At 44.0% G+C, this 115,343-nt stretch carries 99 protein-coding genes and 1 tRNA gene (2 of these 100 only partly in view); 71 read left to right on the top strand and 29 right to left on the bottom strand.

What is annotated here, in order from left to right:
- The 14 genes from B9T10_RS04800 to scpC all read left to right on the top strand — a co-directional run.
- Positions 1 to 16 carry the 3' portion of a phosphoglycolate phosphatase gene (locus B9T10_RS04800; protein ID WP_094493944.1) on the top strand. 659 nt of this gene lie to the left of the window's left edge, so 16 of the gene's 675 nt are visible here — the last part of the coding sequence; its start codon lies off the left edge, out of view; it ends in the stop codon at positions 14 to 16.
- Positions 16 to 906, top strand: a complete 891-nt coding sequence (locus B9T10_RS04795; protein WP_008316472.1) for a recombination-associated protein RdgC — start codon at positions 16 to 18, stop codon at positions 904 to 906. Before B9T10_RS04800 ends, B9T10_RS04795 begins: the two co-directional genes overlap by 1 nt.
- Before the next feature lie 49 nt (positions 907 to 955).
- The gene (gene parE, locus B9T10_RS04790; protein WP_094537982.1) at positions 956 to 2,854 is read left to right on the top strand and encodes a DNA topoisomerase IV subunit B; all 1,899 of its coding nucleotides are present in this window, start codon (positions 956 to 958) and stop codon (positions 2,852 to 2,854) included.
- 81 nt (positions 2,855 to 2,935) lie between these two features.
- The gene (gene pilM / locus B9T10_RS04785) at positions 2,936 to 3,973 is read left to right on the top strand and encodes a type IV pilus assembly protein PilM (protein WP_008316475.1); all 1,038 of its coding nucleotides are present in this window, start codon (positions 2,936 to 2,938) and stop codon (positions 3,971 to 3,973) included.
- A gap of 1 nt (position 3,974) precedes the next feature.
- Entirely contained in the window at positions 3,975 to 4,538 is a 564-nt protein-coding gene (locus B9T10_RS04780; RefSeq protein WP_008316477.1) for a PilN domain-containing protein, read from the top strand.
- Positions 4,535 to 5,203, top strand: a complete 669-nt coding sequence (locus tag B9T10_RS04775) for a type IV pilus inner membrane component PilO (protein WP_018121715.1) — start codon at positions 4,535 to 4,537, stop codon at positions 5,201 to 5,203. The genes B9T10_RS04780 and B9T10_RS04775 overlap by 4 nt, the downstream gene beginning before the upstream one ends.
- 7 nt (positions 5,204 to 5,210) lie before the next feature.
- On the top strand, positions 5,211 to 5,807 hold the full coding sequence (locus B9T10_RS04770; RefSeq protein WP_246534876.1) for a pilus assembly protein PilP: 597 nt from the start codon (positions 5,211 to 5,213) through the stop codon (positions 5,805 to 5,807).
- Between the two features lie 13 nt (positions 5,808 to 5,820).
- Entirely contained in the window at positions 5,821 to 7,872 is a 2,052-nt protein-coding gene (locus tag B9T10_RS04765; RefSeq protein ID WP_094537981.1) for a type IV pilus secretin PilQ, read from the top strand.
- Positions 7,873 to 7,917: 45 nt separating this feature from the next.
- Positions 7,918 to 8,478, top strand: coding sequence for a shikimate kinase (locus B9T10_RS04760; protein ID WP_246781871.1), 561 nt, complete (start codon positions 7,918 to 7,920; stop codon positions 8,476 to 8,478).
- Between the two features lie 3 nt (positions 8,479 to 8,481).
- Complete coding sequence (gene aroB, locus B9T10_RS04755) at positions 8,482 to 9,567, top strand: 3-dehydroquinate synthase (RefSeq protein ID WP_018121718.1); 1,086 nt, start codon at positions 8,482 to 8,484, stop codon at positions 9,565 to 9,567.
- Positions 9,568 to 9,601: 34 nt separating this feature from the next.
- The gene (locus B9T10_RS04750) at positions 9,602 to 10,852 is read left to right on the top strand and encodes an SPOR domain-containing protein (protein WP_246782149.1); all 1,251 of its coding nucleotides are present in this window, start codon (positions 9,602 to 9,604) and stop codon (positions 10,850 to 10,852) included.
- Position 10,853: 1 nt separating this feature from the next.
- Entirely contained in the window at positions 10,854 to 11,468 is a 615-nt protein-coding gene (locus B9T10_RS04745) for a TetR/AcrR family transcriptional regulator (RefSeq protein ID WP_008316484.1), read from the top strand.
- Between the two features lie 2 nt (positions 11,469 to 11,470).
- A complete protein-coding gene (locus B9T10_RS04740) occupies positions 11,471 to 13,396 on the top strand; it encodes an ATP-binding cassette domain-containing protein (RefSeq protein WP_094537979.1) in 1,926 nt (641 codons plus the stop codon).
- A gap of 83 nt (positions 13,397 to 13,479) precedes the next feature.
- On the top strand, positions 13,480 to 15,009 hold the full coding sequence (gene scpC / locus B9T10_RS04735; RefSeq protein ID WP_008316486.1) for a succinyl-CoA:acetate CoA-transferase ScpC: 1,530 nt from the start codon (positions 13,480 to 13,482) through the stop codon (positions 15,007 to 15,009).
- A 66-nt stretch (positions 15,010 to 15,075) separates the two neighbouring features.
- Here scpC and B9T10_RS04730 read toward each other — a convergent pair whose 3' ends face one another.
- The gene (locus B9T10_RS04730; protein ID WP_081600432.1) at positions 15,076 to 15,525 is read right to left on the bottom strand and encodes a PAS domain-containing protein; all 450 of its coding nucleotides are present in this window, start codon (positions 15,523 to 15,525) and stop codon (positions 15,076 to 15,078) included.
- 164 nt (positions 15,526 to 15,689) lie between these two features.
- Here B9T10_RS04730 and B9T10_RS04725 point away from each other — a divergent pair, with 164 nt between their 5' ends.
- Entirely contained in the window at positions 15,690 to 16,664 is a 975-nt protein-coding gene (locus B9T10_RS04725; RefSeq protein ID WP_094537978.1) for a KpsF/GutQ family sugar-phosphate isomerase, read from the top strand.
- A gap of 3 nt (positions 16,665 to 16,667) precedes the next feature.
- Positions 16,668 to 18,638: an ATP-dependent helicase gene (locus B9T10_RS04720; RefSeq protein ID WP_018121724.1), complete on the top strand. Its 1,971-nt coding sequence runs from the start codon at positions 16,668 to 16,670 to the stop codon at positions 18,636 to 18,638.
- Here B9T10_RS04720 and dnaA read toward each other — a convergent pair whose 3' ends face one another.
- From dnaA to B9T10_RS04705, 3 genes are all read right to left on the bottom strand, one after another.
- Positions 18,639 to 20,003 carry a chromosomal replication initiator protein DnaA gene (dnaA, locus tag B9T10_RS04715; RefSeq protein ID WP_039950071.1) on the bottom strand — a complete coding sequence of 455 codons (1,365 nt, stop codon included), beginning with the start codon at positions 20,001 to 20,003 and terminating at the stop codon, positions 18,639 to 18,641.
- A gap of 82 nt (positions 20,004 to 20,085) precedes the next feature.
- Positions 20,086 to 20,484 carry a type IV pilin protein gene (locus B9T10_RS04710; RefSeq protein WP_063455184.1) on the bottom strand — a complete coding sequence of 133 codons (399 nt, stop codon included), beginning with the start codon at positions 20,482 to 20,484 and terminating at the stop codon, positions 20,086 to 20,088.
- 42 nt (positions 20,485 to 20,526) lie between these two features.
- Positions 20,527 to 21,306 (bottom strand): ABC transporter ATP-binding protein, encoded by a 780-nt coding sequence (locus B9T10_RS04705; RefSeq protein WP_008316495.1) that lies wholly within the window; start codon positions 21,304 to 21,306, stop codon positions 20,527 to 20,529.
- Positions 21,307 to 21,405: 99 nt separating this feature from the next.
- Here B9T10_RS04705 and B9T10_RS04700 point away from each other — a divergent pair, with 99 nt between their 5' ends.
- The 13 genes from B9T10_RS04700 to mnmE all read left to right on the top strand — a co-directional run bounded on the left by B9T10_RS04700 (position 21,406) and on the right by mnmE (position 35,317).
- Complete coding sequence (locus tag B9T10_RS04700) at positions 21,406 to 23,154, top strand: autotransporter assembly complex protein TamA (RefSeq protein ID WP_063455183.1); 1,749 nt, start codon at positions 21,406 to 21,408, stop codon at positions 23,152 to 23,154.
- The gene (gene tilS, locus B9T10_RS04695) at positions 23,151 to 24,443 is read left to right on the top strand and encodes a tRNA lysidine(34) synthetase TilS (RefSeq protein ID WP_094491411.1); all 1,293 of its coding nucleotides are present in this window, start codon (positions 23,151 to 23,153) and stop codon (positions 24,441 to 24,443) included. Before B9T10_RS04700 ends, tilS begins: the two co-directional genes overlap by 4 nt.
- Positions 24,444 to 24,537: 94 nt before the next feature.
- Complete coding sequence (gene rapZ, locus B9T10_RS04690) at positions 24,538 to 25,425, top strand: RNase adapter RapZ (protein WP_094537977.1); 888 nt, start codon at positions 24,538 to 24,540, stop codon at positions 25,423 to 25,425.
- Complete coding sequence (gene folD / locus B9T10_RS04685) at positions 25,422 to 26,303, top strand: bifunctional methylenetetrahydrofolate dehydrogenase/methenyltetrahydrofolate cyclohydrolase FolD (protein ID WP_094537976.1); 882 nt, start codon at positions 25,422 to 25,424, stop codon at positions 26,301 to 26,303. The genes rapZ and folD overlap by 4 nt, the downstream gene beginning before the upstream one ends.
- Positions 26,304 to 26,383: 80 nt before the next feature.
- Positions 26,384 to 26,466 (top strand) — tRNA-Leu (locus tag B9T10_RS04680).
- Positions 26,467 to 26,530: 64 nt separating this feature from the next.
- Positions 26,531 to 27,832: a trigger factor gene (gene tig / locus B9T10_RS04675; protein ID WP_094537975.1), complete on the top strand. Its 1,302-nt coding sequence runs from the start codon at positions 26,531 to 26,533 to the stop codon at positions 27,830 to 27,832.
- Between the two features lie 461 nt (positions 27,833 to 28,293).
- Positions 28,294 to 29,976, top strand: a complete 1,683-nt coding sequence (gene leuA / locus B9T10_RS04665) for a 2-isopropylmalate synthase (protein WP_094537974.1) — start codon at positions 28,294 to 28,296, stop codon at positions 29,974 to 29,976.
- 172 nt (positions 29,977 to 30,148) lie between these two features.
- On the top strand, positions 30,149 to 31,351 hold the full coding sequence (gene metK / locus B9T10_RS04660) for a methionine adenosyltransferase (protein WP_008316506.1): 1,203 nt from the start codon (positions 30,149 to 30,151) through the stop codon (positions 31,349 to 31,351).
- Positions 31,352 to 31,421: 70 nt separating this feature from the next.
- Positions 31,422 to 31,556 (top strand): 50S ribosomal protein L34, encoded by a 135-nt coding sequence (gene rpmH, locus B9T10_RS04655; RefSeq protein WP_081600433.1) that lies wholly within the window; start codon positions 31,422 to 31,424, stop codon positions 31,554 to 31,556.
- A gap of 62 nt (positions 31,557 to 31,618) precedes the next feature.
- Positions 31,619 to 31,966, top strand: a complete 348-nt coding sequence (gene rnpA / locus B9T10_RS04650; RefSeq protein ID WP_094537973.1) for a ribonuclease P protein component — start codon at positions 31,619 to 31,621, stop codon at positions 31,964 to 31,966.
- On the top strand, positions 31,963 to 32,172 hold the full coding sequence (gene yidD, locus B9T10_RS04645) for a membrane protein insertion efficiency factor YidD (protein ID WP_008316510.1): 210 nt from the start codon (positions 31,963 to 31,965) through the stop codon (positions 32,170 to 32,172). Before rnpA ends, yidD begins: the two co-directional genes overlap by 4 nt.
- Positions 32,173 to 32,209: 37 nt before the next feature.
- The gene (gene yidC / locus B9T10_RS04640; RefSeq protein ID WP_094537972.1) at positions 32,210 to 33,904 is read left to right on the top strand and encodes a membrane protein insertase YidC; all 1,695 of its coding nucleotides are present in this window, start codon (positions 32,210 to 32,212) and stop codon (positions 33,902 to 33,904) included.
- An 87-nt stretch (positions 33,905 to 33,991) separates the two neighbouring features.
- Positions 33,992 to 35,317 (top strand): tRNA uridine-5-carboxymethylaminomethyl(34) synthesis GTPase MnmE, encoded by a 1,326-nt coding sequence (mnmE, locus tag B9T10_RS04635; protein WP_094537971.1) that lies wholly within the window; start codon positions 33,992 to 33,994, stop codon positions 35,315 to 35,317.
- 27 nt (positions 35,318 to 35,344) lie between these two features.
- Here the strand turns inward: mnmE and radA are convergent, their stop codons facing one another.
- Complete coding sequence (gene radA, locus B9T10_RS04630; protein ID WP_018121735.1) at positions 35,345 to 36,724, bottom strand: DNA repair protein RadA; 1,380 nt, start codon at positions 36,722 to 36,724, stop codon at positions 35,345 to 35,347.
- A gap of 579 nt (positions 36,725 to 37,303) precedes the next feature.
- Here radA and hfq point away from each other — a divergent pair.
- The 6 genes from hfq (at position 37,304) to B9T10_RS04600 (ending at position 43,262) form a co-directional block, all read left to right on the top strand.
- Positions 37,304 to 37,570 (top strand): RNA chaperone Hfq, encoded by a 267-nt coding sequence (gene hfq, locus B9T10_RS04625; RefSeq protein ID WP_008316518.1) that lies wholly within the window; start codon positions 37,304 to 37,306, stop codon positions 37,568 to 37,570.
- Between the two features lie 55 nt (positions 37,571 to 37,625).
- Positions 37,626 to 38,915, top strand: a complete 1,290-nt coding sequence (gene hflX / locus B9T10_RS04620; RefSeq protein WP_094537970.1) for a ribosome rescue GTPase HflX — start codon at positions 37,626 to 37,628, stop codon at positions 38,913 to 38,915.
- A 79-nt stretch (positions 38,916 to 38,994) separates the two neighbouring features.
- Positions 38,995 to 40,272: an FtsH protease activity modulator HflK gene (hflK, locus tag B9T10_RS04615; RefSeq protein WP_063455175.1), complete on the top strand. Its 1,278-nt coding sequence runs from the start codon at positions 38,995 to 38,997 to the stop codon at positions 40,270 to 40,272.
- Between the two features lie 18 nt (positions 40,273 to 40,290).
- Positions 40,291 to 41,175 (top strand): protease modulator HflC, encoded by an 885-nt coding sequence (gene hflC / locus B9T10_RS04610; protein WP_008316523.1) that lies wholly within the window; start codon positions 40,291 to 40,293, stop codon positions 41,173 to 41,175.
- A 70-nt stretch (positions 41,176 to 41,245) separates the two neighbouring features.
- Complete coding sequence (locus B9T10_RS04605) at positions 41,246 to 42,544, top strand: adenylosuccinate synthase (RefSeq protein WP_008316525.1); 1,299 nt, start codon at positions 41,246 to 41,248, stop codon at positions 42,542 to 42,544.
- Positions 42,545 to 42,662: 118 nt separating this feature from the next.
- Positions 42,663 to 43,262 (top strand): Smr/MutS family protein, encoded by a 600-nt coding sequence (locus B9T10_RS04600; RefSeq protein WP_094537969.1) that lies wholly within the window; start codon positions 42,663 to 42,665, stop codon positions 43,260 to 43,262.
- A 44-nt stretch (positions 43,263 to 43,306) separates the two neighbouring features.
- Here B9T10_RS04600 and gltS read toward each other — a convergent pair whose 3' ends face one another.
- The 11 genes from gltS to accD all read right to left on the bottom strand — a co-directional run bounded on the left by gltS (position 43,307) and on the right by accD (position 54,032).
- Positions 43,307 to 44,515 (bottom strand): sodium/glutamate symporter, encoded by a 1,209-nt coding sequence (gltS, locus tag B9T10_RS04595; protein WP_094537968.1) that lies wholly within the window; start codon positions 44,513 to 44,515, stop codon positions 43,307 to 43,309.
- Positions 44,512 to 45,447, bottom strand: coding sequence for a formimidoylglutamase (hutG, locus tag B9T10_RS04590; protein ID WP_063455172.1), 936 nt, complete (start codon positions 45,445 to 45,447; stop codon positions 44,512 to 44,514). Before hutG ends, gltS begins: the two co-directional genes overlap by 4 nt.
- Positions 45,448 to 45,469: 22 nt before the next feature.
- Positions 45,470 to 46,198 (bottom strand): IclR family transcriptional regulator, encoded by a 729-nt coding sequence (locus B9T10_RS04585; RefSeq protein WP_094488240.1) that lies wholly within the window; start codon positions 46,196 to 46,198, stop codon positions 45,470 to 45,472.
- Positions 46,199 to 46,330: 132 nt separating this feature from the next.
- The gene (locus tag B9T10_RS04580; RefSeq protein WP_094537967.1) at positions 46,331 to 47,647 is read right to left on the bottom strand and encodes a M16 family metallopeptidase; all 1,317 of its coding nucleotides are present in this window, start codon (positions 47,645 to 47,647) and stop codon (positions 46,331 to 46,333) included.
- A gap of 2 nt (positions 47,648 to 47,649) precedes the next feature.
- On the bottom strand, positions 47,650 to 49,005 hold the full coding sequence (locus B9T10_RS04575) for a M16 family metallopeptidase (protein WP_094491402.1): 1,356 nt from the start codon (positions 49,003 to 49,005) through the stop codon (positions 47,650 to 47,652).
- A gap of 27 nt (positions 49,006 to 49,032) precedes the next feature.
- The gene (locus B9T10_RS04570; protein ID WP_094491401.1) at positions 49,033 to 49,755 is read right to left on the bottom strand and encodes an SDR family NAD(P)-dependent oxidoreductase; all 723 of its coding nucleotides are present in this window, start codon (positions 49,753 to 49,755) and stop codon (positions 49,033 to 49,035) included.
- The gene (gene ubiG / locus B9T10_RS04565; RefSeq protein ID WP_008316538.1) at positions 49,752 to 50,468 is read right to left on the bottom strand and encodes a bifunctional 2-polyprenyl-6-hydroxyphenol methylase/3-demethylubiquinol 3-O-methyltransferase UbiG; all 717 of its coding nucleotides are present in this window, start codon (positions 50,466 to 50,468) and stop codon (positions 49,752 to 49,754) included. The genes B9T10_RS04570 and ubiG overlap by 4 nt, the downstream gene beginning before the upstream one ends.
- 14 nt (positions 50,469 to 50,482) lie before the next feature.
- Positions 50,483 to 51,094 carry a CvpA family protein gene (locus B9T10_RS04560; protein ID WP_008316540.1) on the bottom strand — a complete coding sequence of 204 codons (612 nt, stop codon included), beginning with the start codon at positions 51,092 to 51,094 and terminating at the stop codon, positions 50,483 to 50,485.
- A gap of 19 nt (positions 51,095 to 51,113) precedes the next feature.
- Complete coding sequence (locus tag B9T10_RS04555; RefSeq protein ID WP_008316541.1) at positions 51,114 to 51,848, bottom strand: SPOR domain-containing protein; 735 nt, start codon at positions 51,846 to 51,848, stop codon at positions 51,114 to 51,116.
- Between the two features lie 5 nt (positions 51,849 to 51,853).
- Positions 51,854 to 53,131 carry a bifunctional tetrahydrofolate synthase/dihydrofolate synthase gene (gene folC, locus B9T10_RS04550; RefSeq protein ID WP_094537966.1) on the bottom strand — a complete coding sequence of 426 codons (1,278 nt, stop codon included), beginning with the start codon at positions 53,129 to 53,131 and terminating at the stop codon, positions 51,854 to 51,856.
- Positions 53,121 to 54,032, bottom strand: coding sequence for an acetyl-CoA carboxylase, carboxyltransferase subunit beta (gene accD, locus B9T10_RS04545; protein ID WP_008316543.1), 912 nt, complete (start codon positions 54,030 to 54,032; stop codon positions 53,121 to 53,123). The genes folC and accD overlap by 11 nt, the downstream gene beginning before the upstream one ends.
- A gap of 162 nt (positions 54,033 to 54,194) precedes the next feature.
- Between accD and sufU the strand changes: the two genes are divergently transcribed.
- The 3 genes from sufU (at position 54,195) to B9T10_RS04530 (ending at position 57,500) form a co-directional block, all read left to right on the top strand.
- A complete protein-coding gene (sufU, locus tag B9T10_RS04540; RefSeq protein WP_026165645.1) occupies positions 54,195 to 54,647 on the top strand; it encodes a Fe-S cluster assembly sulfur transfer protein SufU in 453 nt (150 codons plus the stop codon).
- Positions 54,648 to 54,659: 12 nt separating this feature from the next.
- Positions 54,660 to 55,046 carry a DUF59 domain-containing protein gene (locus B9T10_RS04535; protein WP_008316548.1) on the top strand — a complete coding sequence of 129 codons (387 nt, stop codon included), beginning with the start codon at positions 54,660 to 54,662 and terminating at the stop codon, positions 55,044 to 55,046.
- Between the two features lie 156 nt (positions 55,047 to 55,202).
- A complete protein-coding gene (locus B9T10_RS04530; RefSeq protein ID WP_094537965.1) occupies positions 55,203 to 57,500 on the top strand; it encodes a TonB-dependent hemoglobin/transferrin/lactoferrin family receptor in 2,298 nt (765 codons plus the stop codon).
- 55 nt (positions 57,501 to 57,555) lie between these two features.
- On the opposite strand, the gene accC is transcribed toward B9T10_RS04530, so the two are convergent.
- From accC to aroQ, 3 genes are read right to left on the bottom strand one after another with little or no spacing between them, the layout of a single operon-like run.
- Complete coding sequence (gene accC, locus B9T10_RS04525; RefSeq protein WP_008316552.1) at positions 57,556 to 58,902, bottom strand: acetyl-CoA carboxylase biotin carboxylase subunit; 1,347 nt, start codon at positions 58,900 to 58,902, stop codon at positions 57,556 to 57,558.
- A 15-nt stretch (positions 58,903 to 58,917) separates the two neighbouring features.
- Positions 58,918 to 59,385: an acetyl-CoA carboxylase biotin carboxyl carrier protein gene (gene accB, locus B9T10_RS04520; RefSeq protein ID WP_094537964.1), complete on the bottom strand. Its 468-nt coding sequence runs from the start codon at positions 59,383 to 59,385 to the stop codon at positions 58,918 to 58,920.
- A gap of 17 nt (positions 59,386 to 59,402) precedes the next feature.
- Positions 59,403 to 59,873 carry a type II 3-dehydroquinate dehydratase gene (gene aroQ / locus B9T10_RS04515; protein ID WP_008316554.1) on the bottom strand — a complete coding sequence of 157 codons (471 nt, stop codon included), beginning with the start codon at positions 59,871 to 59,873 and terminating at the stop codon, positions 59,403 to 59,405.
- Positions 59,874 to 60,146: 273 nt separating this feature from the next.
- Here aroQ and B9T10_RS04510 point away from each other — a divergent pair, with 273 nt between their 5' ends.
- The 7 genes from B9T10_RS04510 to rluA all read left to right on the top strand — a co-directional run bounded on the left by B9T10_RS04510 (position 60,147) and on the right by rluA (position 67,381).
- Complete coding sequence (locus B9T10_RS04510) at positions 60,147 to 60,566, top strand: hypothetical protein (protein WP_246782148.1); 420 nt, start codon at positions 60,147 to 60,149, stop codon at positions 60,564 to 60,566.
- Between the two features lie 186 nt (positions 60,567 to 60,752).
- Positions 60,753 to 61,634, top strand: coding sequence for a transglycosylase SLT domain-containing protein (locus B9T10_RS04505; protein WP_246782147.1), 882 nt, complete (start codon positions 60,753 to 60,755; stop codon positions 61,632 to 61,634).
- Between the two features lie 88 nt (positions 61,635 to 61,722).
- Positions 61,723 to 62,964 (top strand): aromatic amino acid transport family protein, encoded by a 1,242-nt coding sequence (locus B9T10_RS04500; protein WP_094537962.1) that lies wholly within the window; start codon positions 61,723 to 61,725, stop codon positions 62,962 to 62,964.
- Positions 62,965 to 63,009: 45 nt separating this feature from the next.
- Positions 63,010 to 63,900 (top strand): hypothetical protein, encoded by an 891-nt coding sequence (locus tag B9T10_RS04495; RefSeq protein ID WP_094537961.1) that lies wholly within the window; start codon positions 63,010 to 63,012, stop codon positions 63,898 to 63,900.
- Positions 63,901 to 64,106: 206 nt separating this feature from the next.
- On the top strand, positions 64,107 to 65,777 hold the full coding sequence (locus B9T10_RS04490) for a Na+/H+ antiporter (RefSeq protein ID WP_026165647.1): 1,671 nt from the start codon (positions 64,107 to 64,109) through the stop codon (positions 65,775 to 65,777).
- A 30-nt stretch (positions 65,778 to 65,807) separates the two neighbouring features.
- Positions 65,808 to 66,713, top strand: coding sequence for an EamA family transporter RarD (gene rarD / locus B9T10_RS04485; protein ID WP_246782146.1), 906 nt, complete (start codon positions 65,808 to 65,810; stop codon positions 66,711 to 66,713).
- Positions 66,714 to 66,721: 8 nt separating this feature from the next.
- A complete protein-coding gene (gene rluA, locus B9T10_RS04480; RefSeq protein ID WP_094537960.1) occupies positions 66,722 to 67,381 on the top strand; it encodes a bifunctional tRNA pseudouridine(32) synthase/23S rRNA pseudouridine(746) synthase RluA in 660 nt (219 codons plus the stop codon).
- Positions 67,382 to 67,399: 18 nt separating this feature from the next.
- Here the strand turns inward: rluA and B9T10_RS04475 are convergent, their stop codons facing one another.
- Positions 67,400 to 68,719, bottom strand: a complete 1,320-nt coding sequence (locus B9T10_RS04475) for a toxin-antitoxin system YwqK family antitoxin (protein WP_094537959.1) — start codon at positions 68,717 to 68,719, stop codon at positions 67,400 to 67,402.
- 248 nt (positions 68,720 to 68,967) lie between these two features.
- On the opposite strand from B9T10_RS04475, the gene fabG reads away from it, so the two are divergent.
- The 4 genes from fabG (at position 68,968) to carB (ending at position 75,157) form a co-directional block, all read left to right on the top strand.
- Positions 68,968 to 69,723 (top strand): 3-oxoacyl-ACP reductase FabG, encoded by a 756-nt coding sequence (gene fabG, locus B9T10_RS04470; RefSeq protein WP_094537958.1) that lies wholly within the window; start codon positions 68,968 to 68,970, stop codon positions 69,721 to 69,723.
- An 83-nt stretch (positions 69,724 to 69,806) separates the two neighbouring features.
- A complete protein-coding gene (gene ygiD / locus B9T10_RS04465; RefSeq protein ID WP_094537957.1) occupies positions 69,807 to 70,577 on the top strand; it encodes a 4,5-DOPA-extradiol-dioxygenase in 771 nt (256 codons plus the stop codon).
- 221 nt (positions 70,578 to 70,798) lie between these two features.
- Positions 70,799 to 71,923, top strand: coding sequence for a glutamine-hydrolyzing carbamoyl-phosphate synthase small subunit (gene carA, locus B9T10_RS04460; protein WP_008316571.1), 1,125 nt, complete (start codon positions 70,799 to 70,801; stop codon positions 71,921 to 71,923).
- Positions 71,924 to 71,938: 15 nt separating this feature from the next.
- Entirely contained in the window at positions 71,939 to 75,157 is a 3,219-nt protein-coding gene (gene carB / locus B9T10_RS04455; RefSeq protein WP_008316572.1) for a carbamoyl-phosphate synthase large subunit, read from the top strand.
- A gap of 46 nt (positions 75,158 to 75,203) precedes the next feature.
- On the opposite strand, the gene B9T10_RS04450 is transcribed toward carB, so the two are convergent.
- Entirely contained in the window at positions 75,204 to 76,151 is a 948-nt protein-coding gene (locus tag B9T10_RS04450; protein ID WP_008316573.1) for an AEC family transporter, read from the bottom strand.
- 172 nt (positions 76,152 to 76,323) lie between these two features.
- Here B9T10_RS04450 and B9T10_RS04445 point away from each other — a divergent pair, with 172 nt between their 5' ends.
- The gene (locus B9T10_RS04445; RefSeq protein WP_094492313.1) at positions 76,324 to 76,608 is read left to right on the top strand and encodes a DUF2798 domain-containing protein; all 285 of its coding nucleotides are present in this window, start codon (positions 76,324 to 76,326) and stop codon (positions 76,606 to 76,608) included.
- A gap of 62 nt (positions 76,609 to 76,670) precedes the next feature.
- Here B9T10_RS04445 and glyA read toward each other — a convergent pair whose 3' ends face one another.
- Positions 76,671 to 77,921, bottom strand: a complete 1,251-nt coding sequence (gene glyA, locus B9T10_RS04440; RefSeq protein ID WP_008316575.1) for a serine hydroxymethyltransferase — start codon at positions 77,919 to 77,921, stop codon at positions 76,671 to 76,673.
- A 154-nt stretch (positions 77,922 to 78,075) separates the two neighbouring features.
- Here glyA and B9T10_RS04435 point away from each other — a divergent pair, with 154 nt between their 5' ends.
- The 6 genes from B9T10_RS04435 (at position 78,076) to B9T10_RS04410 (ending at position 88,884) form a co-directional block, all read left to right on the top strand.
- Positions 78,076 to 78,717, top strand: a complete 642-nt coding sequence (locus B9T10_RS04435) for a protein-L-isoaspartate O-methyltransferase family protein (protein ID WP_094537956.1) — start codon at positions 78,076 to 78,078, stop codon at positions 78,715 to 78,717.
- 63 nt (positions 78,718 to 78,780) lie between these two features.
- Complete coding sequence (parC, locus tag B9T10_RS04430) at positions 78,781 to 81,024, top strand: DNA topoisomerase IV subunit A (RefSeq protein WP_094537955.1); 2,244 nt, start codon at positions 78,781 to 78,783, stop codon at positions 81,022 to 81,024.
- 79 nt (positions 81,025 to 81,103) lie between these two features.
- Entirely contained in the window at positions 81,104 to 81,718 is a 615-nt protein-coding gene (locus B9T10_RS04425) for a 50S ribosomal protein L25/general stress protein Ctc (RefSeq protein WP_008316579.1), read from the top strand.
- A 6-nt stretch (positions 81,719 to 81,724) separates the two neighbouring features.
- The gene (gene pth / locus B9T10_RS04420) at positions 81,725 to 82,291 is read left to right on the top strand and encodes an aminoacyl-tRNA hydrolase (RefSeq protein WP_094488257.1); all 567 of its coding nucleotides are present in this window, start codon (positions 81,725 to 81,727) and stop codon (positions 82,289 to 82,291) included.
- A 17-nt stretch (positions 82,292 to 82,308) separates the two neighbouring features.
- Complete coding sequence (ychF, locus tag B9T10_RS04415) at positions 82,309 to 83,400, top strand: redox-regulated ATPase YchF (RefSeq protein WP_018121766.1); 1,092 nt, start codon at positions 82,309 to 82,311, stop codon at positions 83,398 to 83,400.
- A 327-nt stretch (positions 83,401 to 83,727) separates the two neighbouring features.
- On the top strand, positions 83,728 to 88,884 hold the full coding sequence (locus tag B9T10_RS04410) for an autotransporter outer membrane beta-barrel domain-containing protein (RefSeq protein ID WP_094537954.1): 5,157 nt from the start codon (positions 83,728 to 83,730) through the stop codon (positions 88,882 to 88,884).
- 47 nt (positions 88,885 to 88,931) lie between these two features.
- Here B9T10_RS04410 and B9T10_RS04405 read toward each other — a convergent pair whose 3' ends face one another.
- Positions 88,932 to 89,273: a RidA family protein gene (locus B9T10_RS04405; protein WP_094537953.1), complete on the bottom strand. Its 342-nt coding sequence runs from the start codon at positions 89,271 to 89,273 to the stop codon at positions 88,932 to 88,934.
- Between the two features lie 323 nt (positions 89,274 to 89,596).
- Here B9T10_RS04405 and B9T10_RS04400 point away from each other — a divergent pair, with 323 nt between their 5' ends.
- Both B9T10_RS04400 and B9T10_RS04395 read left to right on the top strand, forming a co-directional pair.
- Complete coding sequence (locus B9T10_RS04400; RefSeq protein WP_246534867.1) at positions 89,597 to 89,962, top strand: hypothetical protein; 366 nt, start codon at positions 89,597 to 89,599, stop codon at positions 89,960 to 89,962.
- 115 nt (positions 89,963 to 90,077) lie between these two features.
- Positions 90,078 to 96,341, top strand: coding sequence for a tandem-95 repeat protein (locus tag B9T10_RS04395; protein ID WP_094537952.1), 6,264 nt, complete (start codon positions 90,078 to 90,080; stop codon positions 96,339 to 96,341).
- Positions 96,342 to 96,396: 55 nt separating this feature from the next.
- Here the strand turns inward: B9T10_RS04395 and B9T10_RS04390 are convergent, their stop codons facing one another.
- From B9T10_RS04390 to guaD, 3 genes are all read right to left on the bottom strand, one after another.
- Positions 96,397 to 97,836: an amino acid permease gene (locus B9T10_RS04390; protein WP_094537951.1), complete on the bottom strand. Its 1,440-nt coding sequence runs from the start codon at positions 97,834 to 97,836 to the stop codon at positions 96,397 to 96,399.
- An 82-nt stretch (positions 97,837 to 97,918) separates the two neighbouring features.
- Positions 97,919 to 99,295 carry a glutamate decarboxylase gene (gene gad / locus B9T10_RS04385; protein WP_063503760.1) on the bottom strand — a complete coding sequence of 459 codons (1,377 nt, stop codon included), beginning with the start codon at positions 99,293 to 99,295 and terminating at the stop codon, positions 97,919 to 97,921.
- A 176-nt stretch (positions 99,296 to 99,471) separates the two neighbouring features.
- Positions 99,472 to 100,770 carry a guanine deaminase gene (gene guaD / locus B9T10_RS04380; protein WP_094537950.1) on the bottom strand — a complete coding sequence of 433 codons (1,299 nt, stop codon included), beginning with the start codon at positions 100,768 to 100,770 and terminating at the stop codon, positions 99,472 to 99,474.
- Positions 100,771 to 100,874: 104 nt separating this feature from the next.
- Here guaD and B9T10_RS04375 point away from each other — a divergent pair, with 104 nt between their 5' ends.
- Positions 100,875 to 101,369, top strand: a complete 495-nt coding sequence (locus B9T10_RS04375; protein ID WP_094537949.1) for a MarR family winged helix-turn-helix transcriptional regulator — start codon at positions 100,875 to 100,877, stop codon at positions 101,367 to 101,369.
- On the opposite strand, the gene B9T10_RS04370 is transcribed toward B9T10_RS04375, so the two are convergent.
- The 3 genes from B9T10_RS04370 to greB form a co-directional block, all read right to left on the bottom strand.
- Positions 101,358 to 102,596 carry a D-amino acid dehydrogenase gene (locus tag B9T10_RS04370; RefSeq protein ID WP_094537948.1) on the bottom strand — a complete coding sequence of 413 codons (1,239 nt, stop codon included), beginning with the start codon at positions 102,594 to 102,596 and terminating at the stop codon, positions 101,358 to 101,360. The genes B9T10_RS04375 and B9T10_RS04370 overlap by 12 nt on opposite strands.
- Positions 102,597 to 102,667: 71 nt before the next feature.
- Positions 102,668 to 103,558: a LysR family transcriptional regulator gene (locus tag B9T10_RS04365; protein ID WP_094491381.1), complete on the bottom strand. Its 891-nt coding sequence runs from the start codon at positions 103,556 to 103,558 to the stop codon at positions 102,668 to 102,670.
- A complete protein-coding gene (gene greB / locus B9T10_RS04360) occupies positions 103,555 to 104,040 on the bottom strand; it encodes a transcription elongation factor GreB (protein WP_094537947.1) in 486 nt (161 codons plus the stop codon). Before greB ends, B9T10_RS04365 begins: the two co-directional genes overlap by 4 nt.
- A gap of 190 nt (positions 104,041 to 104,230) precedes the next feature.
- On the opposite strand from greB, the gene B9T10_RS04355 reads away from it, so the two are divergent.
- The 12 genes from B9T10_RS04355 to pykF form a co-directional block, all read left to right on the top strand.
- A complete protein-coding gene (locus tag B9T10_RS04355; RefSeq protein ID WP_008315270.1) occupies positions 104,231 to 104,641 on the top strand; it encodes a Late embryogenesis abundant protein 1 in 411 nt (136 codons plus the stop codon).
- A 60-nt stretch (positions 104,642 to 104,701) separates the two neighbouring features.
- Complete coding sequence (locus B9T10_RS04350) at positions 104,702 to 105,097, top strand: hypothetical protein (protein WP_094537946.1); 396 nt, start codon at positions 104,702 to 104,704, stop codon at positions 105,095 to 105,097.
- Positions 105,098 to 105,156: 59 nt separating this feature from the next.
- Positions 105,157 to 106,428: a glutamate-5-semialdehyde dehydrogenase gene (locus tag B9T10_RS04345; RefSeq protein ID WP_094537945.1), complete on the top strand. Its 1,272-nt coding sequence runs from the start codon at positions 105,157 to 105,159 to the stop codon at positions 106,426 to 106,428.
- Positions 106,429 to 106,507: 79 nt separating this feature from the next.
- Positions 106,508 to 106,840, top strand: coding sequence for a Grx4 family monothiol glutaredoxin (grxD, locus tag B9T10_RS04340; protein ID WP_018121782.1), 333 nt, complete (start codon positions 106,508 to 106,510; stop codon positions 106,838 to 106,840).
- Positions 106,841 to 106,906: 66 nt separating this feature from the next.
- Positions 106,907 to 107,542, top strand: a complete 636-nt coding sequence (gene upp / locus B9T10_RS04335) for a uracil phosphoribosyltransferase (RefSeq protein ID WP_008315263.1) — start codon at positions 106,907 to 106,909, stop codon at positions 107,540 to 107,542.
- Between the two features lie 22 nt (positions 107,543 to 107,564).
- The gene (locus B9T10_RS04330) at positions 107,565 to 109,460 is read left to right on the top strand and encodes a lytic transglycosylase domain-containing protein (RefSeq protein WP_094537944.1); all 1,896 of its coding nucleotides are present in this window, start codon (positions 107,565 to 107,567) and stop codon (positions 109,458 to 109,460) included.
- Positions 109,461 to 109,471: 11 nt separating this feature from the next.
- Complete coding sequence (locus B9T10_RS04325; RefSeq protein WP_018121784.1) at positions 109,472 to 109,954, top strand: DUF2726 domain-containing protein; 483 nt, start codon at positions 109,472 to 109,474, stop codon at positions 109,952 to 109,954.
- Positions 109,955 to 109,956: 2 nt separating this feature from the next.
- Entirely contained in the window at positions 109,957 to 111,555 is a 1,599-nt protein-coding gene (locus tag B9T10_RS04320) for a sensor histidine kinase (protein WP_008315260.1), read from the top strand.
- A 36-nt stretch (positions 111,556 to 111,591) separates the two neighbouring features.
- A complete protein-coding gene (locus B9T10_RS04315) occupies positions 111,592 to 112,983 on the top strand; it encodes a sigma-54-dependent transcriptional regulator (protein WP_094537943.1) in 1,392 nt (463 codons plus the stop codon).
- The gene (locus B9T10_RS04310; protein ID WP_094537942.1) at positions 112,983 to 114,161 is read left to right on the top strand and encodes a CinA family nicotinamide mononucleotide deamidase-related protein; all 1,179 of its coding nucleotides are present in this window, start codon (positions 112,983 to 112,985) and stop codon (positions 114,159 to 114,161) included. The genes B9T10_RS04315 and B9T10_RS04310 overlap by 1 nt, the downstream gene beginning before the upstream one ends.
- The gene (gene mutT / locus B9T10_RS04305; protein ID WP_272732272.1) at positions 114,158 to 114,574 is read left to right on the top strand and encodes an 8-oxo-dGTP diphosphatase MutT; all 417 of its coding nucleotides are present in this window, start codon (positions 114,158 to 114,160) and stop codon (positions 114,572 to 114,574) included. The genes B9T10_RS04310 and mutT overlap by 4 nt, the downstream gene beginning before the upstream one ends.
- A gap of 30 nt (positions 114,575 to 114,604) precedes the next feature.
- Positions 114,605 to 115,343: the 5' portion of a pyruvate kinase PykF gene (gene pykF / locus B9T10_RS04300; RefSeq protein WP_039949942.1), read on the top strand. 668 nt of this gene lie beyond the right edge of the window; 739 of the gene's 1,407 nt are visible here — the first part of the coding sequence; its start codon is at positions 114,605 to 114,607; its stop codon lies off the right edge, out of view.

Raw genomic sequence — 115,343 nt, 5'->3', positions numbered from 1 at the left:
ATGGAAGAATGACTGATGAGCTTTAAAAATTTATTGATTTACCGCTTTGAGGAGCCGTTTAATGGCTCTTTAGAAGAGATGGAAGCGAAGCTTTCTGCAAAACCCTTAACCAATTGTTTAACAGAAGAGTTGGAAAGTTTAGGTTGGTTGCCGATTTATAAAGATGGGCAGCAGTATGTGGAAAAAGTCAATCAAGCGCTGTTTGTGCGTTTGGGGATTGAGCATAAGATTTTGCCAAACTCTGCGGTGAAAACAGCCGTTGAGAAAAAAATTGAAGAGAAAAAATTAAAAAATGTCAGTCGTTCTGAGCTTAAAGAACTGACAGAAATGGTGACCAATGAATTGTTGCCCAATGCGTTGGTCAATCGCTCTTCTATGCTTGCGTACATTGACCTTGAGAAAAATTGGTTGGTGGTGGATGCAAGCTCTGCTAAAAAAGCTTCTCTGTTGACGAGCCATTTGCGTAAAACATTGGGGAGCTTGCCCATCATTCCTTTAGTGCCAGATCACTCAGTCACCGCTGCGATGACCCATTGGGTACAATATGGCGTTGAGTCTGACGCGCTTGATCTTTTGTACGATGTTGAGCTCAAAGAGATGAAAGACGAAGGCGGCAACGCGAAGTTTAAAGGCGTGCCCCTTGACGCAAAAGAGATTCAAGAGCCATTGAAAGAGGGTTGGCAAGTGACCAAACTCTCTTTAGGGTTTGATGAGCAAGTGACGTTTTCAATGGCGGGCGATTTTGTGTTTAAACGCCTGAAGTTTTTAGAACGTTTCCAAGAGAATTTAGATCATGACGATGATCCTGCGGCTGCAATGCAAGCTGAATGGTATTTGGCAGTGGATGTATACCGTAAGCTCATCGATCATGTGTATGCATTAAGCAATCACGCATCAAATGCATAATTGATGCCCGTTTCATTTGTTTTTAGATTAAAGAATTTATAGGTTGACCATGGCTGAAAAGAAATATACCGCAAGCTCGATTGAAGTATTAACGGGGCTTGATCCTGTCAAAAAACGCCCAGGCATGTACACCGACACCACGCGTCCGAATCACTTATTGCAAGAGGTGATTGATAACTCAGTGGATGAGGCGCTCGCGGGGTTTGCGGATCATGTCACCATCACGCTGTATAAAGATGGCTCATATGGGGTCAAAGACAATGGACGCGGCATGCCAGTGGACATCCATCCTGAGCATGGCGTCAGCGGTGTTGAGCTGATTTTAACTAAGTTGCACGCCGGCGGTAAATTTAATCAAGATGTGTATCACTATTCCGGTGGTTTGCATGGTGTTGGGGTTTCTGTGGTCAATGCCTTGTCTGAGCGTTTAGAAGTCACCGTTTGGCAAGCAGGCGTTGAGTATAAGATCGCTTTTGCCAATGGCGAGTGTGTGGAATCACTGACACAAGCACCGTTTGCCAATAAAAAATTGAGTGGGACAGAAGTGCGCTTTTGGCCGAATGGCAGCTACTTTGATTATGACAAAGTCGCTAAAGCTCGCTTGATTCCATTGTTAAAAGCCAAAGCATTGTTGGCTGCGGGTTTAAAAATCACCTTGATTGATGAAACTGTGGCAGAAGATACTGAAGGTGCGCGCCTAGAATGGTTCTTTGAAGGCGGCATTACTGAATACATTGAAGATCAATTAAGCGGTGAAGAGATTGTGCCGGTTGCGCCCATCATTGGTGAATTTACCGGTGAAACGGAAGAGTTCACTTGGGGGATTGCATGGATGAAAGAGGGCACGCCATTGATGATGGAAAGTTATGCGAACTTAATTCCCACCATTGCTGGCGGTACACATGTCAATGGTTTGAAAAATGGTTTAACCGATGCGATCCGTGAATTTTGTGAGCAGCGCAATCTATTGCCGCGCAATCTAAAAATTGCCCCAGAAGATGTGATGCACAATCTCAATTTCTTATTATCACTCAAAATGGTGGAGCCACAATTTGCGAGCCAAACCAAAGAGCGTTTGAGTTCTCGCCACATCGCCAACATTGTGTCAGCCGCTGTGAAAGATTTCTTCACCCTTTGGCTCAATAAACATGTCGAAGAGGGCTTAGAGATTGTCACCCTCATCATTGAAAATGCTCATGCGCGCATTAAATCCTCAAAAGCTGTGGTGCGTAAAAAAATCTCCCAAGGCCCTAAATTGCCGGGTAAATTGGCCGATTGCATCAGCAATGATGTGGCGCTGACGGAGCTCTTTTTAGTGGAAGGGGATTCAGCAGGCGGCTCGGCAAAGCAAGCGCGTGATAAAGAGGTGCAAGCGATCATGGCGCTGCGCGGTAAGATTCTCAACACTTGGGAAGTGGATTCAAGTCAAATCTTATCCTCACAAGAGATTCATGACATCTCTGTGGCAATGGGGATTGATCCTGAATGTGAAACCCTCGAAGGCTTGCGTTATGGCAAAATTTGTATTCTTGCGGATGCGGATTCCGATGGTTTACACATTGCAACCTTATTGTGTGCATTATTCTTGCGCCACTTTAGAAAATTGGTGGAAGAGGGGCATGTTTTTGTGGCAGTGCCACCGTTGTATCGCATCGACATTGGCAAGGAAGTGCATTACGCATTAGATGAGTATGAAAAAAGCGAGATCATAAAAAAATACAATAAAAGCCGTAAACAAATCTCTGTGACACGCTTTAAAGGGCTTGGTGAAATGAACCCGATTCAGCTCAGAGAGACCACAATGGCTCAGGATACACGCCGCTTAGTACAATTAACGATGGATGACACTGATATAAATCAAGTATTTGATCGTTTGTTGAATAAAAAATTGAGCGCTAAGCGTAAAGAATGGATTGAAAATCAGGAATTTAGCAAGGTTGAGGCATAATTAAAAAAATTGATTTTACATAATGCTACTAGTAGAATCAGGCAGCTAATTTTAAATAAGAATGAATCGAGGATAATAAGTATGGCTAAAAAGCCGAGTGTGTGTATCGGAATAGACATAGGATCATATTCAATCAAGATCGCAGAAGTGCAACGAAAAGGCAAAGATTTTCGTTTAACCCGCGCCCTTGTGTTTAACTGCGAAGGCGACTGGAAAGATGGCATGCCCGTTGAAATTGATGTGGCCGGCATCAGCTTAAATAAAGCGATGTCAGCGTTTGGTAGCTGTAAAGAGGCAACATTGGCGATCCCGACATCGGTGGCGATGGTGCGTTCTGTGCCGATGGAAACAAAGTTAAAAACCGATGAATTGTGGAAAACCATTGAGGCAAACGTGTCGCAATATTTCCCATTCTCTTCTGAAGAAGTGTTCATTGACTTTGTACCGATTAAACCCTCTTTAAGTGCAGAAGGGCACACAGATGTGTTGATCGTTGCGGCGCAAAAAGAGTTTGTCAATCAGCGCGAAATCTGTGCGGACATCGCAGGGCTTAAAGTCAATGCCATCGACATCAATATTTATGGCTTATTAGATCTATTGCACTTAAAAGGTGACATTGACAATATGTCTGATTATGATGCTGTGATGATTTTTGACATCGGTTTGATGCATTCAAGTTTAAATGTGGTCACCGGTGATCAATCTGTTTATGTGCGCGATGTACCCATTGGCGGCGAGCGCTTAACACAGTTGATCACAGAACAAAAATCCCTCTCTTTGCAAGACGCGGAAAAATATAAATTAAGTGGCGCTGCAGACATTCAAGAGAGCATTCAGCAATTCATCTCTGAAATGATGGTGCAATTACAATCATCGATTGACGTCTATGTGGCCAATAACCCACAAGTGACGTGTCATCGTTTATACATCTCAGGGGCAACCGCTTGTTATCCACAAATCCTCGATGCGTTGAGCACACAATTGACGAATGTTGAGGTGGAAGTGTTGTCACCCGACATGATTTTTGATGTGGATGACAAAGTCTATACTAAATTAAACGGCTCAAGCATTGAAGCACTTTCAACCGCAGCCGGCTTAGCAACGCGAGGATTACTCTAATATGATCGTTAAAATCAATCTATTACCGTGGCGCGAAGAGCTTAAGCTTCAGCGTGAGAAAAAAGTTAAAAGCTGGTTGGTGACAAGCTGTTTCATTGGGGCGATTTTAGCTGCCGCGGTGATCTTTTTTGTCAATGAAGAGCTTGAGTCGCGTGAAGTGCGCACCAGCATCATTGATATGGAACTTGCTAAACTCAGCCAAGTTGAAAAGCAGATGAATGAGCGTAAAGCCCAAACAGAAGCGTTAAAACAACAGCTCAATGTATTGCGTGAATTGGCCGCCCAACGCTCTGAAGTGGTGGGCATGATGGAGCAATTCTCTTCTGTAATGCCAGAGGATGCCTTCTTGATCTCATTGGCCTTTACATTGAATCAATTGAGCTTTAATGCCTTGGCAAAAGATCGTGATGTTTTAGCCGGTCACTTAGATCAACTCGATAAAAACATTGGCCCTGCGCCGATTCCACCGCATCGTGAAGTGGTGATTGATGGCAATAACGTGGTCTCTTACAGCGTGGTTGTGGACCCTGAAAAAAAATCGGCGATTGAAGAGGATGCAAAATGAATTTAAACAGCATTGATTTTAATGAACTCTTTTCCATTGAGAATTTAGCAAAGCAACCTAAATGGACGCGTGCCTTAGTGTGTGTGGGCAGTGCCATTTTAACATTTGCAGTGGTGACCTTTGGCGCCTTTAAATATTTTGAATTTGTGGATCAATTCCAAGCACAAAAAGATCGTGAAAACCAAAAGTTGGGTGAGTTGGCAAAAAAACTTGAGTTTAAAGCCTTAGCCGATCTCTATTTGGCTGAAATTGAGCAAGTGAATCAACTCTTATTAGAAGTGCGTAAGAAATTACCGCGTGAATTGAATGCGGCAAACTTTATCGAACAGCTCAATATGAACGCGATGCGCGCAGGGATTGATGTGAGACAATCGATGCCATTAGCAGAGCAATCGGCAGGCTTTTACACCAAGATTCCTGTGAGAATTGAAGGGTGTGCAACGTATGATCAGATTGGTCAATTTGTGGCAAACTTATCAGAAATTGAACGCATCATTACGCTTGATAACTTTGGTATCAATAGCTTTGTGCCAACTGCTCAATTGCCACAAGGCATTGAGATGTTAAAAAACGTGCCAAACGTTGTGGTGCCTAACTTTGACTGTGGTGTGTCCGGTCGTCAGGCGTTTTCAGCATTGATTGCAACCTATCGATATAACTCATAAGGAAAGAATGATGAATCCAAAAATTATGACAGTATTGGTATCGGCGTTCATTTTACAAGGTTGCTTTGAGCAATTTGAGCGTGGGGAACCGGTAGAAGAGCGCATCATGGATACAAAGCAATCTGTGGCACTCAAAGTAAAATCTCGTAAATTTGACAGCATCGCCAATAGCTTAGACATGGGCGATACCACCTTATTTTATATTGCCCAAGGCCGCGATCCATTTGTGGCGTCAGGCTCATTTAAAGGGGTGTTTGATTATGGTGACTTTGATGTCGCTGTACAGAGTAAAGTGCGTTTAAAACACGATCCTGAAAGACCTGAAGGTTATAAACCTGGCCCACTTGAAAAGTATGAGTTAGACAACCTAAAAATGATTGGTGTGATGTCATTGCAAAATGGCGAAACGGCTGCGTTGATCGATGATGGCAAAGGCAAAATCATCATGGCACGCGTCGGTGATTACATTGGCCGCGATTTTGGACGCATTAACAAAATCACAGAGCGCGACATTTTCATTGATGAAAAATTCGCCCCCGGCAATAAAGAAGATCCGAATGCATGGGTCTCTGCACCAAATAAAATATCGTTAAAAATAAAATAATTGGAGAGTATTTATGAGATTAACTCAGCCCGTTAATGGCTATCACTTAGGCGCAGTTTCTGTTGCATTGTCTGCTTTATTGTTCTCCACGGCCAGTGCGCAGCGCTTGACGGCCGTTGAATCTGTGGCGTTAGCCAATGGCAATGTTGAATTGCGTTATCACTTTGATCGTGATGTACAAGCCCCAAAAACCTTTTATTTAGACAATAAAAATTTATTGGTGCTCGATTTTGCATCCACAGGCGTCAATCAAGTGTTGAAAAATCGCACGATTAATAACAACATTGTGTCTGATGTACAAAACATGTACGCGAACAATAAAGTGCGCTCTACGGTTAAATTAAAAGACAACAGCACTTACTCGGTCAATAGCCGTGGTAATGAAGTGGTGGTGACGTTAGCGCCTAAAAATTTATATGAAACCACTCAAGCCGGTTGGCAAAATTCTGTGCAGTCAAATGTGCCCAGTCAGGATTTGATGGTCAATCAACCTGTTGCAAAAGATGTGGGCTTTTTCCGTAACTCACAAGGCGCGGGTGTAATCGAAGTCTTTTTACCCAATGCCCAAACACAAGTGCAATTGGTGGATGAACAAACCCGTGGTTTAACGGTTTCTGTGCCCGGTGTTGCGTGGAATCCTGCGCAAGTGCGCCGCATTGAAGTGACGGACTTTGCAACGCCTGTGTCTGCTTTAGAAGTGGTCAATAATAACGGAACGGCTGCGGTGCGCATTCGCACACAATCTAATTATGAATACAGCACCCAACAAATTGGCTCTAAGTTTCAGTTGATTGTGAAGCCAAAGCGCCAAATGGTTGAGCAAAAGAAAAGTGCTTTAGGTGAAAAAGATGTGTTCACCGGTGATTTAATCAGCATCAACTTCCAAGATATTGATGTGCGTGCCATTTTACAGATCATTGCGGACTTTACGGGCTTAAACATTGTCGTGAGTGACAGCGTCAATAGCCGCATCACCATCCGTTTACAAAATGTGCCATGGGATCAAGCCTTAGATGTGGTTTTACGCTCAAAAGGTTTAGTGAAACAACAAAGCGGTAATGTTGTGTACATCATGCCTGCAAATGAAGCGCGTACATTAGCCCCTGATTTGATCACAGAGATCATCCAAATCAATAACGCAAAAGCGGCAGAGTTGGCACAAGTATTATCCTCTCAACAAGGCACCAATGCAGATGGTACACGCGTGCAATCCACCGGTATTTCTGAACACGGTTCCTTAACGGTGGATCCGAACCAAAACTTATTGATTGTGCGTGATACACCTGAGCAAATGCGCATTGTGCGTGAGCTCATCAATCGTTTAGATCGTCCATTAAGACAAGTGGTCATTAAAGCTGAAATTGTGGTGACCACAGATTCAGTGACCCGTGACCTTGGCGTTAAATGGGGCGCGAATCAAGCGCATCATGGCGGTTGGGGTGAAGTGGGTGCAATAGGTGCACCATCAGGTAAAGGTCAGGCGCCTGCTTCAAGTATTTCTAACGTTTGGGGTGGTGGTACGTTCTCAGGCGGCATGGGGGTGTTTGGTTTATCCATTTTGCGTAAGCACTTTAATGCAAGCTTAGAACTTCAAGCCATGCAAATTGATGGTAAAGCTGAGCGCTTAGCAAGTCCAACGTTGATGACAACGGATCGTCAAGAAGCATACATTAACGAAGGTACGCAAATTGCCTATACAACCACAACCACAGATGGTGGCACCAACACTGAGTTTAAAGATGTGGTGATGGAACTTAAAGTAACACCAAGCATTACGCCAGATGACAACATCATCATGGACATTCAGATTAAGAAAGATAACCCAGGTGGCGTCATCAATGATCAGGTGGCGATTGAAAAGCGTGAAATTAAAACGCAAGCCATTGTTCGTGATGGTGAAACCGTCATGCTTGGAGGGATTTATACGGTAGATTCAAGTGATGACATCTCTAAAGTCCCATTTTTAGGTGATTTACCATTTGTGGGTAACTTATTTAAAAATAAAAGCACGAAGAATAGTAAAGCAGAAATGGTCATCTTTTTGACGCCGAATATTGTGAAATAACTATTGATTCTTGCAGTAAAACGATAGAAACTATTGGTCATGAAAATGATCAATAGTTTTTTTTTAGTGGGCCCGATGGGTGTGGGTAAAACCACAGTGGGTCAAGCCTTAGCCGAACAACTCGGCTTTTCCTTTATTGACAGCGATGCCTATATTGAAAATCAGGCAGGGCAATCGATTGCAGACCTCTTTGCAACGCAAGGTGAAGTGGCCTTTCGTGACTTAGAGACCAAAGCCATCGATGCATTGTCTTTATTGCCAAACATTGTGCTCTCCACCGGTGGCGGCGCCATTTTACGGGATGTGAATCGTGATTATTTAAAATCCCGTGGTACCGTGATCTTTCTAGATTTGGCACCTAGCGCCATTTTTGAGCGCATCAAAGGCGATCAAACGCGTCCGCTGTTAAAAACCACATCTCCCCTTGGCACCCTACAAAATATTTATGATGAACGTCATCCGATTTATTTAGATGCTGCCCATTATCGCATCTTAGTGGAAGGTCGATCCCCGCAAGAGATTTCTGATCTTCTGTTTTCTTTGTATAATGACCCTATGAATGTTTCAGCCGATTGGTGTATTCCGTTAAAGGATTTAAAGAATTAAGTTATGAAAATTATAGATATCGAACTTGGTGACCGTTCTTATCCCATTTGTATCGCCTCTACAAATATGTTCACTGACCGCTTAGAAGAAAAAGTTCGTGGTGAAACAGTCTTGGTGGTTTCAAACACCACCATTGCGCCGTTGTATATGGATTATGTGGTGGGATTATTGCCCAATAAACGTGTTGAAACATTGGTGCTCGAAGATGGTGAAATCTTTAAAAACAATGAATCCTTACAAAAAATCATCACCAAATTATTGACTTTAAAATATAACCGCTCAGCCACATTGATTGCATTAGGTGGCGGCGTGATTGGCGATTTGGTGGGCTTTGCGGCGAGCATTTATCAGCGCGGCATTGATTTTATTCAATTTCCCACAAGTTTATTGGCACAAGTGGACAGCTCTGTGGGCGGTAAAACGGCCATCAATCATCCCCTTGGTAAAAACATGGTGGGCACGTTTTATCAGCCAAAAGCCGTGTTCATCAATGTGGATGTGTTAGACACATTGCCGCGCCGTGAATTCATCAGTGGTTTATCTGAAGTGATTAAATATGGTTTGATTCGTGATCGTGACTTTTTCTATTGGTTGCGTGACCATAAAGATGCCATTTTGATGCGCGATAAAACGGCGATTAAAGAGTTGGTGGCGCGCTCTTGTCAGAATAAAAAAGAGATCGTGATGGAAGATGAGTTTGAGCAAGGCAGCCGCGCTTTATTAAACTTAGGGCACACGTTTGGCCATGCGATTGAAAAAAATATGGGTTATAAAGGCATTTTGCATGGTGAAGCCGTGGCGGTTGGCATGCGCATGGCGGCGATTGTTTCTGAGAAAATGGGCTTAATGAGCCCAGAGAAAGTGGCAGAAATTGAAGAGACCTTGACATCATTCTTATTGCCAACGTCTATGAAAGAGCAATTTTCATTTGATGCCATGTGGGAAGTGATGTTGCTTGATAAGAAAAACACGGCAACAGACATCCGTTACATTCTTTTATCTGACATTGGTGAAGGGGTTGTGATGGGCAATGTACCGAAAGCGTACATTGAAGAAGCTTTCCATATGACCATGACAAAGGACGCGTAAGACATTGAGGTTAGATCGACTCCCCTGGATCAAGGTGCCACCTTATGATCAAATTTTGACGCACTTAATCGATGTTTGTCAGGCGCGTCAAACCCATTTACTGTGCATACAAGGGCCGAATGGTTCAGGTAAGAGTCGATTGTTGTCTGAATTGTTTCGGGCATTGTCTGAAGATCCATCGCACGCGGTGGCCAGCTTAAATGGGCGTGATCACAGCGTTGTCCCAAGCACTGTCTGTACGTGGCCGAAATTTGATGCCCCTGATTTTGAAGCCGCTTTAGAAGCGTGGCTCACACAATTATTGCAACACAAAACGCATGCTTATCTCTTGATTGATGATGTCGAAGCGCTGCCATATGCAGAAATGCGTGCAGTGATGACGCTGTTTAGTCATCATCCTGAGCTTTTTTCAAAAGTGACGTTGGTCGCTTTCATGGGCATTGCGCCCGCGCACATCGAGATGCGTGAGTTGTTAAAAGGCGCTGAAGTCATCACACTCACTTCCATGAACATGATGGAATCTAAGCAGTTTGTGGACAGCGTGTTTGAGCATCTGAATCAAAATAAAGAGATCTCCATTGCAGAGATCAATCAGCTGCATAATCTTTCGTATGGTTACATTGGTAGATTGTTAAAGTTATTGGAAGAAGAGCGCCCAACACCCATGAAAAGCGTACAGCGCTCTTTTCAATGGTTATGGTGGTTATTGATTCCAATCATTGGGGTTGCAGGATTTGTGGCTTGGCAATGGTGGCAAAAAGCGCCAACAGAGCCTGCGGTCACAGATGCCCCCGATTTAACGATTGTGGTGGATGAAGTGATGCCGCCTGTCAAAGTGGTGGAGCCGGTGCCAAAAGTGATCACCGTGACACCAGAGCCCACAGCACCTGTGAAAGTGGTTAAACCCATTGAAATGGTGGCGGTGGCCCCAGCCTTGATGGTCAAGGGCGAACCGATTGTTGAGGCAGCGCATTCACCTGAAGCAATTTCGAAAGCCAAAGTCCCGCCGCCACAGAAAGAAAAAGCATCCACGAAAAACAAAAAAGTAGCCGTGCCTTACATTATTGAGCTTAGTCGTGACACAGAACGCGCGGCACTTGAAAAGCAGTTAAAAGGACGATCGATCCCCGGGCAAGTACAATATGCTAAAATCCATGAGCGGGGTAAAACCGTATGGATTGCCTTCATTGGGCCGTATGACACAGAGTCACAGGCCATTGAGGGCAAAAAGAAGCTGCCAGCGAGTGTGCAGCGCTTACCATTGAAAGTTAGAAAGGAATCCTAAAGTGGGTAGACGTAATGATCATTCGCGCGACGAATTAAAAGAAATGGTGATTTTGGCTGCCGAAAAAATTTTAGTCGATGAGGGTTACAATAAACTCACGACGCGCCGCATTGCCAAAGAGATTGGTTATACGGTGGGCTCTTTGTACATGGTGATCAAAAATGTAGATGATTTGATGCTCCTACTCAATGCCCGTACTTTACAACATTTATTAGAAAAAATTGAACTCGATTTAGCTAAGGGCTCAAAAGATCCGGAAGCTGCTTTGATGCAAATTGCCATCAGTTATGTGGACTTTGCCTTTGAGCATAAAGAGAAGTGGCAGGCGATCTTCATGCACCGTGTGACCGATGAAGCCTTGCTGACAGAAGATTACTTTGTGCACATTAAAAACCTCTTTTATGTGATCGGTCAGCAGTTGTCACAATTGGCACCGCATCTTTCTGAAGATGAATTGGGCTTATTGACGCGCGGTTTATGGGGCGCGGTGCATGGCGTGACCATGTTGAGCCTTGATCACAAATTTAGCATTGGTGCGCCTGTTGAATATGACACGCAGCGCGTGGTGAAAAGCGTGGTGGGCAGCGCATTATACGGCATTCAAAATAGAGCTTAATTATGGCAATTTTAACATTACACAATATTTCATTGGCTTATGGGGATCGTCCTTTATTGCAAAATTTAGATTTTACGTTAGAAAAGGGCGACCGCGTGGCTTTAATTGGCCGCAATGGCGAGGGCAAAAGCTCTTTATTAAAAGTGATCACAGGCGATGCTGTGCCAGATGATGGCGAAGTGATCATTGATCGTGGCTATCGCATTGCAGCACTTTCTCAAGAGATTCCACGTGATTTAACACAAACAGTTTATGATGTGGTGGCCGAAGGCATCCCTGAGGTTGGGCAAAAGTTGGTGGCGTATCATCAAATTTTATTGCAGCCAGAAGATCAGATGGATTTGGCAGAACTCAGCCGTTTACAGCATGAGATTGAAGCCCTTGATGGTTGGTCGCTTGATCAAAAAGTGATGACCATCATTTCGCAATTGTCTTTGCCAAAGGATGAGATCATCGCCAATTTATCGGGCGGTTGGATTCGCCGTGTGCTCCTTGGTAAAGCGTTAGTCTCTGAGCCTGATTTATTATTGCTCGATGAGCCGACGAACCATTTAGACATTGATGCCATTTTGTGGCTCGAAGAGATGCTGCTTAAGAATTATCATGGTGCGCTGTTGTTCATCACCCATGATCGTCAATTCTTGGGCAAGATCGCCAATAAGATCATTGAGCTTGATCGCGGCATTCTCTCAGAATTTCCGGGCAGTTATGACAATTATCAGCGCCGTAAAGCGGAGATGCTCCATGCAGAGAATCAAGAGCGTGCGCTGTTTGATAAGCGTTTGGCTGAAGAAGAAGTGTGGATTCGTAAAGGCATCGAAGCACGCAGAACCCGTAATGAAGGGCGTGTGCGTGCTTTAAAAGCGATGCGTGAGCAATTTAAAGAGCGCATTTCGCGTCAAGGGATTGCCAAACTCAATTTTGAGGAAGGTTCAACGTCTGGTAAGCGCGTCATCAGTGCGGAAAACATCTCATATTCCATTGATGGTAAATCCATTATTAAAGATTTCAGCATGACGCTGATGCGCGGCGATCGTGTGGGTTTAATTGGCGCGAATGGCGCGGGTAAATCCACATTGTTAAAGTTGCTCTTTGAACAATTAACGCCAGAGAGCGGCAAAGTGGAAGTGGGCACGAAGCTTGAGATTGCCTATTTTGATCAATTGCGTTCTGCGCTAGATTTAGAAAAAAGCGTGATGGACAATGTGGCAGAAGGCAGCGACTTCATTGAGATCAACGGTAAAAAACAACATTTGATCGGCTGGCTTCAGGACTTTATGTTCACGCCAGAAAAAGCGAGAAGCCCTGTGAAAGCATTGTCAGGCGGTGAGCGCAATCGCTTATTGCTCGCTAAACTCTTTGCAAAGCCAGCAAATGTCATCGTGCTTGATGAACCGACGAATGATTTAGACATCGAAACGCTAGAGGTGCTCGAAGAGTTATTGCTGAAATTTGAAGGCACGCTTTTGATCGTTTCCCATGACCGTGCATTCATTGATAAAACGGTCACTTCAACCTTGGTGTTTGAGGGTAATGGCTCGGTGAGTCAATATGTGGGCGGTTACAGCGATTGGCTGGAGAGTGTGGAGAGTCAAAAGTACTTTAACCACACCGCAGCACAGGCAGAGAATCACAAGTCTGAAAAGAAAAATGTTGTGGAAAAGAAGCCTGAAACAGAAGCACCTAAACCACAAAAGGTGAAGTTATCATATAAAGAGACGCGTGAATTAGAGACATTGCCCGCATTGCTCGAGCAATTAGATCAAGACATTCAGGCGCTCTCTGAACAAACGCAACACAGTGATTTTTATCAACAAGATCATGTGAAGCAGGCGGCAGTTTTAGATGCTTTAGCACGTAAGAATGAAGAACTTGACGAAGCCTTCATGCGTTGGGAGCTATTGGAACAGAAGCGTTCGCAGATGTGACATATTGCTTTTCGACAAATTACTGTATAGTATCTTGAGCTACAAATAAGTTACAACTAGAAAGATTAATTAGGAGGATGTTTATGGAACAGTTAAAAGCGCAAGCGGCCGGTAAAATTCGTAATCCAAATTTTGAAAATAAAATTGTCTCGGCAGAAGAAGCCGCATCATGGATGGAAGATGGCATGACCATCGGCATGAGTGGCTTTACTTTGTTTGGCGAACCTAAAGTGTTCCCGGGTGCATTAGCGGCTCGCGCACATAAAGATGGCATTAAAGTGAACATCTTTACCGGTGCGTCAATGGGACCGGATGCCGATGGCGTATTGGCTGAAAACAAAGCGATCAATTTGCGCTTACCTTACCAAGGCAATCCCATTTTACGTAAAGAGATTAATGGCGGTGAAGTAAAATACATCGACCAACATTTATCACACACCGCAGAACAATTGCGCCAAGGCGTGTTAGGTGAGATTGATTATGCTGTGATTGAAGCGGCAGCCATCACAGAAGATGGTCAAATCATTCCAACAGGTTCTGTGGGTAACTCACCGATTTTTGTGGACAAAGCCAAACACGTGATCATTGAATTGAACGTCTCTGCACCCGCAGCTTACGAAGGCATTCATGACGTGTATGTGCCAAAAGATCAAGGCGAAAATAGCCGTGAAGCGATTCCTGTGTATGATGTGAGTAAACGCATCGGCAGCGTTGGCATCAAAGTTGATCCTGCAAAAGTGCGCGGCATTGTATTATCAGATCGCCCAGACATTCCATCACCTTTATTTGAACCAAATGAAGAGACGCAAAAAATTGCGGACAATTTATTAGAGTTCTTAGAAAAAGAAGTGGAAGAAGGTCGTTTGACAGAAAGTTTAGCGCCGTTACAATCAGGCGTGGGTTCTGTGGCAAATGCTGTATTGAGCGGCATGAAGCACTCTAAGTTTAAAGACATCACCGTGGCATCAGAAGTGTTGCAAGATGGCATCTTTGACTTGATCGATGCGGGCGTTGTGAAATTTGCAGCTGCGACGGCATTCTCTTTATCCGCTAAACGCGTGGCAACCCTTGCGGAAGATTTAGAGCGTTATAAAGGCAAAGTGATTTTCCGCCCACAAGAGATCACCAACCATCCTGAAGTGATTCGTCGTTTAGGCGTGATTTCTTTTAACACAGCGTTAGAAGCGGATATTTACGGCAACATCAACTCAACCCATGTCAATGGCACGCACATGATGAACGGTATTGGCGGCTCAGGTGACTTTGCGCGCAATGCGCGCATCACGATCTTTGTGACACAATCGACCGCGAAAAATGGTGACATCTCTGCCATCGTACCATTTGTGACACACGTGGATCACGCAAACCATGATGTGGACGTGATTGTGACAGAACAAGGCTATGCGGATCTTCGTGGTAAATCACCTAAAGAGATTGCAGCCTTGGTGATTGAAAACTGTATGCATCCTAAATTTAAAGCCCAAGCACGTGATTACTTTGATCGCGCTTGTGCAAAAGGTGGTCAAACACCACACATCTTGTCTGAAGCATTCTCATGGCATGATCATTATGCGAAACATGGCACCATGGTTTTAGGCGAAAGCAAAAAATAAATTGGGTCATTAAAAAAATCCCTGATGACGATCAGGGATTTTTTTTGTCTCAATGTTTAGTGCCGATTAATCGAGTGTGGCATAAAGCGCGATGGCATCTTTTAATTTCTCTTCACTTGGCATTCTGCGAATGGATGTGAATGCAGTGATGTTGCCATCTTTATCAAATGAAGGCACAACGGTGGCGTACACCCAATAATATTCGCCATCTTTACAAAGATTTTTCACATAACCATTCCAACTTTTGCCGGATTGAATGGTGCTCCACATGTCCTTAAATGCCGCCTTTGGCATGTCAGGGTGGCGCAAAATGTTTTGAGGCTGACCGATCAATTCATCTCTTGTATAGCCGGAGATGTCAATAAAAGCTTGATTCGCTTGCATGATTATTCCGTTCGTATCCGTATATGAAACAATGAGTCGGCCAATCGGGTAAGGGATGCGTGTATCATTGACTGAGACTGTACGAGTTGAACCATCATAATAATGTAATTCTACTTCGCGAGAATTCGACATTTCCTTCTCTCCTAAGCTTGTGTAGAAATTTAAAATAGGCAATTTTCATTGTGTTATATTGCCGCGACAATTGACCATTATACGATAAAGCGGCCAAAGATAAACTGAGAATCAGGAAAATATTCGCTATAATTACGGCTCTATTCATGGTTGGAAGAGATTGAATGAACCCACAAGATCGCGCAATTGCTCATGCAAAACGAGTGTTGGAGATTGAAGCTAAAGCCGTGAGTGCTTTGCAATCAATCATTGATGAAAATTTTTATGCCATTTGCCAAGTCCTCAAAGCGTGCACAGGGCGCGTTGTGGTGACCGGCATGGGCAAGTCTGGACACATTGGCCATAAGATTGCCGCAACTTTTGCAAGCACCGGCACCCCTGCATTTTTTATGCATCCGGCAGAGGCAAGCCACGGTGATTTAGGCATGATCACGGCATCTGATGTGGTGATTGCTTTATCAAACTCAGGGGAATCCGATGAGATTGTTGCCATCATGCCCATCATGATTCGCCAAGGTACACAAGTGATCGCCATTACAGGCAATGATCAATCCACATTGGCAAAAAATGCGCAGTATCATCTGTTAGCAAAAGTGACAGAAGAGGCCTGCCCATTGAATTTAGCACCCACTTCATCGACAACAGCAGTGCTTGCCTTAGGCGATGCCATTGCAGTGACGTTGATGGAAATGCGTGGCTTTACGGCAGATGATTTTGCGCGCTCTCATCCGGGGGGTAAATTAGGCCGCCGTTTATTGCTGCGTGTCTCAGATGTGATGGCACCATTTGATGAGCTCGCGAATGTCTCTGAAGATCAGCATTTAACCGATGGTTTGCTTGAAATGACTAAATATCCCCTTGGCATCATCGTGGTGACGGATGAATCTGCCCATTTAAAAGGTGTGTTCAGTGAAGGGGATTTGCGCCGCACGTGGACAAAGCATGCAGACATTCGCGAATTGACCATGAAAGCCTGCATGACAGAAACACCCATCAGCATTGGACCTGACGCTTTAGCGGTGGATGCTGCAAATTTAATGGAAGCAAAACGCATCAGCGCGTTGCCTGTGTTAGATGATGCGGGTCATGTGGTGGGCGTTGTGACGATGCACCATTTATTAAAAGCGAGAGTCATGTAAGTCATGCAGTTGAATCAACAGCAGTTAGAAGCGGTCCATTCCATTGATCGACCGCTTTTGGTGTTAGCAGGTGCAGGCTCTGGTAAAACGCGCGTCATCACCGAAAAGATCAAATATTTGGTGCGCGAGTGTCATTATCCTGCCCGCAGCATTTATGCCGTCACGTTTACCAATAAAGCGGCCAAAGAGATGGCAGAGCGCATTAAAGGCACGCTCAAGCGTGAGGAGTCAAAAGGGCTTCGCGTCACGACCTTTCATCGCTTGGGTTTGCAGATTTTAAAAAAACATGGGCATTTATGTGGTTTAAAAGCAGGTTTTTCCATTTATGATCAGCGCGACAGTTTAGGATTATTGACTGATTACCTCAACGACAGCGATGAGGCGAAAATGATGCAAATGCAGATTTCTAACTGGAAAAATGACCATCAATCGGTGGAATCTGTGCAATCGCAGGTGGATGATGAGGCCATGGTACATGCGGTGGATGTGTATCGTGAGTACCGTGATCAGCTCACCACTTATAATGCGGTGGATTTTGATGATTTGATTTTCCTGCCGCTCAATCTTTTGCAAACCCATGAAGAGGTGCGCCGCTATTGGCAGCGGGAGATTCGTTATTTGTTGGTGGATGAATATCAAGACACGAACTTATGCCAGTATGAATTGGTGAAGCTGTTGGTGGGCAGTAAAAGTGGTTTGACGGTGGTGGGGGATGATGATCAATCCATTTATGCTTGGCGGGGCGCACGACCTGAAAATCTCAATCAGCTGCACCATGATTTCCCAAATCTCAAGATGATTAAGCTTGAGCAAAATTACCGCTCAACGGGGCACATTCTCAATGCGGCGAACCATGTGATCCGTTTTAATCCCCATTTATATGAAAAGTCCTTATGGTCAAGTTTAGGGATGGGCGATGAGATCACCATTGATGAGTTTAAGAGCGCCCAAGATGAGATTGATTATGTGGTGCTCTCCATTGAAGAACAAGCGGCGCTGACGGGCAATGATTACAGTCAGTTTGCCATTTTATATCGCGGCAATCATCAGGCAAAAGCATATGAAATGGCGCTCAATATGCGCAATATTCCGGTGCGCGTTGTGGGTGGTACGAGCTTTTTTCAGCAGCCAGAAATTAAGGATTTGATTTCATACTTAAAAGTGATGGTCAATCCAAATGATACGGCATCTTTGGTGCGCATTTTAAACATTCCTAAGCGTGAAATTGGTGCGGTCTCTTTGAAAAAGCTTTTGGAATTTTCTAAAGTCAATCAATTGTCGCTCTATGAAGTGCTCAACCACTCACAGCTTGGCAAAGTGATGGGCAAGGGCTTAGGCTTGCGCTGCGGTGATTTTTATCAAGTTTTAGAGCGCACCAAGAAAATGCTTGATCAAGGGCAAACGCGTGAAGCACTTGAACGCATGCTCGATGCCATTGAATATGATGATTATCTTCGGGATCAATCCACGTCGCCTAAATCTTTTGAGCGCAAACAGAGCAACATTCAGTATTTAATCAATTGGCTCGATCAATATGACATGCCCTTTGAGGAGATTTTATCGCACCTGACATTGGTCTCCATTTTAGACAATGACAGCGAACAAAAAGAACACAATGCAGTGACGCTCATGACGCTTCACAGTGCTAAAGGGCTTGAATTTCCTTATGTGTATCTTGTGAGCATGGAAGAGGACATCTTACCCCATAAAAATAGCATCGATAATGATACGGTGGAAGAAGAGCGGCGATTATTTTATGTGGGCATTACGCGGGCGCGTCAGCGTTTATCTTTGACGTATTGCCGTCAGCGTAAGCGTTATGGTGAATGGGAGCCGTGCACCCCAAGCCGATTTTTAGACGAATTGCCAGAGAAAAACATCATTTGGCGTCGCCCGGGTGATGAGTCACTTCAGGTGAAAAAGGAGCAATTGTCGGCGGTATTGGGGGATTTACAAGCGTTACTGCGAGGATGATTAATGTGTCAATGTGGCTCTGATGGTTTCAAAGTCACGTTGCAATGCATAATCTTTTTTGAGTTCTGTTTCGACCTTACGGCAAGCATGCATGACCGTGGAATGGTCGCGTTCAAAGGCGCGGCCAATTTCAGGCAAGCTGTGTTGCGTCAATAAGCGCGCCACATACATGGCCAATTGCCTTGGTTTGGCGATGTTTGCCGCTCTAGATTTACCCATTAAATCCGCTGTTTTTAAGCCATAATAAGTGGTGACCACTTTTTGGATGTTCGTTAAAGTGATTTGGCGGCTTTGAATTTCCATCAGGCTGCCTAAAGCATCCTGGGCAATGCTGACGGAGAGCGGTGAGCCTTTAAAGTTTGCCAGAGCATTGACTTGTTTTAATGCGCCTTCTAATTCTCGCACGCTGGCTTTGACGGTTTGCGCAATAAAAAATGCCGTCTCTTGCGGCAAATTGAGCCCCCAGTTTTCTGCTTTTTGCAGTAAGATTGCAATCCGATGCTCTAATTCAGGTGGCTCAATGTTCACAATGAGCCCGGATGCAAAGCGCGACTTTAAACGATCTTCCATCATCTCAAGCTCTTTAGGGTAACGGTCACAGGTTAATATCACCTGATGACCACCATCAAGGAGCGTATTGAAGGTGTGGAAAAAAACCTCTTGAGATGTGTCTTTGCCCGCTAAAAGTTGAATGTCATCGATCAATAGCGCATCTAAGGTTTTATAAAAGTGGCGTAAGTCAGAATGGGTATTGTTGCGAAAGCTGCGCACAATGTCTTCAATGAAGCTGTCGCAGTGCTGATAAATTAAGCGGGCATCGGGATATTTTTCACGGATGGAGTTACCCACTGCATGCATTAAATGCGTTTTACCAAGCCCCGTACTGCCGTAGATGAACAATGGATTGTGGGATGTGCCTGGATGCTGCGCCACTTGGGCACAAGCAGCTAAGGCAAATTGGTTGGATTTACCCTCAACGAAATTATTGAAGGTAAAGTCATGGTTGAGATTGCTTGTTTCAATGGCCGATTCTTTGATGAAATCTTTGATCACATCGCGTGAACGCCCGCCGCGTCCACCGCTTTTACGGCTTTTCTTTTCCACAACGGCAGGCGCTGAATATTCATCTTCAGTGCCCACACCATATTGAATCGTGATGTCACGGTCTAATTTGCCCGCAAAGATCTTAGTGATGATCTCTTCATAATTTTTTTTCACCCAACGAATGATCATGTCAGATGCTGCCAAAATAATGACCTTATCTTCTTTAATCAGAAATTTGAGCGGGGCAACCCACATAGCAAAGTCGTCTTCAGGGATATTGCCAGACAATTCCGAGAGACATTCTTCAATTATTACATCCATTTTAATTTTCTAGACCAATGACGGGGCGATATTGTAGCAAATAAATCCATTTTCAGAAAATGGGGAGAGGTAAATTATGCGATTATTTTTGGCACTCTGAGGGCGTAATTTCACCACTACTTTTAAGTGTAATCATTTTGCATGGATCCGTCGCTTTTAACCAATCGCCTTGCGCCGTTGCTGTTAAGGTGTATTGTTTGCCGGCATCATGCTTGTAGGCAAGTTGATAGATGGTTGTGCTGCCATGCTTGACTGTATTGGCAATATTCGCTTCAGCTAAGGTGATCTCATTATAAGTTTTGCGTTTTTCAAGACGCGTTTTTTCAATCTGGGATTGCGCGGCTGTCAATGCTGCAATGCCTTCGGCAATTTTTGTTTTGCGTTGGGCATTTTGATAACTTGGCACAGCAAACATGGCAATGATGCCAATGATGGCCACAACAATCATCAGTTCAATCAGGGTAAAACCTTTCTTATGCATTTGATCACCTTTTAATTATGAGTGTTGAGTGAGGAGACTCAGCTATTTTACATGATTAATGAATTGCTTAAAGCGTTCGGAGGTGGGATTGGTGAACATAACTTCAGGCTCGCCACTCTCTTCGATGATGCCTTGATGGAAAAAGAGGATTTGATCTGATACATTGCGTGCAAAGTCCATTTCATGCGTCACAATGATCATGGTCATGCCATCGGCTGCGAGCTCTTGAATCACTTTTAAGACTTCTTGCACCAATTCAGGGTCAAGGGCAGAGGTCGGCTCATCAAATAAGATCACTTCAGGATTCATGGCAAGGGTGCGTGCAATGGCAACGCGCTGCTGCTGACCGCCTGATAAACTGCTTGGGTAGACATCTTTTTTATCTAATAAGCCCACTTTGTCTAAGAGTTTTTCTGCGGTGGCAATGGCCTCTTTTTTCGGGATGCCAAGGACATGGACGGGCGCTTCAATTACATTTTCAAGCACCGTCATGTGCGCCCATAAGTTAAAGCTTTGGAACACCATGCCCACTTTGCTGCGATATTTTTGGAGTTGTTTTTGGTTTTTCGCCACCAATCCTTTTGGGCTTGCTTTTAATTCAAGCACTTCTTGATTGAGGGCAATGGTGCCGGCATTCGGGTTTTCTAATAAGTTCAAACAGCGCAAAAAAGTACTTTTGCCAGAGCCCGAAGAACCTAAAAGAGAGATCACTTCTCCCTTATACAAGGATAGAGAGATGCCCTTGAGAATTTCAAGTTCACCAAAGGACTTATGTAAGTTCTGTACCTCGAGCACGGGCGCAATGTTCTGTTGACTCATCATACCTAAAATCTGTAAATTAAAATAATGGGTGATTATAACAAATAAAATCTGTGACTTTGTTATAATTACCGCTCTTAATCATACAATGAACGAATTAGGATGAGAGTATACTTCCCGTGCATCGCCATTTTGTTGACGTTAGGTTTAGCGCATGCGGACAAATTGACTGTTCGCATCGAAGGCTTAGACGGGCACAAAACCGCCTTAACAAACGTGCAAAATGCTCTGAGCATTTATGAATATCAGAACCGAGAAGCGCCGCCTGCTTTACGCGTCGAGTGGCTGAACGAGCAAGCCCCCGCGGAGATTCAACAGGCTCTTGAACCTTATGGTTTTTATCGCCCAAAGATTAAAACAAACCTCACTAAAGAGGGCGATACATGGGTTGCAACTTATCAAATTAACCCTGAAGATCCCATTAAGATTAATGATCTGATCTTTGAGCTTGAAGGTGAAGGGCGCCGCAAAAAAATCTTTAAAACCATCATTCAAGAGAGCGACTTGCGTTTAGGCGCACCTTTAAATCAGGTGAGCTACGAGAAGATGAAAAACACCCTTTATAACCGCGCGTTGTCGATGGGTTATTTTGAGGTGGATTTTCCGGTGCATCAAATCATTGTCAATTTAGACACTTATAAAAGTCTGGTGCATTTAGCGATGGATACAGGGCGCCGTTATCACTTTGGGGAAGTGACGTTTCAGAGCGATTATTTCTCTGAAGACCTCTTGCGCCGTTATGTGATGATGAATGAAGAGACAGAATTTTCTGACACGCGCACTTTAGAGTTACAACAAGATTTAGATGCCTCTGACTATTTTGAAGAGGTGGTGATCACCCCAACGATTGACCATGCCAACCGCAGTGTGCCGCTAGACATTAAAGTGACACCGAAAAAGCGTCGCGTATTCAGCGTGGGTTTAGGTTACAGCACGGACATTGGTGCGAGAATTTCAGGGCTGGGCACTTGGCGTTATTTAAATCCGATGGGTCATAAAATGACAGTGGATTTACTCTTAGCCCAAAAGCAACGCCGCGCTGTCTGGGTGTATACCGTACCGGGTAAACGACCGGCCACCAGCTTTTATGATTTTTATGTGCGTTATGATTATGAAGACACCAAATACCGTGATTATACCGCTTTTGTCATTGGCGCATCGAGCACACACCAAAAAGATAATTTAAAACAAGTCTATGCATTAGATTACCGCAATGACCGCTTTAGAACGCCCGATGGTGTGCGTCGCCATACTAAAATGATCGTACCAAGCGCCACCTTTACATGGCAAAACATTGAAAACCCTTGGTTCACTGCATGGGTTTTAAAAGGCTCTGTGATGGTGCGTGGGGCCGCAAAACAGATCGCGTCTGATGTGAACTTTATTCAAGTGAAAGCCGAAGGCACGGCGGTGATCCCAATTCCAGGCTTCCAGAATGATCGCATCATTTTACGTGGACAAATCGGGCATACCTTTGTGCCCAGTGAAGACTTATACAACATGCCGCCAGCGCTACTGTTCCAAACCGGTGGTGATAACTCCGTGCGCGGTTATCGTTACAATGGAATCGGTGAAAAGGGTTACCGCAACAATGAGATTTATGGCGGTAAAAAATTGGTGGTTGCAAGCTTTGAATACGAACATCGCTTCACGAAAGAGTGGGCAGGCGTCACTTTTGTGGATGCAGGGGATGCATTTAACGGCCCTAAACCGAATTGGAAAGTAGGCGCAGGTGTGGGTGCCCGTTGGTATTCACAAATTGGCGTGGTGAAGTTTGACATTGCCCACGGCTTTAACCGTGAATTTGGCGATACTGTGCGTTTTCACTTAAACATTGGGGCTGAGTTATGATCCCTGATTGGTACGAGGAAATTTTTCAAAAATATCATGCCATTTTAAATGAGTATGATCATCTCTACATCGGTTTAAGTGCGGGGATTGATTCAAACATGCTGCTCCATTGGCTCCACACTTACCGTGCGAAATTGCCACCGGTGACGGCGATTCATGTCAATCATCAATGGCATGGGGAAGACTCCATTATTTGGGCGAATTTTGCCCGAGATAAAGCTAAGCATTATGGCATAGATTTCATCAATTATGATGTGGTGATCGACATTGATCAAAAGGGTGCAGAAGCCTGCGGACGTGAAGCCCGTTACATCCAATTTGCCAAAACCATGGCAGAGATGGGCGGCAAAGGTTTATTGTTGGTGGCGCATCATCGCTCAGATCAAGCCGAAACGGTGATGTATCGCTTGCTTCGGGGCTCAGGCACTTTAGGCCTAGGTGGCATGCGTGCGATGACCACTTTGCACTTTGGTGATCATGCCTTAGAAGTGTTGCGCCCTTTGTTAAGCATTTCAAAGTCTACGCTTTATCAAACCGGTAAACGCCTTGGCATCGCATGGATGGAAGATTACACCAATCATGGTGTGGAAGAGGCGCGCAACCAAATCCGTAATGGTATTTTTCCAAAAGTGGCGGAGTTTTTCCCCCATTATGAACAGACCTTTGCAAGAAGTGCTGAGCTCATTCAAGAGAGCGACGCATTATTGTTAGAAATTGCCGAGATGGATGGTAAGCGTGCCATTGCCAATGGGCAATTAGACTTAACAGAAATGCGAACATTGTCGCGGCTGCGTCAAAAGAATTTGCTGCGCCATTGGCTCAATTTGCACCATGTGATTTTAGAAAAGCGTCAATTTGATGAGTGTTTTGCCATGTTTGTGGCGAAAAAGCCCACCTCTGAAAGCTGCTTTGCCATGCATGATTGGTGCATCCGTGCTTTTGAGCACACGTTATACTTTTTAAAACCTAAACCTGTGGTGAACCATCGCGTGGCATGGGTGAAAAGTGATCATGCGCCCCCATTATCTTTTTGGCGTGGGCTTGATTTAATGCTCGTAAACCGCGAAAATGGCGGTTCATTTCATCCTATGTGGCGAGATCGATCCCAAACTGTGAAAAAACTTCTGCAAGAAATCGCGTTAGAGCCATGGCTGCGCCATGACATACAGCTTCTAAAAGACCGCGCAACTGGCGAGGTGATTTGGATCGAGCATTTAGGGCTAAGTCAGCGTTATCAAGCGCTGTGCGAGCCCTCAGGCATATTGCCAACCATCATCCGAGAGCACTGATATCCATGATCATTCAAATGAGCAAACAGTGTGGGAAATTCGGAGTTCAATGCGCGCGTCGCAAAATTCATTGTTCATTTTTGAGTGAGGCTATATGCAAATCGTAATCATCAGTGGTTTGTCGGGCGCAGGAAAATCCATCGCCCTTGAAACGTTTGAGGATGAAGGCTTTTTCTGTGTGGATAATTTACCGCTGAGTTTTGTACTCTCTTTTGTGGAAAAATTTGCCGAAGAGGATGATCAGAGAAACTTAGCCATTGTGGTCGATGCCCGTGGATTTCCGGCAGATTTAGAGCGCACCGATGAGGTTTTTCGTGCGCTGCGCCATTTGCCACAAAAGACAGACTTTGTCTTTTTAGATGCCACCAATGAGGCGATTTTACAGCGTTATCGTGACACGCGCCGCCGCCATCCCTTTTATAAAACCCATCGTTCATTGTTAGATACTATTGAATATGAGCGCTCCCTCCTTCAGCCGTTGTTAGAATACACCGATTTACACATCGACACATCAAGCCTGAGTGTGCATGATCTGCGTGCAGTGTTGAAAAAACATCTGTTAGCTGAACATGAGCGCCGTCAACTCTTCATACAAATCGAGTCTTTTGGCTTTAAAAATGGCGTACCACTTAATTCTGATTTTGTGTTTGATGCCAGATGCTTAACGAATCCTCATTGGGAGCCTTCGCTTCGCCCACAAACCGGGCGCGATCGAGCGGTGATTGATTATCTCAATGATCGGGATGATGTGCAGGCCTATTTAAAAGATCTCGAGCAATTTTTTGATGCATGGCTGCCAAAATTTGAGCAGGGCACGCGTGCTTATTTAACAATCGCCATTGGTTGCACCGGTGGTCAGCATCGATCTGTTTACTTGGTGGAGCAATTGGCACGTAATGTGGCCAAGCGCTATCCGTTAATCGTGAAACACCGCGAATTACACATTACACATTCTTGTCAGACACAGTTGGAGGAACAATGATTATTGATGGTAAATTATTTGCTCAAGGCTTACGTGCAAAATTGACTGAGCAAATTGCAGCGCTCAAAGCAACGCATGGCTTAGTCCCAGGATTAACGGTGATCTTAGTGGGTGAAGATCCTGCAAGCCAAGTGTATGTGCGCAATAAACAGAAATTTGCCGAAGAGTGCGGCATGAACTCTGTGACGTTGAAAAAAGATGCGAGCACAACGCAAGCAGAATTATTGGATTTGATCGCAGCGCTCAATGCGGATCCTGCTGTGCATGGTATTTTGGTGCAATTGCCCTTGCCAAAACACATTCATGAACAAACAGTGTTACAAGCGATTTTACCCGCAAAAGATGTCGATGGCTTCCATCCTGTCAATGTGGGGCGTTTATCGATTGGCGAGCCTTCTTTGGTGCCATGCACGCCATTAGGATCATTATTATTGCTGAAAGATAAATTGGGTGATTTAACCGGTAAAAAAGCGGTGATTGTTGGGCGCTCAAACATTGTGGGTAAACCGATGTTTCAGTTGTTACTCAGAGAAAACTGTACCGTTACGGTGGCGCACTCTAGAACGAAAAATTTACCAGAAGTGTGCAAAGAGGCAGACATCATTGTTGCGGCGGTCGGCCAGCCTTTATTGATCAAAGGTGAATGGGTTAAAGAGGGCGCAACCATCATTGATGTGGGCATCAACCGTATTGAAGTGGATGGCAAAAACAAATTGGTGGGCGATGTGGATTTTGATTCCGCTGCACCAAAAGCTGAATTCATCACACCCGTGCCAGGTGGTGTCGGTCCAATGACGATTGCCTGTTTGCTTCGCAATACATTGTCTGCAGCTTGCATGCAAAATGAGATCGAAGATCCGAACCGTTTGATGAAATGATCAAATATTGACCAATTTTTGATCACGTAAACGGCGTGTATTGACAAGAAATGAGAAGCGCGTATAATTCTCTTCTCATTGCGAGAGTGGCGAAATTGGTAGACGCACTGGATTTAGGTTCCAGCGGGCAACCGTGAGAGTTCGAGTCTCTCCTCTCGCACCAGGTGACAAAGGTGCGTATATACGCACCTTTTTTTATTTCTACATTAAAATTAGGTGCTTAAATTATGTCAGCAGTTGAAGTATTAGAAGGTTTAAAACGTCGCGTACAAATCGCATTAGATGCAGCTGAAGTTTCCTTAGAAAAAGATAAGCGTTTAAAAGCATTGTCTAAGCGCATCCGCTTAGATGGTTTCCGTCCTGGTAAAGTGCCAGTTAAAGTTGTCGATAATATGCACGGCGCTGAAATTGAAAATGAAATCATCAACGAAAAAATCAACGAAACATTCAGAGATGCCATCAAAGATGCAGAATTTAAGCCTGCAGGTTACCCTGTGATTGTCCCTTCTGAAGTTGAAGGTGAATTGAAATTTGCAGTTGAATTTGAAGTGATGCCAGAAATCACATTGAACGATTTAGCACAATTAGAAATCGCTAAGCCAACTGCTGAAGTGACAGACGCTGATTTAGAAGAAATGATCACAACATTGCGTAAGCAACAAGCGACTTGGAATGATGAAGATCGCGCAGCTGCCAATGGCGATAAAATCATGATCGACTTCGTTGGCCGTGCAAATGGCGTAGAATTTGAAGGCGGTAAAGGCACAGATGTACCTTTAGTGTTGGGTTCAAACTCTATGATCCCTGGCTTTGAAGATGAATTGATGGGCGTAAAAGCGGGCGAAACTCGCACAATCAACGTAACATTCCCAGAAAACTATCCTGCTGAAAACTTAAAAGGTCAAGCGGCTGAATTTGACGTGACTGTACACAAAGTACAATCCCCACAATTGCCTGAATTGAACGATGAGTTTGCAAAAACTTTCGGCATCGAAGAAGGCGGCATCGCTAAATTGCGTGAAGAGTTGTCTAAAAACATGGTGCGTGAACTCAACAACGTACTTCACAATCAATTGAAAACAAACGTGATGACTGCATTGTCTGAAGCGAATCCTTTTGACATCCCTGAAGCATTGGTAGTGGCTGAGATTCAAGCGATGGCAAAACAATCTAATTTCCCAGAGCCAAAAGATCAAGAACAAGCTGAACAGTTCATGAAAATTGCACAACAAGCATTTGGCACAGAAGCTGAAAAACGTGCACGTTTAGGCTTGATCTTAGCTGAATTAGTGAAAGCGCAAGATTTGAAATTAGATGAAAAATATGTTGAAGCTCGTTTAGACAACTTAGCGGCAACTTATGAAGATCCTGAAGAAGTGAAAGCGCACTTCAAGAAAGATGACAAAACCATGCAACAAGTGCGTAACATCGCATTAGAAGATCAAGTAATCGAAACTGTATTGGCAAAAGCAAAAGTGGTTGAAACTGCCACAACTTTCCAAGAAGTGATGAATCCTAAGAAAGCATAATGCTTAATTAGCTGGAAAAAGCCTGACATTGTCAGGCTTTTTTATTGCCTGATGATGGGTAAGGGCGCTAAATGGGAGAATGAGTCTAGCTTATCTCATTGAAATATATATATTTTATATAAAGATTGGCAGAAAAATGGATGAATTGCTTGACGAATGGCTCAAATCCTTTTATGTTAATTTCTATGAAAACGAATCCTGTGAATTTATCTCTCCTACGACTTATTCTGCTGTAATCGCAACGATTGCAGCCTTTGACGTTGGCCACGTATATGGCCAGAGTTTGAATCAGTAACGAGAAGAGATGATTGATGTTCATAGCGAGTTTTAAAATCCAAAATGACAGTACCCATGCGAAAAACCACCGTTGGTTTGCGTGGCGTTATGCTGTGCGACTTAGAAAAAACATAACAATTCAAAACCATTCATTCATCATTACACCGTAGGAAAAAGGATACATTATGATTGCGCAACCTTCTGCTAAATACCCCGCTTTTGCCCCCATTCGTTTGAAAGATCGCACCTGGCCTGACAAAGTGATCGACAAAGCCCCCCGCTGGTTATCATCGGATTTACGCGATGGCAACCAAGCTTTGATTGAGCCAATGAACATCGAGCAAAAGTTACGCATGTTTGATTTGTTGATCGAATGCGGCTTTAAAGAGATTGAAGTGGCGTTTCCATCGGCATCTGACACGGAATTCACCTTTGTGCGCCGTTTGATTGAAGAAAATCGCATCCCTGAAGATGTCACCATTCAAGTATTGACGCAATCGCGTGAGGATTTGATTGTGCGCACATTTGAGGCATTAAAGGGCTGTAAGCAAGCGATTGTGCATGTTTATAATGCCACATCCCCAACGTTTCGCCGCGTTGTTTTTAATAAAACGAAAGAAGAGGTCATTGCGTTAGCGGAATATGGCGTCTCGTTATTGGTCAAAGAGGCGGCAAAATACCCGGAAACTGATTGGACATTTGAATATTCTCCAGAAATTTTCTCAGACACAGAAGTGGATTTTGCGGTAGAAGTGTGTGAAGCCGTGATGAAAATTGCCAATCCAACGCCTGAAAAACCCATCATTTTTAACTTGCCTGCGACGGTAGAAGTGGCAACACCGAATGTGTACGCCGATCAAATCGAGTATTTTTGCCGCAACATCAGCCGCCGTGACAGCGTGATTGTGAGCATTCATACGCACAATGATAGAGGTTGCGCCGTTGCTGCCACTGAATTGGCATTGATGGCGGGCGGCGATCGAGTGGAAGGCTGTTTATTTGGCCATGGTGAGCGCACAGGGAATGTGGACATCATCACCGTTGCCTTGAACATGTATACGCAAGGCGTGGATCCTGAATTGAATTTCTCGCAAATCAATAAAGTGGTGCGTGAGGTTGAGCATTGTACGGCAATTAAAGTGCATCCGCGTCATCCGTATGCGGGCGAATTGGTGTTTACGGCGTTTTCAGGCTCGCACCAAGATGCGATTCGTAAGGGTTTATCAGACATGAAAAATCAGCCAGATCAAATGTGGAAAATTCCTTATTTGCCGGTTGATCCCCATGATTTAGGTCGTTCCTATGAAGCGGTGATCCGTGTGAACAGTCAGTCAGGCAAGGGCGGTATTGCGTACTTATTGGAAGAAGATCATGGCATTAATATGCCGCGCCGTTTACAAATTGAGTTCAGTCGAACCGTGCAGGCGGAAGCGGATGCGAAAGGCATTGAGGTCACTTCACCGATGATCTTTGATTTATTTAACCGTGAATATTTAACCAAAGGCAATGTCGTGATTGGTCAGCCGATTAGCATTGTGGAAGATGAAAATGGTAATACGGAGATCAGTGCTGTGATCACAACTGCCACGCAGCAATATCATGCCAAAGGTCATGGCAATGGCCCGATTGCAGCTTTAGTCAATGCATTAAATGAAACCCTTAACATTGATGTGGATGTGGTGAGTTATCATGAACATGCCCGCAGCCAAGGTTCAAAAGCAGAGGCGGTGGCATTTGTGGAAATGCAGGTGGAATCACGCACCTTATTTGGGGTGGCGATTCATGCAAATACTGCGCGTGCATCCATTGATGCGGTGATCTCTGCATTGAACCGCGCCATTGCAAAAGGCTGGGTTGAAGTAAAATAATCCTAGATTCTTATTCGATAGCTGATAAAATAGCGAAGTCCACCATGCGGGTGGGCTTTGTTATATGGGTTGTATCCGGTGGTTAACACGTTTCGGATACAAGAGTACAATAGATGTATTGTCTTAGGTTGTTTCATCCTCGGACGCACCATTTACTTTGAGAGAATTCAATATGAGCTATTTATTTACGTCAGAATCTGTGTCTGAAGGACATCCAGATAAAATTGCCGACCAAATTTCCGATGCCGTATTAGACGCCATCATTCAAAAAGATCCTCATGCACGTGTGGCATGCGAAACCTTAGTGAAAACTGGGGCAGCGATCATCGCAGGTGAGATCTCCACAAGCGCGTGGGTGGACTTAGAAGATTTAGTGCGCAATGTCATCAATGACATTGGTTATAACTCTTCAAGCGTGGGTTTTGATGGTTCAACGTGCGCAATTTTAAACATCATTGGTAAGCAAAGCGTAGACATTGCTCAAGGTGTTGACCGCGTGAAACCTGAAGATCAAGGTGCGGGCGACCAAGGCTTGATGTTTGGTTATGCATCAAATGAAACCGATGTATTGATGCCTGCGCCCATCACGTATGCACACCGTTTAGTGCAACGCCAATCAGAAGTGCGCAAATCTGGCCTATTGCCATGGCTTCGCCCGGATGCTAAAAGCCAAATCACATTTGAATATGATGATGAAGGCAACATCAAAGGCATTGATGCGATTGTATTATCGACACAACACAATCCTGATGTCAGCTTAAAAGATTTAAAAGAAGCGGTGATGGAACTCATCATCAAGCAAGTGATTCCGAATGAATGGATCACAGACAAAACCAAATTCCACATCAATCCTACAGGCATTTTCGTCATTGGCGGACCTGTGGGCGACTGCGGTTTAACTGGCCGTAAGATCATTGTGGATACCTATGGTGGTATGGCACGCCATGGCGGGGGCGCTTTCTCAGGAAAAGACCCTTCCAAAGTTGACCGTTCAGCAGCATATGCAGGACGTTATGTTGCTAAGAACATCGTGGCAGCAGGCCTTGCAGATAAGTGCGAAATTCAAGTGTCTTACGCAATTGGTGTGGCTGAGCCAACATCAATCTCCATCACAACTTTTGGAACCAATAAAATTCCTGAAGCTGAGATTGAGCGTTTAGTGCGCACACATTTTGATCTTCGTCCTTATGCGATCACAAAGATGCTCGATTTATTGCATCCGATCTATCAACCAACCGCTGCTTATGGCCATTTTGGCCGTGATCCGTATGAAATCACATATCAAAATGCTGATAATATCGAGACTAAAGCTACGGCATTTAGTTGGGAAAAAACGGATAAAGCAGAGCTTTTACGAAGCGAAGCTAAACTATAACTTGACTTTTTGGTATAAAAAGCTAAAATTTTTGTTTATTTTTGCGTTACAAAACATTTAAGGGTTCAATATGAAACGTACATTTCAACCAAGCGTAATTAAGAGAAAACGTGACCACGGTTTTCGTGCACGTATGGCAACTAAAAACGGTCGTAAAGTTTTAAACCGTCGTCGTGCTCGCGGTCGTGCAAGTTTATCTGCATAATCACTGATTATTGCTAAAAAGGCGCTGTTAAAAGCGCCTTTTTACATTCTAGCGGGAAATTCATGAATTATCGTTTTACCAGAGCGCAGCGTTTATTGACGCCAGCGGATTACAGTCGCACATTTGATCATCCATTTCGATCCTCTGATCGCTACTTTACTGTGCTCGCAAAGGTACAGGCCGAAAAAGGGCAAGGGCGATTAGGGCTTGCGATTGCAAAAAAGCAGCTTAAAAAGGCGCATGACCGAAATCTTGTAAAACGCATTGTGCGTGAGTCTTTTCGCTTGCAGCAAGAAAAATTGACGGGGTTTGATATTGTTGTGCTTGTCAAAGGGAACGTTTCCTTAGATAATCGACAACTATTGCATCAATCTTTGAAACAGCATTGGGAGCGGATAGAAAAGTTGTGAAGACGATTTTAATTGGTTTAATTAAGTTGTATCAACTGATTTTGAGTCCATGGGTGGGGCAGCAATGCCGATTCACACCGTCGTGTTCAAATTATTCCATTGAAGCCATTCAAAAATATGGTGCAATCAAAGGCTGTTGGCTAACATTCAAGCGATTGATCCGTTGTCATCCGTTTTGTGATGGCGGTAAAGATCCTGTTCCGTAGCATCTTCTTTGTTAAATTTTGAGTTAAAGATATTACTATGCAAAATAATCGATTAATCCTCTGGGGCATTTTTGGTCTGTTGGCCTTTATGCTCTTCAGTAAGTGGCAATTTGCCAATGCACCGAAGCCGCCTGAGGCTCAAAGTGCACAAGTCGTGACACAAATGCTCGATGGCCAAGCCACCGATGGCTCTGTGCCACAATTGAATTCAGCAAATGTGCCAGATGGCATGATGACGAATTCTAAGAAAATTTCTGTCACCACAGACGTTTTTTCCATTAATATCGCTTTAACCGGTGCAGACATCGAAGATGTTAAGTTATTAAAATACTCTGAAAGCTTAGAGCAAAAAAATGTCCCATTTGCTTTGTTGTCATCAGATCCTAAACGTCGCTTTGTGAGTCAAACAGGTTTAATCAGTACATCGGGTCAAGCTTCTTTTCCACACAGCACAGAATTTAGCGCACAAGCGGACAGCTATACATTAGAAGAAGGTCAAGACACTTTAATCGTACCGTTAACGTACACAGATGCCAACGGCATCGTAGTGACAAAAACTTACGAATTCAAACGTGGTAGCTATGACATCGGCTTTACCCAAAAAATTGACAACAATACAGACAATGCATGGCAAGGCATCAACTACATGCAGTTGTTACAAAAAGATCCGAAAGCCAGTGGCCATTTAATGGGTGCATCAAGCTATACAGGTCCTGTGTTCTCGATGGGTGAAGAGAGCTATAAAAAAGTTCCGTTTGATAAATTGATTGAAAAAGCACCTGCCATTAAGCAAGAAGGTACAGCCGGTTGGGGTGCGATGATTCAACAATACTTCACCTCTGCATGGCTTGCATTAAACACCCATGCACATGTGGTGGAAGTGGCAAAATTACCAGGCGACATGGCGATGATCCGCTTAATGTCTAAAGATCCTATTGTGGTGCCTGCACATGCATCTTATGAGTTTAAAAACAGCTTATACTCAGGCCCTAAAATCAAAAAGAATTTAGTGGATGCCGGTGAATACACTTATGTGAATGACAAAGGTCAAGAAGAGAAAGCGAATGCTAAATTAGAATTGACCCTTGACTATGGTTGGTTCAGCCCGATTTCTGCATTGATGCTTTGGGTGCTTGAATTTTTCCACGGCATTGTGGGCAACTGGGGTTGGGCAATTGTTTTATTAACCTTAACTGCAAAATTGATCTTGTATCCATTGTCTGAAAAAGGTTACCGCTCGATGGCAAAAATGCGTCATTTAGCGCCTGAGATGCAGCGCATCAAAGAGCTTTATGGCTCAGATAAACAAAAGATTGGCCAAGAAACCATTGCCCTTTATCGTAAAGAGAAAGTAAACCCAATGGGTGGCTGCTGGCCGATGCTCATTCAGATTCCAATTTTCATCTCATTGTTCTGGATGTTGCAAGAGAGTGTTCAGCTTCGCCAAGCGCCATGGATCTTATGGATTCATGACTTAGCGATCATGGACCCATACTTCATTTTACCGATCATCATGTGTGCGACGATGTTTGTTCAACAAATGTTTAACCCACCGCCACCAGACCCAATGCAAGCTAAAATCATGAAATTCATGCCATTGGTCTTTGGTTTCATGTTCATGTGGTTTGCCGCAGGGATCGTTTTATACTGGATCGTGAACAACTTATTGACCATCTTGCAACAGTGGCTCATCAATCGTCGCATTGAAGCTGCTCAAAAGAAAATGTCATAATTTTTCAATGCATTGAATGATCATCTCCTATAATGGCGACATTGTAGGAGATTTTTTATTTCGCGAGATTAAATTTAAGAGGAAATCATGAAAGAGACAACCATTGCAGCGATTGCATCTGGCACCTCGATTGGTGGTGTGGGCATTGTGCGCATTTCAGGGCCAGAGAGTCATGCCATTGGTGCACGCATTGCCAAAAAAGAGGCATTGGTGCCGCGTCATGCCACATTTACACAATTTTATGATGACAATGATGAAGTGATGGATGAAGGCTTGGTCATCTACTTTAAAGGGCCGAATTCCTTTACAGGTGAAGAGTGTGTGGAGCTTCAAGGTCATGGCGGCTTAGTGGTGCTCAATCGTCTATTAAAGCGTGTGTATGCCCTTGGGGCAGAGCCTGCGAAAGCCGGTGAATTCACAGAGCGCGCCTTTTTAAATGGTAAATTGGATTTGGTGCAAGCCGAAGCAATCCACGATTTAATCATGAGCCAAAGTGAAGCACAGGCAAAAGCGGCGATGAATTCGCTCTCTGGGCAATTTTCTGCCAAAACGAGCACCATCAATGATGCATTGATTCACCTTCGTGTTTATGTAGAAGCCACGATTGATTTCAGTGAAGAGGACATTGATTTTATCACCGATGGCAATGTGTTAAAACGTCTTGATGCTGTGGAAGGTGACATTCAAGCGTTATTGGCGAGCGCCAATCAAGGTAAGTTGCTCACCGATGGCGTGACGGTTGTGTTAGCCGGTAAGCCCAATGCCGGTAAATCAAGCATTCTCAATGCATTGTCGGGTGAAGAGAGTGCGATTGTGACGGACATTGCCGGCACAACGCGTGACACATTAAAAGAGCATGTGGTGATTCATGGTTTGCCGCTTCACATCATTGATACAGCGGGGCTTCGTGAAACCACAGATGTGATCGAGCAAGAGGGCATTCGCCGCACGCGTGAAGCCATGAAGAAAGCCGATTTGATTTTATGGATTCATGATGACCGTGATCAAACCATTGAAGAAGATCCTTTATTGTCTTCATTGAATGTGCCCATTTTACATGTGCGCAATAAAGTGGATTTAACGGGCAAAGTCACCGGACAAACAGGCAATGTGATTGCGCTCTCTGCTAAAGAGAATCAAGGCGTTGATCTGTTAAGAGATGCGATTGTCAATATCGTGCAGTTTCAGCCCACACAAGGCTTATTCAGTGCTCGTGAGCGTCATTTGATTGCGTTAAAAGAGAGTTTGGCGCATTTAGCCGTGGCAAAAAGTTTATTGACGGCAGGTCACAGCATTGATTTGGTGGCTGAAGAGATTCGCCTTGCCCAAGATGACATTGGGCTCATCACAGGGCGTTTCAGTACAGATGAGTTGCTTGGGGAGATTTTCTCAAGTTTCTGTATCGGTAAATAAAGCATCCCCGCTGAGGCGGGGATTTTTTTATTCGCTAAAATCATTGAGTGCATCAATCACTTCAGATAATTTTGTCACAGAGACCACTTTTAAGCCTTCCGGAATTTTCCTTGGGGCATTGCCTTTTGGTAAAATGGCTTTGGTGAATCCATGTTTAAAGGCTTCTTTTAAGCGCTCTTCACCATGCGGAATCGGGCGAATTTCACCGGATAAACCCACTTCACCAAAGATCACTAAATCCGCCGGAATCACTTTATTGCGAAAACTTGAATAAGTTGCAGCAATGACGGCTAAATCTGAAGCGGTTTCTGTCACTTTGACGCCGCCCACAGCATTGACGTACACATCTTGATCATTCATGGCGATGCCTGCATGGCGGTGCAATACCGCAAGCAGCATGGTTAAGCGGGCTTGTTCGATGCCTAAAGTCACGCGGCGCGGATAGTTGCCAAAAGATTGATCCACTAAAGCTTGAATCTCAACCAAAAGCGGGCGCGTGCCTTCTTTAGTCACCATGATGACACTGCCGGCACTCGGTTCATCATGGCGCGATAAAAAGATGGCAGAAGGATTACTCACTTCACGTAAGCCCTTATCCGTCATGGCGAAGATGCCAAGCTCATTGACAGGACCAAAGCGGTTTTTATAGGCACGCATGACGCGAAAACGCGAGCCGACTTCACCTTCAAAGTATAAAACCGAGTCCACCATGTGTTCTAAGACGCGCGGCCCTGCGATTGCGCCTTCTTTGGTGACATGACCCACTAAGAAGATGGCAGTGTTGGTGCGTTTGGCATATCGAGTGAGTAGGGCAGCACTCTCTCTGACTTGTGCCACATTGCCGGGCGCAGAGGTTAAGAACTCTGTAAAAATGGTTTGAATGGAGTCAATGACCATGATTTTTGGCTTGAGGGCTTCTGCCGTTGCGATGATCTTTTCTACGGACGTTTCAGAAAGAATCTTAAGCTCACTTTGCGCCAAGGATAAACGCTCTGCCCGCAAGGCAATTTGGCTTGGGGACTCTTCACCCGTCACATAGAGCACATCATAATGCTGGCTGAAATGCACCATTGTTTGCAATAAAATGGTGGATTTACCAATGCCAGGATCACCACCAATGAGCACGACAGAGCCTGTGACCAAACCACCGCCAAGGACTCGATTTAGCTCGGTTAATCCTGTATCATAGCGCTGATGCTCCTCTTTTTGAATATTGTTGAGGGTTTGAATCGCAGCACTGCCTGCGGTGCCCGCATAACCTGATAAACGCGCGGAAGTGGGCGGTGATTTTTCCACAATCGCCTCTTCAATGGTGTTCCATTCTAGGCACTCAAGACACTGACCGGCCCATTTTTGGGTGACGTTGCCACAAGCATGACAAACGTACTGTTTTTTCGTTTTGCTCATAAATATCGCACTTATTCCTTAGTCTGTTCCTTTTTTAGAACGTAGCGTTTCATATATATATACGAATGTGTACAAAAAAAGGTCTATATCCTGCTCGTAAAAGGATATAATACAGACTGATTCCAATATATTCATCTAAAAATACAATACAGCTTGACGAAAAAGGAGAGCTGTTGAAAAAGTCGCTTTTTCAATGTGTGCAGGCCCAATGATCGATAAACGAACTGTTTATGGATCTATCTGTGTTCTATTTCATTGTAAAAGTAGATAACATTGTGTTTTATGACAATGAAAGGCTGTTGACAAAGTTGTATGATTGAGAGTGTAGCGTCTGACACCATCGGGTGAAGAGATTCTATGCTTTTAGTTGTTTTGATGTAAATTAAAAAGCACATCACTTGGTCAACATCTTTCTAGGTTCAGCAGTATTTGGTGACTTTATGATTGACATTTATAGTTTCTATTACGCAAGGGAAATATTTATGTATATAATGTTCACTAGGTGGAGATAGTCGAATCAGTACAATAAAGATGTAACAAATTTCTCAAAATTAATTAATATTAGTGAAGGATATAACAATGGCAAAATCTCAATCTCTCCAGGATCCATTTTTAAATGTGCTCCGTAAGGAAAAAATCCCAGTCTCTATTTATTTGATCAACGGTATTAAACTCCAAGGTCAAGTAGAATCTTTTGACCAATTCGTGGTGTTATTGCGCTCGAACGTTAGCCAAATGATCTACAAGCATGCGATTTCTACAATCGTACCTGCACGTAGCATTCGTGTGAGCTTCGATGGTGATGAAGCCGTTTCTGAAGAAGTTGAAACAGAAATCACAATTTAATCGCCAAAGCGAATTTCGTGTTAGAATTGACTTTTTAGCCGGCATACAGACATAAATGTTCGAAAACGAAAGTCAGACACGAAGTGGAGATCAAGCCGTTCTTGTGAGTCTACAGACACAAGATGCTCATGCAGAAGAAATTGTAGAATTCCAAGAGCTGGTCAAAGCTGCGGACGTGAGCGAGCTTACCTTGATTAAAGGCAAGCTCGCAACGCCGAATCAAAAATACTTCTTAGGTTTAGGGAAGGTTGAAGAGGTTTTAGAAGCCGTCAATGCGCTAGAAGCGAACGTTGTCATCGTTAATCATGAACTCTCTCCCTCACAAAATCGTAACCTAGAACGTTTCTTAAAAGTCCGTGTGGTCGATCGTACCGCGCTCATCCTTGACATCTTTGCACAGCGTGCAGAAAGCTTTGAAGGTAAGCTTCAGGTGGAGCTTGCGCAATTGACGCACATTTCCTCGCGTTTGGTGCGCATGTGGACGCATTTAGACAGTTTGCGTGGCGGTAGCGTGGGTCTGCGTGGTCCCGGTGAATCTCAGCTTGAGATGGATAAACGCATGATTGGGCTACGCATTAAGCAGCTCAAAAGAAAATTAGAAAAAGTCCAACAAACCCGTGCGCAAGGACAAGCACTGCGCAATCGTTTAGGCGTGCCTGTTGTGGCGCTTGTCGGTTATACGAATGCCGGTAAATCGAGTTTATTTAACCGTTTAACAGATGCGGGTACTTATGTGGAAGATAAGCTCTTTGCCACGCTTGATCCTAAGCATCGCACACTCTTTTTAGAAAACATTGGCGATGTGGTGTTGATCGATACCGTGGGCTTTATCTCTAAATTGCCCCATGAGCTTGTCACCGCATTCCATTCTACTTTACAAAGTGCAGCCGATGCTGATCTCTTATTAGAAGTGATCGATGCTGGTGATCCTGAGCGCGAATTTAAAAGCGAGCAGGTGGCGAATGTCTTGGTGGACATTGGTGCAGAAGCTGTGCCGCGCATTCAAGTGAACAATAAAATTGATTTATTAGAAAATGTTGAGCCGCACGTCATTTATAATGATGAACAGCAGCCGTCTGCTGTGTGGATTTCGGCAGAAAAAGATTTAGGGATTCAATCCCTTAAAGACGCCATTGGTGATTATTTTAAAGATCAACATGTGACGAAAAATGTTGTTCTCCCGCCATCACAAGGGCGATTACGTGCTAAGCTATTTGCATTAAATGCCGTTAAAAATGAGTCTGTGAATGAACAAGGTGAATTTGTCATGGCATTATTGATGCATAAAGCTGAGTGGGACCGCTTGTTAAAGCATGATGTTGATGCCCAAAAATACCTCAACTAGAGATTTTAGGTGCAATTTATGGCAAAAATTGGTAGCGTATGGCAAGTTTTGTCTAAAAATTCTTTAATTTAAGGGAAAGATGAAAGAGAGTACTGTAGAAATGGCTTGGAATGAGCCTAAAAATGGTCAAAATTCGGGGGGTTCTAACGAGCCGCCACGTGGTCAAGATCAAAAACCAAAGCAAGAGGATATGCCAGATTTAGACGTTTTATTGAAAGATTTAAAAAATAAAATGTTTGGTAAATCTTCAAACAATGGTGGCAATGGCAATCAGCCAAATCAAGCACCTCGATCACCTAGCAAAATGCCCAATAATTTAAGCGGCAAAGTGATGGGCTTTGGTGCGCTTGTGGTGTTCATTTTATGGATGCTCACGGGCATTTATATCGTGGATACGGGTAACAATGCCGTGGTGCTCTTTTTAGGTAAAGAGCAATCGGTCACAGGTCCTGGTATGCATTGGCGCTTCCCATCCCCAATTGGTGAGCACCGCATCATCAACGTTGAGAACCGTTTCTCCGCCACAATTGGCACAAATAAAGAGACCATGATGCTCACAAAAGATGAAGCAATCGTGGATGTGCGCGTTGAAGTGCAATATGAAATTGATCGTCAAGATCCTGCGGCGTATTGGTTTGCCTCTAGCAATCCTGATGGCACGCTTCGCGATGTTGTGGAAAGTGCTTTACGTGAACGCGTGGGTCAAACCAGTTTAGATGCCATTTTAACGTCAGGGCGCGCGCAATTGGTGGCAGAGGTTAAATCCTTAGCGCAACAAGTGCTCGATTCTTATGGCGTGGGCTTAAAAATCACCAATGTGAACTTAGTGGATGCACAAGCACCCAAATCTGTGCAAGCCGCCTTTACAGATGCCATCAAAGCACGTGAAGATGAACAGCGCATGATCAACCAAGCGAATACTTATGTCACAGATGTGTTAGCACGCATCAATGGTGAAGTTGAACGTGAATTGGCTCAAGCGGAAGGTTATAAACAAAGTGTTGTGGCTAAAGCAGAAGGTGAGGCGGCACGCTTTACGTTATTAAATACTGCGTATGCTAAATCCCCTGTGATCATGCGTCAGCGCTTGTATTTAGATGCGATGGAAAACATTTTCCAAACCACCAATAAAGTGTTGATGAATACACAAAGCAATAATTTGATGGTGTTGCCATTAGATCAGTTGTTAAGCAATGGTCAGCAACAAACCATTAAATTAGACATTGATTCCACAACGATTCGCGAATCTCAAAACAAAACTGCACCGCAAGCCATGTTGCCAAAACAGTCGGCAACGAGCGTGAATACCACCCCAGAGCGTGCTGTGAACATTCGCAGTCGCCAAGATGGTCGTTAATTTAGAGTAGGGCAAGACATGAATCAGAGAATTACACAAATCGTGATTGGCGCTGTTATTGCAGTGTTCTTATTAGCGAACTCCATTTACATTGTCAAACAGTGGGAAACGGCCATTCGCTTACAGTTTGGTGTTGTGCAACAAAACAACATCGGGCCAGGTTTGCATTTTAAAGTGCCATTCATCAATACCATCAAAAAATTTGATCGTCGTTTACAAACCTTAGACACCGATCCTGAACCCTTTTTAACCCTTGAGAAGAAAAATCTCATCGTCGATACGTTTGTGCAATGGCGCGTTGAAGACCCAAAAGTTTTCTATGAGCGTGTACAAGGCAATCCTGCGCGTTTGAATAATTTATTGCGCCCTGTGGTGCAAGACAATTATCGTGCGGAATTTGCCAATCGTAATTTACAAGATGTGGTGGCGGGGATTGATGAAGTCAGCGGGAATACAACGCGTTCGATCATTCAAAATGACATCTTAAAAAATGTGCGTTTAACCGGTGAGCAATACGGAATTGCGATTGTTGACATGCGCATTAAAGGCGTTGAGTTGCCTGAAGATGTGAAACAAAGCGTTTATGATCGTATGAACAGTGAACGCGAACGTGCGGCAAAAGAGTTCCGTGCCCGCGGTGAAGCAACATATGTTGAAAAGGTTGCCAAAGCCGATAAAGAGCGCGAAATTCGTTTAGCTGATGCGTATAAGAAAGCGGAAATTTTACGCGGTGAAGGCGATGCCATTGCCGCAGAAGTCTATGCAAAATCGTTCTCGGCCAATCCTGAGTTTTACGAATTTAATCGTAGTTTAGAAGTGTACCAGAAGAGTATTAAGCGAGATGGCGACATCTTAATTCTCGATACGGATTCTGAATTCTTTAAATATTTTCAGCCTAAATAGCGTGCGAAAACATCATTGAATTGCATTTCTTTTTTTTTTATTCAAAATTTGAAATCGGGGAATAAAACAAATGGGTAAGAATGTCATTGTCGTTGGCACTCAATGGGGTGATGAAGGTAAAGGTAAGATTGTTGATCTTCTCACGGAAAAAGCAACGGCAGTTGCGCGTTTCCAAGGCGGTCACAATGCCGGTCATACATTGGTGATCAATGGTGAAAAAACAGTCTTACGCTTGATTCCATCTGGTATTTTACGTCCACACATCACATGTTACATCGGTAACGGTGTTGTGTTGTCGCCAGTTGCTTTATTAAGCGAAATGGATGAATTATTGTCTAAAGGTGTGGATGTTGATAAGCGTTTGAAAATCTCAGAAGCTTGTCCTTTAGTGATGCCTTATCACATTGCCATTGACCTTGCGCGCGAAGAAAAATTGGGCGTGAACAAAATTGGTACCACAGGTCGCGGCATTGGTCCGACGTATGAAGATAAAGTGGCACGTCGCGCAATTCGTGTGGCGGATCTTTTCTATCCTGAACGCTTTAAAGAAAAATTGGTTCAAGTGATGGAGTTCCACAACTTTGTATTGCAAAACTACTTTGGCAAAGAACCATTGAGTGTGGATGCTGTATACAATGAAATCATGGCATTGGCACCACGCATTTTACCAATGGTGACGGATGTTTCTGAAGAGTTGAATGATTTACGCAAAGAAGGTAAGAGCGTGATGTATGAAGGTGCTCAAGGCACATTCTTAGACATCGATCACGGGACTTATCCATTTGTGACATCAAGCAACACATCAGCCGGTGGTGCGGCTGTGGGTACAGGCGTCGGTCCTTTATACTTTGATTACGTGATGGGCATTGTGAAAGCTTACACTACACGCGTGGGTTCAGGTCCATTCCCAACAGAATTGCATGATGATGTGGGTTATGGCTTGGCAGAACGTGGTCATGAATTTGGTTCAGTGACGGGCCGTGCGCGTCGTTGTGGTTGGTTTGATGCACCTGTATTGCGCCGCTCTGTAGAAGTGAACAGTATTTCTGGTTTATGCTTAACGAAATTAGACGTACTCGATGGTATGGAAGAAGTGAAAATCTGTACAGGTTACCATTTAGATGGTGAAACCTTAGATTATCCTCCATACGGTGCCGATCGCTTTGCACGTTGTGAGCCGATCTATGAATCTCATCCGGGTTGGTCTGAAAGCACAGTGGGCGTGAAAACGTTTGAAGAGTTGCCAATCAACGCGCAAAACTATATCAAACGCATTGAGCAATTGATTGATGCGCCAGTGGATGTGATTTCTACAGGTCCAGATCGTTCTGAAACCATCGTGTTGAACGACCCATTTGCTGAATTGTAAGATTCGTTGCATCAAAGATTAAATGAAAAGGGCCAAGGGCCCTTTTTTTATGTCAGGCGTTGAAACGCAGCGGTGTCAATGATAGGGTAAAACCTTCCATTCATTCAAAAGAGTCACCATGGCAAAGGATTATCAAAAACAATTAAAGCAGATGAAAGCCGTCATTCGTCGCGATGAATTGAAGGCAAAGATGGCTGCGGCGCAAAAGCCCATGGCACCTGAGCCAGAGTTTGCAAGCGTGATGAAAGACGTGAAGCGCATTTACAGTGATCGTGTTGATCCATTGACTTTGCGGCCAAAGCGCAAAGTGCATGTGCGTCCTCATTATGAAGAGATCGAATATGATTATTTCTATATTGGTGAAACCTATGAGGCCGCGCCCATTCAGCACTCAAAAAATGGGCAGGGCAACCGTGATGTGCAAAAGCTTCAGCAGCGCACCTATCGCATTGTAGAGAGCTTAGATCTGCATGGTCATAAAATGGATGGGTTAGATGAGCTATTGACAGAATTTTGCCATTATGTGCAGTCTAAGGGCGTGTGTGGGCGCATCATCCATGGCAGCGGTTTAGGGTCTAAAAATTTTACGCCGATTTTAAAAAATCATGTGCGCCGCTGGCTGTATGAATATCCTGAAGTGCTCGCTTATACAGAAGAGCGCAATAATGATGGCGCGGTTATTTTTTTATTAAAGCGTAAAGCTTGGGTGAAAGAATAAAAAAACCGCCCGAAGGCGGTTGATCTATTGGTTACTTCACACATTTATGAGAAATAGTTGATGAGATAGGTGTGATAAGGGATCGACACAATGTCAATCAACACCGCGCCACTTAAGGGCACAATCATCAATGCGCGAGTGGAGATCACTTTGTAATGGTCACACACGCTCGTCATGTTTGCCATAGCATTTGGCGTTGCGCCTAAACCATGACCCATTAAACCTGCGCACATGACGGCAGCATCATAGTTTTTGCCAAGCACTCGGAAAACAAAGAAGACGGCAAAGAGCACAATGAAGATCACTTGTAGCAATAAAATGATGAGTAACGGTAACGCAATGTCGCTCAATTCCCAGATTTTCAGAGACATCATCGCCATTGTTAAGAATAAACCGAGCGATACGCCTGAGATTAAATCAATGGATTTTTGATGTAAATTCACCACACCCGCCGCATCATTAACGTTACGGACAATGATGGCGATGATCATCGCACCCACATAACTTGGCAGAGAAAAACCTGTCCAAGCTGTGAATTGTTCAGAGGCAATGCGCCCAACCACCATAATGCCAAGGATGATGGCGAGTACCTTCAAAAAGGCAGTCACATCAATTTCTTTAATGGCATTTGCTAAAGTTTTCGGCTCATTCGGGAGGTTTTGCGCATCATCAATGGCTTCGATTTTGACGTTGTGACGTTTGATTAAAAAGCGTGCCACAGGTCCACCTAAAATGCTGCCGGCAATCAAACCAAAAGTTGCCGCGGCAATGGCAGCAACAGCCGCCGATGAGTGTCCTAAACCTTCTGCCATGCCACCAAAGGCCGCTGCGCCACCATGGCCACCGGTTAAGGAGACTGCGCCAGCCATCACACCTAAAATCGGATCTGCACCCAATGACAGGGCAATGCCAACGCCAAAGGTGTTTTGAAAGAGCGCCAAAAACCAACAGATGCATAAGTAAATGAGGAGCAATTTGCCGCCGCTTTTGAGGATGCGAAAGCTACCATCAATCCCAACAGTCGTGAAAAATGCCACCATCAAAAAGCTTTGGATGCTGGTGTCAAAGGAGAACGTTGCGAGCTCAAAACTTCTGAGTATCCAGATCACGATGCTGACGATGAAGCCACCAATCACGGGCGCTGGAATACAAAATTTTTGGAGCCATGAGAGGCGATTTTTTAAAAATAAACCCAATAGCAGGCATAAAACCGTTAAAAAGAGCGTGCTGAGTGAGTCAAGGTGCAGGTTCATGAAGGCTCCTTCTGAATGTGGTATTGAATGAATTGGTAAGCGATGAAAGCGGCCAATTTAGTGGTGCGCTGATCAATGTCAAAGTTAGGATTGCACTCTACAATGTCTAATAGACGCACTTTGCCGCTGTCAATGAGGTGAATGAATAAGGCTTCAAATGTGGCAACGCTGATGCCGCGCACCGCAGGCGCACTGACGCCAGGGGCAATGAAGTTTGAAAACACATCTAAATCAATGGTGATGTAAATGTGATCCACAGTATTCACAAATGTGGTGAGGATCTTGAGGGTGTGATTAAGGTCTGCGAGCGCTGTATCCATCACATATGTGGCATTGAGCTGATCGGCCTTATCAAACAATGCGCGTGTATTGGCGTGAGCTGCGATGCCAATCACAAGATAATGAAAGGGTTGATCATGCGCTTGGCATAGGTGAGCGGCATTTAAAAATGGCGTGCCAGAGGTGTTTTCATCGGCGGCTCTTAAATCAAAGTGCGCATCAAAATTAATGATGCCAATAGACTCATTCGGATGCTGCTGTGCCACATGGTGAAAAATGCCTTGAAAGCTGCCATATGCTGTTTCATGACCACCGCCTAACACAATGGGCGTGATGCCTTGATTCATCAACATCGTCACTTTTTCCCCAAGTTGAGCTTGGGCAGCTTCTAAATCTTGATGCTCAACGCTGACATTGCCAAAATCCGTGAGGCTAAATGATTGATGCACGGGGAAGCTTGCCATTTGCTTTCGGATCAAATCAGGGGCGGCAGCTGCACCTAAGCGCCCTTGATTGCGGCGCACGCCCTCATCACTTTCAAAGCCGAGTAGGCCAAATTGTGGGGCAGTGGATTGATTGATCACTTGAAATAGGCGGCGATGGCAAACATCATCGCCATCAAAGCGTCCGGACCAGACAAATGGATCAGACATGAAAACTCCTTTGGTTAAATTTTTATTGATCGTGGCCAATTAAGGCGGTAATGGCGGCGCTCGCTTCTAAAATGGCTTCAATCCACTGTGTTTCATGGGCACTGCCACGGAAATAGGGGGCCATCAATGTCACCACTGCAATGGCGGACTGATGACGGAAAATGGGGGCAGAGATGCCAAGTACGCCGGGATCAATTTCGCCCATTGTGCGGCCATAACCTTGGGCGCGGATGCGTGCTAAATCCGTGATGAGGGTCTCTTTCTCTATGCAATCTTTCGGGTAGGCATGTTCAATGATGGCATTGCCAATGGCTGCTTCTTTAAAGGCAAGTAAGGTTTTGCCGCTTGCCCCTAATGTTAATTGATTGACGCGACCAGGTAAAAATGAGCAGCGCAGCGCTTGTTCACTCTCCACCATTTTAATGCAGATGGTTTCTGTGTAATCTGCCACCACAATGCCCGCAGATTCCCCTGTTACATCGCAGAGGTTTTGCAACACCGCATCAACATCATCATTAAAGATGGAATAGGTTTGATGCAAATGTTGTCCCTTTAAGCTTTGTGCACCTAAAGTATAGGCCCCATATTTTCGGGATGGTGTGACAAATTCCCATTCTATGAGAATATTTAAAATCCTATAAACCGAGGATAACGGGATGTTTAATGCCTGTGATATGTGCTTTGGGAAGACGGGCTTACCGCAAGAGGCAATATAAGACAGGATGTTCAGTAATCTATCAGTGCTTTTCATAATCTCACTCCTAGGATTACAATAGCAATGATCTTTTTTGAAAACAAAAAACTTTCTTATTTTATGAGAATATTTATTTTAGGCATAAAAAATCCCGCAGGGTGCGGGATTGTGTGAACAGCTCAGTTTTGCTTACTCAGCAGCACCGCCAACAATCACAATGGTGAAGTCATCGGGGTGAATGTGTTTCTCAAATGCTTTTTGAATCTCTTCTTTCGTGATGGCACGGATGCGATCAGGATAAGTGTCATAATAATCTAGTGGTAGATCATATTGGGCAATGGTGAGTAATGCTGATGCTAACCCACGGTTACTGCTTAATGCCAAAATGCTGCTGCCAATTAAATTATTTTTCGCACGTTCTAAATCTGCATCCATTGGGCCATTGGCGATGAATGCCTTGGTCTCTTTGAGGGTGGCTTCAATGGCATGTTCAACACTCTCGTTTTTAGTGGCCAGACCAATGGTGAAAGGACCATGAAGCAAGGTTGGGCTAAAATAGCTGTAAATGCCGTAGGTTAAGCCTTGCTTTTCACGGATGTCCATCATCAAAAGGGAAGTCAATCCGCTGCCACCTAACACATGATTACCGAGCGTTAAGGGTAAAAAGTCAGGATTGAAGCGATCAATGCTCACTTGACCCATCATGATTTGGCTTTGTGGACCATTGAAAGGTTGACGCACCGTTTGTGCTTTAACGGCTTTGGCATCATTGCGAATGGGGCTTAATGTTTTGTCAGTTTTGCCAAGTTGTGCGCTCAATGCTGTACTGATGGTTTTAGCCTCTTGTTCAGACAAGGCACCGACGATCACGATATTGGCATTTGTGGCATGGTAATAAGCCTCGCGGAAGGCTTTCACATCGTCAATCTTCATCGCCTTTAAAGAGGCTTCAAGCATTTCGCTTGTGACGCCTTGCAACTGATCTGGAAAGAGCAGGGATTGATACAGCTCGCCTGCAATCGCGCTTGGATTGTCTAAACGTGCTTTTTGTGCATCGATGGCTTGGGCGCGTTCACGATCAAAGATCGCGCCATCCATGCGAGGTGATGCCATCATCTCTGACCATAATTCAAGGGTGCGATTGAGCACAGCTTCATCTGTCAATGAGCGAATATTGATGGTGGTGGTTGCAATGCTAGAACCCGCAGAAATGCTGCTGCCGATATTTTCTAACGCTTCAGAGAATGCATTTTCATCCATCTCTTTGGTGCCAAGAGTCATCATTGTGGCGGTCATTGCGGCTAAGCCATGTTGATCACCTTCACGAAAACTGCCAGCATCCATCGAGACGACGATGTCCACCATGGGGATTTCCGGTGCATTGATGAAGAGTACGCGGGCACCTTCATCAGTGTGCCACTCTTTAATTTTTGATTTCATGTCCGATGCCATTGCTGTGGTACTGATCGCGAGGCAGGTGAGTGTCATGATAATGCGTTTAAACATGGTTATTCCTCCTGACTGTCGGGTGCATGTGCACGCAAACGACCAATGGTTAAGTTGCTGTCATTGAGATATTTTTGTGCCACTTGCTGAATTTGCTCAGGGGTCACTTTTTCTAAATAGCTCACCAAATTGTCACGGTTTTGCCAGCCTTCACCGGTGGTTTCAGCTGCGCCAATGGCCATCGCTTGCGAATAGATGGAGTCTTTGGCATAAATCTGCTCTGTGCGATAGGCAGTGAGGATTTTTTTGAGCTCTTCTTGACTGACCAATGTGGTTTGCAGTTCATTGATGGCGGCTTTGAGCTCTGTTTCCAATGTTTCTAACGCCACGCCTTCGGCCGGCACCGCACTTAAAAAGAAAGTGGTGTCATAACGCGCGCCTTCATTATAGTAGCTTGAAGCATCGAGGGATTGCTGCGTCTCTTTGACCAGTTTTTTCGGTAAACGAGCGGTTGTACTGCCACTTAAAATCTCTGAGGCAAGCAATAGGGCATACGCTTCTTCTTTATGCTCAGTGCTGTTGATGCTTGGGACTTTGTACGCCATAAAAAGCACCGGTAGATTTGCAGGCGCTGCCATGTCAATGTATTTTGTGGCGTTTTGTGGCACTTCAAAGTTATTTTCTCGAACGATTTTAGCGCCGCGTGGAATCTCCCCAAAGTATTGCTGAACCATTTGATGGGTTTTTTCAGGATCCACATCCCCGACAATCACGAGGGTTGCATTGTTTGGGCGATAAAATTCGTTGTACCAGCTTTGTAAATCTGACAACGTCCAGCTTTCAATCTCTGGCATCCAACCAATGATGGGATTGCGATAAGCATTTGTTGTCCAAACAGTGGCATTAAACGCTTCATAAAAGAGGGCTTGCGGATTGCTGTCTGTGCGCATGCGACGCTCTTCTGCCACCACTTGACGCTCTGGTGCAAAGTCTGCTTCTTTGAGCACAAGATTGTGCATGCGATCAGATTCTAAGCGTAAACTGGTCTCTAATTCCCAGCTGGGTAAAATCTCAAAATAAGCCGTGTAATCGTAAGAGGTAAAGGCGTTGTCTTTCCCACCTAAGTTCGCCACGATGGTGGAGTGTTCATTTGGGCCAAGGGTTGGCGTGCCTTTGAACATCATGTGTTCAAGCATGTGTGAGATGCCACCTTTGCCGCGAGGCTCATCAACTGAGCCGACTTTATACCACACCATAGTGATGGCAACGGGGGCTCTGTGATCTTCGCGCACAATGAGTTTTAAGCCATTGTCTAGGGTGTATTCATGGGTCGGTTGTGTTGTAATGTCGTTATTTCCGTAGCTGATGGCCATCACAGATAATGTGGTGATGGCAGCCAATTTTTTAAAAAATGCCATGTCACGCTCCTTATTCAGTCAGGTGAATTATAGGGTGAAGGTTTGTCCTGTGGTGAACGGGCGGGCATCATCATTTAAATCAATGATGTGTGTGATGACATCTGCCACTTTTTTTGCATCACGGTTGCCAGAAGGTGAGACGCTGTAACGCATTGCTGAGTTTAAGCACACAGGATCGATGCTGTTGAATTGAATTTTTTCTTGGGATTCAAACTCGCCGGCAAAGAGTTTCATTAACGTATTTAAGCCAGCTTTTGCGACGGCATAACTGCCCCAGTAAGCTTGTGAGCCATCGGCCACTTCGGCGTGGTCAAAAAAGATCACCGAACCACGTTCAGCTTTGTTTAACAACGGTAACATGGCTTGCGTTAAATAGAAAGGCGTATTTAATGTGGTGTTGATGCTTAATAACCATTTTTCAGGATTGGTGTGGGCAAGGGGCGTTAAGTTACCAAGATTGGCCGCAGTGTGCACGATGCCATCGAGTTTCCCAAATTCTGCTGCCAATGTTTCATAGAGCGCATAGTAATCATTATTGCTGCATTTAGCAAAATCCATGTACAAAATGGCAGGTTCTGGGCAACCGGCAGCCACGATTTGATCATACAAATCTTCCACAATCTTTTGCTTTTTCTCGCGGGCAAGCAGAACAACGGTGGCGCCTTCTTTTGCTAAGGCCAATGCGCTGTTGCGGCCCACCATGCCTGTAGAACCGGTGATTAAAATGACTTTATTGGCTAAACGACTCATTTCTCTTCCTCTTTTGCAGCGAGTGTGGGCTTTTGTGCATATAACAGATAGTTCATGGACAAATCTTTTGTTAAATAAGCCACACGATTGAAGGGGTTAAAGCTCATGCCGCGGCTGTCTTTGACGGCTAAACCAGCATTTTCACAATAGGTGTACAACTCAAATGGCGTGATGAATTTATCAAATTCATGGGTGCCTTTCGGTACGATTTTTAGCACCGTTTCCGCTGCAAAAATCACCAATTGCTTGGCTTTAAATGTGCGGTTGATGGTGGATAAAAAGAGCTTGCCACCGGGTTTTAAGAGTTTGCTGCATGCATCTAAAATCGATTGTGGATCGGGGACGTGCTCAAGCATCTCAAGGCATGTCACCACATCATAAGTGTTTGGTTGTAAATCGGCCAATGCCTCAACGGTGGAGAGCTGATAGTCAATGTCAAGGCCGGAGATTTTTGCATGTTCGCGCGCCACTTCTAATGCGCCGATGGCTAAATCAACGGCTGTGGTGGTTGCGCCGCGCTTTGCTAAACCTTCGGCGATGATGCCGCCACCGCAGCCGACATCTAGGGCTTTGATGCCATGTAAATTGGCATGCTCGGTAATGAATTCAAAACGCGTGGGATTAATGTCATGGAGCGTTTGAAAGCTGCCATTGGGCGTCCACCAATCGTGTTGGTTGAATTTGCTGATCTCATCTTGAGAGACATTGTCCATATCGATTCTCCTAACTATGATTGATTGTGCTGTTGCGCAGGGGTGGATTTAGGGCTTTGTAAATCTGATTGCAACAGTTTAGAGAGTTCACTGATGTTGATCTGTTGTAAGAATTTTTGTGGGAGGAATTTAGCAATGAAGTTTGCGCTTGATTCCACAAATGGCGTCAATTGTGATTTTTGCCACATCGGAATGCTGTTTAAGCCCACATTCATGGCAAATAAGCCTAAAAATGCCACGATCAACCAACCACGCAATACGCCAAAGCCCATGCCTAAGATGCGATCAATGAAGGAGATTTTCAAAAAGCGAATGAGCAGAGAAATCCCTAAATTCACAAGACCGGCTAAAAATAGGATACCTAAAAAGGTGATGGCGTAACTTAAAATAGAGACGAGTAACTCTTCTGTCGAGCCTTCTGTGGGATTTAAGTCAATTTTGCCTTTTGTGATGGAATGCAATTGATCCGGCAGCATCGCCGCCACATCTTGAGAGAAGTAGGCAGCGCCCCAAAAGGCCACGATCCATACAAGCAAAGAGAGGGCTTCGGTGATGAGCCCTCTGAAAAATGCAATGACGGTCGATAATCCAATGATGCCAATGATGGCGATGTCGATGTAGTTCATAAGGTCCTAATTTACTCGATTATTGAATTTGAATGATGTAGCTGTTCACGCCTTGGCGTTTTAATTCCGCTTGTACATTTTTGGCATTGTCTTGGGTTTTAAGGGGCCCAATGCGCACTTTGTATTGCTTAGAGATCAACGCCACTTCAGAGGCATAACCGCGGCGCTTGTATTCATTCATCACACGTGTGGCATTTTCGCGGCTGCTGTATGAACCGACTTGCACATACCATGTGAATTTAGGCTGAGCAGCGTTTGCACTTTGGGTGTTTTGGCTTTGGGCAGAGCCGATGAGCTCAATTTTAGGCAAGGGCGCAGGCTTAGTGTTGGCAGGTTTCGCTGCGGTATTGTTGGGCTTAGACTGATTTTGCGTCGGCTGTTTATTCGGTTTATTTTGCAATTGTGCTTGTGGGGCTTGCACGGCTTTGCCCTGTTGATTGGCTTGTGCTAACAATTGCTCTGCAATGGACACATTGTTGTCAATCGGCAGTGAGGGCTGATTGTCCGTCACCGCTTCCCACATATTTTCTGTGATGGGTTCATGGACAGAGGGCGGCACAGGGCGCGCATCGACAGGTGGTGTGATGGTTGCAGGTTCATCATATGTACTTGCATAGAAGTCATCTTCTTGTTCGACGGCGGTATTTTCCGGCACATGATAATCATCGGATGATAATAAATTTGGAATGATCCAAAGAGCTAAAGCGATGAGTGCGATGCAGCCGACAATGCGTTGTTGAAGTTTTTTATTCATGGTTTTTATCTCGGGTTAATCCAATTCAATCCTTCGCTGACTGTGTGGAATGATCCAAACACCAAAATTATAGCATCATTTTGCTGAATTTCTGTCGCCATTTGACAAGCATCTGCCACAGAATGGGCAGTATATATGTTTGTCGTCTCTGACAAAATGGGGGCGATTCTTGCTTTTAATGCCTCTGAACTTTGTCCGCGATCACCCTCTAAACCTGCCAGCACCCATGTGTCAATGTCATCTTTAAGAGCGTTGGCAAGGTTTGCGGCATCCTTATCTTTGAGCATGCCAAGGACAGCAATCACAGGGCGATTGTGGGCTTTAAAGGGTGCAAGCAATGCATGTAAAATAGCAGCGCCTTGCGGATTGTGCGTCACATCAAAATAAAACTCACGATCTTGATGCATCACTTTTTGAAAGCGGCCTTGTAAACGCGTGTTTTGTAAGCCTTTGGCAATCACAGATTCTGTCAATTGATCAGCGATTGGGCTATTGAGCAGTGCGCTGATGGCAGCGGCGGCATTTTGCAATTGATGCATGCCTTGTAGGCGTGGCATTGGCAAGGTGAATGTATGCATTTTAAAGCGATATTGCCATGTGTGGTCATGGATCGCAGCATAATGAAAATCGCGGCCGGCTTCAATCAAAGTGGCATGCTGTTTGGCAGCTTGATTTAAAATCGAGACATTCGGTGCGGATTCAGCAGTGATCACAATGCTGTGATCCTTAATGATGCCCGCTTTTTCATGGGCGATCTCTGTGATGGTGTTGCCAAGGAGATTGGTGTGATCTAAATCAATGGGTGTGATGACTGCAACATCCGCATCCACGATGTTTGTGGCATCAAGACGCCCTCCTAAACCCACCTCTAAAATGGCAATCGCCACATGGTGCTTTTTAAAGAGATAAAAAGCCGCTAGGGTGGCAAATTCAAAGTAGGTGAGGGTGATGTCACCGCGCGCTGTTTGAATGGCTTCAAACGCTTCAATGATCTCATCATCTGTGGCTTCATGCCCATTGATGACAATGCGTTCATTAAAGCGATGCATGTGTGGGGATGTATACAAGCCATAGCTTGTGCCCGCAGCTTCACAAATGGCAGCAATGGTATTGGTGGTCGAACCTTTACCATTCGTGCCTGCAACCGTGATGATGAAGGGCGCAATGGGCGTCACATTGAGGGTTTGATAAACTTTTTTGATGCGTTCTAATTTAAAATCCATCGCTAATGGATGGATTTTTTCAAGTTCAATTAACCACTCATTTAGAGTTTTATTTTGCATTCGCGTCTTTTTCGTCCACTTTTTCAAAAGAGGTTTCGGTAAATGGCTCAGGTAAATTCCCCATTTTTGACAATAAAGAGGCGATTTGATTGCGCATTTCACGGCGGTCAATGATCATGTCGATCGCGCCTTTCTCCAATAAGAATTCACTTTGCTGGAAGCCTTCAGGTAATTTCTCACGCACAGTTTGTTCGATGACGCGTGGACCTGCAAAACCAATGTAGGCTTTAGGTTCAGCGATGATCACATCACCAAGCATGGCAAAGCTTGCAGATACGCCGCCATAGGTTGGGTGCGTTAATACGGAGATGAATGGAATGTGTTCATCATTCATTTTACCGATGATGGCAGAGGTTTTGGCCATTTGCATCAAAGAGGTTAAACCTTCTTGCATACGTGCGCCGCCACTGGCTGCAAAAACGATTAAAGGTCTGCGCTCTGCAAAAGCTAAATCAGCTGCGCGCTTAAAGCGTTCGCCCACCACAGAACCCATGGATGCACCCATGAAGTCAAATTCAAAAGCACATGCCACAACGGGGATGTTTTTCAATGTACCGCCCATTGCGATCATTGCATCTCTTTCGCCGGTTGTTTTTTGAGCATCGTTGATGCGCACTTTATAAGATTTCACATCTTTAAAGCCTAAGAAATCGATGGGCTCTAACTCTGCGCCAATTTCGTGGGTAGAATCAGTGTCTAAGAAGTTGATGAGACGACTTCTTGCCGAGATTTTCATGTGATGATTACATTTCGGACAAACGTTTAAGTTTTGTTCTAGCTCTTGTTGATAGAGAATCGAATCACAACTTTTACAGTTTTTCCAGATGCCCTCAGGTACCTTCTTGTTAGAATGGGTACTCTTGATGCGCATTGGATTAAGACGTTCGAACCATGAACTCATTGGATACACCTTTAATAAGTTTGAAAGTGGATTGGCAATGATAAATTATTCTCGTTAAATACTCAATAGAACACAATTTAATGGCATTTTAATGCGAGCGAATGAAAAAGGGCGTATAATTGTGAACTCTTTTAGTCCTATATGGTGAGCGAGACGACAATGATGGATTCAGATTTGCAGGCATTGTATCAAGAAGTGATTCTTGATCATAACAAAAAACCTCGTAACTTTCGCGTGATTGATCCGGCTACACATGCAGCGCGTGGTCACAATCCATTGTGCGGGGATCAAATCAAAGTATTTTTAACCGTTGATGACAATGGCGTGATTCAGGATGTCTCTTTTAAAGGGGAAGGTTGCGCGATTTCTACGGCATCAAGCTCATTGATGACCGAAGCGGTGAAAGGCAAAACGATCGAAGAAGCGGAAAAGTTATACAACGTTTTCCATGATGCGGTCACGACAGATGAAGACGTAGATACGAGTGAGCTTGGACGTTTAGCAATTTTGACAGGTGTGAAAAAATATCCTGCCCGCGTTAAATGTGCCACATTGGCTTGGCATGCCTTGCATGCAGCCCTCACAGAAAATGAAGAACCTGTGAAAACAGAGTAAGAAGGATTGAGCATGAGTGAAGAGAAATCCCCAAACGACGCAGTCATCTATTATGCTGAAGGCGTTGAAAAAACCGAAGCGAGTGAAGCGGTGGTTGAAGAGATCATCAATAATTTAAAGCGTGTGTATGACCCAGAAATTCCTGTGGACATCTACGAGCTTGGATTGATTTATGTGATTGAGTTTTTAGACACGACAGAAGATCACTTTAAAATCAAAATTGACATGACATTAACCGCACCCGGTTGCCCAGTGGCTGGTTCAATGCCTGAGTGGGTACAAAATGCTGTGATGGCAACCCCAGGGATTGATGATTGCCATGTGGATTTAGTGTGGGAACCCTTCTGGACCCCTGAGCGCATGTCATTGCGCGCGAAGTTAGAGTTGAATATGCTCTAAATTTTATGGTGACACCAAAAGCCCCTGTTTTGGGGCTTTTTTTATTGTTTTGTATGAAAAAAGAACAAATATTGAAATTAATTTGCAAATGAGAATTGTTATCAATATTATCTCACCTTGTTCGATTAAGTCGTTGTATGTAATTAAGAGGCATTCATGTTACACCCTAAGCAGTTTCCATCAACGCGTATTGCATTCGCATTGTCTACGCTCCTCATTCACAGTGCATTTGCACAGACTCAAGAAAATTCAAAATCCGATGACTCTACAGATAATGCCATAGATTTAAGTGGTGTTGTGGTTTATGTAGGGGAGAATCAAGGCATTTTAGGCATGAATCCTGTCTTGTCACAAAGTGAAGTGGGGCAAGGCACCATCAATCAAACACAGATGAACATCATTCAAGCAACGAATATGGCAACGGTTTTGGATAAAATCCCAGGGGTTGGCATGTCCGGCAGCCCTCGCCCTGGTGGACAAACCATCAATATTTGGGGGATGAATGAGAGTAAGTCTGTGCCCATTATGGTGGATGGTGCGTTAAAGACGTTTGATAAATATCGTCAAGGCACTTTGTATGTGGATCCTGATCTGATTAAAGCTGTGGATGTGCAAAAAGGTGGATTTGATCCGAGCATTGGCAATGGCGGCTTTGGTGGCAGTGTGCGCATGACCACAAAAGATGCCACAGATTTTTTACGAGAAGGGCAATCTGTGGGCGCTATGCTCAAAACTGGTTATCACACCAATAATAATCAACGCAATTATGCGGCGGCGGTTTATGGTAAAAATCATGCCAATACCATGGATGGCTTGATCTATTTTTCTAAGACATTGTCTAAAGATGTACGGTTGGCAGATCATGAGCGATATCGAGGATCGGCGATTGATCAATACAGTTATTTGGTCAAAAGTAATCTTTATCTTGGTGAAGAGAGCAAGCTAACCTTGAGTTTAAACAATACACGTTATAAAGGTTGGATGCCATTTGCTGCGATGGGTGGCAATACAATCAATGTGAATTCCATGGATGATTATGAGTGGAAACGCCGTATTTTCTATCGGGAGCAGCAAGATCGCAGTTACAGTGCGAATTTTGAATATGCACCTTCTGATAATCCTTGGGTGAACTTAACGGTGGATCTCACCCATTCAGAGACAAAGCAGCATGATCAAAAAATTAAGCCGCAACCTGGGCAAAAAAAGCCTTCAGCATCATTGTCTACTTTAGGCAAAGAGAATTGGACGGCATATCGCAATACAAGTTTGCACATTAAAAATCAAAGCATCATAGAAACCGGTGTTGTGACACAAACCATTACAGTGGGTTTGCAATATTTGCGTAAACAACAAAATGCCACAATGTTTTATGATCAAGGATCGTATGGTAAGCCTGAATTTAATCATGGATATTTCACGCCGCCCTTTTTGCCAGCTGGTCGTCAAACGGTCATCAGTGCTTATGTGATGGATGAGATTCAATTGGGGCAATTCACATTGACACCTTCTTTGCGCTATGATCATGTGAAAAATCAAAGCTTCGGTAATGTTGCAGGTTATACCTCAACGAATGCAAAGGATGGTCATGATTATCGTTCGGTGACGTATCAAGGATTTTCTCCACGCATTGCCTTGTATTGGCAGCCGATTGATCAATTTGCAGCCTTTGTGGATTATTCACGCAGTTGGCAGGCACCGAATATTGATGAGCAATACACTGTACAAGGGAAAGGCATTTCAGGGCCCAATGGTACAAGCCGTGATTTGAGCAAGGAAAAATTGAGTGCGCTGCGTTTTGGTGTGATGGGTAATTTCTCAGATCTTTTGACGGAAGATGATCAGCTTTTTATTCGTGCAACCGCATTTCATAATCGAGTGAATCATGAAGTGATTCGTAAAATTGGAGCGATTTATTGTGAAAGCCACCATGCAACTGGCAATAATAGCGGTTGTGGTAAGCCCATGAGTGCGTTTCATAATGGCCGCGGCTATACCATTAAAGGCTTAGAGCTGGAAGCAAAGTATGAAAGTACATATGTCTTTGGCGGTTTAGCGGCAAGTTTAATGAAAGGACAGCGTCGAGGTTCGCCCCGTGATGTATGGTATGAACAAAAAACATGGCTAAGAGACATTCCGCCGCGCGAATTAACCGCAACCATTGGTTTTCATGTACCGCAGTATCATTTCAGCATGGGATGGCAAAGTCAATTTGTGCGTAAGCAGACAAGAACACCATCAACGATTGATGCAAAAGCTGGCGTACTCAGTTATCAATTAACGCCTGGTTATTCTGTACATGGTTTATTTATGAGTTATACGCCAGATGATCGTTATGCGCCCAATATCAATCTAACGGTTGATAATCTTTTTAATAAAAGCTATGCGCCTTATTTGAATGATGGTGTCAAAGCGCCAGGATTAGATGTGCGCTTGAGTATTTCTTATCAGTTTTAATGATATGAATATATGAAAAAAGCCCTGAAATATCAGGGCTTTTTATTTGCAAAAATTAATCTTCTGCTTTTAACATTTTTTCAAGATAGTGAATGTCCGTACCACCTTTGATGAAGTTTGGATCATTTAAGATCTTAAGGTGCAATGGGATGTTCGTCTTGATGCCTTCGATCACAGTTTCTTGTAAAGCATTGCGTAGGCGCGCGATCGCGATTTCACGCGTTGGGCCGTGTGCAATGATTTTACCCACCATTGAATCGTAATAAGGTGGAACCTTATAACCTGCATAAATGTGGGTATCCACACGAATGCCAGGGCCACCTGGTGGCACGAATGTTGTGATGGTGCCAGGGGATGGTAAGAATGTTTTAGGATCTTCTGCGTTGATGCGACACTCAATGGCATGACCTGTATAGGTGATGTCTTCTTGTGTGAATTTAAGCGGTTTGCCATCAGCGATGTCGATTTGTGCGCGTACAAGATCAATGCCTGTAATCAATTCAGTCACAGGATGTTCCACTTGAATGCGTGTATTCATTTCGATGAAGTAGAATTCACCATTTTCATACAAGAATTCAAATGTACCTGCACCACGGTAACCGATGCGTTTACATGCGTTCACGCATGATTCACCGATGCGAGCACGCTCTTCATCTGTGATGCCAGGGGCTAACGCTTCTTCAATTACTTTTTGGTGACGACGTTGCATAGAACAGTCACGTTCACCTAAGAATACGGCATTGCCGTGCTCATCGGATAAGACTTGAATTTCAACGTGACGTGGTTTTTCAAGGAATTTTTCCATGTAAACCATAGGGTTGCCAAATGCTGCGCTGGCTTCTGCTTTAGTGAGCTCGATTGATGACAATAAGTCTTCTGCTTTATGCACAACGCGCATCCCGCGACCACCGCCGCCGCCTGAGGCTTTGATGATGACAGGATAACCGATCTCTTCCCCTAATTTTAGGTTCGCATTCGCATCATCCGTTAATGCGCCAGGAGAACCCGGAACACAAGGAACGCCCGCTTCAATCATCGCTTTTTTCGCAGAAACTTTGTCACCCATTAAACGGATGGTTTCAGCGCGTGGGCCGATGAAAATAAAGCCAGACTCTTCAACGCGCTCTGCAAAGTCAGCATTTTCAGCCAAAAAGCCATAACCAGGATGGATGGCATCTGCATCTGTCAATTCCGCCGCTGCAATGAGCTGAGGCATATTCAAATAGCTTGAAAATGATTGAGGTGGCCCGATACAGATGGAATCATCGGCTAAAAGTACGTGTTTTAAGTCTCTGTCAGCGGTTGAATACACAGCAACAGTGCTGATATTCTTCTCTTTACATGCTCGCAAAATGCGCAGTGCAATTTCACCACGGTTTGCGATTAAAACTTTTTTAATCATGGAGTGGTCCTTATCTTATTCAAGAATGAAGAGCGGTTGATCGAATTCGACTGGCTCACCATTTTGAACAAGGATCGATACAACTTTTCCAGAAATTTCTGCTTCGATCTGATTAAACATTTTCATCGCTTCAACGATGCACACTGTATCGCCAACGTTTACAGTTTGGCCAACGTCTGTAAATACGCTAGAGGTTGGAGACGCAGCGCGGTAGAAGGTACCGACCATTGGAGAACGGATCACTTTACCTTCTGGCAATTCTGCTTTTTCTGCAGCAACAGGTGCCGCCGGTACCGCTGTTGTGGCAACGATTTGTTGCATTGGGTTGTATGCAGGTTGAGCAACTGGGGCAACTTGAGCAACCGCAGCACCTTGAGAATTACGGCTGATGCGGATTGAACCTTCACCTTCGATGATTTCGATTTCAGAAATCGTTGATTCATCAACAAGGTCAATCAAGTTTTTAATCTTACGAATATCCATGAGTTTTTATTCTCCTACTAAGTTTTCGATGATCTTGATGAAACAATGTTTTTAGCGCGATAGAGCCCAAGCTCATAGCCAAAAAGTCCATGTCCCACCAGAATTCCTGAGGCAATGTCTGACAAATATGAATGGTGTCTAAATGGCTCCCTTGCAAAGACATTCGAAATGTGAATTTCGATGAATGGAATGTCTACGCTCAAAAAGGCATCACGGATGGCAATGCTTGTGTGCGTATACGCGCCCGGGTTGATTAAGATGACATCAATGTTCTCAGACTTTGCTTTGTGAATTTGGTTGATGATTTCGCCTTCAATATTAGACTGAAAGCATGACAATGCAAGCTGTAATTCACCGGCCTTGTGTGTCAATTGTGTTTCGAGTTCAGGCAGGGTTGTGTAACCATAGATCTGAGGCTCTCTCGTTCCAATCATATTGAGATTAGGGCCATTGATTAACAGTACCTTAGAATGCTCGTTTGTGGACATAGTGCCTCATATTAGTCACGTAAAAATATTGCAATTATACGTATATCGCGTGAACTTTTCAAAAATTAAGTGAAATTTGGCTAAATGACAAAATGTGACCTTTTTGACGGGGTTTTAAAGGATATTGAATAATTGCGCGCAATCTTGATTATTTTTTTCAAAAAAGCTCATACCTTCCATGAAATTGTATATTATGTGCGAAGGGATGCTGAACTTTTTTACGATAAATTGACTAAAAACTTAGCAAACAATGTCCGAAAATTGAGATCAAAAGTGATGGAACGCGCACTGAATATACATCAAAAGCTGGGGATATTATTGAGCACAGGTGGATTGATCCTCTTGATCTCATTTGGCATCGGCTATTTTTTTGCAAGCAACGGCATGACACATCATCACATTACATCTCTCGGTTTGGTGAAATTTTTAGCTGCAACAGTGATTTTAATGATGCTCTTTTATTGTATGGCATTCGTTGTGCTAAAAGTGGCCGGGGATCACATGATTTGGCTCTCTTTAGCGGGCATGCTGTTATTGAGCCATTATATTTATTGTGTGGTGATGATCTATGATGTGACGATGGTGCATACGCCAACGATCTCCCTTCTCTCCATTTGTCATTATCCTTTTGTGATCAGCTACTGTGTTTTAGGGATTGTGCGCTGGGCAATGCTTTTAAAAAGCCCTGAATGAGGCCACTACATCGCGCCTTCATTTCTGACGGAATTGCGAAATTTGCGCATTTTTTTAGCGACTTTTTTTGTTGCTGTGCTAAAATTGCGCACTTTAAATAAATAGGCATTCAGTTAGATGTTTGAATTTAATAGAAAAAGTTTCAAACACATCCTCAGCGTTGCCGTGCTGATGTGGTGTACAGTCATGGTCAACGCATGTGCGAACCCTGCGGCAAAAACAGTCAGCCACTTGAAAAAAGAACAACATTTGATTGCCGATTTTGCCAAGCATCGCCAATTGAGTGACGAAGTCACGCATAAAGAAGTTCAAAAATACGTCAAAAGCTTTCAAAAAGATCCCCGCATTTTTAATCATTTAGATGAAGATCGCTTAGTGATCATGCGCTATATCTTTGAAGAGTTAAAGCGCCGCAAAATGCCTGCTGAATTGGCCATGATTCCATTGGTGGAAAGTGGTTATCAGCCGGGTGCGTCAAACAATGGCCGTTATGTTGGGCTGTGGCAGTTTGGTAAAGTGACCGCAGAGCACTTTGGCATTGATGTCCATAAAAATTATGATGGGCGTTTTAATCCGGAGCTCTCCACAAAAGCGGCACTCGATTATTTGCAGTACTTAAATAAGATGTTTGATGGGGATTGGCTGTTGACCATCGCCGCTTATAATGCCGGGGAAGGGCGCGTGAAGCGCAGCATTCAAGCGAATCGTCAAAAAGGTAAAAAAGCCGATTATTGGCACATTGATTTGCCAGAGGTGACACGCGCTTACATTCCTAAAGTACTCGCATTGTCTGAAGTGATTGCTGATCGTGAGCGTTTAGCCGCTGTGAGCCACAGTGAAATTCCAAACTTGGTGCGTGTGCGCGTGGAAAACTCTGAGAAAATGAAAAAGATCATTCGTGATTCAGACATCTCAATGGAAGTCATTGAATTTTATAATCCAAATGTGAAGCATAAAAACAGTGTGCGCTCCATCATGATCCCGGAAAATGAATTGAAGCATTTAAAAGGTCTCTCCTCAAGGGAGCGTGATCAATACATCGTCTACGGAAGTCGTAAGCAATCATAATCCATGCATCTTTGAATCTTATATTGTCTTCTCTTAATGGATGGGTACAATGAGTATTTTGTGCAAAATATAAGATGAGAATTTGATTATGAAAACAGGACAACCATCGGTAATAGGCGGTGCGATGATCGCAGCAGGGACGATGATTGGTGCAGGGATGCTCACCTTGCCCATCGTCTCTGCGGGCATGTGGTTCACATGGACCATTTTTATCATGCTGATCACCACCTTTTTTATGCAAAACTCCGCAGAAGAGATTTTAGAAGTCAATTTAAGCTATCCTGAAGGCTCAAGCTTTCATACATTGGTGAAAAATAATCTTGGGCACTTTGCAAGTGTCATCAATGGTTTTTCTGTGGCATTTGTCCTCTATATATTATTGTATGCGTATGTCGATGGTTCAGGTTCTGTCATTAAAAATGCATTGGCAGTGAATTTAGATGTGGATCTGCCAAAGCCTTTGGCCGGCTTAATCTTCGCTGCTGTGTTATCTATCCTCGTGTGGTGGGGCGCAAAAGCAGTGGATCGCATTTCCACGGTATTGATGTCGGCCATGTTCATTACATTGTTTGCAGCGTTAAGCGGTTTATTAAGTTCTGTTTCTGCCACAAAACTCTTTGAACCCATGGGCGAGCACAATTACGCCATTTATGCCTTTGCCAGTTTACCGTTCTTCTTAACCTCTTTTTGTTTCCATGCGAGCGTTCCAAGCTTTGTGAAATATTATGGCCGTGAAGGCGGTAAAAAAATCCGTGCGGCATTAATGATTGGTATGTGGCTGACGTTGATTTTCTACGCCGTGTGGATGCTTGGGATCATGGGGAATGTGGATCGCGCCTCTTTCCAACACATCACGGGCGATAAATTATTGTGGCTGTTTGATTCAGTTCAGCTCACAGCATTTTTCCGTAACATGCTCGATTTCTTTGCCTTCTTTGCGGTGGTGACCTCATTCTTAGGAGCAGGTTTAGGCTTGTTTGATTACATTGCTGACTTATGTAATTTTGACGATTCTCATTTAGGTCGCGCAAAAACAGCCGTGATCACGTTTGTACCGCCAACCATTTTGGGCATGAGTTTGCCCAATGGCTTTGTCATTGCCATCGGTTTTGCAGGTTTATTTGCGGCGATTTGGTCGGTGATCATTCCGGGTATGACCGTGCTTGCCCATCGTAAAAAGCAGGCGAAAAGCGGCGAGCCATCCACCTTTAAAGCCTTTGGTGGAAAATGGATGCCCTACATTGTGATCGGATACGGTATCATTGCTGCGGTGTCTCATTTATTGGTGGAAGTGTTCCAAATTAAAGCGCTGAACTTTTTCATTCAATAAGACAGACGGATAAATTTTTGGATATTTTTGTGAAAGGATAGAATCATGAACACCCCACAACCGGAATTGATGTATTTAGACTTTGGCGTGATGTTGCAATTGTCAGATTTAAGCCCTGAGTTTAAGACATGTTTAACGAAAGCCGAGGCTGAAGAGATGAGCCGCAAGGTCAGTGCCGCTTTAGTGCAGCTCTATCCTGCGTTGTCGGAAGTGGGCATGGTGTTAGTGGGCGCAGGTTATCAAGTGTCACAAATCATGCGCCCGCGCTTTCCGATCTATCATGAAATGACAGAAGTGTCGAAAATCCAATTTCGTGCCAAGCAGTTTAAACCCTCAATTGTGACGATTACAGCGGTGGATGGCGAATTTTCTGTGGGGGCTTTTAATCGAGACACAGAATCGCCTGATCCTTTATACATTTTCCCTGCGTTGTTGGTATTGCCAAAAAATGAGGCCAATCAAGCGTTGGTGAGTGAGATTGAAACCAATCTTTCTCAACAAGGGATTATGACGGAAGTTTTAAAACCTTTGATGGAAACAGCATTGCATTGTGAAGTTGCACATATGCACATGGTGACATTGAGTGACATCAGCAGTTTTTATGCTACGCAACTCATTCAAATCAACCTTGAACCCTTATGGGAAGTGATGAAGCACATCATTTTTGAGATGGGTCCAACGTTCCAAGTGTTAGGCAGCGGTCATTTGCTGTTATGGGATGGCAAGGAAGTTGTATTTGTAGTACCAGATGAAGCCACGTTCCTTGAAGTCTTTAAAGGCAATCATGATGACTTTGTCCATTATGATCAAACCATGAAGCGCTTAAAATTGCTGTTAACGGATCATGGGATTTTGTTCTCTGAATTCATTGTGACCGATCCTCAATTTTTCCTCACCACACAAACGTTAGAGAGCGTGTTAGAAAAAGTGAAATAAAACTTCTCCTTTTCGTTATAAAAGCCACGCATCAGTTGTGGCTTTTTTCATTTTTAGATTAATTTTTTAAAAAATGCTTAATTTTTCACCAACGATAGTTCATCATAAAGGGTGTGCATATCTTATACTGAAAGGATAAGTCGTAAAATTGCCTTGGCAATCTTTACATTCTGACAATCAAGTAAAGCGAAAAGAACCGACGACAGATGAAAATTTTTTACACAATATTAATACTGATCACCATGGTGTCGCTCTCGGATGTGATCCGACGACTCTTACCCATCAAATTACCACTGCCTGTGTTGCAAATCATCATTGGGGCGGCGATTGCCTTTCCATCTTTTGGTTTACATGTGGAATTTGATCCGGATCTGTTTCTGTTTCTGTTCATTCCGCCATTGATCTTTGCTGATGGTCGTCGGATGCCATTTTATGAGTTCATGCAATCTCGTTGGGAGATCATGAGTTTAGCGCTCTTTTTAGTGTTTGTGACGGTGTTAGGTTTAGGCTTATTCATCCCGAAATTGATGCCTGAGGTGCCATTAGCTGTAGCCTTTGCCCTTGCTGCCGTTTTATCCCCAACTGATGCTGTGGCATTGTCAGGCATTGTGGGTAAAGGGCGTTTACCTAAAAAAATGAATAAGATTTTAGAAGGGGAAGCGCTCCTTAATGATGCCTCTGCGCTGGTTTCTTTAAAATATGCAGTGGCCATCATTATGGGCACGATGGTGTTTAAAACCACCACAGATTATGCCGAAATGGGCGTCAACTTCCTATTAATGGCCGGTGGCGGTGTGTTGATTGGTCTAGTGGTGACGTGGGTATATGTGCGTTTAGTGCGTGCATTGAGCCGTTTACAGGGCGATGAAACCGCCATTCAAATGATCTTTTTATTGCTGTTACCATTTTTAGTGTATGCCGTGGCTGAGCACATCGGTGCATCAGGCATTTTAGCCGCGGTTGTGGCCGGGATGACGGTGACGTATAGCAATACCATGAGTGACGTGTCCATCGAGATGCGCTTTCAAGCGAACAGCATTTGGTCGGTGTTAGAGTACTTGTTAAACGGCATTGTATTCTTGATGCTTGGTTTGCAAATTCCTGGCATTGTGGAGTACTCCATTGAGCGCATCACCACAGACAGCGATACAAACTTTGTGAGTTTAGTGTCTGACATTTTCATCGTGTACGGCATGTTGATGTTGGTGCGTTTTTTATGGTTATTGGCCATGAAGCATTTAAAGAAAGTCTTTTTTTGGCGCAAGAACAAAAAATGGGGCTTTGAAGATTTGAGCGTGCGTGAATTGGTGATCATGACGTTTGCAGGCGTGCGCGGTGCGGTGACATTAGCGGCAGCATTGTCGATTCCGTTGTACATCAGTACATCGCCCACGATCATTTCTGTGCCAGCACGTTATCAAGTGATCTTCATAGCCATTGGTGTGATCCTGATCTCCTTGATTGTGGCGATTGTGATTTTACCGATTTTGTTAAAAGGCTTCTCTGCAGACGATGATGAGCTTGACCATGAAATCAAGATCGCAAAAGCTTCCATGCAACAAGTGGCCTTGTCGAGTTTACAAACGCTGGAAACTCGCTTGATCAGCAACAATGAAATCAAAGTGGATCCGCAGCACATCTCTGACATTCACAACCATGTGGCGCGAGACATTCGCCAATCCCTTGGCATTACGGATGCAGAAACAGAATATTATGATTCAGTTGAGTTGCGCTTTCGTCTTGCGGCGATTCGTGCAGAGCGGGCAGAATTAACGCGTCTTAAAACCACGCGTAAAATTAGTGAAGAAACAGCGAATAAATTGCGTTATGATTTAGACTTATTGGAGACAATATTGGCTGGTCGCGAACAGCAATAGAATTTCGCTCGTCACTCATTAGGTTAAGCTGTGAATCAAAGTGAATACAAAAAGGGCATTGTCTATACATTGCTGTGTTACATCATGTGGGGCAATTTCCCGTTATATTGGTATTCACTGAGGATGATGAGCTCAACGCAATTGATGAGTGAGCGCATTGTGTGGTCGGTGATCTTTGTGGTGTTGATCACGACCTTATTAAAAGATTGGCGTGGCGTGCTGGCAGTATTAACAGAGCGTAAGCTTGTGTTGATGCTGTTTATCACATCTCAGCTACTCTTTTTTAATTGGCTCAGTTATCTTTGGGCAATTACGCATGATCGCGTGATTGATGCCAGTTTAGGTTATTTCATTACGCCAATTTTTAGCATCTTACTTGGGCGCATGATCTTAAAAGAGCGTTTATCGCGTGCCCATTTTTTTGCGATCGTGATTGCCATCATGGGGATTGTTTGGATCACCATCGAAAGCCGCACGGTGCCATTTGTGGCGCTGATCTTAGCGAGCTCCTTTGGCTTTTATGGCTTACTCAAAAAGAAATATCCTGTGAGGGCGTTAACAGGCATTGCCTTTGAAACGTTTTTCATGTTGCCATTTGCCGTGAGTTATTTGAGCTATTCGATGATCACGGATCACATTGTCTTTTTTGAATTGTCAGCCTTGCCCATGACGCTGCTGATTTTATCAGGTGCAGTCACCACCATTCCGCTGTTATTGTTTGCAGAAGGCGCGAAAAAGATCCCATTGTCCTTAGTGGGCATTGTGCAATTTGCCTCCCCGACCTTACAACTCATCAATGGTTTGATCTTTTTTGGCGAATCGATGAGCATCATGCGTTTAATTGGCTTTATGATTGTGTGGGTGGCCGTTGGCATCTTCATTGTGTCAGAATATCAACGTTATCAAGCGCAGCAGCGCTTACTCAAAGCTGTTTAGAGAGTTTTATGGATTATTATTATGACCCTGCCATTGATCCTTGGCTTGTGGTGTTATATCAAGATCGCGACATTATAGTGGTCAATAAACCGCATGATTTATTGAGTGTGCCAGGCAAGCCCGCAGAGCTTTGGGACAGTATTTTAACGCGCGTGCAGTGGGAATTTCCGGAGGCTGAAACTGTGCACCGCTTAGATTTGGCCACAAGTGGCTTAATGGTGGTGGCGCTGCATAAAGAGAGTGAGCGGGAATTAAAGCGCCAATTTCGCGAGCGGGAAACAGAGAAAACCTACATTGCCAAAGTGTATGGGATTTTTGAAGAGAAGACGGGCAGCATTGATTTGCCGCTCATTTGTGATTGGCCAAATCGCCCAAAGCAAATGGTCTGTTTTGAACGCGGGAAAGATGCATTGACCCATTATCGGGTATTAAATGAAGACATCGATGGCAATAGTTTAGTGGAGCTCATTCCAGTGACGGGGCGATCCCATCAATTGCGCGTGCACATGCAATCTCTTGGGCATCCCATTTTAGGGGATCGTTTTTATGCGCATCCATCTGCATTAAAAGGGCAAAACCGCCTGCATTTACATGCCGCAGAATTGGCATTCACCCATCCGATCACACAAAAAAGGCAGCGGTTTGTTGCGCCGCCGCCTTTTGCTTAAATCAGAATGATGAGAAGGCTAGAGCGCTTCTAAAATGTTATTAAGGGAGCGCAAAATGCGTTTGCCTTCTGTTTCAGGTTCTGGCTGATTGGGGATTTGGACATCATCGGCTTCTTCAACCGCTTCAATGTCTGCCGCCTCTTCTTCATCGGTCAAAGCTGGCGTTGTTTCTGTTGTATCAACGGCTGAATCAAACGCTTCATCGGCATCATCAATCAAAATGCGATTGTCCTCATCGTGTGGGAAAAGAACAGTGGCATCAGGTGTGATGGCATCTTCTAAATCGCTTTGATCTTCAACAGTTGGCGTGACCACTTGATCAGATGGAATGATGATCTCGACATCTAAATCATCATTGATCTCATCATTGGCATTCGCTTCCACTTCAGCGGCTTCGGCGGCGCCAGTTAAGCGCGCCATACATTCATCTTCTGTACCGGCCACAAAGTTTTCATCCCAGCATGCAACGCTGTCAATGCCCATGTCGGTAAAGTTGATGCGATATTGTGGATAACCATTTGGGTACCAGCTCACATATAAGCCTTCTTGCTGACCATCTTTAAAGTTGATCTCTTCCATTTTTTGCGCAGGCAATCCTGTGTCTTGATACCAGAAAGTCACGGTGCCATTGAGTTTACCTTGTGCATACTCTTCTTGTGCAGTGATCTCTTGGGCTTCGTTGTAATAAACATACGTGCCTTCGCGGTTCTCGATGTTCCAGCGCAATAAATCTTCACGCGCAATCACCACAGGATCCATTTGGCGGGTGCGGGTGTCTGTGAAATAATCTGCCACTAAGAAGCTGTCCGAGGATTCATCATAAGAGAGAATCGTGCGGAATGTGCCGCCATCTACGGCATTCGATTGGCGGTTGCCATTTTCATCAAAATAACTGACGATCAATTCACCATTTTGTAATTCATAATCAGAGGCATTGCCATCTTGATCCCATGTGGTCCATGTGCCATTGCCACCGCCATCTTGTTGGCTATAACCGGATTGCGCTTTTGTGCCATCTTTGTGCCAGAAGGTTAGGGGGCCATATAGGCTTTGTGGGAACCAAGATTGCAATTCACCTGGGTCCATAAAACAGATGGGATCGGTTTGTTTTTGATCATTTTGGCTATAAAAATCTTGCACCAAATAACAGCCGCTGACGACATCTTTAAAGTGACGATAATATTCACTGCCTTCGCGGCTTGGTAATAATGTGCCATCTTCAGCAAAATAGGCGATGATGCCATTCGGTTCTAATTCTGTGGGCGTTTGTTGTGCGTAGGAAAATGTGCCTAAAATAAGCAGAGATGCAATGGATAAAGCCGTTTTCTTATATGTCATAATCATTCCTATCGGTTATTCATAATGTTTGTTCATGCAGTTTACCGCAAAATGGCGAAGATTTCATAGTGGCAAAATTTCTCGGATATGTGTGCACATTTTTTCAGTAAAGACAATGGACTAGCCTTTAAATGATAGAATATCCTTGTTCAATTTGATTTTTCGCAGAAATTTTCTCTCACCCTTTGAGAATGTTTTGTTTTTCCTCTAAGATCACAGGTTAATCATAAAATAATGAGGAGGCGATGATGTTTGCATTAACAGGTCAAATCGCGCTGGTCACAGGCGGCGCAAAAGGTATTGGTAAAGGCATCAGCGAGGCATTATCGCAAGCGGGTGCACATGTCATCATCGCAGATATTGATGAAGTCGCAGGCACTAAGAGTGCTGCAGTCATTCATGGTGAATTCATTAAAATGGATGTGACGGATCAACAAGCGGTGCATCAATGTTTTGATGAGATTTTAAAAAAGCATGGTCGCATTGACATCGTCTGTTCAAATACTGGCATTTTCCCGCAAGCAACCTTAGATGAAATGACGGAGCAAGATTGGGACTTGATGCAATCTGTGAATGTCAAAGGGATGTTCTTTGTGGTGCAGCGTGCATTAAAAACGATGGAAAAACAGCAATATGGGCGCGTAGTAATCACTTCATCAATTACAGGTGCAATCACAGGTTTTCCGGGTTGGAGCCATTATGGCGCATCAAAAGCGGCACAATTAGGCTTTATGCGAAGTGCAGCCCTTGAATATGCGCGCTTTGGCATTACCGTCAATGCCGTGATGCCAGGCAACATTTTAACGGAAGGTTTAGCCGCCCAAGGCGAAACCTACCTCAATCAAATGAAAGCGACAATTCCGACACATACATTAGGTGAACCAAAAGACATCGGATATGCTGCGGCGTTTTTAGCCTCAAAAGAGGCAAAGTTCATCACAGGACAAACGATCATTGTGGATGGCGGTCAAATTCTGCCTGAATCACCTGAGGCATTGTTGTAAATATTTAGACACTTTAACTAATGATGAATCCTTCCTTCGACCAATGATTTATGATTATTGGTCTTTTTTTCTTTGGAGTGTTTATGAGTCATTTAACCCCAGTTTTATTCATCGGCCACGGCAGCCCGATGAACATCATTGAAAACAACGCATGGACACGCAATTGGCGCGCCCTTGGGGAGACATTAACGGACATTGCAGGCGTTGTGATGCTCTCTGCCCACTGGTATACAGAAGGCACAAAAGTCACCAAGGAACCTCAGCCAAAAATGATTTATGACATGCGCGGCTTTCCAAAAGAGATTTATGACTACATTTATCCTGCTGTGAATGACCTTAATATTCGAGATGCAACGGCGAATGTATTGCCGATGGCGCAATTGAGTGATCAATGGGGTTATGATCATGGCAATTATGGTGTGTTGTGTCATTTGTTACCAAAGGCAGACATTCCTGTGTTGCAAGTGAGCGTCGATGCCAACCAAAAAAGTGCTGCCCATTATGCGCTAGGTGAACGTTTAAAAGTGCTCAGATCACAAAAGATTTTGATCATTGGTTCTGGCAACATCGTGCATAATCTTTATAAAATTGGGCAGATGCAATCACGTCCGTGGGTGAAAGATTTTGATGATCAAGTGGTGGAATTGACTAAACAGCGTGACATTGAGGGGATTTTAGCCCTAGAAGCCACACATCCTGATTTTCATTTAGCTGCGCCAACGCCGGATCATTTCTATCCATTTTTATCCGCCCTTGGCGCAACCGATGCGACCGATGACTTAGAAATTTTCAATCAAGACATTGCCTTAGAAACCTTAACGATGACCAGTTTTGTCTGGCGTAGTACAAAATGATTTTTTTATGCCATAGACGTTTGTTTTTTGGTGACTTTTATCACTTTATTTGATTTTTGTTAAAAAAGTGTTTGTATAAAGCGCCATCCCTCGTTATCATAAGTCGCTTCTATGGCATGAGAAGCTATGTCACAAAGCACGTAAATCTCTCCTCGTTTGAGAGTGGCGTGTTTTTTTTTGCCCAAAAAAAATGATGTAACACATGAGATAGGAATTCAACAATGACGATACCAGCACTATTGGTTTTAGCAGATGGCAGCACGTTTCACGGCACGGCCATTGGCTCAGAGGGTCAAACAGTCGGCGAAGTGGTGTTCAATACTTCAATGACAGGCTACCAAGAAATTTTAACCGACCCATCTTACACAAAACAGATGATCACATTAACTTATCCGCACATCGGGAATACAGGGACGAATCGTGAGGATGAGGAATCTGATTCAGTGCATGCTGCTGGTTTGATCATTCGCGATTTACCACTTTTAGCGAGTAACTTTCGCAATACTGAAAGCTTAGAAGATTATTTAAAGCGTCACAATGTTGTGGCGATTGCTGACATTGATACGCGCCGCTTAACACGCCGATTGCGTGAGAAGGGTGCACAAGCCGGTTGCATTGTCACCGGTCACAATCCTGACATTGCAGCGGCACAAAAAGCAGCGCAAGATTTTGGTTCAATGGCTGGCCTTGATTTGGCAAAAGAAGTCACTTGTGATGCAGCCTATGAATGGACCGAAGGCGAATGGCGCTTAGGTGAATCTTTCCACACAGACATCAAACAGCCATATCATGTGGTGGCGTATGACTTTGGTGTCAAACGCAATATTTTGCGTATGCTTGCAGAGCGTGGTTGCCGTTTAACGGTGGTGCCAGCCACAACGCCCGCAAGTGAAGTGTTAGCAATGAATCCAGATGGTGTATTTTTATCCAACGGCCCGGGCGATCCTGAACCTTGTGATTATGCCATCAAAGCGATTCAAGAGATTTTGGCGGCGAAAAAACCAATCTTTGGCATCTGTTTAGGTCATCAATTATTGGGTTTAGCTTTAGGCGCACAAACAGAAAAAATGTTGTTTGGTCATCATGGTGCCAACCATCCTGTCCAAGAATTATCCACAGGAAAAGTTATGATTACGAGTCAAAATCATGGTTTCCAATTGAATGAAGCAAGCTTGCCTGAAGGTGTTGAAGTGACGCACCGTTCTTTATTTGATCAATCCATCCAAGGCATCAGCCTGAAAGATCAAGTGGCTTACTCATTCCAAGGACACCCTGAAGCGAGCGCGGGCCCAAATGATGTGGCCTACCTATTTGACCAGTTCATCGATGCCATGAGCGCAAAGTAATCCGAGGAGAGAGAAATGCCTAAACGTACAGATTTAAAATCCATCTTAATTATTGGTGCAGGCCCGATCGTCATCGGTCAAGCTTGTGAATTCGACTACTCAGGTGCACAAGCGTGTAAAGCGTTGCGTGAAGAAGGGTACCGCGTCATTTTAGTGAACTCAAACCCAGCGACCATCATGACGGATCCTGAAATGGCAGATGTGACATACATCGAACCCATTTTATGGCAAACCGTTGAAAAAATTATTGCCAAAGAACGCCCAGATGCCATTTTACCCACCATGGGCGGTCAAACAGCATTAAACTGCGCCTTAGACTTAAGCCGCAATGGCGTGTTGGCAAAATACAATGTGGAATTGATCGGGGCTTCTGAAGATGCCATCGATAAAGCAGAAGATCGTGGCCGTTTTAAAGAAGCGATGGAAAAAATCGGCTTAAAATGCCCAGAATCTTATGTTTGCCACAGCATGAATGAAGCATTGTCTGCACAAGCGAAAGTGGGCTTCCCAACATTGATTCGTCCATCTTTCACAATGGGTGGTTCAGGCGGCGGTATTGCTTATAATAAAGAAGAGTTCATGGCGATTTGTGAGCGCGGCTTTGATGCATCACCGACACATGAATTATTGATTGAGCAATCTGTTTTGGGCTGGAAAGAGTACGAAATGGAAGTGGTGCGCGATAAAGCGGACAATGCCATCATCATCTGCTCGATTGAAAACTTTGACCCAATGGGCGTACATACAGGCGACTCCATCACCGTTGCACCTGCGCAAACATTGACGGATAAAGAGTATCAAATCATGCGTAATGCAAGTTTAGCGGTATTGCGTGAAATTGGTGTGGATACCGGCGGCTCGAACGTTCAGTTCTCCGTGAATCCTGCCAATGGTGAATTGATCGTCATTGAGATGAACCCACGTGTATCACGTTCATCTGCATTGGCATCAAAAGCCACAGGTTTCCCAATTGCGAAAGTGGCTGCTAAATTGGCAGTCGGTTATACATTAAATGAGTTGAGCAATGACATCACAGGTGGTCGTACACCGGCATCTTTTGAGCCTTCCATTGACTATGTTGTGACCAAAATTCCACGCTTTGCGTTTGAAAAATTCCCAGCGGCGGATGATCGCTTAACCACGCAAATGAAATCCGTGGGTGAAGTGATGGCGATGGGTCGCACATTACAAGAATCCATGCAAAAAGCATTGCGCGGCTTAGAAACAGGTTTGTGTGGCTTTAACCCACGTACGACAGACAAATCTGTGATTTTGCGTGAGTTGGTGAACCCAGGTCCTGAACGTATTTTATATGTGGCAGATGCATTCCGTATTGGCATGAGCAAAGAAGAGATCTTTGACGTGTGTGCCATCGATCCTTGGTTCTTGATGCAAATTGAAGATTTAATGCAAGAAGAAGCTAAAGTTGCAGCGGGTACATTGGCAGATTTAGATTTTGCCACCATGCGCCGCTTGAAGCGTAAAGGCTTTTCAGACAAACGTTTATCTCAATTGTTGAATGTTTCTGAAAAAGCAGTGCGTGATGCACGTTTTGCCCTTAAATTACATCCTGTGTATAAGCGCGTTGATACGTGCGCCGCTGAGTTTGACACAGACACAGCCTATTTATACTCAACGTATGAAGAAGAGTGTGAAGCGCGCCCAACGGATAAGAAAAAAATTATGATCCTTGGCGGTGGCCCAAACCGCATTGGTCAAGGGATTGAATTTGACTATTGCTGTGTGCATGCCTCTTTAGCATTGCGTGAATCTGGTTTTGAAACCATCATGGTGAACTGTAACCCTGAAACCGTGTCCACAGACTTTGACACCTCAGATCGTTTATATTTCGAACCATTGACGTTAGAAGATGTGTTAGAAATCGTGCGTGTTGAACAACCTTATGGCGTGATTGTGCATTATGGTGGTCAAACACCATTGAAATTGGCCAATGCTTTGGTGGAAAACGGTGTGAACATCATCGGAACATCTGCAGACAGCATTGATGCGGCAGAAGATCGTGAACGTTTCCAAAAAGTATTGCATGATTTAGGATTACGTCAGCCAGAAAACCGCACTGCGCGCAATGAAGAAGAAGCCATTGTGTTGGCAAACGAAGTGGGTTATCCGCTTGTTGTGCGCCCATCTTATGTCTTAGGTGGCCGCGCAATGCAAGTGGTGCATTCAGATGATGAATTGCGCACGTATATGAATGAAGCCGTACAAGTGTCTGAAGACAGTCCTGTATTGTTGGATTTCTTCTTAAATCACGCCATTGAAGTGGATGTGGATTGTGTGTCTGATGGTCAAGAAGTTGTGATTGGCGGCATCATGCAGCACGTGGAACAAGCGGGTGTTCACTCAGGTGACTCAGGTTGTTCATTGCCACCTTATTCTTTGAGTGCAGAGATTCAAGATGAAATTCGCCGTCAAACCAAAGCGATGGCCAAGGCATTGAATGTTGTGGGCTTGATGAATGTGCAATTTGCCGTGCAAGATGATGTGGTGTATGTGTTAGAGGTCAACCCTCGCGCATCGCGTACTGTACCATTTGTGAGTAAAGCCACCAGCGTGCCTTTAGCGAAAATTGCAGCGCGCGCAATGGCAGGCATCTCTTTAGCAGAACAAAACTTCACCACAGAAGTGATTCCTGATTATTACTCTGTGAAGGAAGCGGTGTTCCCATTCATGAAGTTCCCAGGCGTAGACGTCATCCTTGGGCCAGAAATGCGTTCAACCGGTGAAGTGATGGGCGTGGGTAAAACTTTCTCTGAAGCTTACTTAAAAGCGCAATTAGGTGCGGGCGAACGTGTACCGAAAGTGGGTAAAGTCTTCATCTCTGTGCGTGATGCCGATAAACCTTATTTAGAAACCATGGCACGTAACTTCCAAGAACAGGGTTACGGCTTGTGTGCAACGCGTGGAACGGCGCAATACTTAACGGATAAAGGTTTCTTTGTACAAACCATCCATAAAGTGGCAGAAGGCCGCCCACACATCATCGATTACATCAAAAATGGTGAAATCGCTGTGGTTGTCAATACCGTGGTGAGTGATGCGCAAGCAGTGAAAGACAGTCACTCCATCCGCCGCAGTGCATTGAATCAACGCATTCCTTTATACACCACATTAGCGGGCGGTGAAGCAGTGAGTGAAGGCGTGAAAAGTATGTTCATGATGGATGTGTACTCAGTGCAAGAGTTGCATGATCACATTGCTAAAAGCAAAAAATAAGTCATTGACTGAACAAAAAGCTCCGCATTGCGGAGCTTTTTTTATACTAGAAATTTAAGCCAATCAAATGGAGCAAATAGAGCATGCATGGAATGGTGATTAAAGATGCCATCACAGAGATCAAAGTCATCGCAGTGCCAAAGTTTACATCTGCGCCATAGCGCTGAAAGAGTACGGAGGCTAAGGTAAAGGTTGGCATCGTCACTTGAATGAGGAGCACTTTAATGACAATGTCATCAATCGGTAACAGTAGAATGAAACCAAAGGCTAAGAGTGGAAACAGCAGGATTTTAAAGATGACGCCATAAGTGACGCGTTTGACATCAATGTCACGGATCATTTTCCATAAGTCAGGGATCAACATGCCAATGTAGATCATGCCAATGGGGCTCGCTAACCCTGCTAACGCTTTGGTCAATTGCTTTAAACCATCGTGGGCTTCAAATTGTAATGCGCCAAGCGTTAAGCCAATGACAATGGCGAGCAATGGGATGTTGATCATCGCTGCTAAATTGCGTAAGCGAAAGCCTTTATCACGCTGCAATAAATAGATGCACAATGTCCAGATCACAAAATCTAACCCCGCATCAAAGATCGCCGCAAGCAATGCGCCTTGCGCCCCTAACAATACATAGCAAAGTGGAATGCCAATAAAAGCCGTGTTGCCAAGTGTGGCGGCGATGGCCAGTTCATTCGCTTGCTTTTCGGCAGTTTTAAGATACTTTTTCGCTAAAAAGCGCGCCAAAATAATCCCGCCTGCATTGATGATGACAGAGAGCACAAAAATGGTGAGGATCTGCTTCATCATCGTGGCATCAAGCTCAAAGTTAAACACGCTCGACAGCACAATCGAAGGTAAGCCAACATTGACAATCAGCGCCACAACTAAGCGTTGGGATTCAAGGGTTAAACCGTAGGCACGGCGCAATAATACGCCGACGATCATCATCGCAGCCATGACGGAAACGGAAGTGAGGGTGGTGAAGAAAATCATTGGACAACTCGCGCAAAAATTATGATTTATGGTTATGAGAGAATACTATAGCACTAGTTTTTAGATGCATGGGGCTTTTTGCGAGGGATATTTTCAGAGGGCGATGCAGGACGATTGAGCAATAAGTTACGCTGTGTTAAATTATTATCTTTACACTCTGTAGGTTCAAATTATGGCGAACAACGCATCTAAAGACACTTTGATTTTTGGCGTGCCAAAACTCCCGATGAAAGCATTGGTGGTGGTCATTCCGTTTATGGTCTCCTTCATCATGAGTGGGGTGATCTCGTTTGTGAGTATGGTCAGAAGTTTAGGGCTCGGTTTTCATGTCTTTAGCCCGTGGGTGAGTGTGTGGATGTTTTCATGGATGATCGCTTTTCCCACCATTTTAGTGGTGTTGCCTCTAGCGCGTAAATTGGCCATGAAGTTGGTGAAATTACCACCACAAATGCAGTGATCAAAGCATGAAAAAGCCCTGCTCAACAGGGCTTTTTAAATCATATTTTAAAGTGTTGGCAATTATTTTGCGTACACTGGGAATTTACGACAAAGCGCTGTCACATTGTCTGCAACGCGCGCTGCGAGTGCTTCATCATCGATGTTTTCTAACACATCACACATCCAGTTCGCGAGTAATTCAGATTCTGCTTCTTTAAAGCCGCGGGTTGTGATCGCTGGCGTACCGACACGAATGCCTGATGTCACAAAAGGTGATTGTGGATCATTGGGCACGGTGTTTTTATTCACAGTGATGTTTGCTTTGCCAAGGGCAGCATCTGCCGCTTTTCCTGTGATGCCGTGTTTGACTAAATCCACTAAGAATAAGTGATCTTCTGTGCCATTTGACACGATGTCAAAGCCACGAGATTGGAACACACGCACCATTGCTTTAGCATTTTTCAACACTTGCTTTTGATATTCTACAAATTCAGGTTGCGCCGCTTCTAACAATGCCACCGCTTTTGCTGCGATCACATGCATTAAAGGGCCACCTTGAATGCCTGGGAAAATCGCTGAGTTCAATTTTTTCTCGATGTCAGGATTTGCTTTTGCCAAGATGATGCCACCACGAGGACCACGCAATGTTTTGTGTGTGGTGGTGGTGACAACGTCTGCGTATTCCATAGGATTTGGATATAAACCTGCTGCCACTAAACCGGCAACGTGCGCCATGTCCACAAATAAGTACGCGCCCACTTTGTCAGCAATTTCGCGGAAACGTTTGAAATCTAAGATTTGAGAGTAAGCAGAGAAACCTGCCACGATCATTTTTGGTTGATGTTCGATGGCTAATTTTTCCACTTCATCATAATCGATGAGACCATTTTCATCGACGCCGTATTGTACCGCGTTGTACGTACGACCAGAGAAGTTAACTTTTGCACCATGGGTTAAGTGACCACCGTGATCAAGGCTCATGCCAAGAACTGTGTCACCGGGTTGAACCAATGCAAGGTAAACTGCGCCGTTTGCTTGTGAGCCGGAATGTGGTTGTACGTTTGCGTAGTCTGCGCCAAATAATGTTTTTGCACGCTCAATGGCTAAGCTTTCAACGATGTCCACATATTCACAACCGCCATAATAACGCTTGTTAGGATAGCCTTCGGCATATTTGTTGGTGAGTTTAGAGCCTTGAAGTTCCATCACAAGTGGGGAACAATAGTTCTCAGAAGCGATCAATTCAACGTGATCTTCCTGACGTTGTCCTTCCTTTTCAACAGCTTCAAAGAGTTCAGGATCAAAAGAGTGTAACGCGAGATTTTCAAACATGATGATTTTCCTATAGAATAACCCAAGCAAAGGCGTAGTTATTGTAGAGTGTAAAAACTTTTCCTTCAACAGCTAACGCCATTTTAAGAACAATTAGATTATTTGATCCATTAATGAGGAATGCGTAATTATGACTATGGAAAATAGAGATCATATGCGTTTGAATATGATAGAGCAGCAAATCCGTCCATGGAATGTCTTAAATCAACGAGTGCTCAATGCATTTGATGAAGTTAACCGTGATGAATTCGTGGCAAAGGCATTAAAGCCGCTTGCATTTTCAGAAGCAAGATTGCCATTAGGCGGCGATGATTTGATGCTGTTTCCTGCGTTAGAAGGGCGCATTCTTCAAGAAGTGAACATTGCCCCCACAGATAAAGTTCTCGTGGTTGGCACAGGCAGCGGATTTTTAGCCGCCTTAGCTGCGACACTCGGTGAACATGTCACAAGTATTGACATTAACGATGCTTACACACAAAAAGCCCAACAAGTTGCGGCGTCTTTAAACATTCACAATGTTGAATATGTGACCGCTGATGTGAAAACCTTTGCCATTGAAAAGGCGAGCTTTGATGTGATCATTTTAACGGGTTCAGTATTGAATGTGCCAAATGTATGGATCGAGGGCTTAACTGCTGGCGGTCGCTTGCTCGCATTTGTAGGCATGCAGGATCAAACAGTGACGAGCGGCATTGTGTTCCAAAATCAATTGGATCAAATCCGCGAAGATTCATTGTTTGAAGTGGAATTAGAACGTCTTCATGGATTTGAAGATCAACCACAATTTGTATTTTAATTAAACTTCACTTTTATCCCATCTTGTCTGACAGGATGGGATTTCTATTTTCTGAAAAAAATTATGACTCAATTTACGCAACAAAATTTTGAAGTGCGCTCCATGGCGGAGTTTGCAGAAGAAGCTTATTTGAACTATTCGATGTATGTGATCAAGGATCGAGCGCTTCCGCATGTGGGTGATGGATTAAAGCCGGTGCAGCGCCGCATTATTTATGCCATGAGCGAGCTCGGATTGAGTGCAGTGTCAAAGCATAAGAAATCAGCGCGCACCGTGGGGGATGTGATCGGTAAATATCATCCGCACGGCGACAGCGCTTGTTATGAAGCTTTGGTCTTGATGGCACAGCCTTTCTCATACCGTTATCCATTGGTGGATGGGCAAGGGAACTTTGGTTCATTGGACAATCCTAAATCGTTTGCTGCGATGCGTTACACTGAGTCAAAACTCTCTAAATACGCGGATGTTTTACTCAAAGAGACCAATGAAGCCACGGTGGATTGGCAGCCAAACTTTGATGGTTCGCTCAATGAACCTGTGCGTTTGCCTGCGCGTTTGCCCAACATTTTATTAAATGGCGGGACAGGCATTGCCGTCGGGATGGCCACAGACATTCCGCCTCATAACTTAACTGAAGTGGCCAATGCTGTATGTGCGCTCATTGATCAGCCGGATTTATCGTTAGAAGCGTTGATGCAATATGTGCCTGCGCCCGATTTTCCAACGGGCGGTGAGATCGTCAATAGCAAATCAGAATTATTAAAGCTTTATACACAAGGCACAGGCTCCATTCGCTTGCGTGCCAAATATGTGATGGAAGAGGGCAACATTGTCATTACAGAATTGCCATATCAAGTTTCCGGTGAAAAGATTCAAGTGGACATCGCGCAGCAAATTCAGGCGAAAAAATTGCCAATGATTGATGACATTCGCGATGAATCGGATTATGAGCATCCTGTGCGCATTGTGTTGATTCCACGCTCAAATCGTGTGGAATGTGATCGCGTGATGGATCATTTATTTGCCACGACGGATTTAGAAAAATCCATCCGTGTGAATCTCAATATGATTGGCTTAAATGATCGCCCTGAAGTGAAAAGCTTAGCGAAAATTTTGACAGAATGGATCGCCTTTAGAACCGATACTGTGACGCGCCGTTTGCAGCATCAGCTCAATAAAGTGGAAGCGCGTTTGCACATTTTAGAAGCGTTGATGATTGCATATTTGAACCTAGATGAAGTGATTCGCATCATCCGCTTTGAAGAAGAGCCCAAAGCCGTCTTGATCGAGCAGTTTAAATTGTCAGAGATTCAAGCGAATGCGATTTTAGAGACAAAATTGCGCCATTTAGCCAAGCTTGAAGAGATGAAGCTACAAGCGGAAGAAGATGAGCTTTTAAAGCAGCAACAAGAACTACAAACCTTACTCAATGAGCCTAAAAAATTGATGGCGCTCATTAAGCAAGAGATCAAAGAAGATCAAAAAGCGTATGGCGATGTGCGTAGAACGAAGATTGTAACGCGTGCACAAGCAGCGGCGATTGATGAGCTTGAGTTGGTGTCAAGTGATCCGATTACGATCATTTTGTCAAAAATGGGCTGGGTGCGTTCAGCGAAAGGGCAAGAGATTGATCCAAAACAGATGAATTATCGCACCGGTGATCAATACCTCTGTTCAGCCTTTGGGCGCAATAATCAGCAAGTGGTCTTTTTTGATCAAACGGGGCGCGCTTACAGTTTAGCGGCGCATACGTTGCCATCAGCGCGTACGATGGGTGAAGCCTTGAGTGGGCGTTTTACATTGTCTGCCGATACGGTGATCAATCAAATCATTTGTGATCAAGAGGATAGCCAATATTTATTGGCAGCAAACAGCGGTTATGGCTTTGTGGTGGATTATACAGAGCTATTGAGCCGTCAAAAAGCAGGTAAAGCCATTGTGAATTTAGGCGATGCGAGCATGTTTGCCCCGATGAAAGTGGATAAAGCGACAAAACCTTACATGGTGGCCTATACAGACAAAGGGCGTTTGTTGATCACAGAGATTGAAGCATTGCCCGTTTTAGCCAAAGGTAAAGGCAATCAGATCATCGGGATTCCAGGAGCTGCGTTTAAAAATGGCGAAGATCAAATGCTTGATTTACAAATGCTTGGGCGCAATGACACTTTAACTTTACATTTTGGCCGTGCGAAGATGACATTAAAGCCAGAAGACTGGGCGCAATTCATCGATGAGCGCGGAAAACGCGGCAAAGAGGTGAAAAAAGGCAGCAAAATTACGCGATTAGAGATTGCGCATATCGATTAAATTGCTATAATGTGGCGCTTATGTTTTTGACTGGTCGCGGTCAAAAACTTTTTATTTCAAACTATTATCGGAGTTCACAATGAGTGATTTCATTTTTAAAGCATCTCTTCGCCAAGACATGGGGAAAGGAGCGAGCCGCCGCCTACGTCGTGAAGGGTTGATTCCTGCGGTTGTTTACGGTGCTGGCCAAGAAGCTGTAAGCATTGTATTAAACCACAACGAAGCATTGACAGTTTTCCGTAACGAAGACGTTTACTCAAGCATCGTGACTGTAGAAATCGATGGCAAACCAGAAAGCGCAATTTTACGTGATGTTCAACGTCACCCATATAAACCTTTATTGGCTCACTTAGATTTCTTACGCGTTAAAGCGGGCGAAAAATTGAAATCAATGGTTCCAGTTGTATTGTTAAATGCAGAAGATGCAGCAGGCGTTAAAGCCGGCGGCGTTTTAACTCACGCATTAACAGCGATTGAAGTTGAATGTTTACCTAAAGATTTACCACACGCAATCGAAATCGACATCATTGATTTAGCTGTGGGTGCACACATCACTGTTGCTGACGTTAAAGCGCCAGCAGGTGTTGAAATCTTAACGCCAGCTGAAGATCAAGTTGCTGGTATCTTAGCGCCACGCATCGCTGACGACGCTGAAGAAGCAACGGATGCTGCTGAGGCAACAGAAGAAGCATAATTGTCTATGACATTGAAATTAATCGTTGGCCTAGGTAATCCTGGGCCCGAATATACAGAAACCCGCCACAATGCGGGTTTTTGGTTTATTGATGAGATCGCATCGACACCATTGTCCTATCAAAGTAAATTTAAGGGCTTGGTGGGTGAGATGATGCAAGATGGCCACAAAGTCTATCTTTTGAAGCCAGAAACTTTTATGAATAAAAGCGGCGAGTCCGTTTTGGCGCTGGCCCATTTTTATAAAATTCTGCCAGAAGAGATTTTAGTGGTGCATGATGAATTAGATCTACCGCCGGGGGCTGTGAAGCTCAAACAAGGGGGTGGACATGGTGGCCACAATGGCTTAAAAAGCATCATTTCTTGTCTAGGCTCGAATAATTTTAACCGTTTGCGCATCGGCGTTGGGCATCCTGGCGATGCAAAACTTGTGGCAAATTATGTGCTTAAAAAAGCATCGGGCGCGGATCAGAAATTGATGGAAGATGCCATTTGGGAGGCAAGACGCCATTTATCTGCGATGGTGGCAGGTGATTTTGAACCCGTCATGAACGAATTACATCGTAAGAAGTAACTTTAAAGGAATTATTTATGGCAATTCAGTGTGGTATTGTAGGGCTTCCGAACGTTGGTAAATCAACGCTTTTCAACGCATTGACAAATGCAGGCATTGATGCGGCAAACTACCCGTTTTGTACAATTGAGCCAAATGTGGGTCGTGTGTTGGTGCCAGATACGCGCATTCAACCGCTTGTGGACATTGTCAATCCTGAGCGTGTGCAACAAACATTTGTGGATTTTGTGGACATCGCGGGTTTAGTGAAAGGTGCATCGCAAGGTGAAGGCTTAGGCAATCAGTTTTTAGCCAACATCCGTGAAACCGATGCCATTGCACATGTGGTGCGTTGTTTTGAAAATGATGACATCATCCATGTGTCCGGTAAAATTGACCCAATTGATGACATCGAAGTGATCAACACTGAATTGGCATTGGCCGATTTAGCCTCTGCTGAACGCTTTTTACATCGTGTTGAAAAAGTGGCTAAAAGTGGTAACAAAGAAGCACAAGCACAAGTGGCGGTGCTCAAAAAAATCATCCCTGTGTTAGATGAAGGCAAAAGCGTTCGTTCCATTCAGTTAGATGATGAAGAAAAATTATTGGTGCGCGATCTTCAATTTTTAACCATCAAACCTGTTATGTACATTGCCAACGTCAATGAAGATGGTTTTGAAAACAATCCATTATTAGACAAAGTAGAAGCATATGCTGCTGCAGAAGGTGCATTTGTGGTGCCAATTTGTGCTGCAATCGAATCTGACATTGCTGAACTCGAAGATGAGGATAAGGCAGATTTCTTAGCGGAAATGGGCTTTGAAGAACCGGGTTTAAACCGCGTGATTCGTGCAGGTTACTCATTGCTGAATTTAGAAACTTACTTCACAGCAGGCGTGAAAGAAGTGCGTGCATGGACCATCAAAAAAGGTTCCACAGCGCCACAAGCTGCGGGCGTGATTCACACGGACTTTGAAAAAGGTTTCATTCGTGCTGAAGTGATCGCATATGATGATTATGTCACTTACAAAGGTGAGGCAGGCGCGAAAGAGAAAGGTAAAATGCGTTTAGAAGGTAAAGAGTACATCGTGCAAGATGGCGATGTGATGCACTTTAGATTCAACGTATAATAAAATACGCATTAAAAGCCGACCGACAAGGTCGGTTTTTTTATGCCTGAAATGGGTGAATTGATAGAAATTATTAATGATTCGTGGGCGAAAATCCTGATATATCTACAGCTGTTAATATTTGTTAAAAATATCAGACAGCAATATATGCATGATTGATCTATAAATTCAATCAATTATGCAGTAAATCTGCAGGCCATTTCTATTTTATTTGATCATAATCATTTTGCTTTTTATTAAGTAAAATAATGTAAGTTTAAGAAAATAAAGTTTAATATAATGGGCCGAGGCACACAATTGATCAACATTGACCATGGATGACGACCTATGAAAACCAACTTTCGACAAACTAAACTCTGTTTTGCTTTATCTTCCATCTTGATTGCATCAAGCTTACAACCCATGGCATTGGCATACATGCCAACGGTAGGTGCGGGACAAATCTCAAGTGGTGAAACCATTGATGGACCTCAAACCATCGAGCAAGGGGGGCAAGCAGAACACAGCATTGTGACGGGGTTTGGTCAGCAAACAGTGACGGGAGCCGGCTCAAGTTCAATGCATGGAACGATTGAAAATGGCGGCAAGCAAACCATCACAGATGGTGCCGTGGCCAATGGTATGCTTGTGCTCGGCAATGGACAATCGGCCATTTATCATGGTACACAAACGATTGGTCAAGATGGGCTCGCCACCAATACGCGTCTTGAAAATGTGGGTCAACAGTTCATTGAGGCTGGCGGACGTGCGGACAATGCAGAGCTGTATGACCTCAGTCGTCAAACGATTCAAAAAGATGGAGTTGCCAACCAAACTTTGTTGGACAATAGCCATCAAGATGTTTATGGCATCGCCAATCATACGACGGTGCGCAATGATGGTTTGCAATTGATTTATGAAGGTGGCGTTGCCAATGATGCCCACATTACTCAATTAGGCTGGCAAACGATCAATCAAGGCGGAACGGCCAATGGCACGCATTTGTCGAATGTGGCGGGGCAAAATGTGAATGGCGGTGTTGCCAATGACACCACAATTGGTGACAACTCATGGCAGGATGTACGTAAAGATGGCATTGCCAATAACAATACGATCGAAAAGACAGGTTGGCAAAATGTGTTCGAAGGTGGATTGGCAGAACACAATACCGTGGATGGCGCGCAAAATGTTAATGGTGGCATGGCCAAAGATAATGTCATCAACGATGGCGCAACCCAAAATATTAATAGCGGTACAGCAACTGATAACACCATCAAAAGTGGTGCGGTACAGAATGTGAATAATGGTGGCGCCGCGCAAAATACCTCTGTAGAAAAGGGCGGCATTCAAAATGTTAATGCGGGTGGGCAAGCGGAACAAAATACCATTTCAGGCGGTCATCAAATCATCAGTGGTGAGGGCGCGGTGGCCACTACAAATGAGATTAATCAAGGTGGTTTTCAAATCATCAGCAATGGCGGGCAAGCGATTGGCACGAATGTCACCGGTACCGGTAAAGGTGAGTTTGATCATGGTGCCCAAATTGTCAATTCAGGTGGTAAAGCAAGCAATACCAATGTGAGCGGTACCGGCATTCAGTTTGTCAATGAGGATGGTCATGCAGAGCAAACCTATTTAACCGATTCTGCGCGCCAGATGGTGGATAAAGGGGGATCAGTTTCTGATACAACGCTCGATGGTGCCCATCAAATGCTCAATAATGCTTATGCAAAAGATACAAAGGCTTACAATGGCGCGATTCAGGAGATTCGTGACAGCATTGCTGAGGACAATTTCATTGGCAATGAAAGTGTGCAACAAGTGATCGGTGGGCAAGCCATTAATAATACGATTGATGATGGCGGTAAACAGTGGATCATTGCAGGGGGGCATGCGGAAAATACAACCGTTGCCAAACAGGGCGAACAAGAAGTGGCCGATGGTACGGCAACGAATAACACCATTAAAGATGGGGCGATCCAGAGCATTTCTGGCGGTACTGCCAATCAAAATATGATCGAAGGCGGCGGTGAGCAAACCATCATTGCTGGCGGTAAAGCGAATCAAACCACGGTGTTAGAGAATGGCGTACAAAATGTACGAGATGGTATTGCAACGGATAATACGATTTCTGGACAACAAAATGTCAATGGCGGCACGGCGAACAACAATACCATTGAAGATGGCGGCAAGCAGATCATCACCGCAGGTGGTCAAGCGAATCAAACAATGGTTGAAAAAGGCGGCGAGCAACATGTGATTGATGGCATTGCAATCACCAATACGATCAATGCAGGTGGTTTGCAAAACATTGAACATCAAGGTATTGCACAAGATAATAATATATCTGGCACGCAAAATGTTGCCGGCGGCACTGCGAATAACAACACATTGTATAATGGTGGTGTGCAAAATGTTTCTCAGGGCGGGCAGGCGAATACGAATGTCATTAACAATGGTGGCATGCAAAATGTCAATGCGGGTGGTACCGCGACGGACAATAAAATTGATGTGGGCGGCGTTCAAAATGTGAATGCACAAGGTACTGCAAACAATAATGTGGTCTCTGGCACCCAAAATGTTTCAGGCGGTACGGCAAATAAAAATGATATTTATCGAGATGGTATGCAGACTGTTACAAATCAAGGCCATGCAAGCAATACGGCTGTACATGATGGCGGTACGCAAAACATCATCAATGGAACTGCGGATCAAAATCAGATCAATTTTGAGGGCACACAGAATGTGGGTCAAGGTGGTGTGGCCAATCAGAATGTGATTTCAGGGACGCAAAATGTTGCGGGTGGTACTGCAAATGACAATAACATTTATAAAGATGGCATACAAAACGTGACACAAGGTGGTCATGCGAGCAACACAACAGTGCATGATGGCGGTACACAAAATGTGGTGAATGGTACCGCAGATCAAAATCAGATCAATTTTGATGCCATTCAAAATGTAGAAAAAGATGGTAATGCGACGCAAAACACCATTTCAGGTACACAAAATATTAAAGGTGGCATGGCAGATGGCAATTTTATTTATCAAGATGGTGTGCAAAACGTGACTGATAATGGCACTGCATTGAATACTACGCTTCATGAAGGTGCTACACAGAATATTGATGATGGGCATGCCAGTTATAATACTGTTTCAGCAGGTGGCGTACAGAATGTCAATGAAAAAGGCATTGCGGACAGTAATTTGGTGTTAGGTGCCCAAAACATCAATGGTGGCACGGCAAACAGCAATACCATTGAACAAGGTGGTGTACAAACCATCACTGCTGGTGGTCAAGCCACTGTAACCACTGTCAACAATGGTGGCATTCAAAATGTGAATGATGGTACAGCCACGGGCAATACGATTGCAGCAGGGAGCACACAAAATATTGCAAGCAACGGTGTTGTAAATGATTCTAAAGTTTCTGGTACCCAAAACATCAATGGTGGCACAGCAAACAGCAATACCATTGAACAAGGTGGTATACAAACCATCACTGCTGGCGGTCAAGTCACTGCCACCACTATCAACAATGGTGGCATTCAAAATGTGAATGACGGTACGGCCACGGGCAATACGATCAATGCAGGTGGTTTGCAAAACATTGAACATCAAGGTATTGCACAAGATAATAATATATCTGGCACGCAAAATGTTGCCGGTGGCACGGCAAACAGCAATACCATTGAACAAGGTGGTGTACAAACCATCACTGCTGGCGGTCAAGCCACTGTAACTACCGTCAACAATGGTGGCATTCAAAATGTGAATGACGGTACAGCCACGGGTAATACGATTGCAGCAGGCGGCACACAAAATATAGGTAATGCAGGGCATGCCATAGATTCAACCATTTATGGGCAACAAGAGGTTGCGGCAGAAGGCATCATCACCAATACAGTCGTTGAGGGCGGCCTCAGTTATTTGCATGAAGGCGCGCAATCCACAGGAAACTTAACGATCAACAATGGCGGCTTGTTGGCGGTCAATGCCACAACGGTGACAGATCGTACTGTGGATGGCGTTAGCATTGATTCAAACAGCCAAATGGTTGTGATCAATCAAACAGGTGAAGAAGGCTTTTTAACCGTTGGGGATGTGGTTAATGATGGCATGGTTATCATTAATGGCTTCCATTCACTCAACGGTGAAAGTGACACCACGCGACCTTTTGAAGATTTTGTGGTGGTGCACGCTGATACTTTAGCTGGGCAAGGCAGTATTTTAATGCATACGGACATTGGCCAGCAAAAAGGTGATCTTTTATCTGTTGGGCAATTAGATGCAGCGGCACAACAATCTTTAGATGTGCAAAACAATGCAGCATCTGATGTGACAGTGAATGATCGCTTAACGGTGGTCACCACTGACAGCGGTGGGCAAGCGGGACAGTTTGCATTGTCTCATGCGGTGGAACAAGGTGGCTATCAGTTCGGGTTGCGCCAAATCAATGAGGGTAAAGATTGGGAGCTTTATGCACTCGATCAAAATGTGCCACCGCCAGTTGATCCGGGTAAACCTGTGGGACCGAATCGACCGGTATTATCTTCGACGGCAGATGCTGCGGCTAACAGTATTGTCAGCACTTATTTAGCAAACTTTGTGGATACGCAAACATTGTTACATCGGATGGGTGAGCTTCGAGAAGGACAGAATCACGTTGGGCTTTGGGGGCGCGCTTATGGCGGTAAGTTAGATTCTTTCGGCAATGGTTTATTGTCAGGTTTTAACATGAAGTATTACTCAATGCAATTAGGTGCGGATTACCAGGTGAATTTAGAGCATTCTCGCGTTTACTTTGGGGGCGCTGTGAGTTATTTGCATGGCGATCAAGATTTCCATAAAGTGGCGAACTACTTGGCAAAAGGTGAGGTGCAAACCGCGGATCGCGATGGTGACGGCACCTTGAAAAACTACAATGCTTATTTGTATGCAACGTATATGACGGATCAAAACTTTTATGTGGACACCATCTTAAAATATGGCCATATGCGCAGTAAATTTGGGGTGAAAGACAGTGCAGGCGCGAATGTCAGTGGTCATTCATCTTTGAATTTATATGGTTTGTCCGCAGAAGTTGGTCAGCGTTTTTATTTAGAGGGTGATCAAAACTTCTATGTCACACCCCAAGTGCAATTGACCTATACGCACTTTGGCAGCGGCACGTATAAAGCGAGTAATGGCTTAAATGTGAAAGTGAAAAGCCGTGATTCTTGGTTAGGGCGCGTGGGGGCTGAGCTTGGTTATCAGTTTAAATCTGAAAACCCGGTGAATGTGTATGCTCGAGCATCATATTTAAAAGAGTTCTCAAACGATGGGGACTTTATGCTCAACAACAGCCGTGAGTCTTATTCGATGAAAGATCATTGGTGGCAATATGAAGTGGGAATCAATGCGAAAATTGGTCAACAGCACAACGTTTATTTCAACGTGAACTATAACAAAGGTCAGCGCTTTAATCAGAAACAGCTCAATATTGGTTATCGTTATGAGTTTTAATGGATAAAAATAGATGTCCCTGATGTTTGATTCAGGGACATTATATTTTATACAGCCGCAATAATTTTTACTTCCATTTTCCATTCAGGGCGCATGAGTCCTGCTTGAACAGTACAGCGAACGGGTGGATTTTGAGCATCGACCCATTCATCCCAAGCGCGATTCATCGCATCAAAATCATTAGGATTGACGAGAAAAATGGTCACATCCAAAATTTTGTTTTTCTCACTGCCATTTTTTGCTAACACATCATCGATGTCTTTTAAAATGCTGCTCATTTGTGTATAGGCGCAATCATCATTCACCAACGGAACAGATGTGTAATAAAGGGTTTGATTATAAATTGCTGCGTCACACATTCTTGGGCCAATATTAAAGCGCTTAATCATGATTTCCTCCAAAAAGCTCAGTATGCCACAGATTTTGCATGAAATGTCATCAGCACATTGTGAGAAAAAATATGATTTTTTGACATAGGTTAACCAATTGAAATTTAGGAAGAATAAAAATTTTAATAAAAGTAATTTTGTGATAGCAACAAAAAAGAAAGATGTGTCCTACACTATACAACGGTAAGGAAATGCTCGGCGTTTCATATAACAGTAATGATTAATGTGCAATAAAGAGAACAATATCATTGACTAGAATACATAATTTGATTATATTTTACACTTTTCAACAAAACTAAAAGTTAGTGAACTTAAATCGTCCCATGAAAAATTTAATGATTGCCTTGATGGTTGCAGGTTTAGCGGGTTGTGCTGCAACAGATTCAGTGAAAAAGAACCATCCTTATCAAGATGCACTTGATCAAAGTGCTCAACATGTTGAAGTCTCACGAGATCACAAGGTACAGCCAAATTGCCCGATCATTTTTTCAATCAATGATACTAATGTCGGCCGCTTTGCAGCGAACGATCATGCCACTTACTATTTAAAACCTGATCATTACACGTTAACGGCCAGCAATTGCACAGGCACAGCAACATTCGATGTGAACATTCAGGCAGATAAAAATCGAGTCTTCTTATTGTCACTCGATGGCCATGGCCACCCGATGATTGTGAATAAAAAATAAACAATAGAATCATCACTTAAAGGACACGCGCGAAGCGCTTTAATCTAATTATTATGACTATGACTGACACCTCATCCATGAATGAGCGTGCGGGCAAACTAGGGGTTTTAAATCAATGTCATCTGTTATTGTTGTAGATAAAAAATCATTGGATCAATCGACTGTTAGCGGTTCACGAATCGTTTTAGAGACAGCGTCGAAGGTTCATACACAGTTATATCGTTCGGATGTTGCTGAGTTTGTACAAGACGGCAACGACTTAATTTTAAAATTAAAAAATGGGAAAACCATTGTCATTGTGAATTTCTTTGTGGCGCATGAAGATGAAACATCAGATGTGCTGTTTAAAGATGATAATGGCATTCCATGGTTACCGCTTTTATTAGGTGGCGCGGGCGTTGCGGGCGGTTTAGCACTCGCAAGTGGCGGCGGTGATGATAACAATGGTGGGGCGGCTTCTGCGCCTAAAAATCACGTGCCTGTGGCAGGATTGTCTAACCAACCCATTGAAACGCAAGAAGATCATCCTAAAAAAGGTCAGATCACAGATGTGACGGATAAAGATGGTGACAAATTAACCTACAAAGTGGGTGAAGCGCCAAATAATGGTAAAGTCGTCATTGATGAAAAAACAGGTGAGTACACGTATAAGCCAAATCCTGATTATCATGGTGATGACAAATTCACAGTTGTGGTATCAGATGGTAAGGGTGGTGAAGTGACGGTGACGGTACCTGTTACTGTGACACCTGAGAACGATGCGCCAACTGCAGATGACAACCAACCGTTAGAAACGAAAGAAGATACTTCGCAGTCCGGTAAAATCATTGCTGAAGATAAAGATGGTGACAAATTAACTTACAAAGTGGGTGAAGCGCCGAAGAATGGTACGGTGACTGTTGATGAAAAAACAGGTGAGTACACGTATAAGCCAAATCCTGATTACCATGGTGATGACAAATTCACAGTTGTGGTATCAGATGGGAATGGTGGTAAAGTGACGGTGACTGTGCCTGTCACAGTGACGCCAGAACCTGCTGTGAACAATGATCCGACAGCTGAAGCTGAACAAGGCTTCAAAACAGATAAAAATACAGAACATAAAGGTCAGATCGTTGCTGAAGATAAAGATGGTGACGAATTAACCTACAAAGTGGGTGAAGAACCGAAGAGCGGTCAGGTTGTTATTGATGAAAAAACAGGTGCGTACACGTATACGCCTAAGTCAGGTGTCACGGGTGATGATTCATTCACAGTGGTGGTGTCTGATGGTAAGGGTGGTGAAGTGACGGTGACTGTGCCTGTCATAGTGATGCCAGAACCGTCTGTGAACAATGATCCGACAGCTGATGATGAGCAAGGCTTCAAAACAGATAAAAATACAGAACATAAAGGTCAGATCGTTGCTGAAGATAAAGATGGTGACAAATTAACTTACAAAGTGGGTGAAGCGCCGAAGAATGGTACGGTGACTGTTGATGAAAAAACAGGTGGGTACACGTATACGCCTAAGTCAGGTGTCACGGGTGATGACTCATTCACAGTAGTGGTGTCTGATGGTAAGGGCGGTGAAGTGACGGTGACTGTGCCTGTTACTGTAACGCCAGTGAATGATGCGCCAACCGCTGAAGCTGAGCAAGGTTTTACTACAGATGAGGGCAAATATTATACTGGCAAGATCGAAGCGGATGACCCGGACATTTCAACGAATGGTGATAAACTCACTTATGAAGTTGATCCTACTGATAAGCCTCAAAAAGGTACCGTTCAATTAGATAAAGAGACGGGTAAATATACCTATACTCCGAATGATCACTTTAATGGGAATGATCACTTTACGGTTATCGTGAAAGATAAAGCGGGTGAATCTGTCAAAGTTAAGGTGCCTGTGGTTGTTAATCCTATCAATGATGCGCCTGAGCTTGAAGATGCTGAAGTCACGGTGAAACAAGGTGTTAAAGGTCTTGAGGTTCATGATGTTAATGATGCATCAACAGATAAAGATGAAGATGTCGATGGCGACAAGCTCACTTATGCCATCACTAAAGGCAATGAAGATGGCTTGTTTGTCATTGATCCTAACACTGGCGTCATCACATTAGCTGATGGCAAAATGCTTGATCATGGTAAAGCGCCACTGCACAAATTAGAAGTGACGGCTACGGATAGTAGTAGTGACAAATTATCATCGACGGCGACGATTACGATCAACGTCTCAAATGTTAGTAAAATCACCACAGAGATTATGCCAAAAGGTACCATCACGGGCACAACAGATAATGTTGAAAAAGGTCCTGTGAAGTTAACGATCACGGGGACTGATAAAAATGGTAATCCCGTGACAATTGAGCGCACTGTAGAGTTAGATCGTCCGGATGGTTCGTCAAAAGGTCAATATACGTATCAGTTAACGCCAAAAGATGGCATTGTCGATGGTTCTAAAGTTACGGTAGAAGCTGAAACGGTGGATCGTCAAGATGATACCATTCATGCCAATACTGAGCTTCCTGGGTATTCAGATGAAGATAAGACTCCTGGGCTCGATATAGTTGAGCCAACGATTGAGATCACCACCAGTGCAGGCGGTCATAAAGTGATTTGGAGCGAAGGAAGTGAGGGCGATTTAAGCAACTCATCGAAACAAGGCTTTACGATTGATGGTACGACTACCGGCGTTGAAGCTGGTCAAAAAGTCACGGTAACATTGGATCAGACAGCGGATGGTAAACCGATTACGGTAGAGGCGATTGTTGACGAAGAGGGTAAATGGTCGGCTGAAATCACGCCTGACATTGCTGCGATTCTTAAAGATGGTAGCGCTACGGTAACGGTGAGTGATCGCGCTGGGAATAGTACTGATCCGAAAACGATTGACTATACCGTTGATGCGCCAAGTGCGAATGTTACCGGATATTATGACAATATTGAAAATGTGCTTAATACAGTTGAAATCGCAGGTGAAGTGTCTAAAACAGTGACAATTTCTAGCGAAATTGATCCAAACTTAGCAAGTGACACCACAAAAAAAATGGTGGGTGAAACAATCACAGGTGATCATGGGACGTTTACGTTAGATGCTTCTGGTGAATGGACTTATACCTTAAATCGAGGTGAAGCAACTTCTCAAGCACTGATCGATTCTAAAGGACCTTTAACAGAAATCTTTACAGTTAAAGACAGTGAAGGTAAATTTTATGAAGTGAAAGTTTCCATCAATGATCGCGTTGAAAATGATGGTGAAAATGTTGTGGTATCTGCCACTACATCGTCTTTGCAAGATCCAAGTAATGTAAATAGTGATCTGGGCGCATCAACAATCTATACTAACGATTCACTCGGTGAAATTACAGGGACTGCATCACAAGGTGTTGAGAAAGTTCGTGTGTATGTCAATAAACAATCAGCTGGCACAGATGCGGAAATGGATTCATTAGGTTATCCACAGTACTTTGAAGTGGCGGTTAAAGATGGCAAATGGTCATTGAGCGAGCAAGATCTCACCGATGGTTTACAAAAAACATGGTGGGCAGATCAGCTCCGTAATGACGACATCTATCTTCAAGTGCGTGCAGTTGATCCGACAACGGGTAAAGTCGGTGATGTGTCTGAAAAATACACCTTTGTGGTGGATACTGTTGCGCCAGAAGCAACCTATGTCAACTATGAAGATGGCAAAGTGACAGCGCTTGTCAGTGGTGATCTAAACGATAAGCATCATGCCAAAAAGGGCAATGAGGTAATCGTTAAATATACAGATAAAGATGGCACTGTTCAGGTTGTAAAGGGCCAAGTTGGCGATAAAGCGGTGGCTGATAAACCATATTTATCGATCAGTGTAGCTGTGAAAGATCCAAGCAAAGTTGATTCTGCGACAGATTTTAAAGTCTATGTGAAAGACAGCGCCGGTAATATCGGTGTGAACAATGATTCTAAAGAGAATCCGCTGAAGATTGAGTTGCCAACGCCTAAGATTGATCAATACCATGACAATGTGAATAACGCCGAGGGTGGCACAGAGATTATTGGTGATACCGGTTACAGTGATGATCCTTCTGGTTTAATCAGCGGTACGATTGTATTGACTGAAGAGGATTTTAAAGTGGTCGATTCCGTGCGCGTTTATCTCTACGATAATCGTGAAAAGTATATTGAAATCGATAAAAATGATCTCGTTAAAGAGTCAGGTGATACCTATCGTTGGACAACGAAACCGGGAGATTTATCAAAAGTCACCACAACAGGTAAATTGGCTGAAGGTGAAGTGAAATTTTATGCAGCCACTTATGATAAAGAGTCTGGATCATTGAGTGAATTATCACCACCTTTTAAAGTCACGATTGATGTAACCGCGCCTGAAATCACGATTGAGAGCATTGCGGGTGATCAGGTCATTACGCAACTTGAAAAAAAAGATGGCTTTACTGTGAAAGGTTCTACAAAAGGGGCTGAAGAAGGCAACACAGTAACTATTTTGGTGGAAGGTAAAAGTTACACCACAACTGTGGGTAAAGATGGCAAGTGGTCTATTGATTTACCAAAAGAAGCTACACAAGATTTGACGGATGGAAAAACTTATACAATCACAGCATCTGTGACGGATAAGGCTGGCAATCAATCAAGTGAAGCGAACAGTAAGGCAATAGTCAATGCAGCACCAATTGTGATGACTCAGATACAGACCGTTGAGGAAGACAGTGGTACTAGTAGATTTTTTCAAGTGAAAGCAACTGATCCAGAAGATAATCGTATCAATGGCTACAGCTTAAAATATGAGGTTCTTCAGGATACATTAGATCCTTCGAAGGGCTCTGTTACGATGTCTGAAAGTGACCATGGACACTTTAAATTTACACCTGCAAAAGATTTCTCTGGTGACGTGACGTTCTCAGTCAAAGTAACGGATAGCTATGGTAATAGCACCATAGCAGAGCAAAAAATTATTGTGACTCCTGTTACTGATAAACCTGTAGCAACAGAGACTAATTTAGATTTTGATATTGGACAATTGACACTCAACAGATATGAATGGAGTGGGTTAACAGGTAGCAAAGTCATTAATGGGAAGAGATATAATTTTAATGCCACATCTGGTAAACAGATAGGTGATGGTATTCCTAAGGAAACATTAGAGAAAGCCATTGAAGGTTTACTAATGGATAAAAATTATAGGCCAACCCAATCATCTACGCACAGTTTACAAGCTAGTACCTTGACAGAAGGTCATGCTGTTTATATGAATGGTTTTGTTTATTTAGAAGCTGGCAAAACATATAAATATGTAGGTAAAGCAGATGATGCGGGTATGATCAAAATCGGTGACACATCTGAACAGTATGTCAGTTGGCAAGGTCTGAATGCCGGCTCTCATAGTTCAGAGTTTTCTGTGCCTAAGACTGGTTTCTATACTTTTGATTTCTACGCGCATAATCAAAGTGGTGCAGGCAATTATGACTTTAAAGTCACAGAAGACAATGGAGAGAGTGTTAAATATTATCCTTCAACAGATGCGATTAAAAAAGAATTACCTAATTTTGTACAATTAGGAAAATTCAATGATCCTGATGGAAATAAAAAAGGATTTTATGAGCTTAAGTATGGATATAAGGGCGCTGAAACTGAAGAAATTCAGTTAAATAAAATTCATGCTGCATTGACTGACCGCGATGGCTCTGAAACACTTTCAATGAAGCTTGAAGGCATTGCAGAAGGCACGCAGTTGAGTTATACAGCTGTCAGTTTAGATGGTTCTACACAACGCCATACTGCGATCGCAAAGAATGGCTTAATTGAAGTAAAAGGCGATAAAAATGTTTTAGACTTTACAGACTTAGTTCTAATATTGCCAAAAGGTGTGGAAGAAACCCTTCAGAATGTTAAATTAACAGTGATTGCAACGGAAACAATGACCAATGAATCTGTAAAAACAGAGTTTGATTTTGATATAGAAGTTTTATCGCCCAGTCGTGATGTACATTCAACTTCTGATGATGATTTATTCAGCACAGGTAGCACGGGGAATGATACATTACATTATGGTTTATTATCTGATGATGATACTGCAGGCAATGGTACAGATACTTGGATTGATTTTGCAGTTGGTAATCCACAAACTGATGATAATGCAGATGTGATTAAGTTCTCCGAAGACTTCTTTAATGGTCTCATTCATCAGGATGATTTAACGGTTGAAAATCTTCCGAACATTTCGCAATACTTCAGTTTGCAGCATAATGCAGAGGATCAAACCGTGACTCTCAGTGTTGATCGTGATGGTGTGGATGATCATTATCAGCAAGAAGAGTTGTTATTATTGACCAATCAACCCACAGAGATTTCATTAGAAGAGTTGCTTAACAACCATCAAATCGTGATCGGTTAAGGTAAGATCAAAGAAAAACCCAATCCTAGGATTGGGTTTTTTATATGCACTCAATTTATGAGGTTTGTTTATTTTGTTTCCAAGAGGGCTTTTTAAAGGCTTGGATCAAGAGCGGTAAACCACAGAAGATCACAAAGCCTGACGTCACCAATGCCACATATAAGGTTGGGTTGCCGATGGGTAACTGGCTTGGCGGCACAAAGGAGACCGTAAAGGCAAATAACACGCCAAATAAGCCAACGCCTGCAATGGTATTCATGCCCATTTTTCCGCCAGGTACTTTATAGGCGCGCGGTAGATCAGGCTGCGTATAACGAAGTTTGATGCCGGTTGCGTACATGAGCATGTACATCACTAAGTAAAGGGTGATTGTCATCGCGGATAATAAGAAGAATGCCACGCTCACATTGTCCATAAAGAAATAGAGGGATGAGAGAATGGTGACGATGCCACCTTGGATGAGCAAAATATTTTGCTGCACGCCATTTTTATTGGTTTTGGCTAATAAAGGTGGGATTTCACCTTCTTGTGCTGTTTCCAATAAACCACGGCTTGGCCCTGTAATCCAAGACATCACACCCGCAAATGCCCCAAAGGCGATGAATAAGCCTAAAGGTGCCACCAACCAATGGAGATTAAAGTGGTCGAGTGAGATTAAAAAAGCCTGCATTAAGCCTTGGTTTAAATCAATCTCTTCATTTGGAATCATGATGGCTAAGGAGGCTGAGCCTAACACAAATAACAATAAGATGATGATGGCAGCTAAGAAAATTGCACGTGGGAATTGTGTGCGTGGATTTTCTAAGTCGCTCGCGTGCACGGCATGCACTTCAACGCCCGCGAAGAGCAAAATAATGCCGCCTAAGAAGGCCAGGGAAGATAAGTCTGTCAGGTGTGGCATAAAGCGTGCATGCACCATGGAGCCGGTTGCTGTTTTGGTAACATCAAACATGTGGTTAGGGTTGTCGCCAAGGTACCAAAAAATCCCCAATACAATGATCAATACGCCCGGTAAGATGGTGCCCACAATGGTACCAATGGAGGTGACTTTGCTGGCAAAGTTCGAGCCTTTTAATGAGATGAAGGTGGCGATCCAATAAAACACAATGATGACAGAGCCGGTATAAATGCCGCTGTTTGCCAAATCAGGTTGCCCAATTAAATAGGCAAGGGCGGCGGCCGCAAACGCTAAGACAGATGGATACCAGACAACGTTTTGAATCCATTGTAGCCAAATGGCGGTAAAACCCCATTTATTACCAAATGCAGCGCCCACCCATGTGTAAACGCCGCCTTTTTTCTGACTGAATGCGCTACCGAGTTCAGCCGCCACTAAGGATGCAGGCAATAAGAAAAGTAAAATGGAAAAGCCTAGGAAGAAGAACATCTCAGTGCCTTCTTTGGCCATCATCGGTAGACCGCGCAAGCTACAGACAGCTGCAACAGTCATGATGGCAAGCGTCCAAACGGACATTTTTTTAGGTTGCATGCTCATAATGAATCCTATCTATTTTTAATATGATGAAGGAAGAGCCCAAGCATGACTTGGGCTTTTTATGATTCAGCGTATTGCGTGATTAGCGACCGCTATGATCGAAGTGTGCGTTCGCTTCACCGGCCGTTTGTGTCACGGCAACGGGGTGTTTTTCAAAGTACTCAAGCGAGCGTTTGACATCATTGATGAACATATCCGCCATATTCATACTAAAGCCATGACGCAGCACTAAGCGCATGATGACCGTCTCTTGCATGTTTGGCAGCATTGAGTAAGCCGCCACTTGCCAGCCGCGCATGCGTAAGCGATCCGAGAGATCATAGAGGCTATAATTTTTCTGATCAGCTTTTTGTGTCCAAGAAATGGCAGGGATGCCTTTTTTCGGATCACCATCAAAGAAGATCTCAAAGTCGCCGAGTTTCACAATCTCTTTACCGATGTATTGGGCAGAATCATAAAGATTTTGCATAATGGTGCGATAACCCTCTTTGCCTAAACGGTTAAAGAGATAGTATTGCGCCACAATTTGACCGCCCGGGCGAGAGAAGTTCAAAGCAAAGGTTGGCATGTTGCCGCCAAGGTAGTTCACCCAGAAAATCATATCTTCTGGCATGTCTTTCCATTCACGCCACACAACCCAGCCCACACCTAAAGGCGCTAAGCCAAATTTATGCCCCGAAGCGTTGACGGATTTAACACGCGCTAAACGGAAGTCCCAAACTAAATCAGGCTCTATAAAGGGTGCGATGAAACCGCCGGACGCACCATCAACATGCACAGGAATGTCCCAACCTTTTTCGGCTTGAATTTTATCTAAAGCTGCACAGATTTCTGCAACGGGTTCATAATGACATGTGAATGTGACACCAAGCGTTGGCACAACGCCGATCGTATTTTCATCCACATATTGCGATAAAATTTCTGCATCTAACCCTAAACGAGTGGCTTCAATGGGCACTTCACGGATCTCGACATCAAAGTAGCGGGCAAATTTTTGCCAGCACACTTGCACAGGACCGGTGACGATGTTCGGTTTATCATAGGGTTTGCCTTCCGCTTTGCGTTTATTGCGCCAGTTGAACTTCATGGCAAGTCCACCAAGCATCGCAGCTTCACTTGAACCTGTGGTGGAGCAGCCGGCTGTTTTCGCAGGTTCAGGTGAATGCCATAAATCAGCAATCATCTCCACGCAGCGTTTTTCGATTTCTGCCGTCATTGGATATTCATCTTTGTCGATCATATTTTTATCAATACAATCTTCCATGATTTTGTGGATGTTGTCTTCCATCCATGTTTGGCAGAAAGTGGAGAGGTTTTGGCGTGAGTTGCCATCAAGTAACAGTTCATCTTTGATGAGATTATAGGTTAAATCACCATCAATCCCATGTTCGCGAATGATGTTGTTTGATAAACCTTCGCGTGCTGCAGCTAAACCATAAATATCTAATTTTTCGCTCATTGACTACACTCCTTTATCGATTTGTCGTATGACTTTTGTAACGGAAATGCTCATGCTGCTGTTCCATGATTCTCGGTTGAATCATGGAACTATCTTTACTATATCAAAGATTTAAATGATTATCATGATTATATTTTAATCGAAAATATTTTCACCATTATTATATAATAATATGGTTAAACCTTTCTGCCAGAAATATAAGTATCTGCAATGGCGCGATCATCCCCTAATGTCATTTGAATGAAAAGCGCTTCTTCTAAACTGTCTGCATAACGCATGCGATACTCGATGATGGGCGTTGAGTGAAGATTGATGATGGCTAAATCTGCCTCCATACCAACGGCAATGCTGCCAATTTTATCCGCTAAACTCAAAGCCTCTGCCGTGCCGCGTGTGGCTAAATAAAACGCATGCAAAGAAGAATAGGGCGCGCTGTTCATTTGTGCCGCTTTATAGGCTTCATTCATGGTTTGTAAAATGGAGAAGCTGGTGCCAGCACCTAAATCTGTGCCTAAGCCCACTTTCATGGGGCGATGCGGCGCTTTCGCGCTCTGAACATTAAAGCAGCCCGAGCCTAAAAAGAAATTAGAAGTTGGGCAATGGGCAACGGCAGCGCCATGCTCGCTCAACACATGCATTTCGCGCTCTGTTAAATGGACGCCATGGCCATAAATGGCGCGCTCCCTCAATAAACCATAACGATCATACACATCTGTGTAATCAATGGCATCAGGAAAGAGGGATTTGACCCATTCGATTTCCCCCAAATTTTCTGACACATGGGATTGAATCAGTGTGCTTGGATATTCTTTGGCTAAACTGCCCACCATTTCCAATTGTTCATGAGTAGATGTGGGCACAAAGCGCGGCGTGATCACATATTCAGCGCGCCCTTTGCCATGCCATTTTTCAATGAGGGCTTTAGATTCATCATAGGCTTTCTCTGGCGTATCTAACAGCGCAGCCGGTGCGTTGCGATCCATACACACTTTACCGGCCATGATGCGCATGTTGTATTTTTCAGCCTCTTCAAAAATGGCATCCACAGATTCAGGGAAAATCGTGCAAAATACTGTTGAAGCCGTCACGCCATTTCTATGCTGCTCTTTTAAAAAGATCTCTGCAACTTCTTTTGCATGGGCTTTATCTGCAAAGTTTTGCTCTGCAATGAAGGTGTATTCATTGAGCCAATCGATGAGTTGCTCGCCATAAGAAGCGATGATCTCTGTTTGTGGGTAATGGACATGGCTGTCAATGAATCCTGCGGTGATGATGCTATTTTCATAACGAGTCACGGGCATATCGCCCAAAGTTGGCAATAACTCAGAAGCTTTGCCAACGGCAGTGATGATGCCTTGATCCATCACAATGATGGCATCAGATTCATAGGTGTAGCACTCATCTAATGGATGAAAAAATGGGTCTTTGTGAAATGTGAGCATTGCGCCACGAATGGCGGTGGGTGTTGCGGTCATAATCTTCCTAAGTCTAAAAAGTATCTTTACGTGAAGATACTTTAACGCAATTTTGTCTTTAGATAAAGATACTTTATGCTATGGCAACCAATTAGGAGTAAAACATGGCAGAGAAAACAGATTTGATCGGCGCAATCATCGAAGATTGGCAGCAGTATGATGCAACCCTCAACACAAAGGGTACAGAAGTGGTGGGGCGTGTGGTTAGGCTTGCATCTCTCATCAATCGGCAAGTGGATGAAAATTTAGCCCAATATGATTTACAAGTGGGGGAATTTGATGTGCTCGCGGCTTTACTGAGAAACCCTAGCCATCAATTGACGCCGAGCCAATTGCAAGCAGTGATTTTGATCTCATCGGGTGGATTGTCCAATCGCATCAATCGCCTAGAAAAACGCGGATGGATTGAGCGCTTGCCAGATGCGAATGATAAACGCGGCGTGATTGTGTCATTGACCGCATCGGGTAAAGATTTAATCACGCGCGCAGTTCAAAGCCACTTAGCATTAGAAAATACCCTTGTGGCGCATTTATCGGGTGCATCCCAAAGGCAAATGGCCACTTTATTGCACGATTGGCTCAAAAAATTAGAGGGTTAAGCCTGTTAAATCAATGGGGGAGGATTTGTGTTGAATTAGTTGAGATAAGACAGCGGCGCTGCCAGCAGCAAGTGTAAAGCCAAGGCTGCCATGCCCCACATTGAGCCATAAGTTATGGTAATGGGTTTGACCGATGATGGGCGGGCCCTTTGGCGTTGAAGGCCGTAAGCCCGCCCAAACATCCGCACTCTCCACACCATAAAGGTTCGGGAACGTCTGTTGGACGATGTTTTTAAGGGCGCGAATGCGATTGTCCCGCACGCCGTTGTCATAACCAATGTCCACCATCGCTGCAATGCGTAAGCGATCGCCTAATTTGGCATAGACGGTTTTATAGCCATAATCGGTGACGCTTGTGGTGGGCACACAATGGCTTTCTTGTGGGAAAGGCAGCGTTAAACTGTAGCCTTTTAAAGGATAAATCGGCAATTCAATGCCAAGGGGCGTCATGAGTTTACGGGCGCCATTGCCAGCGGCAACCACCACTTCATCCACCGACATAGAACCATGATTGGTGACAATGTGCGTCACCATACCTTTTTGTTGGAAAATGTCTTCCACACGGGTTTGAGTGTGTAAGGTGAATTTAGGGGATGCATTGAGTTTATTTAAAAGGGCTTGGCAATAGAGATACGCATCGGCCGTTTCATCATTAGGCGCATAAATGGCACCAGACAATTGATCACGAATGTGAGCAAGGGAAGGCTCTTTTTGCACAATCTCATCAGGTGTGAGGATGGATTGAAACTTCGGATCAATGCCTGCTGCCGCTTGATCAAAATCTTTTTGTGTGCGATGAATGATCATTTTGCCAGAGCGCTGCCAGCAAAAATCATCGAGCGCATCTTGTTCGCGCCAATCGGTGAGCACAGATTGACTCAGCAGCGATAACCTTAAGATATGAGCACCGTTGATTTGGTTGGTTTTGCGTGAACAGGCGCGGGCAAATTGCCACAGCCATTGCCATTGCGTCAATGAGGGTTTGATGCGCAGATTGAGGGGGGAATCGCTTTGCCCGAGCCATTTTAAACCTTGCAAAATCACGCCTTGATCCGCTAAGGGCGAAACATAACGATAACTCAATTGTGCGCCGTTGGCATAACTTGCGCCGGTGCCGATGCCATCGGCTTGATCTAACAGTATGACTTTTTGTCCATCTTTGATGAGCGCATAAGCCAATGACAAGCCAATCACGCCGCCGCCGATGATGGTGATGCTCTTTTCCATATCTTCCCCAGAATCTTATAATCCCCTCTGATTCTATTAAAGCGGATTCAGGGCGCAGCAACAATTGATTATTATTGCTTAAGGTATAACTTTTGGTTAAGGGTATGGATTTGTGCTGTTAAATAGTCTTTAAGCGTTTGGGCATAATGGCGCGCGGCGCTTGAGAGGGCAAGATTCGATCGATGCAATAAACAGAGGTCTAAATGCATGGCGGGATTGATGGGATAAAGCATGTCAATGGGTAAGGTTTGCTCTGCTGAAAAAATATCACTGATGGTGCAGCCCATGCCCAATTTAACAAACTCTGCCGCCATGTAATACGTTTCCACATTGATGTGGGAATTCTGAAATTGTCGATGGCGGGCAATGAGTTGGGCTAAAGAGTCAGTGCCGGGATGAATCCAGCGTTCCACTTCAATGTCTGCCATGTGAATGGGTGCGTTTTGTGGTTTGGCATCTAAATAGACGAGGGGCACTTTTACCAATGGAATGGCCGTGAGATTATGCGTCGGCACATGATGAAAAGTTATGGCAAAGTCGATGTCACATTTCATCAAGCGATCAATCAACGTTTCGGTATGATCGGTGCGGATGGCAATGTCAATGGCGGGATGATTGACGGCAAATTGCGCGGTCACGCGCGGCACCACGCTCAAGCCTAAACTTGGGATACATCCGATGGATAATCGGCCTTGTGGGTGATTGGCAAGATTATGCGCCAGCTCTTTGAGTTGATTGAGTTCGCCGTAAATGGATTGGGCTTGATCAAAGAGAATGTGCGCCTCTTGCGTGGGAATGAGCTTGCTTTGCTTACGCTCAAAGAGGCGAAAGCCTAAGCGCGCTTCGGCATGTTTTAAAGCTTTACTTGCCGCAGGTTGCGAGATGCAGAGCATTTGTGCCGCTTTAGTTAAAGAGCCGCACAGCATGATGGCGTAAAAAATCTCAAGATGGCGAAGGGTCATGAGGCATTGCCATATTCAATCGATTCAATGATCCACGTTTTGTGGCTGAGCTCAGTTTTGACTTTGACCTCATCGCCCTCTTCTTTGCCAAGGCAGGCGCGCGCCATCGGGGAATCGATGGAGATATAGTGTTTTTGATGATAAATCTCATCAGGCCCGACAATGCGAAAAGTGAGGACATCATTTTCATTGTTTTCATCACTCAACGTCACCGATGCACCAAAGTAGATTTTGCCCTCTTGCTCAGGGGAATAATCCACGGGACGAAGCTCTTCTAAACGCTTGGTCAAATAGTGAATGCGGCGGTCAATTTCGCGCAACTTACGCTTATTATATTGATAATCAGCATTTTCCGATCGGTCGCCTAGGCTCGCGGCCCAAGCCACTTTTTGGGTGATTTCAGGGCGTTCTTGTGACCACAAAAAACGCAACTCTTTTTGTAAAATCTCAAAGCCACCGCGGGTGACTAAATTGGTTTTCATCGTGCTTCCTTCAGGAGAAAATTTTATCCATTATACGGGATCGCTTTGATAAAATAGAGCGATAAAAGTTGAAGCTTTTGAGAAAAGCATGCTACTTTAAAGATGAAGCTGTGATTAATTAAGGTTTGAATCTTAATTAAAATATTTATATATTACATGAACCGATTTAATTTAAATGAGGGTAAAAGTTATGAATAATATTAATAAAATTCTTTTAACAGCAGTATTAGGTACGGTAACTGCAGTGGGTGGTTCTGTGGCATTCGCTGAATCAACAGGTGCAAAAGTTGAAAATGCCATCAAAGAAACTGCAGATAAAGTGGCAGACAAAACAGGTGAATTGACAGACAAAGCGGCCGATAAAGCCGAAGAATTGAAGCAATCTGCAGATAAAAAAGCCGCTGAAATCAAAAATTCAACGGGTGACAAAGCTGAAGATTTAAAAGAGAAAGCTGCGGATAAAGCTGAAGAGATCAAGGAAAAAACGTCTGAGAAAGCGGATGAATTGAAAGATAAAGCAAAAGATGCGTGGGATGATACTAAAGATGCCACCAAAGACTTATCAAAAGACATCAACTCAAAAATCCAAAAAGATCTATAATTCTTTCACGAATGGATCACAAAAGCCCGCAGATGTGGGCTTTTTTTAATGGAGCAGAAAATGGCGAAAAGCGAGCAAAAAACCACCACTTTTTATCAACGCGATTATCAGGTGCGTCATCAATGGTTGTGGTCAAAACACAATCGAAAGTTAGAAAAATGTGGCACATTACGCATCACATTGATTCATCCGAGCGCGCAAGACATGCCAAAGCGCATTGATGCGTGGTTAGCACAGATCAATGCGACGCAAGATGGTGAGCGCGGTTATTACATGGGCGGCTGCGGGTTGATCATTGAGTCGAGCTCGCCGCAGGTGATGATTTTGAATCTCACCTCAGGTGGGGAGGATATTTTAGATTCCTTAGAGTGGTATGCCCAAACTTTAAGCGAGCAGGTGATCGGGCCGGATGAAGCCATCTTAACCCGTTGGGAAGAATTGCCATTGTACGATTAATCTAAAGACGCTAATATTCTGATCATTGAAGATATTAAGCGCATTGCAAGGAAAGAATGATGGCACAGACATTACAAAACTATTGGGATCAAGTCGGGCAACAAGCGAGAGCGGCAAGCCGCGATTTATTACGCGCATCAACCGCTGAGAAAAACCGCGCCCTACAATTGATTCACGATGAAATCATGGCCCACATTGATCAAATCATGGTGGAAAATCAAAAAGATTGCGATGCGGCGCGGGCCAATGGTTTAGCCGAAGCATTCATTGATCGTTTATTGCTGGATGATGCCCGCATTCGCAGCATGGCGAGCGGTGTGTTAGACATGATCGCATTGCCTGATCCTGTGGGTGAAGTGACGGATGTGAAACCGCGTCCTTCAGGCATTATGGTGGGTAAAATGCGTGTGCCACTTGGTGTGATTGGCATCATTTATGAGTCGCGCCCAAATGTGACGATTGATGCGGCGGCCTTGTGTTTAAAATCCGGCAATGCGGCGATTTTGCGTGGCGGCAGCGATGCTTTTTACACCAATCAATATTTGGCAACTTTATTGAGCCAAGCGTTAGCGGACACGGCATTGTCTGAGCATTCTGTACAGATCGTAGCCACAAAAGATCGCAATATTGTGGATTTAATGGTGACGGCAAAAGATTATATCGATGTGATCATTCCACGCGGTGGCAATTCTTTGGTGGCGCGCATCAATGATCAAGCAACTGTCCCGGTCATTAAACATTTAGATGGCATTTGTCACACCTTTGTGGATGAATTTGCGAACATCGATTTGGCAGTGAAAGTGGTGGATAACGCAAAAACGCAGCGTTATGCGCCATGCAACGCCTTGGAAACGCTCCTTGTGCATGAGAAAGTGGCTGCTGAATTTTTACCGAAAATTGCGGCGATTTTCACCACAAAAATGGTGGAGATGCGCGCATGTGATCAAACTTATGAGATTTTATCTGCTGATTTTGAGATCACGCATGCCACAGAGAGCGATTGGCGCACGGAATATTTAGCCCCGATTGTCTCCATTAAAGTGGTGAAAGATTTAGATGAGGCGATTACGCACATTAATCATTATGGTTCGCATCACACAGATGTGATCATCAGTGAGCATTATACGCACACCACCACATTCTTACGCTTGGTGGATTCAGCGTGCGTGATGGTCAATGCTTCTTCGCGTTTTTGTGATGGTTTTGAGTTTGGTTTAGGGGCGGAAATTGGCATTTCCACCGATAAAATCCATGCGCGCGGCCCTGTGGGTTTAGAAGGTTTGACCTCGCAAAAATATGTTGTCTTAGGGCATGGCGAAATCCGATCATAGTTCTGTGCGATTTAAAGTGAATCGATGGGCATAAAATGGTAGAATGGCCTGATTTTTTTATTCATGAAGGAGTGAATCAATGAAAGAGCAAACTTTAGAATTGATCCGTCAACAAGTGACGGAAAACCCTGTTGTGATCTATATGAAAGGCACACCACAGTTCCCTATGTGCGGTTTCTCTAGCCGTGCAGCACAAGCATTGGCAAGCACAGGCTTACCATTTGCGGCCGTGAATATTTTTGATGATGAAAATATTTATAACTACTTGCCATTTTATGAAGATTGGCCAACTTTCCCACAAATCTACATCGGCGGCGAGTTGATCGGCGGATGTGACATCACTTTAGAGTTGTATGAAAGTGGGGAATTAAAAGAATTAATGAAAAAAGCCATCGACGCTGCGGCACAATAATCATTAATGAAAAGTCCCAAACTCTGGGACTTTTTACTGTAGATTGGTCAAAATTTGGAGATACATATGAAAGTCGTTGAAGTTAAACACCCATTGGTGGCCCATAAATTGGGTTTATTGCGTAAAAAGGAGATCAGTACTGCTGAGTTTCGCCGTTTGTCTTCTGAAATCGCAATGTCATTACTTTACGAAGCCACAAAAGATTTAGAAACCGAAATGGTGACCATCGAGGGTTGGGCAGGCAAGGTTGAAGTTGAGCGCTTAAAAGGTCGTAAAGTGACATTGGTGCCAATTTTGCGTGCGGGCATCGGCATGCTTGATGGTGCATTAGATTTAGTGCCAGGCGCACGTGTGTCTGTGGTGGGATTTGAACGTGATGAAGAGACGTTAGAAGCACGTCCTTACTACGCAAAATTAACCTCTTTCATGGAAGAGCGCACCGCGGTGATTTTAGACCCAATGCTTGCCACAGGTGGCACATTGATCGCAACGCTTGATCTTTTAAAAGAGAAGGGTTGTACAAAAATCAAAGGCATTTTCTTAGTGTGTGCGCCAGAAGGCTTAGAAGCTGTGAAGGCAAAACATCCTGACATCGAAATTTATACCGCATCGATTGATGATGGTTTAAATGAAGATGCTTACATTCTTCCAGGTTTAGGGGATGCAGGTGACAAAATTTTTGGTACAGTAATGCCAGAATAAATTGAAAAAATAAAGGATTCGAATGAAGGTCAAAGCAATAGTTGTTACGGTATTTTCTTTATGTGCAGCAGCGAGCCATGCCTTTGCGTTGTCGTCGCAGGAGATCGCGACCTTTCAACAAGGCAAATCCTTCATTCAAAGCCGCAATGTTCAAGGGTATCAACAATCGCTCAAAGCCCTCAAAGGCACGACGGTTGCCCCTTACCTTGAATATTATTATGTGCAACAAAATTTAAAATCACTCCCGAAAGAAACAGTGCTTGCCTTTATCGAGCGCACACCAAACACATTATTCAATGCATCATTGAGCCAAGATTTTTATCGCTATGAGCTTGAACAAAAAAATTATGCCTTCATTGAAACATCACTAAAACAGACGCAAAGCCAGTTTTTACGTTGTATTTATGATGATGCCATTTTAAAAACGCGTCCGAAAGATTTTGATGCCGCACGCTTTCAAAGTTATTGGGTGAAAGTGGCAACGCCGTTATCAAGCTGTTTGCCTGTAGAAAAAGTGTGGCTTGATCAATATGCCCCAAAAACAGTGGTGGATCAAAAAATTAATGAACTGATTGCCAATTTAAACATCGGGCGCGCCAAAGCCCTATTGCCGTATGTGCCAAGTGATAAGCGTGATTATTATCAATCCATGATCAATGTGATTGACAATCCTGCTGGGCAGTTGATGACGCAAAAAAAATATTATAAAGATTCCACACGTTTTTACACATTAGCTGTGCAGCAGTGGGGCAAAAGTGATTCCACCAATGCCTTAAAAGGGCTGGCATTTGTGCGTAAAAATCAATTGGTCACAACCAGTGAATACACAAAGCTACGCAATTTATTAACAGTTTTCCAAGCAGGGCGCGCCGATGCAGTCGATCCATTAGGACGCATTGAAGCCATTGCAAAAAATGAGCAAACCGATGATGTAAAAATCAGCGGTTTTAAATTGAGCGCACAAGCGGGGCAATGTAAAAATGCCCTCGATTATTTAGAGCGCTTATCCCCAAAAGCGAAAGAAGATGCCACATGGACTTATTGGCAAGGGCGCATGCATCAATGTTTAGGGCAGCAAGCAAAGGCGAAGGAGCTCTATCAAACCATTGCCTCCCAAACCAGTTTTTATGGCTTTTTAGCCGCCGATGAATTAAAGCAACCCTATTCTGTGCTTGCGTCACTGGTGCGCCGTAAAGCTGATCCGGTTGCGCCTTTAACCGATGCCAATTTTAAATTAGGCTTAGATTTAATGGCGGTGGATGAGCGTCATTTTGCCCATCAAGCATGGTTCCAAGGTTTACGTACCGCAACGCAGCCACAGAAAAACTCCGCAAGTTTTGCAGCGTATGAAAAAGGCTTTTATGATTTAGGCATTCGCGCTGCGGTGGCCGCAAGGCAACCGGGTGCATTGCACATTCGTTATCCGATGGGTTATGGCAAAGATGTGAAGCAATCGGCAAAGCGCTATGGTTATCCACCTGAATTATTATGGGGGCTCATTCGTCAAGAGAGTCTCTTTCAACCGGATGCTAAATCTCATGCCAATGCATATGGTTTGATGCAGCTCCTCATTCCCACCGCAGAAAAAATGGCGGCCAAACTGGGTGAAAAGCGCGGCAGTTTATACGATCCTGTATACAACATTCGTTATGGCACAGCTTATTTAAATGATGTCAGTGGCGTTGTAGGGCAGCATTGGCCCTATATTTTAGCCAGTTATAATGCGGGTCCGCATAAAGTGGTGAAATGGATTGATCCCCCAATGGCGGATGTCGCATTGTGGGTGGAGTCCATCCCATACCGTGAAACGCGCGGTTATGTGAAAAGTATTTTAGAAAATGTGGTGATTTACCATTACCAAGCAGGCAATCAAAAAGTGCGCATCAGTGATTATCTCAATCGCTTTTATCCTCAATAATTGGACGCCGTATGTTTTATAAAATTATTTTTACCCTCATTGTGATCATTGGCTTTGTATTTTTGATGCGAAGAAGTCGCACGCCAAAGCCTGAGCCATTGCCACAACACAATCCGAATATTCCCAATGCCTTTCGCACAAAAACCAGCGCCTTGAACATGCAAGAGCAGCAAGTGTTGTTATTGTTGCAGCAATTGGTCAGCGGCTCGCGTTTGCAGGTGTTTCCAAAGCCGCAATTGGCGACATTCATCAGCATTGATCCGCGCCTAGCGCCAGAAATTCAGCAACAATTGAGCGCAGAATTAAAGCAGATCACGTGTGACTTTATGTTGGTGGATCAACACAGTTTTTCTGCGGTGGCAGCCATCACATTTGATCCGCCTGCGGGTTTGCAAAAGGTGTTAAAAGATCTCAATGTGGATCTGATTGCGCTCAGCAGCACGCAAACATATGATGCGGATAAACTTCGCACACTGTTGGTGCATTACCTCTAATAATGATGCAAGTTCAGCAAATTCAGCCAACAGGCGTACCGATGCAGTTATTGGGCATCTTCCGCTTGATCATGGCGGTGATTTTGTCATCGGTCTATATTTTAAGCGCGAGAGTTTCGCCAGAAGCGCTGCCGATCTCCCAATATTTTCATTACATCTTATTGACGTATCTCGTCTTTTTATTGATCTCCACGCTGATTCTAAAGCGCGTGCGTTATCAAACCACGCGTTATATTTTCTTCTTTGGGCTGCTGGATTTAGGCTTCATTTCTGCACTGTGTTACTTCACCGATGGTTTAGACAGCCCATTGGTGATTTTGCTCCTCATCTCCTTTATGGTGCATGGGGCATTTTTATCCCGCATTGGCGCGCTGTTATTGCTCGGCGTTTCTGTGTGCATTCAATTGATGCTGTGGTTAAAGTTTGATTTTGACCCCAAAATTCCGGAGATGAGTTGGTATCAATTGATGGTGTCTCAAGGCATTTTGCGTTTGATTGGGCAAAACTGCTTTGCTTTTGTGGCGCTGATTCTCACAAATTTATGGTTGCATAAATATGAGGCTTCCCAACGTTTGGTGGAAGCGCAAAATGAGCAATTGCGCAATGCCGCCATTTTGCATGAAGCGGTGGTACAGCAATCAAAATCTGGGCTCATTGTACTCAATTCAGAAGGCAAAGTGATTTTGGTGAATCAATACATCAAATCATGGTTTGGGGACATGGAGCTTAAAAACAGTCATTTGATGGAGTATCTGCCCACTTTGACGGAACGCTTTTACCTTTGGAGTCAGCTGAAATTTTTAGATCCGTCTTTATTTGAATACAATGATCACAAATATTACATTGAATTTAGCGAGATTGACCTGCCGACAGATCACTATTCAGTGATTCAGATTGAGCCAATGGAAACAGTGAGTCGGCGCGCGCAGCAAGAAAAATTAGTGGCACTTGGGCATTTAACGGCGGCAATCGCCCATGAGATTAGAAACCCGATGGCATCGATCTATCAAGCCAGTCAATTGCTTGGGGAGCAGGAAAACCTCAACACTGTGGAAAAACGCCTCATTGATATGATCAATAATAATGTGCAGCGGGCGAATCGCATCATCAATGATGTGTTGGTGCTTGCTCGGAAAAATGAGGCAGAGCGCCAATACATTAAACTTGAGGGCTTTTTAAATGAATTGCTCGATGAGTTTTTTGTGGAGTTTCCCCACATGGTTGAGCATGTCCATCTCATCATTCATGATGATGTGCAGCGGGTGTTGTTTGACCTCTCTGTGCTGCGCCAAGTGGTGCATAATTTGATCACCAATGCGGTGATTCATTCGGGCATTGAGCGCGAAGAGTTGCAAATTACCTTAGAAGCGGAACAAAAGGGCAATACGACGATTTTATCGATTTATGATAATGGCGTTGGCGTTGCAGATACAGCGCGCCTGCGTTTGTTTGAGCCTTTTTTCACCACTCATAAAAAGGGCACAGGGCTTGGGCTTTACATCACAAAAGAGCTCTGTGCCGCCAATGGCAGCATTGTGCAATATGTGGATGATCAAAAAGGTCGCCATGGCTTTAGAATCGTTTTTGCGAAAGTTGTATAATGACCGAATCAACGAATAATAATTGAAAGGATTAGAATGTATAAAGCGCTCATTATTGATGATGAAGAGAACATCTGCGAACTGATCTCCATGAGTTTTTTATCCATTGATATTGAATGTGTGGAAGCCTATTCAGTCTCAGATGCCATTGTGGCACTGCAAAATGAAGCCTTTGATGTCTGTTTAACAGACCTAAAATTGCCCGATGGTTCAGGTTTTGATGTGTTGCGCTACATTCAGGATAAAGTACCAAATTTACCAGTGGCGATGATGACGGCGCATGGCAATGTGGAAAGCGCCATTGAAGCACTTAAACTGGGCGCATTTGATTTTATCTCTAAGCCTTTTGAGATCAACGCACTGCGTAAATTAGCCCTCAATGCAGTGCAAACGCAAAAGATCCCACAAGTGGCCTCTAAACATGGTTTATATGGCGATTCTGTGGCGATGGTGTCTCTTCGCAATCAAATCCGTAAATTGGCGCGTTCGCAATCCCCAATTTACATCACAGGTGAATCAGGCGTCGGTAAAGAAGTGGTGGCACGTGCGATTCATGCAGAAAGTCCACGATTTGATGGGCCTTTCATTGCGGTGAACTGCGGTGCGTTATCGGAGCATTTGGTGGAAAGTGAGCTCTTTGGCCATAAAAAAGGGAGCTTTACAGGTGCCGATAAAGATAAAAAAGGGCTCTTTCAAGCCGCGGATGGCGGCACATTGCTGCTTGATGAAATTGCGGATTTACCGCTCTCCATGCAGGTGAAATTACTGCGTGCCATTCAAGAGCGTGCCATTCGCCCAATTGGTGCAATGCATGAAATTCCCGTCAATGTGCGGATTTTATCGGCTTCTCATAAAAGTTTAGCGGCGCTTGTGGATGCCGGTGAGTTTCGTCAGGATCTCTTTTACCGTTTAAATGTGATTTCTCTACATGTGCCGCCGTTGCGTGAGCGCCGGGGCGATGTGGCGATTTTGGTTAAAGTGATTTTAGAGCGTTTAAATCATGACAATGGCCGCGCTGTGACGATCACAGAAGACGCCTTACGTCGTTTAGATCATTATGCATTTCCCGGCAATGTGCGTGAACTTGAGAACATCTTAGAGCGCGCTTCAACGCTGTGTGATGGAGATGTGATTGAAGAAAAAGATTTATTGCTTAATTCAAACAATGAATTAGTATTAGTCAGTGGGGTGCAAAATGCACCGCCACCAATGATCAATGATCTGATGGATACAGGTGATCAGGAAGATCCTGTGATTCCCGATCACATCGATGACATTGAGGCATATTTAGCCGCCGTTGAGCGTAAAATTCTCAAACGGGCATTGGCAGAACATGACAGCAAAACCGAGGCGGCGAAACAGTTGGGCATCTCCTTTCGAACCTTTCGCTATCGATTAAAAAAACTCAACATAGAGGACGATGATTAATGAAAGCTGAAATCATCTCAGTGGGCACAGAATTACTGCTTGGGCAGTTGGTGGACACCAATTCTGTTTGGTTATCCCAGCAGCTCAGTATGCTTGGCATCGACAGCCATTTTAAAACCACCGTGGGGGACAATGCCCACAACATTCAATCGGTGTTTGCATTGGCGACAAAACGGGCAGACATCATCATTGCCACCGGCGGCCTTGGCCCAACGCAAGATGACATCACTAAAGAGACATTGGCAACCACATTAGGTTTACCGCTTGTCTATGATGAAGCCTTAGCCGAAATGATCCGTGAGAAGTTTGCGAGCCGCAACATCACCATGAGCGAGAACAATTATCGCCAAGCGCATTATCCACAAGGGTGCCAAATTTTAGAGAAATATCCTGGCACAGCCCCTGGCCTATATCTCAATCACGATGGTAAACATTACTTCTTATTGCCAGGTGTGCCTTATGAAATGAAGGCGATTTTTGAAGCCTCCGTGGTGCCGATTTTGCGCCAGATTTCCCCGGATAATCTCCGCATTTATACAGAAGTCCTCAAATTATGGGGTTTACCAGAATCACATGTGGCTGAGCGTTTATCGGATTTAGATGATCGCTTAGCTGAAATTGGTAACCCAAAATTATCTTATTTAGCCTCCGGCATCAATGGCATCAGTGTGCGCATCTCTGCAAAAGCAGCCGATGAAAAAGCGGCACAAGCCATGATTGCACCGTATCAAAAAGAGGCAGAAGAGATTTTAGCGCCCTATATTTTTGGGCACAATCAACAAACGATGGAGCGCTGCGTTTTAAAACTATGTGCCGCGCAAGATTTAACCCTTGGCTGTGTGGAATGGTTCACAGCGGGCATGATGGCAAGCCGATTGACGGCCTATGGTGAAAATCTTGAGCCTTTTAAAGGCGGCATGGTGTTGCGGGGTAAGTTTGATCAAGCGGCGTTTGAGGCGGCTCAAGAGACATTGAATGTGGATATTGTCCTTGGCGTCAGTGAAAACTTCACAGAGAGCACCACCGTATATGAGTGCCAGCTCCATTTATGTGTGCGTGACCAATATTTCTCAAAAATTATTCAGATCCCAAAGCATCAAAGGGAAGAAGCGATGGCGTTTGCCGTCATCAATTGTTTTAACTTTTTAAAGAACCAACTACAGACAGTGGAAAAATGATGGAAGAAAAGCAAAAATTGCGCGTTGTGATGGCAGTTATTTGGAATGAAGCAATGGACGAAATCTTAATTTGTCAAAGACCTGACAATAAAAATTTTGGCGGATTGTGGGAGTTTCCAGGTGGCAAGGTGGAGATGGGTGAAACAGACATCGAAACCTTAGATCGTGAGTTAGACGAAGAGATCGGCATCCTTGTCAATGATTTTGTGCATCGTGTCGATTTTACGCACGATTATGATGATAAAGTGATCGAGTTTGTGGTATATGATGTCTATAGCTTTGAAGGGGAACCTTACGGGCGCGAAAATCAAGTGATTCGCTGGACGAATGTGTCTGAATTGTCAGCCATTGAATTCCCACCGGCGGATGACATTTTAATTGATGAGATCAAACATGGTGTGATGCCAGAATGATCTAAAATTTAACCATGATAGAGGGTGTGTATGAAAAAGACGAAAATTGTATGTACGATTGGTCCTAAAACTGAGTCAGAAGCTGTGTTGTTAAAGCTTCTCGATGCAGGGATGAACGTTATGCGCCTCAATTTTTCTCACGGTAATTTTGATGAACATCGTGGACGCATTGAAAACTTGCGTGCCGTATGTGAAAAGCATCAGCGCAATGCCGCGATTTTGCTTGACACCAAAGGCCCTGAAATCCGTACCATTAAGTTAAAAGATGGCGATGATGTTTCTTTAAAAGCCGGTCAAACCTTTACCTTAACAAGTGATCAAAGCGTGATTGGCGATGAAACGCGCGTCGCGGTGACTTATAACGGTTTAAGCAATGACTTAGCTGTGGGCAATATTGTGCTCATTGATGATGGCTTAATTGGCATGCGTGTTGTGGAGATTCGTGGGCAAGATGTGATCTGCGAAGTGCTCAACGATGGCGATTTAGGCGAAAATAAAGGTGTGAATTTACCAGGCGTGGTCACAAATTTACCGGCGTTGGCAGAAAAAGATAAAGCAGATTTAATCTTTGGCTGTGAAATGGGTGTGGATTATGTGGCGGCTTCTTTCATTCGTAAGCGTTCGGATGTGGAAGAGATTCGTGCACACTTAAATGCTCATGGTGGGGAAGACATTTTAATCATCTCTAAAATTGAGAACCAAGAAGGTTTAACCAACTTTGATGAAATTTTAGAAGCATCCGATGGCATCATGGTGGCACGTGGTGACT

The organism is Wohlfahrtiimonas chitiniclastica (assembly GCF_002252325.1).
GTDB classification, from domain to species: Bacteria; Pseudomonadota; Gammaproteobacteria; order Cardiobacteriales; family Wohlfahrtiimonadaceae; genus Wohlfahrtiimonas; species Wohlfahrtiimonas chitiniclastica.
The sequence above is the reverse complement of the archived record's forward strand: the minus strand, read 5'-3'. Positions and strand labels throughout refer to the sequence as shown.

Coding starts and splice junctions, on each gene's coding strand:
- B9T10_RS04585 (WP_094488240.1), bottom strand. CDS start 46,198: ATGAAAAGCACTGATAGATTACTGAACATCCTGTCTTATATTGCCTCT.
- yidC (WP_094537972.1), top strand. CDS start 32,210: ATGCAAAATAATCGATTAATCCTCTGGGGCATTTTTGGTCTGTTGGCC.
- gad (WP_063503760.1), bottom strand. CDS start 99,295: ATGAGCGAAAAATTAGATATTTATGGTTTAGCTGCAGCACGCGAAGGT.
- B9T10_RS04780 (WP_008316477.1), top strand. CDS start 3,975: ATGATCGTTAAAATCAATCTATTACCGTGGCGCGAAGAGCTTAAGCTT.
- B9T10_RS04400 (WP_246534867.1), top strand. CDS start 89,597: ATGAAAAATTTAATGATTGCCTTGATGGTTGCAGGTTTAGCGGGTTGT.
- mnmE (WP_094537971.1), top strand. CDS start 33,992: ATGAAAGAGACAACCATTGCAGCGATTGCATCTGGCACCTCGATTGGT.
- B9T10_RS04350 (WP_094537946.1), top strand. CDS start 104,702: ATGGCGAAAAGCGAGCAAAAAACCACCACTTTTTATCAACGCGATTAT.
- B9T10_RS04560 (WP_008316540.1), bottom strand. CDS start 51,094: ATGAACTACATCGACATCGCCATCATTGGCATCATTGGATTATCGACC.
- B9T10_RS04320 (WP_008315260.1), top strand. CDS start 109,957: ATGATGCAAGTTCAGCAAATTCAGCCAACAGGCGTACCGATGCAGTTA.
- B9T10_RS04375 (WP_094537949.1), top strand. CDS start 100,875: ATGGCAGAGAAAACAGATTTGATCGGCGCAATCATCGAAGATTGGCAG.
- B9T10_RS04700 (WP_063455183.1), top strand. CDS start 21,406: ATGAGAGTATACTTCCCGTGCATCGCCATTTTGTTGACGTTAGGTTTA.
- B9T10_RS04390 (WP_094537951.1), bottom strand. CDS start 97,836: ATGAGCATGCAACCTAAAAAAATGTCCGTTTGGACGCTTGCCATCATG.
- pth (WP_094488257.1), top strand. CDS start 81,725: ATGACATTGAAATTAATCGTTGGCCTAGGTAATCCTGGGCCCGAATAT.
- tig (WP_094537975.1), top strand. CDS start 26,531: ATGTCAGCAGTTGAAGTATTAGAAGGTTTAAAACGTCGCGTACAAATC.
- B9T10_RS04705 (WP_008316495.1), bottom strand. CDS start 21,306: ATGATGAGTCAACAGAACATTGCGCCCGTGCTCGAGGTACAGAACTTA.
- B9T10_RS04405 (WP_094537953.1), bottom strand. CDS start 89,273: ATGATTAAGCGCTTTAATATTGGCCCAAGAATGTGTGACGCAGCAATT.
- tilS (WP_094491411.1), top strand. CDS start 23,151: ATGATCCCTGATTGGTACGAGGAAATTTTTCAAAAATATCATGCCATT.
- guaD (WP_094537950.1), bottom strand. CDS start 100,770: ATGACCGCAACACCCACCGCCATTCGTGGCGCAATGCTCACATTTCAC.
- B9T10_RS04775 (WP_018121715.1), top strand. CDS start 4,535: ATGAATTTAAACAGCATTGATTTTAATGAACTCTTTTCCATTGAGAAT.
- hflK (WP_063455175.1), top strand. CDS start 38,995: ATGAAAGAGAGTACTGTAGAAATGGCTTGGAATGAGCCTAAAAATGGT.
- folC (WP_094537966.1), bottom strand. CDS start 53,131: ATGCAAAATAAAACTCTAAATGAGTGGTTAATTGAACTTGAAAAAATC.
- B9T10_RS04490 (WP_026165647.1), top strand. CDS start 64,107: ATGAAAATTTTTTACACAATATTAATACTGATCACCATGGTGTCGCTC.
- scpC (WP_008316486.1), top strand. CDS start 13,480: ATGGAACAGTTAAAAGCGCAAGCGGCCGGTAAAATTCGTAATCCAAAT.
- rapZ (WP_094537977.1), top strand. CDS start 24,538: ATGCAAATCGTAATCATCAGTGGTTTGTCGGGCGCAGGAAAATCCATC.
- B9T10_RS04475 (WP_094537959.1), bottom strand. CDS start 68,719: ATGACATATAAGAAAACGGCTTTATCCATTGCATCTCTGCTTATTTTA.
- B9T10_RS04770 (WP_246534876.1), top strand. CDS start 5,211: ATGATGAATCCAAAAATTATGACAGTATTGGTATCGGCGTTCATTTTA.
- B9T10_RS04445 (WP_094492313.1), top strand. CDS start 76,324: ATGGCGAACAACGCATCTAAAGACACTTTGATTTTTGGCGTGCCAAAA.
- B9T10_RS04325 (WP_018121784.1), top strand. CDS start 109,472: ATGTTTTATAAAATTATTTTTACCCTCATTGTGATCATTGGCTTTGTA.
- B9T10_RS04345 (WP_094537945.1), top strand. CDS start 105,157: ATGGCACAGACATTACAAAACTATTGGGATCAAGTCGGGCAACAAGCG.
- pilM (WP_008316475.1), top strand. CDS start 2,936: ATGGCTAAAAAGCCGAGTGTGTGTATCGGAATAGACATAGGATCATAT.
- B9T10_RS04570 (WP_094491401.1), bottom strand. CDS start 49,755: ATGAGTCGTTTAGCCAATAAAGTCATTTTAATCACCGGTTCTACAGGC.
- rnpA (WP_094537973.1), top strand. CDS start 31,619: ATGAATTATCGTTTTACCAGAGCGCAGCGTTTATTGACGCCAGCGGAT.
- rpmH (WP_081600433.1), top strand. CDS start 31,422: ATGAAACGTACATTTCAACCAAGCGTAATTAAGAGAAAACGTGACCAC.
- hflX (WP_094537970.1), top strand. CDS start 37,626: ATGTTCGAAAACGAAAGTCAGACACGAAGTGGAGATCAAGCCGTTCTT.
- accD (WP_008316543.1), bottom strand. CDS start 54,032: ATGAGTTCATGGTTCGAACGTCTTAATCCAATGCGCATCAAGAGTACC.
- B9T10_RS04450 (WP_008316573.1), bottom strand. CDS start 76,151: ATGATTTTCTTCACCACCCTCACTTCCGTTTCCGTCATGGCTGCGATG.
- leuA (WP_094537974.1), top strand. CDS start 28,294: ATGATTGCGCAACCTTCTGCTAAATACCCCGCTTTTGCCCCCATTCGT.
- hutG (WP_063455172.1), bottom strand. CDS start 45,447: ATGTCTGATCCATTTGTCTGGTCCGGACGCTTTGATGGCGATGATGTT.
- folD (WP_094537976.1), top strand. CDS start 25,422: ATGATTATTGATGGTAAATTATTTGCTCAAGGCTTACGTGCAAAATTG.
- B9T10_RS04330 (WP_094537944.1), top strand. CDS start 107,565: ATGAAGGTCAAAGCAATAGTTGTTACGGTATTTTCTTTATGTGCAGCA.
- upp (WP_008315263.1), top strand. CDS start 106,907: ATGAAAGTCGTTGAAGTTAAACACCCATTGGTGGCCCATAAATTGGGT.
- aroQ (WP_008316554.1), bottom strand. CDS start 59,873: ATGTCCACAAACGAGCATTCTAAGGTACTGTTAATCAATGGCCCTAAT.
- B9T10_RS04500 (WP_094537962.1), top strand. CDS start 61,723: ATGAAAACAGGACAACCATCGGTAATAGGCGGTGCGATGATCGCAGCA.
- sufU (WP_026165645.1), top strand. CDS start 54,195: ATGGATTCAGATTTGCAGGCATTGTATCAAGAAGTGATTCTTGATCAT.
- B9T10_RS04370 (WP_094537948.1), bottom strand. CDS start 102,596: ATGGAAAAGAGCATCACCATCATCGGCGGCGGCGTGATTGGCTTGTCA.
- hflC (WP_008316523.1), top strand. CDS start 40,291: ATGAATCAGAGAATTACACAAATCGTGATTGGCGCTGTTATTGCAGTG.
- B9T10_RS04730 (WP_081600432.1), bottom strand. CDS start 15,525: ATGTCGAATTCTCGCGAAGTAGAATTACATTATTATGATGGTTCAACT.
- B9T10_RS04495 (WP_094537961.1), top strand. CDS start 63,010: ATGAACACCCCACAACCGGAATTGATGTATTTAGACTTTGGCGTGATG.
- B9T10_RS04435 (WP_094537956.1), top strand. CDS start 78,076: ATGCGTTTGAATATGATAGAGCAGCAAATCCGTCCATGGAATGTCTTA.
- B9T10_RS04395 (WP_094537952.1), top strand. CDS start 90,078: ATGTCATCTGTTATTGTTGTAGATAAAAAATCATTGGATCAATCGACT.
- parC (WP_094537955.1), top strand. CDS start 78,781: ATGACTCAATTTACGCAACAAAATTTTGAAGTGCGCTCCATGGCGGAG.
- carA (WP_008316571.1), top strand. CDS start 70,799: ATGACGATACCAGCACTATTGGTTTTAGCAGATGGCAGCACGTTTCAC.
- hfq (WP_008316518.1), top strand. CDS start 37,304: ATGGCAAAATCTCAATCTCTCCAGGATCCATTTTTAAATGTGCTCCGT.
- grxD (WP_018121782.1), top strand. CDS start 106,508: ATGAAAGAGCAAACTTTAGAATTGATCCGTCAACAAGTGACGGAAAAC.
- B9T10_RS04555 (WP_008316541.1), bottom strand. CDS start 51,848: ATGAATAAAAAACTTCAACAACGCATTGTCGGCTGCATCGCACTCATC.
- B9T10_RS04365 (WP_094491381.1), bottom strand. CDS start 103,558: ATGACCCTTCGCCATCTTGAGATTTTTTACGCCATCATGCTGTGCGGC.
- B9T10_RS04795 (WP_008316472.1), top strand. CDS start 16: ATGAGCTTTAAAAATTTATTGATTTACCGCTTTGAGGAGCCGTTTAAT.
- B9T10_RS04710 (WP_063455184.1), bottom strand. CDS start 20,484: ATGCATAAGAAAGGTTTTACCCTGATTGAACTGATGATTGTTGTGGCC.
- rluA (WP_094537960.1), top strand. CDS start 66,722: ATGGATTATTATTATGACCCTGCCATTGATCCTTGGCTTGTGGTGTTA.
- carB (WP_008316572.1), top strand. CDS start 71,939: ATGCCTAAACGTACAGATTTAAAATCCATCTTAATTATTGGTGCAGGC.
- aroB (WP_018121718.1), top strand. CDS start 8,482: ATGAAAATTATAGATATCGAACTTGGTGACCGTTCTTATCCCATTTGT.
- ubiG (WP_008316538.1), bottom strand. CDS start 50,468: ATGGACAATGTCTCTCAAGATGAGATCAGCAAATTCAACCAACACGAT.
- B9T10_RS04530 (WP_094537965.1), top strand. CDS start 55,203: ATGTTACACCCTAAGCAGTTTCCATCAACGCGTATTGCATTCGCATTG.
- B9T10_RS04765 (WP_094537981.1), top strand. CDS start 5,821: ATGAGATTAACTCAGCCCGTTAATGGCTATCACTTAGGCGCAGTTTCT.
- B9T10_RS04535 (WP_008316548.1), top strand. CDS start 54,660: ATGAGTGAAGAGAAATCCCCAAACGACGCAGTCATCTATTATGCTGAA.
- B9T10_RS04355 (WP_008315270.1), top strand. CDS start 104,231: ATGAATAATATTAATAAAATTCTTTTAACAGCAGTATTAGGTACGGTA.
- B9T10_RS04720 (WP_018121724.1), top strand. CDS start 16,668: ATGCAGTTGAATCAACAGCAGTTAGAAGCGGTCCATTCCATTGATCGA.
- B9T10_RS04600 (WP_094537969.1), top strand. CDS start 42,663: ATGGCAAAGGATTATCAAAAACAATTAAAGCAGATGAAAGCCGTCATT.
- mutT (WP_272732272.1), top strand. CDS start 114,158: ATGATGGAAGAAAAGCAAAAATTGCGCGTTGTGATGGCAGTTATTTGG.
- B9T10_RS04310 (WP_094537942.1), top strand. CDS start 112,983: ATGAAAGCTGAAATCATCTCAGTGGGCACAGAATTACTGCTTGGGCAG.
- B9T10_RS04575 (WP_094491402.1), bottom strand. CDS start 49,005: ATGGCATTTTTTAAAAAATTGGCTGCCATCACCACATTATCTGTGATG.
- dnaA (WP_039950071.1), bottom strand. CDS start 20,003: ATGGATGTAATAATTGAAGAATGTCTCTCGGAATTGTCTGGCAATATC.
- radA (WP_018121735.1), bottom strand. CDS start 36,724: ATGAGCAAAACGAAAAAACAGTACGTTTGTCATGCTTGTGGCAACGTC.
- B9T10_RS04505 (WP_246782147.1), top strand. CDS start 60,753: ATGGTCAACGCATGTGCGAACCCTGCGGCAAAAACAGTCAGCCACTTG.
- glyA (WP_008316575.1), bottom strand. CDS start 77,921: ATGTTTGAAAATCTCGCGTTACACTCTTTTGATCCTGAACTCTTTGAA.
- B9T10_RS04605 (WP_008316525.1), top strand. CDS start 41,246: ATGGGTAAGAATGTCATTGTCGTTGGCACTCAATGGGGTGATGAAGGT.
- metK (WP_008316506.1), top strand. CDS start 30,149: ATGAGCTATTTATTTACGTCAGAATCTGTGTCTGAAGGACATCCAGAT.
- B9T10_RS04580 (WP_094537967.1), bottom strand. CDS start 47,647: ATGTTTAAACGCATTATCATGACACTCACCTGCCTCGCGATCAGTACC.
- B9T10_RS04740 (WP_094537979.1), top strand. CDS start 11,471: ATGGCAATTTTAACATTACACAATATTTCATTGGCTTATGGGGATCGT.
- accB (WP_094537964.1), bottom strand. CDS start 59,385: ATGGATATTCGTAAGATTAAAAACTTGATTGACCTTGTTGATGAATCA.
- B9T10_RS04315 (WP_094537943.1), top strand. CDS start 111,592: ATGTATAAAGCGCTCATTATTGATGATGAAGAGAACATCTGCGAACTG.
- B9T10_RS04725 (WP_094537978.1), top strand. CDS start 15,690: ATGAACCCACAAGATCGCGCAATTGCTCATGCAAAACGAGTGTTGGAG.
- greB (WP_094537947.1), bottom strand. CDS start 104,040: ATGAAAACCAATTTAGTCACCCGCGGTGGCTTTGAGATTTTACAAAAA.
- ygiD (WP_094537957.1), top strand. CDS start 69,807: ATGAGTCATTTAACCCCAGTTTTATTCATCGGCCACGGCAGCCCGATG.
- ychF (WP_018121766.1), top strand. CDS start 82,309: ATGGCAATTCAGTGTGGTATTGTAGGGCTTCCGAACGTTGGTAAATCA.
- B9T10_RS04760 (WP_246781871.1), top strand. CDS start 7,918: ATGATCAATAGTTTTTTTTTAGTGGGCCCGATGGGTGTGGGTAAAACC.
- parE (WP_094537982.1), top strand. CDS start 956: ATGGCTGAAAAGAAATATACCGCAAGCTCGATTGAAGTATTAACGGGG.
- gltS (WP_094537968.1), bottom strand. CDS start 44,515: ATGAACCTGCACCTTGACTCACTCAGCACGCTCTTTTTAACGGTTTTA.
- fabG (WP_094537958.1), top strand. CDS start 68,968: ATGTTTGCATTAACAGGTCAAATCGCGCTGGTCACAGGCGGCGCAAAA.
- accC (WP_008316552.1), bottom strand. CDS start 58,902: ATGATTAAAAAAGTTTTAATCGCAAACCGTGGTGAAATTGCACTGCGC.
- B9T10_RS04410 (WP_094537954.1), top strand. CDS start 83,728: ATGAAAACCAACTTTCGACAAACTAAACTCTGTTTTGCTTTATCTTCC.
- B9T10_RS04425 (WP_008316579.1), top strand. CDS start 81,104: ATGAGTGATTTCATTTTTAAAGCATCTCTTCGCCAAGACATGGGGAAA.